The organism is Mycobacterium sp. JS623 (genome assembly GCF_000328565.1).
Lineage (GTDB): Bacteria > Actinomycetota > Actinomycetes > Mycobacteriales > Mycobacteriaceae > Mycobacterium.
In genome coordinates this window covers 1,080,109-1,192,191 of record NC_019966.1, presented here as the reverse complement: position 1 = coordinate 1,192,191, position 112,083 = coordinate 1,080,109, and the positions used below count along the sequence as shown (strand labels likewise).

At 65.6% G+C, this 112,083-nt stretch carries 113 protein-coding genes and 3 pseudogenes (2 of these 116 cut by a window edge); 40 read left to right on the top strand and 76 right to left on the bottom strand.

Annotated elements, in window-relative coordinates; all coding sequences use genetic code 11:
• Window positions 1-218, bottom strand: the start of a protein-coding gene (locus tag MYCSM_RS05675) for a bifunctional methylenetetrahydrofolate dehydrogenase/methenyltetrahydrofolate cyclohydrolase (protein ID WP_015305183.1). The gene continues 637 nt to the left of window position 1, outside the view; the window shows 218 of its 855 coding nt (coding positions 1-218); its start codon is at window positions 216-218; the stop codon falls past the left edge of the window.
• A gap of 27 nt (window positions 219-245) precedes the next feature.
• On the opposite strand from MYCSM_RS05675, the gene MYCSM_RS05670 reads away from it, so the two are divergent.
• Window positions 246-1,418 carry an NADH:flavin oxidoreductase gene (locus MYCSM_RS05670; protein WP_015305182.1) on the top strand — a complete coding sequence of 391 codons (1,173 nt, stop codon included), beginning with the start codon at window positions 246-248 and terminating at the stop codon, window positions 1,416-1,418.
• 102 nt (window positions 1,419-1,520) lie between these two features.
• On the opposite strand, the gene MYCSM_RS05665 is transcribed toward MYCSM_RS05670, so the two are convergent.
• Window positions 1,521-1,889, bottom strand: coding sequence for a hypothetical protein (locus MYCSM_RS05665; protein WP_157681280.1), 369 nt, complete (start codon window positions 1,887-1,889; stop codon window positions 1,521-1,523).
• A gap of 216 nt (window positions 1,890-2,105) precedes the next feature.
• Here MYCSM_RS05665 and MYCSM_RS05660 point away from each other — a divergent pair, with 216 nt between their 5' ends.
• The gene (locus tag MYCSM_RS05660; RefSeq protein WP_198345004.1) at window positions 2,106-4,727 is read left to right on the top strand and encodes an FHA domain-containing protein; all 2,622 of its coding nucleotides are present in this window, start codon (window positions 2,106-2,108) and stop codon (window positions 4,725-4,727) included.
• Window positions 4,728-4,730: 3 nt separating this feature from the next.
• Here the strand turns inward: MYCSM_RS05660 and MYCSM_RS05655 are convergent, their stop codons facing one another.
• The 4 genes and pseudogenes from MYCSM_RS05655 to MYCSM_RS05640 form a co-directional block, all read right to left on the bottom strand.
• Window positions 4,731-5,909: an acyl-CoA dehydrogenase family protein gene (locus MYCSM_RS05655; RefSeq protein ID WP_015305179.1), complete on the bottom strand. Its 1,179-nt coding sequence runs from the start codon at window positions 5,907-5,909 to the stop codon at window positions 4,731-4,733.
• Window positions 5,910-5,935: 26 nt separating this feature from the next.
• A complete protein-coding gene (locus MYCSM_RS05650; RefSeq protein WP_015305178.1) occupies window positions 5,936-6,850 on the bottom strand; it encodes a zinc-binding dehydrogenase in 915 nt (304 codons plus the stop codon).
• A gap of 35 nt (window positions 6,851-6,885) precedes the next feature.
• Window positions 6,886-8,160, bottom strand: a pseudogene (locus MYCSM_RS05645) (amidohydrolase family protein).
• A 69-nt stretch (window positions 8,161-8,229) separates the two neighbouring features.
• The gene (locus MYCSM_RS05640; RefSeq protein ID WP_015305177.1) at window positions 8,230-8,664 is read right to left on the bottom strand and encodes a nitroreductase family deazaflavin-dependent oxidoreductase; all 435 of its coding nucleotides are present in this window, start codon (window positions 8,662-8,664) and stop codon (window positions 8,230-8,232) included.
• Window positions 8,665-8,751: 87 nt separating this feature from the next.
• Here MYCSM_RS05640 and MYCSM_RS05635 point away from each other — a divergent pair, with 87 nt between their 5' ends.
• Window positions 8,752-9,330: a TetR/AcrR family transcriptional regulator gene (locus MYCSM_RS05635; RefSeq protein WP_015305176.1), complete on the top strand. Its 579-nt coding sequence runs from the start codon at window positions 8,752-8,754 to the stop codon at window positions 9,328-9,330.
• Window positions 9,331-9,396: 66 nt separating this feature from the next.
• Here MYCSM_RS05635 and MYCSM_RS37730 read toward each other — a convergent pair whose 3' ends face one another.
• The 7 genes from MYCSM_RS37730 to MYCSM_RS05605 all read right to left on the bottom strand — a co-directional run bounded on the left by MYCSM_RS37730 (window position 9,397) and on the right by MYCSM_RS05605 (window position 15,436).
• Window positions 9,397-9,570, bottom strand: coding sequence for a hypothetical protein (locus MYCSM_RS37730; protein ID WP_015305175.1), 174 nt, complete (start codon window positions 9,568-9,570; stop codon window positions 9,397-9,399).
• Window positions 9,571-9,776: 206 nt separating this feature from the next.
• Window positions 9,777-10,340: a pentapeptide repeat-containing protein gene (locus tag MYCSM_RS05630; RefSeq protein ID WP_015305174.1), complete on the bottom strand. Its 564-nt coding sequence runs from the start codon at window positions 10,338-10,340 to the stop codon at window positions 9,777-9,779.
• The gene (locus MYCSM_RS05625) at window positions 10,333-10,914 is read right to left on the bottom strand and encodes a GTP-binding protein (RefSeq protein WP_015305173.1); all 582 of its coding nucleotides are present in this window, start codon (window positions 10,912-10,914) and stop codon (window positions 10,333-10,335) included. Before MYCSM_RS05625 ends, MYCSM_RS05630 begins: the two co-directional genes overlap by 8 nt.
• Window positions 10,895-11,305: a DUF742 domain-containing protein gene (locus MYCSM_RS05620; RefSeq protein WP_015305172.1), complete on the bottom strand. Its 411-nt coding sequence runs from the start codon at window positions 11,303-11,305 to the stop codon at window positions 10,895-10,897. Before MYCSM_RS05620 ends, MYCSM_RS05625 begins: the two co-directional genes overlap by 20 nt.
• Before the next feature lie 7 nt (window positions 11,306-11,312).
• Window positions 11,313-11,729, bottom strand: coding sequence for a roadblock/LC7 domain-containing protein (locus tag MYCSM_RS05615; protein ID WP_015305171.1), 417 nt, complete (start codon window positions 11,727-11,729; stop codon window positions 11,313-11,315).
• Window positions 11,726-14,590, bottom strand: a complete 2,865-nt coding sequence (locus tag MYCSM_RS05610) for a sensor histidine kinase (RefSeq protein WP_015305170.1) — start codon at window positions 14,588-14,590, stop codon at window positions 11,726-11,728. The genes MYCSM_RS05615 and MYCSM_RS05610 overlap by 4 nt, the downstream gene beginning before the upstream one ends.
• A 240-nt stretch (window positions 14,591-14,830) precedes the next feature.
• Window positions 14,831-15,436: a class I SAM-dependent methyltransferase gene (locus tag MYCSM_RS05605; protein WP_015305169.1), complete on the bottom strand. Its 606-nt coding sequence runs from the start codon at window positions 15,434-15,436 to the stop codon at window positions 14,831-14,833.
• A 15-nt stretch (window positions 15,437-15,451) separates the two neighbouring features.
• Here MYCSM_RS05605 and MYCSM_RS05600 point away from each other — a divergent pair, with 15 nt between their 5' ends.
• Window positions 15,452-15,916 (top strand): tRNA (cytidine(34)-2'-O)-methyltransferase, encoded by a 465-nt coding sequence (locus MYCSM_RS05600; RefSeq protein ID WP_015305168.1) that lies wholly within the window; start codon window positions 15,452-15,454, stop codon window positions 15,914-15,916.
• 89 nt (window positions 15,917-16,005) lie between these two features.
• Here the strand turns inward: MYCSM_RS05600 and MYCSM_RS05595 are convergent, their stop codons facing one another.
• Together MYCSM_RS05595 and MYCSM_RS05590 are read right to left on the bottom strand one after the other, a co-directional pair.
• Entirely contained in the window at window positions 16,006-16,647 is a 642-nt protein-coding gene (locus MYCSM_RS05595) for a nitroreductase family protein (RefSeq protein ID WP_015305167.1), read from the bottom strand.
• Between the two features lie 86 nt (window positions 16,648-16,733).
• Entirely contained in the window at window positions 16,734-20,027 is a 3,294-nt protein-coding gene (locus tag MYCSM_RS05590; protein ID WP_015305166.1) for an error-prone DNA polymerase, read from the bottom strand.
• 136 nt (window positions 20,028-20,163) lie between these two features.
• Between MYCSM_RS05590 and MYCSM_RS05585 the strand changes: the two genes are divergently transcribed.
• The gene (locus MYCSM_RS05585; RefSeq protein ID WP_015305165.1) at window positions 20,164-20,865 is read left to right on the top strand and encodes a DUF899 domain-containing protein; all 702 of its coding nucleotides are present in this window, start codon (window positions 20,164-20,166) and stop codon (window positions 20,863-20,865) included.
• Window position 20,866: 1 nt separating this feature from the next.
• Here the strand turns inward: MYCSM_RS05585 and MYCSM_RS05580 are convergent, their stop codons facing one another.
• Complete coding sequence (locus MYCSM_RS05580) at window positions 20,867-21,754, bottom strand: universal stress protein (protein ID WP_015305164.1); 888 nt, start codon at window positions 21,752-21,754, stop codon at window positions 20,867-20,869.
• A gap of 57 nt (window positions 21,755-21,811) precedes the next feature.
• A complete protein-coding gene (locus tag MYCSM_RS05575; protein ID WP_015305163.1) occupies window positions 21,812-22,681 on the bottom strand; it encodes a MaoC/PaaZ C-terminal domain-containing protein in 870 nt (289 codons plus the stop codon).
• Window positions 22,682-22,760: 79 nt separating this feature from the next.
• On the opposite strand from MYCSM_RS05575, the gene MYCSM_RS05570 reads away from it, so the two are divergent.
• Window positions 22,761-24,776: an SDR family oxidoreductase gene (locus MYCSM_RS05570; RefSeq protein WP_085976556.1), complete on the top strand. Its 2,016-nt coding sequence runs from the start codon at window positions 22,761-22,763 to the stop codon at window positions 24,774-24,776.
• 82 nt (window positions 24,777-24,858) lie between these two features.
• Here the strand turns inward: MYCSM_RS05570 and MYCSM_RS05565 are convergent, their stop codons facing one another.
• Window positions 24,859-25,977: a type III polyketide synthase gene (locus MYCSM_RS05565; protein ID WP_015305161.1), complete on the bottom strand. Its 1,119-nt coding sequence runs from the start codon at window positions 25,975-25,977 to the stop codon at window positions 24,859-24,861.
• A 538-nt stretch (window positions 25,978-26,515) separates the two neighbouring features.
• Between MYCSM_RS05565 and MYCSM_RS05560 the strand changes: the two genes are divergently transcribed.
• Window positions 26,516-27,208 carry an ABC transporter ATP-binding protein gene (locus tag MYCSM_RS05560; protein ID WP_041311373.1) on the top strand — a complete coding sequence of 231 codons (693 nt, stop codon included), beginning with the start codon at window positions 26,516-26,518 and terminating at the stop codon, window positions 27,206-27,208.
• Window positions 27,205-29,688, top strand: coding sequence for an ABC transporter permease (locus MYCSM_RS05555; protein ID WP_015305159.1), 2,484 nt, complete (start codon window positions 27,205-27,207; stop codon window positions 29,686-29,688). Before MYCSM_RS05560 ends, MYCSM_RS05555 begins: the two co-directional genes overlap by 4 nt.
• Window positions 29,689-29,700: 12 nt before the next feature.
• On the opposite strand, the gene MYCSM_RS05550 is transcribed toward MYCSM_RS05555, so the two are convergent.
• Window positions 29,701-30,393 (bottom strand): sulfotransferase family protein, encoded by a 693-nt coding sequence (locus MYCSM_RS05550; RefSeq protein WP_015305158.1) that lies wholly within the window; start codon window positions 30,391-30,393, stop codon window positions 29,701-29,703.
• Between the two features lie 216 nt (window positions 30,394-30,609).
• On the opposite strand from MYCSM_RS05550, the gene MYCSM_RS05545 reads away from it, so the two are divergent.
• On the top strand, window positions 30,610-31,629 hold the full coding sequence (locus MYCSM_RS05545; RefSeq protein ID WP_041313294.1) for a nucleoside hydrolase: 1,020 nt from the start codon (window positions 30,610-30,612) through the stop codon (window positions 31,627-31,629).
• Window positions 31,630-31,709: 80 nt separating this feature from the next.
• On the opposite strand, the gene MYCSM_RS05540 is transcribed toward MYCSM_RS05545, so the two are convergent.
• From MYCSM_RS05540 to MYCSM_RS05525, 4 genes are read right to left on the bottom strand one after another with little or no spacing between them, the layout of a single operon-like run.
• Window positions 31,710-32,132, bottom strand: a complete 423-nt coding sequence (locus MYCSM_RS05540) for an organic hydroperoxide resistance protein (protein WP_015305156.1) — start codon at window positions 32,130-32,132, stop codon at window positions 31,710-31,712.
• Window positions 32,129-32,575, bottom strand: a complete 447-nt coding sequence (locus MYCSM_RS05535; RefSeq protein WP_015305155.1) for a MarR family winged helix-turn-helix transcriptional regulator — start codon at window positions 32,573-32,575, stop codon at window positions 32,129-32,131. Before MYCSM_RS05535 ends, MYCSM_RS05540 begins: the two co-directional genes overlap by 4 nt.
• 46 nt (window positions 32,576-32,621) lie before the next feature.
• Window positions 32,622-34,163, bottom strand: coding sequence for a DNA polymerase Y family protein (locus MYCSM_RS05530; RefSeq protein ID WP_015305154.1), 1,542 nt, complete (start codon window positions 34,161-34,163; stop codon window positions 32,622-32,624).
• Between the two features lie 42 nt (window positions 34,164-34,205).
• Window positions 34,206-34,892, bottom strand: coding sequence for a hypothetical protein (locus MYCSM_RS05525; protein ID WP_015305153.1), 687 nt, complete (start codon window positions 34,890-34,892; stop codon window positions 34,206-34,208).
• Between the two features lie 168 nt (window positions 34,893-35,060).
• On the opposite strand from MYCSM_RS05525, the gene MYCSM_RS05520 reads away from it, so the two are divergent.
• Genes MYCSM_RS05520 through MYCSM_RS05500 form a run of 5 tightly spaced genes read left to right on the top strand, consistent with a single transcriptional unit; the run spans window position 35,061 to window position 40,240 of the window.
• Window positions 35,061-36,038 (top strand): alpha/beta hydrolase, encoded by a 978-nt coding sequence (locus MYCSM_RS05520; RefSeq protein WP_015305151.1) that lies wholly within the window; start codon window positions 35,061-35,063, stop codon window positions 36,036-36,038.
• Between the two features lie 5 nt (window positions 36,039-36,043).
• Window positions 36,044-36,874, top strand: a complete 831-nt coding sequence (locus MYCSM_RS05515) for an SDR family NAD(P)-dependent oxidoreductase (RefSeq protein WP_015305150.1) — start codon at window positions 36,044-36,046, stop codon at window positions 36,872-36,874.
• Between the two features lie 9 nt (window positions 36,875-36,883).
• Window positions 36,884-37,801 (top strand): hypothetical protein, encoded by a 918-nt coding sequence (locus tag MYCSM_RS05510; RefSeq protein ID WP_015305149.1) that lies wholly within the window; start codon window positions 36,884-36,886, stop codon window positions 37,799-37,801.
• Entirely contained in the window at window positions 37,785-39,329 is a 1,545-nt protein-coding gene (locus MYCSM_RS05505; RefSeq protein WP_015305148.1) for a flavin-containing monooxygenase, read from the top strand. The genes MYCSM_RS05510 and MYCSM_RS05505 overlap by 17 nt, the downstream gene beginning before the upstream one ends.
• Complete coding sequence (locus MYCSM_RS05500) at window positions 39,326-40,240, top strand: MerR family transcriptional regulator (protein ID WP_015305147.1); 915 nt, start codon at window positions 39,326-39,328, stop codon at window positions 40,238-40,240. The genes MYCSM_RS05505 and MYCSM_RS05500 overlap by 4 nt, the downstream gene beginning before the upstream one ends.
• On the opposite strand, the gene MYCSM_RS05495 is transcribed toward MYCSM_RS05500, so the two are convergent.
• Window positions 40,207-41,352, bottom strand: coding sequence for an NmrA family NAD(P)-binding protein (locus MYCSM_RS05495; protein WP_015305146.1), 1,146 nt, complete (start codon window positions 41,350-41,352; stop codon window positions 40,207-40,209). The genes MYCSM_RS05500 and MYCSM_RS05495 overlap by 34 nt on opposite strands.
• A gap of 110 nt (window positions 41,353-41,462) precedes the next feature.
• Between MYCSM_RS05495 and MYCSM_RS05490 the strand changes: the two genes are divergently transcribed.
• Window positions 41,463-42,095, top strand: a complete 633-nt coding sequence (locus MYCSM_RS05490; RefSeq protein ID WP_015305145.1) for a TetR/AcrR family transcriptional regulator — start codon at window positions 41,463-41,465, stop codon at window positions 42,093-42,095.
• Window positions 42,096-42,109: 14 nt separating this feature from the next.
• Here the strand turns inward: MYCSM_RS05490 and guaA are convergent, their stop codons facing one another.
• The 5 genes from guaA to MYCSM_RS05465 all read right to left on the bottom strand — a co-directional run bounded on the left by guaA (window position 42,110) and on the right by MYCSM_RS05465 (window position 46,781).
• On the bottom strand, window positions 42,110-43,669 hold the full coding sequence (gene guaA / locus MYCSM_RS05485; protein WP_015305144.1) for a glutamine-hydrolyzing GMP synthase: 1,560 nt from the start codon (window positions 43,667-43,669) through the stop codon (window positions 42,110-42,112).
• A gap of 49 nt (window positions 43,670-43,718) precedes the next feature.
• A complete protein-coding gene (locus tag MYCSM_RS05480; RefSeq protein WP_015305143.1) occupies window positions 43,719-44,126 on the bottom strand; it encodes a DUF2752 domain-containing protein in 408 nt (135 codons plus the stop codon).
• 145 nt (window positions 44,127-44,271) lie between these two features.
• Window positions 44,272-44,850, bottom strand: coding sequence for a TetR/AcrR family transcriptional regulator (locus tag MYCSM_RS05475; RefSeq protein WP_015305142.1), 579 nt, complete (start codon window positions 44,848-44,850; stop codon window positions 44,272-44,274).
• Window positions 44,847-45,914, bottom strand: a complete 1,068-nt coding sequence (locus MYCSM_RS05470; protein WP_015305141.1) for an NAD(P)H-dependent amine dehydrogenase family protein — start codon at window positions 45,912-45,914, stop codon at window positions 44,847-44,849. The genes MYCSM_RS05475 and MYCSM_RS05470 overlap by 4 nt, the downstream gene beginning before the upstream one ends.
• A 9-nt stretch (window positions 45,915-45,923) precedes the next feature.
• Window positions 45,924-46,781 (bottom strand): SDR family NAD(P)-dependent oxidoreductase, encoded by an 858-nt coding sequence (locus MYCSM_RS05465; protein WP_198345003.1) that lies wholly within the window; start codon window positions 46,779-46,781, stop codon window positions 45,924-45,926.
• Between the two features lie 79 nt (window positions 46,782-46,860).
• Between MYCSM_RS05465 and MYCSM_RS05460 the strand changes: the two genes are divergently transcribed.
• Window positions 46,861-47,175 carry a carboxymuconolactone decarboxylase family protein gene (locus MYCSM_RS05460; RefSeq protein ID WP_015305139.1) on the top strand — a complete coding sequence of 105 codons (315 nt, stop codon included), beginning with the start codon at window positions 46,861-46,863 and terminating at the stop codon, window positions 47,173-47,175.
• Between the two features lie 34 nt (window positions 47,176-47,209).
• Window positions 47,210-47,863 carry a DedA family protein gene (locus tag MYCSM_RS05455; RefSeq protein ID WP_015305138.1) on the top strand — a complete coding sequence of 218 codons (654 nt, stop codon included), beginning with the start codon at window positions 47,210-47,212 and terminating at the stop codon, window positions 47,861-47,863.
• Here MYCSM_RS05455 and phoU read toward each other — a convergent pair.
• From phoU to guaB, 5 genes are all read right to left on the bottom strand, one after another.
• Window positions 47,860-48,519 (bottom strand): phosphate signaling complex protein PhoU, encoded by a 660-nt coding sequence (gene phoU / locus MYCSM_RS05450; RefSeq protein WP_015305137.1) that lies wholly within the window; start codon window positions 48,517-48,519, stop codon window positions 47,860-47,862. The genes MYCSM_RS05455 and phoU overlap by 4 nt on opposite strands.
• A 71-nt stretch (window positions 48,520-48,590) precedes the next feature.
• Window positions 48,591-49,007, bottom strand: coding sequence for a hypothetical protein (locus MYCSM_RS05445; RefSeq protein ID WP_041311366.1), 417 nt, complete (start codon window positions 49,005-49,007; stop codon window positions 48,591-48,593).
• A 111-nt stretch (window positions 49,008-49,118) separates the two neighbouring features.
• Window positions 49,119-50,852, bottom strand: coding sequence for a GMC family oxidoreductase (locus tag MYCSM_RS05440; protein ID WP_015305135.1), 1,734 nt, complete (start codon window positions 50,850-50,852; stop codon window positions 49,119-49,121).
• Between the two features lie 103 nt (window positions 50,853-50,955).
• Window positions 50,956-52,083: a GuaB3 family IMP dehydrogenase-related protein gene (locus MYCSM_RS05435; RefSeq protein ID WP_198345050.1), complete on the bottom strand. Its 1,128-nt coding sequence runs from the start codon at window positions 52,081-52,083 to the stop codon at window positions 50,956-50,958.
• A gap of 22 nt (window positions 52,084-52,105) precedes the next feature.
• On the bottom strand, window positions 52,106-53,647 hold the full coding sequence (gene guaB, locus MYCSM_RS05430) for an IMP dehydrogenase (RefSeq protein WP_015305133.1): 1,542 nt from the start codon (window positions 53,645-53,647) through the stop codon (window positions 52,106-52,108).
• Window positions 53,648-53,804: 157 nt separating this feature from the next.
• Here guaB and MYCSM_RS05425 point away from each other — a divergent pair, with 157 nt between their 5' ends.
• Window positions 53,805-54,209 carry a DUF5319 domain-containing protein gene (locus MYCSM_RS05425; protein WP_015305132.1) on the top strand — a complete coding sequence of 135 codons (405 nt, stop codon included), beginning with the start codon at window positions 53,805-53,807 and terminating at the stop codon, window positions 54,207-54,209.
• A 12-nt stretch (window positions 54,210-54,221) separates the two neighbouring features.
• Here MYCSM_RS05425 and MYCSM_RS05420 read toward each other — a convergent pair whose 3' ends face one another.
• The 3 genes from MYCSM_RS05420 to MYCSM_RS05410 form a co-directional block, all read right to left on the bottom strand.
• The gene (locus MYCSM_RS05420) at window positions 54,222-55,415 is read right to left on the bottom strand and encodes an anti-sigma-D factor RsdA (RefSeq protein ID WP_015305131.1); all 1,194 of its coding nucleotides are present in this window, start codon (window positions 55,413-55,415) and stop codon (window positions 54,222-54,224) included.
• Complete coding sequence (locus MYCSM_RS05415; protein ID WP_015305130.1) at window positions 55,408-55,986, bottom strand: sigma-70 family RNA polymerase sigma factor; 579 nt, start codon at window positions 55,984-55,986, stop codon at window positions 55,408-55,410. Before MYCSM_RS05415 ends, MYCSM_RS05420 begins: the two co-directional genes overlap by 8 nt.
• A gap of 91 nt (window positions 55,987-56,077) precedes the next feature.
• Window positions 56,078-56,863 (bottom strand): hypothetical protein, encoded by a 786-nt coding sequence (locus tag MYCSM_RS05410; protein WP_015305129.1) that lies wholly within the window; start codon window positions 56,861-56,863, stop codon window positions 56,078-56,080.
• Window positions 56,864-57,289: 426 nt separating this feature from the next.
• Between MYCSM_RS05410 and MYCSM_RS05405 the strand changes: the two genes are divergently transcribed.
• Window positions 57,290-57,580 (top strand): WhiB family transcriptional regulator, encoded by a 291-nt coding sequence (locus MYCSM_RS05405; RefSeq protein WP_015305128.1) that lies wholly within the window; start codon window positions 57,290-57,292, stop codon window positions 57,578-57,580.
• Window positions 57,581-57,599: 19 nt separating this feature from the next.
• On the opposite strand, the gene MYCSM_RS05400 is transcribed toward MYCSM_RS05405, so the two are convergent.
• Window positions 57,600-58,094 (bottom strand): hypothetical protein, encoded by a 495-nt coding sequence (locus MYCSM_RS05400; RefSeq protein ID WP_015305127.1) that lies wholly within the window; start codon window positions 58,092-58,094, stop codon window positions 57,600-57,602.
• Window positions 58,095-58,112: 18 nt separating this feature from the next.
• Between MYCSM_RS05400 and MYCSM_RS05395 the strand changes: the two genes are divergently transcribed.
• Window positions 58,113-58,568, top strand: a complete 456-nt coding sequence (locus MYCSM_RS05395) for an OsmC family protein (protein ID WP_015305126.1) — start codon at window positions 58,113-58,115, stop codon at window positions 58,566-58,568.
• Here the strand turns inward: MYCSM_RS05395 and MYCSM_RS05390 are convergent.
• The 16 genes from MYCSM_RS05390 to glmS form a co-directional block, all read right to left on the bottom strand.
• On the bottom strand, window positions 58,520-60,004 hold the full coding sequence (locus MYCSM_RS05390; RefSeq protein WP_015305125.1) for a threonine/serine ThrE exporter family protein: 1,485 nt from the start codon (window positions 60,002-60,004) through the stop codon (window positions 58,520-58,522). The genes MYCSM_RS05395 and MYCSM_RS05390 overlap by 49 nt on opposite strands.
• A gap of 132 nt (window positions 60,005-60,136) precedes the next feature.
• Window positions 60,137-61,639 carry an adenylate/guanylate cyclase domain-containing protein gene (locus MYCSM_RS05385; RefSeq protein ID WP_015305124.1) on the bottom strand — a complete coding sequence of 501 codons (1,503 nt, stop codon included), beginning with the start codon at window positions 61,637-61,639 and terminating at the stop codon, window positions 60,137-60,139.
• A gap of 55 nt (window positions 61,640-61,694) precedes the next feature.
• Entirely contained in the window at window positions 61,695-63,314 is a 1,620-nt protein-coding gene (groL, locus tag MYCSM_RS05380; protein WP_015305123.1) for a chaperonin GroEL, read from the bottom strand.
• Between the two features lie 78 nt (window positions 63,315-63,392).
• Window positions 63,393-63,695, bottom strand: a complete 303-nt coding sequence (gene groES / locus MYCSM_RS05375) for a co-chaperone GroES (protein ID WP_015305122.1) — start codon at window positions 63,693-63,695, stop codon at window positions 63,393-63,395.
• A 180-nt stretch (window positions 63,696-63,875) separates the two neighbouring features.
• On the bottom strand, window positions 63,876-64,343 hold the full coding sequence (locus MYCSM_RS05370) for a nuclear transport factor 2 family protein (RefSeq protein WP_015305121.1): 468 nt from the start codon (window positions 64,341-64,343) through the stop codon (window positions 63,876-63,878).
• Window positions 64,344-64,409: 66 nt separating this feature from the next.
• Window positions 64,410-65,435: a tRNA (adenosine(37)-N6)-threonylcarbamoyltransferase complex transferase subunit TsaD gene (tsaD, locus tag MYCSM_RS05365; RefSeq protein ID WP_015305120.1), complete on the bottom strand. Its 1,026-nt coding sequence runs from the start codon at window positions 65,433-65,435 to the stop codon at window positions 64,410-64,412.
• Complete coding sequence (gene rimI / locus MYCSM_RS05360) at window positions 65,432-65,911, bottom strand: ribosomal protein S18-alanine N-acetyltransferase (protein WP_015305119.1); 480 nt, start codon at window positions 65,909-65,911, stop codon at window positions 65,432-65,434. The genes tsaD and rimI overlap by 4 nt, the downstream gene beginning before the upstream one ends.
• Window positions 65,908-66,510: a tRNA (adenosine(37)-N6)-threonylcarbamoyltransferase complex dimerization subunit type 1 TsaB gene (gene tsaB / locus MYCSM_RS05355; RefSeq protein WP_015305118.1), complete on the bottom strand. Its 603-nt coding sequence runs from the start codon at window positions 66,508-66,510 to the stop codon at window positions 65,908-65,910. The genes rimI and tsaB overlap by 4 nt, the downstream gene beginning before the upstream one ends.
• On the bottom strand, window positions 66,495-66,992 hold the full coding sequence (gene tsaE, locus MYCSM_RS05350) for a tRNA (adenosine(37)-N6)-threonylcarbamoyltransferase complex ATPase subunit type 1 TsaE (protein ID WP_015305117.1): 498 nt from the start codon (window positions 66,990-66,992) through the stop codon (window positions 66,495-66,497). Before tsaE ends, tsaB begins: the two co-directional genes overlap by 16 nt.
• Window positions 66,985-68,088 (bottom strand): alpha/beta fold hydrolase, encoded by a 1,104-nt coding sequence (locus tag MYCSM_RS05345; protein ID WP_015305116.1) that lies wholly within the window; start codon window positions 68,086-68,088, stop codon window positions 66,985-66,987. The genes tsaE and MYCSM_RS05345 overlap by 8 nt, the downstream gene beginning before the upstream one ends.
• 14 nt (window positions 68,089-68,102) lie before the next feature.
• Window positions 68,103-69,269 (bottom strand): alanine racemase, encoded by a 1,167-nt coding sequence (gene alr, locus MYCSM_RS05340; RefSeq protein ID WP_041313277.1) that lies wholly within the window; start codon window positions 69,267-69,269, stop codon window positions 68,103-68,105.
• A 117-nt stretch (window positions 69,270-69,386) separates the two neighbouring features.
• On the bottom strand, window positions 69,387-70,769 hold the full coding sequence (locus MYCSM_RS05335; RefSeq protein ID WP_015305114.1) for a glutamate decarboxylase: 1,383 nt from the start codon (window positions 70,767-70,769) through the stop codon (window positions 69,387-69,389).
• Between the two features lie 19 nt (window positions 70,770-70,788).
• Complete coding sequence (locus tag MYCSM_RS05330; protein ID WP_015305113.1) at window positions 70,789-72,201, bottom strand: NAD(P)H-hydrate dehydratase; 1,413 nt, start codon at window positions 72,199-72,201, stop codon at window positions 70,789-70,791.
• A gap of 41 nt (window positions 72,202-72,242) precedes the next feature.
• Window positions 72,243-72,713, bottom strand: coding sequence for a CGNR zinc finger domain-containing protein (locus MYCSM_RS05325; protein WP_232425722.1), 471 nt, complete (start codon window positions 72,711-72,713; stop codon window positions 72,243-72,245).
• Between the two features lie 126 nt (window positions 72,714-72,839).
• On the bottom strand, window positions 72,840-73,205 hold the full coding sequence (locus MYCSM_RS05320; protein WP_015305111.1) for a DUF1622 domain-containing protein: 366 nt from the start codon (window positions 73,203-73,205) through the stop codon (window positions 72,840-72,842).
• An 89-nt stretch (window positions 73,206-73,294) separates the two neighbouring features.
• Window positions 73,295-75,160, bottom strand: a complete 1,866-nt coding sequence (gene glmS, locus MYCSM_RS05315; protein ID WP_015305110.1) for a glutamine--fructose-6-phosphate transaminase (isomerizing) — start codon at window positions 75,158-75,160, stop codon at window positions 73,295-73,297.
• A gap of 55 nt (window positions 75,161-75,215) precedes the next feature.
• Here glmS and MYCSM_RS05310 point away from each other — a divergent pair, with 55 nt between their 5' ends.
• Window positions 75,216-76,061, top strand: coding sequence for a dienelactone hydrolase family protein (locus tag MYCSM_RS05310; protein WP_041311362.1), 846 nt, complete (start codon window positions 75,216-75,218; stop codon window positions 76,059-76,061).
• A gap of 37 nt (window positions 76,062-76,098) precedes the next feature.
• Window positions 76,099-77,139: an LLM class F420-dependent oxidoreductase gene (locus tag MYCSM_RS05305; protein ID WP_015305108.1), complete on the top strand. Its 1,041-nt coding sequence runs from the start codon at window positions 76,099-76,101 to the stop codon at window positions 77,137-77,139.
• A 65-nt stretch (window positions 77,140-77,204) separates the two neighbouring features.
• On the opposite strand, the gene MYCSM_RS05300 is transcribed toward MYCSM_RS05305, so the two are convergent.
• From MYCSM_RS05300 to MYCSM_RS05290, 3 genes are all read right to left on the bottom strand, one after another.
• Entirely contained in the window at window positions 77,205-77,819 is a 615-nt protein-coding gene (locus MYCSM_RS05300) for a hypothetical protein (protein ID WP_157681279.1), read from the bottom strand.
• A 179-nt stretch (window positions 77,820-77,998) separates the two neighbouring features.
• Window positions 77,999-78,463 carry a hypothetical protein gene (locus tag MYCSM_RS05295; protein ID WP_015305106.1) on the bottom strand — a complete coding sequence of 155 codons (465 nt, stop codon included), beginning with the start codon at window positions 78,461-78,463 and terminating at the stop codon, window positions 77,999-78,001.
• A gap of 356 nt (window positions 78,464-78,819) precedes the next feature.
• Window positions 78,820-79,536 (bottom strand): SDR family oxidoreductase, encoded by a 717-nt coding sequence (locus MYCSM_RS05290; RefSeq protein ID WP_015305105.1) that lies wholly within the window; start codon window positions 79,534-79,536, stop codon window positions 78,820-78,822.
• Window positions 79,537-79,607: 71 nt separating this feature from the next.
• On the opposite strand from MYCSM_RS05290, the gene MYCSM_RS05285 reads away from it, so the two are divergent.
• A complete protein-coding gene (locus MYCSM_RS05285) occupies window positions 79,608-80,480 on the top strand; it encodes a LysR family transcriptional regulator (RefSeq protein WP_015305104.1) in 873 nt (290 codons plus the stop codon).
• 232 nt (window positions 80,481-80,712) lie between these two features.
• Here MYCSM_RS05285 and MYCSM_RS05280 read toward each other — a convergent pair whose 3' ends face one another.
• The 10 genes from MYCSM_RS05280 to MYCSM_RS05235 all read right to left on the bottom strand — a co-directional run bounded on the left by MYCSM_RS05280 (window position 80,713) and on the right by MYCSM_RS05235 (window position 90,261).
• Window positions 80,713-82,053 carry a hypothetical protein gene (locus tag MYCSM_RS05280; protein WP_015305103.1) on the bottom strand — a complete coding sequence of 447 codons (1,341 nt, stop codon included), beginning with the start codon at window positions 82,051-82,053 and terminating at the stop codon, window positions 80,713-80,715.
• Window positions 82,054-82,055: 2 nt separating this feature from the next.
• Window positions 82,056-82,361 (bottom strand): type VII secretion target, encoded by a 306-nt coding sequence (locus MYCSM_RS05275; protein WP_015305102.1) that lies wholly within the window; start codon window positions 82,359-82,361, stop codon window positions 82,056-82,058.
• 43 nt (window positions 82,362-82,404) lie between these two features.
• Window positions 82,405-83,742, bottom strand: coding sequence for a phosphoglucosamine mutase (glmM, locus tag MYCSM_RS05270; RefSeq protein ID WP_015305101.1), 1,338 nt, complete (start codon window positions 83,740-83,742; stop codon window positions 82,405-82,407).
• A gap of 119 nt (window positions 83,743-83,861) precedes the next feature.
• Entirely contained in the window at window positions 83,862-84,290 is a 429-nt protein-coding gene (locus MYCSM_RS05265; RefSeq protein ID WP_015305100.1) for a hypothetical protein, read from the bottom strand.
• 228 nt (window positions 84,291-84,518) lie between these two features.
• A complete protein-coding gene (gene rpsI, locus MYCSM_RS05260) occupies window positions 84,519-84,998 on the bottom strand; it encodes a 30S ribosomal protein S9 (protein ID WP_015305099.1) in 480 nt (159 codons plus the stop codon).
• Window positions 84,995-85,438: a 50S ribosomal protein L13 gene (gene rplM, locus MYCSM_RS05255; protein WP_015305098.1), complete on the bottom strand. Its 444-nt coding sequence runs from the start codon at window positions 85,436-85,438 to the stop codon at window positions 84,995-84,997. The genes rpsI and rplM overlap by 4 nt, the downstream gene beginning before the upstream one ends.
• Window positions 85,439-85,611: 173 nt before the next feature.
• Window positions 85,612-86,082 carry an allene oxide cyclase barrel-like domain-containing protein gene (locus MYCSM_RS05250; protein ID WP_198345001.1) on the bottom strand — a complete coding sequence of 157 codons (471 nt, stop codon included), beginning with the start codon at window positions 86,080-86,082 and terminating at the stop codon, window positions 85,612-85,614.
• A gap of 142 nt (window positions 86,083-86,224) precedes the next feature.
• A complete protein-coding gene (gene adhP, locus MYCSM_RS05245; RefSeq protein WP_015305096.1) occupies window positions 86,225-87,286 on the bottom strand; it encodes an alcohol dehydrogenase AdhP in 1,062 nt (353 codons plus the stop codon).
• An 85-nt stretch (window positions 87,287-87,371) separates the two neighbouring features.
• Window positions 87,372-88,895: an aldehyde dehydrogenase gene (gene adh, locus MYCSM_RS05240; protein WP_015305095.1), complete on the bottom strand. Its 1,524-nt coding sequence runs from the start codon at window positions 88,893-88,895 to the stop codon at window positions 87,372-87,374.
• A 100-nt stretch (window positions 88,896-88,995) separates the two neighbouring features.
• Window positions 88,996-90,261, bottom strand: a complete 1,266-nt coding sequence (locus MYCSM_RS05235; protein WP_015305094.1) for a helix-turn-helix domain-containing protein — start codon at window positions 90,259-90,261, stop codon at window positions 88,996-88,998.
• 265 nt (window positions 90,262-90,526) lie between these two features.
• Between MYCSM_RS05235 and MYCSM_RS35745 the strand changes: the two genes are divergently transcribed.
• The 5 genes and pseudogenes from MYCSM_RS35745 (at window position 90,527) to MYCSM_RS05215 (ending at window position 93,866) form a co-directional block, all read left to right on the top strand.
• Window positions 90,527-90,724: an excalibur calcium-binding domain-containing protein gene (locus MYCSM_RS35745; RefSeq protein WP_083906383.1), complete on the top strand. Its 198-nt coding sequence runs from the start codon at window positions 90,527-90,529 to the stop codon at window positions 90,722-90,724.
• 348 nt (window positions 90,725-91,072) lie between these two features.
• Window positions 91,073-91,744 (top strand): annotated as a pseudogene (locus tag MYCSM_RS05230) (EamA family transporter); the annotation flags it as partial.
• A gap of 15 nt (window positions 91,745-91,759) precedes the next feature.
• Window positions 91,760-92,428, top strand: coding sequence for a cutinase family protein (locus tag MYCSM_RS05225; protein ID WP_015305093.1), 669 nt, complete (start codon window positions 91,760-91,762; stop codon window positions 92,426-92,428).
• 117 nt (window positions 92,429-92,545) lie between these two features.
• Window positions 92,546-93,121, top strand: a complete 576-nt coding sequence (locus MYCSM_RS05220) for a cutinase family protein (protein ID WP_085976599.1) — start codon at window positions 92,546-92,548, stop codon at window positions 93,119-93,121.
• A 52-nt stretch (window positions 93,122-93,173) separates the two neighbouring features.
• Window positions 93,174-93,866: a cutinase family protein gene (locus tag MYCSM_RS05215; protein ID WP_015305091.1), complete on the top strand. Its 693-nt coding sequence runs from the start codon at window positions 93,174-93,176 to the stop codon at window positions 93,864-93,866.
• On the opposite strand, the gene truA is transcribed toward MYCSM_RS05215, so the two are convergent.
• The 8 genes from truA to infA all read right to left on the bottom strand — a co-directional run bounded on the left by truA (window position 93,863) and on the right by infA (window position 98,502).
• Entirely contained in the window at window positions 93,863-94,732 is an 870-nt protein-coding gene (gene truA, locus MYCSM_RS05210) for a tRNA pseudouridine(38-40) synthase TruA (protein WP_015305090.1), read from the bottom strand. The two genes, MYCSM_RS05215 and truA, sit on opposite strands and share 4 nt — an antisense overlap.
• A gap of 7 nt (window positions 94,733-94,739) precedes the next feature.
• On the bottom strand, window positions 94,740-95,321 hold the full coding sequence (rplQ, locus tag MYCSM_RS05205; RefSeq protein ID WP_015305089.1) for a 50S ribosomal protein L17: 582 nt from the start codon (window positions 95,319-95,321) through the stop codon (window positions 94,740-94,742).
• Between the two features lie 56 nt (window positions 95,322-95,377).
• The gene (locus MYCSM_RS05200) at window positions 95,378-96,430 is read right to left on the bottom strand and encodes a DNA-directed RNA polymerase subunit alpha (RefSeq protein ID WP_015305088.1); all 1,053 of its coding nucleotides are present in this window, start codon (window positions 96,428-96,430) and stop codon (window positions 95,378-95,380) included.
• A gap of 78 nt (window positions 96,431-96,508) precedes the next feature.
• Window positions 96,509-97,114 (bottom strand): 30S ribosomal protein S4, encoded by a 606-nt coding sequence (gene rpsD, locus MYCSM_RS05195; protein ID WP_015305087.1) that lies wholly within the window; start codon window positions 97,112-97,114, stop codon window positions 96,509-96,511.
• 14 nt (window positions 97,115-97,128) lie between these two features.
• Complete coding sequence (rpsK, locus tag MYCSM_RS05190; protein ID WP_015305086.1) at window positions 97,129-97,545, bottom strand: 30S ribosomal protein S11; 417 nt, start codon at window positions 97,543-97,545, stop codon at window positions 97,129-97,131.
• A gap of 4 nt (window positions 97,546-97,549) precedes the next feature.
• Window positions 97,550-97,924, bottom strand: a complete 375-nt coding sequence (gene rpsM / locus MYCSM_RS05185; protein WP_015305085.1) for a 30S ribosomal protein S13 — start codon at window positions 97,922-97,924, stop codon at window positions 97,550-97,552.
• Window positions 97,925-98,136: 212 nt separating this feature from the next.
• Entirely contained in the window at window positions 98,137-98,250 is a 114-nt protein-coding gene (gene rpmJ, locus MYCSM_RS35740) for a 50S ribosomal protein L36 (RefSeq protein WP_003879483.1), read from the bottom strand.
• A gap of 30 nt (window positions 98,251-98,280) precedes the next feature.
• A complete protein-coding gene (infA, locus tag MYCSM_RS05180; protein WP_003418601.1) occupies window positions 98,281-98,502 on the bottom strand; it encodes a translation initiation factor IF-1 in 222 nt (73 codons plus the stop codon).
• A gap of 259 nt (window positions 98,503-98,761) precedes the next feature.
• Here infA and MYCSM_RS05175 point away from each other — a divergent pair, with 259 nt between their 5' ends.
• From MYCSM_RS05175 to mmsB, 10 genes and pseudogenes are all read left to right on the top strand, one after another.
• Entirely contained in the window at window positions 98,762-100,462 is a 1,701-nt protein-coding gene (locus MYCSM_RS05175) for an FAD-dependent oxidoreductase (protein ID WP_015305084.1), read from the top strand.
• Between the two features lie 14 nt (window positions 100,463-100,476).
• Window positions 100,477-101,958, top strand: coding sequence for an ATP-binding protein (locus MYCSM_RS05170; RefSeq protein ID WP_015305083.1), 1,482 nt, complete (start codon window positions 100,477-100,479; stop codon window positions 101,956-101,958).
• Between the two features lie 29 nt (window positions 101,959-101,987).
• Window positions 101,988-102,827, top strand: a complete 840-nt coding sequence (locus tag MYCSM_RS05165) for an LLM class F420-dependent oxidoreductase (protein ID WP_015305082.1) — start codon at window positions 101,988-101,990, stop codon at window positions 102,825-102,827.
• Window positions 102,828-102,841: 14 nt separating this feature from the next.
• A complete protein-coding gene (locus MYCSM_RS05160; RefSeq protein ID WP_015305081.1) occupies window positions 102,842-103,693 on the top strand; it encodes an LLM class F420-dependent oxidoreductase in 852 nt (283 codons plus the stop codon).
• Window positions 103,694-103,726: 33 nt separating this feature from the next.
• A pseudogene (locus MYCSM_RS37725) lies at window positions 103,727-103,828 on the top strand (class I SAM-dependent methyltransferase); the annotation flags it as partial.
• Window positions 103,829-103,837: 9 nt separating this feature from the next.
• Window positions 103,838-104,824, top strand: coding sequence for a dTDP-glucose 4,6-dehydratase (gene rfbB, locus MYCSM_RS05155; RefSeq protein WP_015305080.1), 987 nt, complete (start codon window positions 103,838-103,840; stop codon window positions 104,822-104,824).
• On the top strand, window positions 104,821-105,453 hold the full coding sequence (rfbC, locus tag MYCSM_RS05150) for a dTDP-4-dehydrorhamnose 3,5-epimerase (RefSeq protein WP_015305079.1): 633 nt from the start codon (window positions 104,821-104,823) through the stop codon (window positions 105,451-105,453). The genes rfbB and rfbC overlap by 4 nt, the downstream gene beginning before the upstream one ends.
• A 95-nt stretch (window positions 105,454-105,548) precedes the next feature.
• On the top strand, window positions 105,549-107,066 hold the full coding sequence (locus MYCSM_RS05145) for a CoA-acylating methylmalonate-semialdehyde dehydrogenase (protein WP_015305078.1): 1,518 nt from the start codon (window positions 105,549-105,551) through the stop codon (window positions 107,064-107,066).
• A complete protein-coding gene (locus MYCSM_RS05140; protein ID WP_015305077.1) occupies window positions 107,066-108,244 on the top strand; it encodes an acyl-CoA dehydrogenase family protein in 1,179 nt (392 codons plus the stop codon). The genes MYCSM_RS05145 and MYCSM_RS05140 overlap by 1 nt, the downstream gene beginning before the upstream one ends.
• Before the next feature lie 8 nt (window positions 108,245-108,252).
• Entirely contained in the window at window positions 108,253-109,128 is an 876-nt protein-coding gene (gene mmsB / locus MYCSM_RS05135) for a 3-hydroxyisobutyrate dehydrogenase (protein ID WP_015305076.1), read from the top strand.
• Here the strand turns inward: mmsB and MYCSM_RS05130 are convergent.
• Window positions 109,125-110,582 carry an HNH endonuclease signature motif containing protein gene (locus tag MYCSM_RS05130; protein WP_015305075.1) on the bottom strand — a complete coding sequence of 486 codons (1,458 nt, stop codon included), beginning with the start codon at window positions 110,580-110,582 and terminating at the stop codon, window positions 109,125-109,127. The two genes, mmsB and MYCSM_RS05130, sit on opposite strands and share 4 nt — an antisense overlap.
• 156 nt (window positions 110,583-110,738) lie before the next feature.
• On the opposite strand from MYCSM_RS05130, the gene MYCSM_RS05125 reads away from it, so the two are divergent.
• Window positions 110,739-111,554 (top strand): LLM class F420-dependent oxidoreductase, encoded by an 816-nt coding sequence (locus MYCSM_RS05125; protein WP_015305074.1) that lies wholly within the window; start codon window positions 110,739-110,741, stop codon window positions 111,552-111,554.
• Between the two features lie 262 nt (window positions 111,555-111,816).
• Window positions 111,817-112,083, top strand: partial view of a hypothetical protein gene (locus tag MYCSM_RS35180; RefSeq protein WP_051073708.1) — the start only. Its footprint extends 585 nt past the window's final position; 267 of the gene's 852 nt are visible here — the first part of the coding sequence; it begins with the start codon at window positions 111,817-111,819; its stop codon lies off the right edge, out of view.

Here is a 112,083-nt window from a genome sequence, read left to right as displayed (position 1 = left end):
ATGTCGGCGGGCAGGTCGCGGCGAATCGAGTTGATTCCGACCTTGGCGCAGTCGGCGTGCTTGCCCCGCACATAGGCATGCGAGCCGGGGTCGTCGCCGACCAGCACCGTGCCAAGTCCTGGAGTCCGGCCGGCCGCGGTCAACGCCGCAACTCGCTCCTTGAGGTCGACGAAGATCTCGTCGCGCGTGGCCTTGCCGTCCAGTGTGATCGCACCCACGGATCACATTGTGGCAGGCTCCCCTGCATGGACACTCCCCGGAATGTGTTCACCCCGGCCAAGCTCGGCCCGGTGACGCTGCGCAACCGCATCATCAAGGCGGCGACGTTCGAGGCGCGCTCGCCCGGTGCGCTGGTAACCGAGGACCTGATCGAGTTCCACCGGTTGCCCGCCGCAGGCGGAGTCGGCATGACCACCGTCGCCTACTGCGCGGTCTCCCCTGGCGGGCGCGCCAGCGGCAACCAGATGTGGATGCGCCCGGAAGCGGTGCCGGGGTTACGGCGGCTGACCGACGCGATCCACGCCGAGGGCGCGGCGGTGAGCGCGCAGGTAGCCCATGCGGGGCCGGTGGCCAATGCCGCCGCCAACAACGCCCCCGCCCTCGCACCGGTCGGGTTCATGAATCCGACCACGAACGAGTTCACCAAAGAGGCGACCTGCGATGACATCAATGAGGTAGCCGCCCAACACTTCACCGCCGTACGGCTGGCGATCGAGGCCGGCTTCGATGCCGTCGAGATTCATTTGGGGCACAACTACTTGGCGAGCGCGTTCCTCTCGCCGCGGATCAACACACGCGACGACGAGTTCGGGGGGTCGCTGGAGAATCGGGCGAAGGTCGCACGGCAGCTGGTGAGAGCCGCGCGCCTCGCGGTGGACGAAGAGGGCGCGCAGATCGCGGTGACCGCCAAGCTGAACATCGCCGACGGCGTGCGCGGAGGTATCGACATCGAAGAGTCGCTGACAACTGCCAAATGGCTCGAGGAAGACGGCGGGCTGGACGCGATCGAACTGTCGGCCGGTAGCTCATTCGTCAACCCGATGTACACCTTCCGCGGCGACGCGCCGACCACACTGGAGCTCGGAGGAAAAAACTTCTACCGCGAATATCCCTACCGCGAGGCGTACCTGCTGGACGACGCCAGGCTGTTCCGCGCCGAACTGTCGATGCCGCTGATCCTGCTGGGCGGCATCACCAACCGGGAAACGATGGACCTGGCGATGGCGGAAGGGTTCCAGTTCGTCGCGATGGGTCGGGCGCTGCTGGCCGAGCCCGACCTGATCAACCGGATCGAGGCCGACGGCGACCGGCACACGGTGAAGTCGGTGTGCACGCACAACAACCAGTGCTTGCTCAGTATCTACAACCGGACCCACTGCGTGGTCACCGGCTCACCGGATCGCGTCGCAATCGGCTAGCCTCCGGCGGACGCCCGCGGTTCGACGAACGCGACCATCGGCTCTTTGTGGATCACCCATCCCCACCCCGCCAGGATCATCAGTTCCTTCGCCGAGAAGATGTTAGGTGAACTTGTCGTTGCGGGCCACGTACTTACCGCCCTCAATTCCAGCGCCGGGCCCCTGGACCGCGTAGTTGTCTTTCACCCGCATCCCGCGGTACTCGTAGTGGCCCCGGCCATCCACGCAGATGACGACCAGCGATTGTTCGGTGCGGCCGAGCGCTACGGCGGACCTCGGCGCGTCGCATCGGGCGGCCCTGTCGATGAATCCGCGATCATCGGTGCCAAAGGCGCCGGGCTCGGCGCCGGCCTTGGACAACAGATTCGCCAACAGCAGCGCCACAATGAGACCCGCGCACACTAAGAACACCGGGAGCATCGCTCGACCCAGTTTGCCGTGGCGCCCTACCGTGGCCTTTACAGACCGCATGCCTAACCAGAGCATGCTCGCGCTTACGAGAGCGCGCGACTCGCCGTGCCGTGGACCGAAATGTTAACGCCGCCTTCGCCCACATCATCACCGCGCGTGGGGACCGGATCGCGGCGCTGCAACAGATCACCGACACGGCCAGATGGAGCATCGGGCAGTCGTCCTGACGCGCCCCACAGACCAGCCCTCCATCCGGCCTCGGGACCGATAGAGTCGATGCCGATGAGCCGACCAAACGCACCCGCGCTGACCGTTCGGCACGAGGGATCAACGCGGACCTTTTCACCAGGCAATGACGTTGTGGTCGGCCGCGACCTGCGCGCCGACGTCCGCGTCGGGAACCCCTTGATCTCGCGCGCCCACTTGGTGTTGCGATTCGACCAAGGCCGCTGGGTCGCGATCGACAACGGCAGCCTCAACGGCCTCTATGTCAACGGGCACCGGGTGCCCACCGCAGACATTCGGGACGGGATGCAGGTCAACATCGGCAACCCCGACGGTCCGGGGCTGTCGTTCGAGGTCGGTCGCCATCAGGGATCGGCGGGCATGCCGCCGCAGACCACGTCGGTGGCGGTGCCGTCGCGGCCGGGCCCCGCCTACCCGATGCAGGGCCCGCCGACGTCGCGTCCGCAGACGCCTCCTCCGCAGCAGCCGGTGTACCCGCCCGGTCCGCAGCAGCGCTACCCGTCCGGTCCGCATTCCTATCCAAATGGACCTTCGTATCCGGCGAGCACACCGCAACCGGCCCGGCCGGTCGCCGTGTCGCAGCAGTCGATCTCGTCCCCCAGCCTGGAGTCGGTCACCCAGATGGGGCCGACGGCCGCGCCGCGCACCAGCGAGGGCAACCTCGCGACGAGCATGCTCAAGATCTTGCGGCCCGGAGGTGCGCCCAAGGCCCCACCGGGGTCGATCAAGATCGGGCGAGCCACTGACAACGACATCGTCATCCCCGACGTGCTGGCAGGCCGCCACCACGCGACGTTGGTGACCACTGGCAGCGGCACCGAGATCGTCGACAACCGCAGCATCAACGGCACTTTCGTCAACGGTGCGCGCGTCGAGTCGGCGATCCTGCACGACGGCGACACGGTCACGATCGGCAATGTCGACCTGGTGTTCCGCGGCGGCACCCTGGTTCGCCGCACCGAGACCGAGGCTGCGACGCGCACCGGCGGCCTCGAGGTGCACGGCGTCACGTGGACCATCGAGGGCAACAAGACGCTGCTCGATAACATCTCGATGTCGGCGCGGCCCGGCATGCTGACGGCCGTCATCGGGCCGTCGGGTGCCGGCAAGTCGACGTTCGCACGGTTGGTCGCCGGCTACACACACCCGACGACGGGCACGGTGTCGTTCGAAGGACACGATGTCCACGCCGAGTACGCTTCGCTGCGCTCGCGGATTGGGATGGTGCCGCAGGACGACGTGGTGCACGGCCAGCTGACCGTCCGGCAGGCGTTGATGTATGCGGCCGAACTGCGGTTGCCCCCGGATACCAACAAGGCCGACCGCGAACAGGTCGTCATGCAGGTCCTCGAGGAACTCGAGATGACCAAGCACCTCGATACCCGGGTGGACAAGCTTTCCGGCGGCCAGCGCAAGCGCGCCTCGGTGGCGCTAGAACTGCTGACCGGCCCCTCGCTGCTGATCCTCGACGAGCCCACCTCCGGCCTCGACCCCGCGCTGGACCGCCAGGTGATGACGATGCTGCGTCAGTTGGCCGACGCAGGACGCGTGGTGCTGGTGGTCACGCACTCGTTGACGTACCTCGACGTGTGCGATCAGGTGCTGCTGCTGGCCCCCGGCGGCAAGACGGCCTTCTACGGTCCGCCAGATCAGATCGGCCCGTCGATGGGCACCACGAACTGGGCCGACATCTTCAGCACTGTGGCCGGCGATCCGGATGCTGCAAACAAGCGATTCCTTGCGCAGCACGGCCCGCCGCCCCCGCAGCCGCCAGCGCAAAAGCCCGCGGACCTCGGCCAGCCGACGAAAACCAGTCTGCGACGGCAGTTTTCGACGATCGCGCGTCGCCAGATGCGGCTGATCGTCTCCGATCGCGGCTACTTCGTCTTCCTGGCGTTCCTGCCATTCATCATGGGTGTGCTGTCGTTGTCGGTGCCCGGCGACGTCGGGTTCGGCGTGCCTGTGCCCGCGATAAAAGGTGGCGAGGCGCCCAACGAGCCGGGGCAGATCCTGGTGCTGCTCAACGTCGGCGCGATCTTCATGGGCACGGCGTTGACGATTCGCGCGCTTATCGGTGAGCGGGCGATCTTCCTGCGCGAGCAAGCGGTCGGTCTGTCCACGTCGGCGTACATCTTGGCCAAGGTGTTCGTCTTCGCCGGGTTCGCGCTGTTGCAGTCGGCGATCGTCGTCGGCATCAACGTATGGGGCAAGAAGTGGGGCCCGGGCGCCGTGACCAGCGGTGCGGTGATACCCCCTCGAACCCTGGAGTTGTACGTCGATGTCGCGGCCTGCTGTGTGGCAGCGGCGATGACCGGTTTGGCGCTCTCGGCGCTGGCCAAGTCGAACGAGCAGATCATGCCGCTGCTGGTGATCGCGATCATGTCGCAGTTGGTGTTCCAGGGCGGCATGATCCCGGTGACCGGCCGCATCGGACTCGACCAGTTGTCGTGGGTGACGCCGGCCCGGTGGGGTTTCGCCAGCACCGCGTCGACGATCGATCTGCTCAGACTCGTGCCGGGTCCGCTGACTCCGCAGGATTCGCATTGGAAACACGAGGCCGGCACGTGGTGGTTCAACATGGCGATGCTCGGCGCGATCTGCGTTGGCTATATCAGCTTCGTGCGCTGGAAGATTCGCCTCAAAGGCGGCTAGTTTCTACAGGCCGGGCTGGTCGTCGATGATGCCGAGCCAGATCTGGGCGGCGTCGATGGCGACCTTCTCGCTGATGAACGCGTGCTGCGTGCCGGTGTAGAGATCACGAAAGGCTCGCTCGAGCCGACTGCCCTCGCGGATCGAACTGGTGCCCGCGACAAGATGCGCCCACTCTCCGCACGCCCTCGCCACATCGGTGGCGTAGACCGCGGCCACCCGCGTATCGGCGCGCAACGCCGGGGTGAGGTCGTCGCCTGCAGCGACAGCAGCCTCAGCGGTTGTGAATGCGTCGAGCACCAGCAGGCGGGCGGCTCGCCACGATGCGACGTGGTGCGCCAAGCCTTTCTGGAATGTCGGGCGGCTGGCCAGCGACGCCATGTCGCTCATCCGGAACTTCGTGGTCGCCAATTCCTCGACATCGTCGAGCATGCTCTTGGCCACCCCGAGCGCCCACGACGCATGCCCGGCGGCAACGACGGGCATCAGGCCCATGCGTGTCGCCGGCGATGTCCCCCGTTGCGGCTCACGGACCATCAACGGAAAGGTCCGGTACTGCGGCACGAATACATCCGCGGCGTGGTAGTCATAGGAGCCAGTTCCCTTGAGCCCCTGGACAAACCAGCCGTCGGTGAAGATGATGTCGGCGCGCGGCACGATCGCCACCTGCATATCGGGCACGCCTTCGCTGATCCAGCGCACCTCGCCGTCGTCCATCGGCATGAAGCCCGCCGCGATGTACTCCGAGTGCCCGGTTCCGGAGCCGAAGCTCCACGACCCGGTAAGCCGATAGCCGCCGTCGACGGCGTGGCCTTGCCCGTTCGGAAAGAACTGGCCGCCCATGGTGATTCGGTTGTCGTTGGCGGTGAATACCTCGGCGAAACCTTCATCGGGCAGATACACCCCGGCGGCGAACGACGATGGCAGGTTCGCGATGCCGCACCATCCGAATGAGCCGTCCTGCCAAGCCATTTCGATCCATGTCTCGATCATCTCGGCGAACGAGGGCTCTACGCCGCCCGCGGCGACGGGATTGAACGACGACATCAGGCCGCTCGCCCACATCTCGTCGACGATGGCGGGCGTCAGGGTGCGCAATCGCTCCGACTCGACGGCTTGCTCCCGCACCAGATCGCGCATGCCGCGGGCCCGCGCGACGACCTCGCTGTCCAGTGTCGACGTCATGGTCGATGACCGTAGCCTGTCGCGACTCAGGCCACGTCCAAAACCGCCTTGCCTGCGACCCGACGGTCCAGCAGTGCCTCGGCCGCTTCCGCCACGTCTTCCCATGACGTCCGCAAGCCGATCTGCGGGTCGATCTCGTCGGTGGCCAACAGCTCCACTAGGTAAGCGAGATCCGGGCCGAAAGGCGCGCGGACAGTGAACGGTTCCAATCGTTTATGCACGCCGAACTGCCGCTCGGCCTCGAAGTCGATGGTGGTGGGTTGGTTGGACGCCATCCCGATCGACTGCGCGGATCCGCCGTCGTCGACGAGACGGAATGCGTCGGCCAGCAGTTGTCCGCCGACGTTGTCGAGCACACCGAAGACGGGGTTGGTCACGTCGGCAAGGCCGACGACGACCTCGGCCGCGCCCAATTCCTGCAGGCCCGTCCCGCGGGCCTGCGAGCCGACCGTTGCGATCACGTGTGCGCCCGCACGTGCTGCGAGCTGCACCGCGAAGCGGCCGACCCCGCCCGATGCACCGGTGATCAGCACCCGACGACCGACCACTGGACCCAGCCTGCGCAGCGCCTGCAGCGCGGTCACGCCGGCTACCGGCAGTGCGGCCGCCGGCCCGAAGTCGACCGAATCAGGAAGCACCGCAAGGTTTTCCGTCGGCACCGCACGCCGTTGCGCCCAGCCACCCGCGCCGCTGAACCCGACGACCCGGGTGCCGGCGGGTGGCCCCGACCCGTCGGCGGCAGGCTGCACGACGACGCCCGCCGCGTCCCAGCCGGGAACCTCGCCGGGTTTGCGCATCCGATCGATGAAATGCACCTCGCCGAAGTTCAACGCCGTCGCGCGAACTTCGATCAGCGCCTCGGACTCGGCGGCTACAGGTTCGTCGACGTCCGCTAGCCGCAGGTTCGCGCGTGCTCGAGGGTCATAGATGACTGCTCGCATGCCACCGTCAACCGGATCAGACGATGCTTATTCCCTCAGCCGCGGGCTGGGGCAAGCCGCTTGAGGGCGAGCCCACCCTCGAACGGCCGGTAACCGAACGCGGCCGGAGCCACATAACCTGTGTCCCCCAACGGGGTGTGGACCTCGGCGACCGTCGGTCCAATCTGGGCCGCGATCGGCGCCAGCGCCTCCAAATCGAACCGGTATAGCCGCGCCGCATTGCCGCCCAGAATCTTGCGGCAGACGTCCTCGGGCCGGTGATGCAAAGCCCACCGGAGGGCGAGCTTGGAGTGGGGCGCAAAGCCTTCCTCGTGCGGATAGTCACTGCCCCACATGATGTGATCGGCGCCCATGTAGTCGATCATCGAATCCTCGAACGGCATGAGCTCAGCAGCCAGGTAGCAGTTGCGCTTCGCGTAGTCGCTCGGCGCCATGGTCAATTCGTCGATTGACGATCCGCCGAACATCCCGTAGGTGCGGTTGCCCGCTTCGGATTTCATGCTCGGCACCATCGCGTCCAGCATCATCATCTGGTGCTGTAGCCACATCGTGCCCTGCTCCGTCGGCACGAACCGCAGCATTGGATGGCGCTCGAAAACCCCGGCGAGGATCAGGTGGCTGACGGTTCGCTGAGCCCACATTGCCATCTCGGTGACCAACACGGCGTTGGAGGCCGGCTGATCCATCGGCATCGCCGGGCTCCCTGCTCAGGCATGCTGTACCACTGTCAGGTCGAGTTCGGTGCAGAGCGCCCAAATCGGTTCGTAGCGGGTATGGAACAGCGGGGCGACGGTCGGATCACCGGGCGAGACGGCAGGGATGAGCACGCCGCCGAAGCACTCGTGCTCAGCACCCCACCGGATCTCTTCGAGGGCCAAGTCGATGTCGTTGGGGAAAATCTGGATCAAACCGCGGCGGCGCGCAGGGGCCAATGAGCAGAAGTCGATCTGCCAGCGATTGTGCGCTTGCACTCCTGCCCAACGCTTTTCGAACTCTTCGCGGGTACTCGGCAGGCTGATGGTGATGTTGGGGGTAGTCGGGAAGAACGGGGGAATCGTGTTGGGAAGCAGTACCTCCGCGGCCACTGCGTCAGCGTCCATTTCCGACATGCGGAGTTCGTGGTCCCAGTTGCGCTGCGCCGTGGCGATGACCAGGTCGTCGAACGGACTCACATAGGTCTTCGCCCACGCGTCGAACTCGTCGTGCAGTCGGGTCGGCAAGTACGGCTTGTAGTCGTACAGATCGGCCCCTGCGTGGGTGTCCGTCGAGATGACGACGTATCGATCGATCGTTTCCCAGGTATCAGCCATGGGCCCATCCTCGCCCGACCCGGGCCGACGCAGGCGGGATTCGTTGCATTGATTCAGTCAGCGACGTCGTCAGGGTGAATCTTGTTGAGCGGCGCGCTGTCCCGACGTTGACGTCGGCAGCTCACTGATGATGTCGAGGCTGAGAAACTCCGGTGCCTTGATGACCCGCTTGAGCATGAACCGGATGAAAACCGGCATGTCGGACGCGTTCTCGTCGCGGTAAAGCCGCGGTGTGCCCAGTTGGTAGTGGCGCCGTCTGCTCTCCACTTCGCAACCGCCGGCCGCCATGACGTTGCGCACCCAGTCGGCGTTCGAGCCGTACGTCAGCGCGATCACGAATCCGCCCCGACGCCGAAAAGCCCACAACGGCGTGCGGAATGCACGACCGGACTTGCGTCCTCGGTGGATCACGACCGCCCATCCCGGCGCCCACGGAGCGATGAACTTGGTCAAGCGGTTCAGCCCCATCTTGTTGGCCTTGGCGAGCCATCGTGGTGCTGGCATCTCCCGAAACTCCTCACTTGTGGAATTAACGTCCCCACGCTAACCAGCCGTGAACAGAAAGTCAACGGCTGTAGAGTTTTCACCACCATGGCACGCATCGGACGCCCCCCTGGCAAAACCGACACCCGCACCGTGATCCTGGCCGTAGCCCGCCGCATGTTCGCCGAGACGGGATACGACAAAACCTCGGTGCGCGACGTCGCCGCTGCCGCCGGTGTAGACCCCGCGATGATCCGGCACTACTTCGGCAGCAAGACCGAACTGTTCCGCGCGACCATGGGCTGGCCGTTCGAGCCCGCCGACATCGCGGCCCGGATCACCGCCGGAGACCGCGGCGGGATTGGCGAGCGACTCACGCGTGTGTTCTTCGAGGCGTGGGAGCGACCGGATTCACGTGCACCACTGCTGGCGATTCTGCGAGGAGCCGCTACTCACGAGGAGTCGGCGAACCTGGTGCGCCAATTCATTCAGGGACAGGTGTACGCACACATCGCGGCCGCTCTTGGGTCAACGGATGCCGAGCTTCGGATCGACCTCGCGATGTCGCAACTGCTGGGCATCGCGTATCTGCGGCACATCCTGTGCGTGGAACCTGTCGCTTCGACACCGGTGAACGAACTGGTCGAGCGAATAGCGCCGATCGTCAGCCGCCACCTCACCCCATAACGGCATACACAAAGCGGCAGACCGCCCTGAGCGACGGTCTGCCTGTCTGTTTGGCCGTCACCCCGATCAGAACGGCACGTCCACGAACCCGTTCGTGGTGTTCACGTTGTCGTGGTTGTCGACTTGATAGTGAGGGGCGACGGGGTTGGTGACGATAACGGCCTGGGCCGGTGCCGCGAGGCCGAGCACTGCTGCGGTCAAACCAGTAGCGACCAGGGTGGCAAATCCGACTGTCTTCATTGCGATGCCTTCTTCCGTGTTCCGTTCGACCAATCTTCTAACTCCATTGGCCGGTCTAACCGGTTAAACACCGTGGTGAAGGCGTATAATTCCGCTGGCAGAAATTGACCGGCGGTTGGCAGTAATCACCTACGCCCAAACGCGCGAGACTGCGGGGAGATCGAGTTCTGCAACGCGACGACGATCTCCCCGCAGTTTCGGCGTGCCTAAGCGCCGTGGATGTCGAGACCGTGTGCGGCGGCGAAGGCCATCGCCTGCTCGATGTCGACCTTCGCGCCACGGAGCGCGGCAGCGGTCCAAAACGTCGGATCGACACGCGCGCCACGCAGATCGGCTTCTTCCAGCTTGGCGCTCTGCACACGGGCGCCGGACAGGTCGGCGCGTCGCAGCACAGCTTTGCGCAGGTCGGCTTCCACCAAACTGGCTTCCCGCAGCCGGCAATCGGACAGATCGACACTGCGAAGATCCGACGCGCCGAGAACGGTCAGCGTGAAGTCCACCTCGACGAATTTGATCGGCCGCATACGGCATTCGGTAAAGACCGAGCCCAGGAAACTGCAGTGTCGAAACACGCTGTGCAGCAAGGATGTTCGGCGGAACGTGCAATTGCGAAAAGCCGAGCCCTCGTGGTCGGATTCGGATAGGTCGGCACCGCTGAAGTCGCAGTTGGTGAACACCACGCGTTCGGTGCGCAGCCGGCTCAGGTCTTCGTCACGGAAGTCGCGGCTGTCGAACTCGCGCTCGGCCCAGACTGTGCCGTCGTCAACCACGAACTGGCGTCAGGCTGTTCAGCGCGTACTCAGTGATTGCGATCAACGCGGTTTTGGTCGAATGGCGGTCGCGCGCGTCGACGGTGATTATCGGAATGTCTTCACGCAGCGCCAGCGCCTTGCGCACCGCCTGCGCGGGATGCCTTGGCGCCCCATCGAATTCGTTGATCGCGATCAGGAACGGCAGCTTGCGCGCCTCGAAGAAGTCGACCGCGGCGAAGCTGTCCGCTAGCCGTCGCACGTCGACAAGGATGATGGCACCGATGGCGCCGCGAACCAGGTCGTCCCACATGAACCAGAACCGGCGCTGCCCCGGCGTGCCGAAGAGGTACAGCACCAAATCCTCGGCGAGCGTGATGCGGCCGAAGTCCATCGCCACGGTGGTGGTGTTCTTGGTCGGGGTCAGCTCGAGTCCGTCGACGCCCGCCGACGCGTTCGTCACCAACGCCTCGGTGCGCAGCGGCATGATTTCCGACACCGCACCCACAAACGTCGTCTTGCCGGCGCCGAAACCACCGGAGATGACGATCTTCGTCGAGGCGGTGTCCCGCCTGTCAGAGCGCTCGTAGGCCACGCAGCGTCCTTCCTATCAATTCACGTCGTTCGTCGATGGTGGTGGAGTCACCCAGCGTGGTGTGCACCCGTAGATAACCTTGCGTCACGAGGTCACCGATAAGCACGCGCGCCACGCCGAGAGGCAGCGACAAGACTGCGGCAATTTCGGCGACCGATGGGCTGTCGGCACACATTGCGAGGATCCGGCCGCGCACGTCGTTGCCCGGCCAGCGTGCCGCTTTCGGTGGCAAGAGGACAGTCTCGATCGGAGCCTCGAGCGGCAGATTGACCCGGGAATCGGTACGGCCGGCCGTCAGGGTGTACGGCCGAACCAGCTGCGGTTCGCCCGTATCGTCAGATTCCCAGAGCGATCCCCCGGTCGCTTCGTTCCTGCCCTCCCGATGGTCCATAGGCCACTCACGAGTGCTGCGGGGAGCGTCGTGCCGATTGGACCATGGCGCCGACTCGCTCCACCAAAATGGCCATCTCATAACCGATTTGGCCAATATCGCAGTTGCGGGTGGCCAAAGTCGCGAGGTTGGAGCCGTCGCCGACGCGCATCAACAGCAGATAGCCGTTCTCCATCTCGACGACCGACTGCAGCACATACCCGCCGTCGAACAACTGGGACGCGCCCGTCGACAGGCTCGCGAGGCCGGAGGCCACCGCGGCGAGTTGGTCGGCTCGTTCGGTCGGCATGTGCTCACTCGCCGCCATCAGCAGTCCGTCGGCCGACACCAACACGGCGTGCGAGACACCGGATACTTCGCGGGCGAACTTCGAGACCAGCCAGTCGAGCGAATCGCGCTGCGTCGAACGTGGCGGGTAGGTCATTCGTTATCGGTTCCTCTGGTCTCTTGGGCATGTGATCGGCCAGCCCGCACCCCACCGAAATGGTTGCTGATGCTTGCGCGGACGGCGTCTGGATCGCGGGGCGGAATCGGTCCGCCGCCGGTGCCGAACTCAGCCGCCGATGCTACCTCGTCGTCGCCGCGGTCGCTCCTGTGCGCACCACCGTTGGCGTGCCGCGTACCGTTCGACGGGCTTGCGGCTTCCACCGCGCCCGGCACCAGGCGCGCGCCAGGCTCGCGCACGGGCAGACCCTCCTCGGTGTGCTCGGCGACCGGGGCGTCGTCCGCCGCCGCGGCCACCGACCAGCCGTGATCCCAGACCGATTCCCAATTCAGGTCGTCGCTCTTGGCCAGGTCGGTGGGGTCGACGAGCCATTCGGACAACATCCTCTGATAGATGGCGTCATCGGCGCCTGCCGTCGCAGACGGTTCCTCCACCGGGTGTCGCGTTGGCTCGGGCTGCGGCTGCTCCGCAGCGGCGGGCGGCTGACTTTGCGCGGGAGGTTGCGGCTGCGACTCCTGTGCCTCCGGCGCGGTAGGCACGCCGTTGCTGGCGGCCTGCGCGCGCGACGCGAAGAACGCCGACGTGTCGACTGGAGCCCTGTCGACGTCGGGCTGCGGCGCCAAGCGCTGACCCCATGGCGGCACCTCATCCGTGTGCGCAGGCATCGAATCCTCGGGCCACAGCTCCTCGGCCGGCCACTCGTCGGCAGGCTCTTCCTCTGCGGGCTGCGTCAGCGAGGCGGGGATGTCGGAGATCCCGCTTGCGCCCGGATTGCGTTGCGGCAACAACGCGACGGGCACGTGGCCGTTGGTGTACTCGTGCCCGGGTTCTTCAACGAAGTCGTGATCCTCGTCGAGCGCCAGCGCGGTATGGATGCCGGCGTGCGCGTCGGCGGGGATCCCGTACTCGGGTTCGCCGAACTGATCAGGCGCAGCCCCGCCCACGACGAGCCGGTGACCCGGCACGAACACACCGGCAGTGGTGCCCGAATTCGGTTCGCCCGCAATGGTGCTGCGCAACCGGACCACCAGCCCGTGCTGCGAGGCGAGCCGCCCGACCACGAACAGGCCCATGTGCCGGGCGGTGTACGGGTTGACCTCGCCCCCGGACTGCAGTCGAGTGTTGGCCACCCGCAGATCGGATTCGGTCATGCCGATGCCGATGTCGCTGACCTCGATGACCAGCCCGCCATTGCCGGTGTGCACTGCCGACACCCGCACCTGGGAGATCGGCGGCGAGTAGCGCAACGCGTTGTCGAGAAGCTCGGCCAACAGGTGCACCAGATCGCCTGCGATGGCGCCGACGATCTCGCTATCGGGCACCGTCGCGGTGACCACCCGCGTGTAGTCCTCAACCTCGGAAGCGGCCGCGTTGATGATCGCCGACACCGGGACCGGCTCAACCTGTTCGCGGGGCACCTTGGCCCCTGCGAGCACCAGCAGGTTGGCTCCGTTGCGGCGCATCCGAGCGGCGAGGTGGTCCAGCCGGAACAGGCTCTCCAGCCGCTCGGGATCCTCTTCGTTGCGCTCGAGGCGGTCGATCAGCGAGAGCTGCTGGTCCACCAGCGACCGACTGCGGCGCGACAGCGTCTCGAACATGTCGCTCACTTGCAGCTGCAGCCGGGACTGTTCGCTGGCCAGCAGGACGGCCTGCTCGTGTAGCTCATCGACGGCGTGCGCGACCTGGCCGACCTCTTCGGAGGTGTACACCGGAATCGGCTGAACGTGGCCGGGCTCCGCACCGGCGCGGACCCGATCCAGTTCGCGGGCCAGGTCGTCGTGTGCGACCTTCAGCGCGCTGTCGCGAAGGCGACGCAGCGGACGCACCAGCGACCTCGCCACCAGGATGACGAGCAGCAGCGCCACCAGCATCGTGCAGACGACGATCGCGGTGTCGCGGATCGCGGCCGTGCGCTGCGCGGCAGCCTGGCTCTCCACCGCATCCGTCACCGCTTTCGAGGTGTCGGCGACCATCTTGTCCGCGATCTGTTTCGTCGCCTGGATCGAAGCGCTCAGGTCCGGATTGTTGACCAGCACGGCGGCCGGGTCGGACATGATCGCCATCCGCTTGACGAACTCTTGCTGCAGCTTCTGGGCTTCGGGCGAGCCGATGCCCAGCACCTGGCTCATGCCGAACAGCGTCGAGGGTTCGGTGCCCGCCACCGTGGTCATCGACATCCGCAGCTCGGGGTCGGCCAGCTCACCGCCGAGGTTCACCAGCAGCTGCTGAATCATCATCTGGCCCCGCGCGCCGACGGCCCGGCTCAGGCCCAGCGCCTGGGCGCGGATGCGCTCGTCATCCACGCGCACGGAGCCGTTGATGGCGTCCTCGGCGGTCAGCAGGATGGGCGTGTAGGCCTGTACGCGGTCGCGCAGCCCGACGCTGTTGGCCGTGACCTTGTCCATCAGCGCCTGACCGGCGCCGATCATGGTCGTCACACCCTTGTTGACGTCCGGTGCGACATCGGTTGCGGTCAACCGTCGCTGCAAATCCTGGCGGGCGCTGTCGAATTTGGTCAGCGCCGCCTGGGTGTCACCACCGGTCGAACTCGCCAGCATGGCGGCATCGAGCGCTCCCATGTAGCTCTGGATCGCGGGCACCATTTCCGCGCGATCGGCGGCGCGGCGCAAATCGGCGGCGTCCGTCGCACTCGAGTAGATGCGCAATCCACCGAACGTCCCGGCGAGAACCAACGGCACCAAAACGATCGCGAAGACTTTCCAGCGGACCGGCCAATTCGTGATCGACCATCGCGACGGTCGCTTGGCGGGCCGCTGCGGCTTTGGTTCGAAATCAACGACCGTGCCATCGGCCTTTTTCAGCTGCGAGAACGCGGTCATGGGCGGCCGCCGGTGCTATCGGTCGCCTGCCCGCAATTCAGTAATGGAGCGTCGTTCATATGACTTCCTGCTGATTTCGCCCACCGATGGGCGGCGTTGTACGCCTGGCAATTGGTCGAGTATGACAGCCATGTGCAGCCGATTCCACAATTCTTACTGAACAGACAGACTTGATAACCGCTCTGACGAGCTGTTTCGTATCGCCCGAGCAAATGATTGGGCAGTGAATCGAGGAATCTTTCAGGCGGGCCGAAGGACCGCGACAAGGAAGTCGGAGTCATCGGCGAACGGGCGCAGATCCCAGGTGGACAGCAGCAGATCGGGTTCGAATCCCGCCCTGTTCGCATCGTCGAGAAACTCGGCGAACTCATAATCGCGGCCGGCGCCAAAGCCGATCACCGCGCGACCTTCGGCCGCGAGATGGGTCCGTAGCCGGCGCAACACCTGAACCCTGGTGCTCGGGGCGAGGAACGCCATCACATTGCCGGCGGACACGATGACGTCGAACGGTTCGACGATGCCCCGCGCGGGCAAGTCGAGCTCAGCGAGGTCGCCGACAAGCCAGTGCGGGCCTGGGTAATCCTGTTCGGCTGCGTCGATCAGCGCCGGGTCGACGTCGACGCCGACCACGTGATGACCGACCTTGGCCAGCACCCCGCCCAGCCGGCCGGAGCCGCAGCCGGCGTCGAGGATGCGGGCGCCGCGGGGCGCCATGGCATCGACGAAACGAGCCTCGCCGGCGAGGTCCTCGCCAGCGCGCGCCATCGACCGGAAACGCTCGATATACCAGTGCGAATGTCCGGGATTGGCAGCAACCTTCTGCATCCAGATGCTCCGCTCGACCATGCAAGCATTATCGCCGTGTTCAATGTGTTGTTCTTCTCCCCGCGCATCGCGCCCAACACCGGCAACGCGATCCGGCTGGTCGCCGCGACGGGATGTGAACTGCATCTGGTCGAGCCGCTGGGATTTGACCTGTCCGAACCCAAGGTGCGCCGGGCCGGGCTCGACTATCACGACCTGGCGTCGGTGACCGTGCACCGCGATCTGGCGACGGCGTGGTCTGTTTTGGCGCCGACGCGGGTTTTTGCTTTTACCGCGCACGCCACTGCGTCCTACGCCGACGTCAGCTACCAGCCGGGCGATGTGTTGATGTTCGGCCCGGAACCGACCGGACTCGATGCGGCGACACTCGCTGACCCGCACATCACCGCGCAGGTGCGCATCCCGATGCTGACGGGCCGGCGGTCGCTGAACCTGTCGAACGCCGCGGCCGTCGCGGTCTACGAAGCATGGCGGCAGCACGGCTTCAGCGGCGCGGTTTAGTACCGCGAGCGTGCGTGTCAGTACGTCGACACGCCGCAATTTGCGTGCATTTCACGCACGCTCACCGCGGGCGAGACATATTTCCGCGACTACCAGGTGTCCCAGTGAGTGACCTCCTGCGCCGGCAACCGAGTAGCCCGCTTGAAGTCGGTGCCCTTTGTATAAGCGATTGGGAAGAGGCCGGCCTGGCTGTACTTGTCGAAGGGGATGCCGAGGAGTTCGGCGGCCTGCTTCTCGCCGTCACCGAGTAGATGCAGCGTCGTCCACGCCGATCCCAGACCGCGAGACCGCAGGGCCAGCATGAAGCTCCACACTGCGGGCAGCAGTGAACCCCAGAACGACGCGCTCATGCCCGCGGGCGCGCCGTCGGGACGGCCCTCCAAGCAGGGAATCAACATGACCGGCGCCTCGTGAAGGTGCTCGTTGAGGTACTTCGCCGAGTCGTACACCCGCGGGCGCTGTTCGTCACGTACGTCGCCGTACTCGGGCTTCGGCATGTCGAGATAGGGCGTCGCGTTCGTGCTGTAGATATCGGCAAGCGCCTTCTTCTTCTCCGCATCCTCGACGAACACCCACTGCCAGCCCTGCGAGTTCGAGCCCGTCGGCGCCTGCAGCGCCAAATCGAGACACTCCAGCAGCACCTCGCGCGGGACCGGCTTCTCGAAATCCAGCCGCTTGCGCACCGAGCGCGTGGTGGTCAGGACGTCATCGGCAGACAGGTTCAAGGTCATTTCGCGAGACTACATTCGCGGCTGAGCCTGCGGATTTTGCACTGAGGGTCGTGATCTCGCGAGGTTCAGAGCCGTGAGTGCAATCTTCAGCGGAAGTCGCGGCTCTTCGAGGCGACTTTCATGGACAGCTTGCCTATCCGATCGGCGACGACGGTGACCGCGCCGGTGGCGTTCTGCACCTGACCGCGAATCAGCAGGGCCGACGCCGTCTGCGCCAGCTTACGGTGTCGCGCCCAAACCCCTGGCGCGCAAAGCACATTGACCATCCCGGTCTCGTCCTCGAGGTTGATGAACGTGACGCCCTGCGCGGTCGCGGGTCGCTGCCGATGTGTCACCGCCCCCGCGACCAGTACGCGGGTGCCGTCCGGAATGGCCAGCAGCTGATCGGCGGGCACCACGCCAATGGCCTCGAGGTCTTCGCGTAGGAACTGCGTGGGATAGCTGTCCGGGGAGATGCCGGTGGCCCACACGTCAGCGGCGGCCAGCTCCAGCTCGGTCATGCCGGGCAGCGAGGGGATGTGTGACGACGACCCAACGCCGGGCAGCCGGTCCGGTCGCTGGGTGGCAGCCGCGCCGGCGGCCCACAACCCTTCGCGGCGGGTGATCCCGAAACAGCCAAGCGCCCCCGCGGTGGCCAGCGCCTCGGTCTGCGGCACACTCAGCTGGATACGCTGAGTCAGATCCAACAGAGAGCCGAAGGGCCCGTTGGCCTTTCGCTCCTCGACGATCTGCTCGGCCAACTCGTCGCCGATGTGACGGACGCTACCGAGACCGAGCCGCACCTCCATCCCGGCGTTCTCCAGCGTGGCGTACGAGAGGCTGGCGTTGACGTCGGGACCGTGCACCGTCACCCCGTGCCTGCGAGCATCGGCCACCAGCGACTGCGGCGAGTAGAAGCCCATCGGCTGCGCCCGCAACAGCGCCGCGCAGAAGGCCGCCGGGTGATGCAGCTTGAACCAGGACGAATAGAACACCAGCGACGCGAAGCTCAATGAATGACTTTCCGGGAAGCCGAAATTGGCGAAGGCTTCCAGTTTCTCGTAGATCCGGTCGGCCACCTCGCCGGTGATGCCGTGCTGCTCGCGCATGCCGTCGTAGAACCGGCCGCGCAGTCGCCGCATCCGCTCAGTGGAACGCTTGGATCCCATAGCCCGGCGCAACTGGTCGGCCTCGGCAGCGGAGAAGCCGGCGCAGTCGACCGCGAGCTGCATCAGTTGCTCTTGAAACAGCGGCACACCCAACGTCTTTCGCAGCGCCGACTCCATCGACGGATGGTCATAGGTGACGGGCTCGACGCCGTTGCGCCGCTTGATGTACGGGTGTACCGACCCGCCCTGGATCGGGCCAGGGCGGATCAACGCGACCTCCACCACCAGGTCGTAGAACACCCGCGGCTTCAGCCTCGGCAGCGTGGCCATCTGCGCGCGCGATTCCACCTGGAATACCCCGACGGAGTCGGCTTTCTGCAGCATCTCGTACACCGCGGGCTCGGAGAGGTCCAGTTTCGCGAGGTCGACATCGATGCCCTTGTGCTCGGCGACCAGGTCGATGCAGTAGTGCAACGCCGAGAGCATGCCAAGGCCAAGCATGTCGAACTTCACCAAACCGATTGCCGCACAGTCATCTTTGTCCCATTGCAGGACGCTGCGGTTCTCCATCCGCGCCCACTCCACCGGGCACACGTCGGCGATCGGCCGATCGCAGATCACCATGCCGCCGGAATGGATGCCCATGTGCCGGGGCAGATTCGAAATCTGCATCGCCAGATCGATCACGGCTTCCGGAATATCCTCGACGTGAGGCGCTTCAGCCAGGTTTCCCCACTGGCCGATCTGCTTGCTCCACGCGTCCTGCTGCCCCTGTGAGAACCCGAGCGCGCGCGCCATGTCGCGGACCGCGCTGCGGCCGCGGTAGGTGATGACGTTGGCGACCTGCGCCGCGTAGTCGCGGCCGTAGCGGTCGTAGACGTACTGAATTGCCTTCTCGCGCAAGTCGGATTCGATGTCGATGTCGATGTCTGGTGGGCCGTCGCGCGCCGGGGACAGGAACCGCTCGAACAGCAATTCGTTGGCGACCGGGTCGACGTTGGTGACGCCGAGCGCATAGCAGACCGCTGAGTTGGCCGCCGATCCGCGGCCCTGGGCCAGGATGCCGTTGTCGCGGCAGAACCGGGTGATGTCGTGCACCACCAGGAAGTAACCCGGAAAGGTGAGCTGCTCAATGATTTTCAGCTCGTGCTCGATCTGCGCGTAGGCGCGCGGCGCCCGCTCCGGTGGGCCGTATCGTCCGCGGGCGCCCTCCATGACCAGATGTCGCAACCAGCTGTCCTCGGTATGGCCGCGCGGAACGTCGAACGGTGGCAGCTGCGGGGCGATCAACGCCAGCCCGAATGCGCATTGCTCGCCGAGGTCGGCCGCAGCCGCCACCACTTCGGGACAGTGGGCGAACAGCCGCGCCATCTCCTCCCCCGACCGCAGATGCGAGCCGCCAAGCGGCGCAAGGTATCCGGCCGCCTCATCCATCGAATGGCGCGCCCGGATAGCACCCATTGCCATGGCGAGCCGACCCCGCGACGGCGCCGCGAAGTGGGCGGCGGTGGTGGCCACCATGCCGACACCGAATCGCGGCGCCAGGTCGGCCAGCGCCGCGTTGCGCTCGTCGTCGAGGGGGTGGCCATGATGGACGAGCTCGATGCTGACCCGGTCGGCGCCGAACCGGTCCACCAGATCGTCGAGCGCCCTACCCGCCGCCTCCGGACCGCCTTCGGAAAGAGCTTGGCGGACATGGCCTTTGCGACAACCGGTCAGGATGTGCCAGTGCCCGCCCGCCGCCTCGGTAAGCGCGTCGTAGTCATAGCGCAGCTTGCCCTTCTCACCGCCCGCCAGATGCGCGGTCGCCAGCTGTCGCGACAAGCGCCGATAGCCCTCCGGCCCGCGGGCGAGCACCAGCAGGTGCGGTCCTGGCGGGTCGGGATCCTCGGTGCGATCTCCACCGCCAAGTGATAGCTCGGCCCCGAACACCGTCTGCATCTGGAGTTCCTTGGCGGCCTCCGCGAACCGCACGACACCGTAGAGCCCGTCGTGGTCGGTCAGCGCGATGGCCCGCAGATCGAGGCGGACCGCCTCCTCGACGAGTTCCTCCGGAGTGCTGGCGCCGTCGAGGAAGCTGTACGCCGAATGCGCATGCAACTCGGCATACGGGACGGCCGAACCCGGCCGCTGCACATCCAGCGGTTCATAGCCCCCACGCTTACGTGACCATGCCGGGCTGTCGCCGCCGTCGCCCACTTGCTCGTCTATGGGCCACCCGGCGCGGCGCGGCTTGCCGTTGAGCACCCGCTCCAATTCGGTCCAGCTCGGCGGCCCGGTATGCCAGCCCATGCCGTCAGCATAATCGAACACACGTTCGACCGCGAGCGGCGATGAGGCACGACCGATCTCTTTTAGCCGCCGCGATGATTTTCGGGCCAGATTCCGGTCAACATTAGAGAACACTCCCGACGTCTCTGGAGGAATCGTGACTGAGAAGACGACCGCCTTACCCCCGGTGGTCGACCAAGACACCTGGCGCGCCGCGCTCGACGATCTACGCCGACGAGAAAAGGCCGCCACCCGCGAGCTGGATTCGATCGCCGCCCAGCGCCGTCGGCTACCGATGGTCGAGATGCCGGACTACACACTGATCGGCGCGAACGGACCAGTCCGGCTGGCCGACATCTTCGAGGGGCGCTCGCAGCTCATCGTCTACAACCACATGTGGGAGGACGGCGCCGAGTGGCAGTGCGGCGGGTGCACCGGCTTCACTTCGCAGTTCACCAGGCTCGAGTTCCTCGACAACTACGACGCACGCTTCGTCATCGTCACCAACGGGCCCATCGACGAAGCCCTCGCATACAAGGAACGCGTCGGCAACAAGATGGACTGGTACTCCTCGTCGGAGAGTTCGTTCGGCGCCGACGTCGATGCGCCGCGCGGGGGCGGATTCGCGGTCAATGTCTTTCTGCGCATTGCTGATTCGGCAGGCGACACGGTGTACCGCACCTGGCACACCAACGGCCGCGGCACCGAACAACTCAGCCACAGCTTCGCGCTGATCGACATCCTTCCGTGGGGCCGGCAAGAGGAATGGCAGGACTCCCCCGACGGTTGGCCGCAATCGCCGACCTACTCCAAGTGGTCGGACTCCCCCGACATCGCACGCGCCTACGGACCGAGCTGATTCACGGTAGATCCTGCACGCCGAGTTCGTCGCGAGGGACGACCATCATCGGAACATCAAGCACGCGAAGCATCTTGGCGGCCGTCGAGCCAAGGAACAGGCGTCGTGGTGCGCTGAGCCTGCTCGACCCGACCATGATGAGGTCGCCGTCCTGCCACTTCAGCTTGCGCACCGCCTCCTCGATGGTGTCCCCCTCCACGATGGTCGAGGCAACGGGAAACCCTTCCGGCAGTGAGCTTTTTGCCGTTTCCAAAACCTGCTGTGCGTGCGCCATCGCGCGCTCGCGGACCGCTTCCCGGTCACCGCGCAGCTGACCGAACACCGGGTCGAGCGCAACCAGCGAAACCAACCGCAGCGGCGTACCGGCAGCCTTGCTGAACCGAACCGCTTTCTCCAGCAACAGATCTGCGCCTTGACGCTGCCCGATCGCGCACGTCACCTCGCGGATCCGGTCGATCTTGGAATCCCGGGTGCCGCGCGGAGCGACGACAACCGGTACCGGCGCGGAGTGCAACAACTCGTTGACAACGGAGCCCAACGAGTAACTGCCCGCCAGTCCGCCGCCCGAGCCGCCGACCACGATGAGGTCGGCCTCGAGTCGCGCGGTTTCCCGAATCAACCCGTCGGCGAACGAGTCATCGAAGGTCACATGGCTGTGCGCGGTGAGGTCGTCGGGAACCGATGCCAGCGCCTCGGCCAACCATTTCTCGGCCTGCTCGGCCAGCTTCGCCTCATAGTCCCTTGCACCCGTGAGCGTCGGCAACGCTCGATCGGCAGGCAAGATGATGCACGCTTCGACCTCGGCATCGAGCGTCCGGGCCAGCCGCGCACCCAGTGCCATCGCGTCTGCCCCACCCGGCGTTGCCAGATAACCAACGACCAACTTCATGCCAGCCATCCTGTCAACTCCGGGCACCGGTTAGGGCACTTTGGCGATGAGCCGCAGTCAGTCGAGGTATTCGGCGGTGCCGTCCTCGAGCACCAGGCGGGCGTTGGACCCGTCGGGGTTGGCCGCCTCGGTACGGAACACCGCATGCCCCGGCTCGGTGCGCCAGATCGACGTGTTGAGCGTCTCACCGGGAAACACCGGCGAGGTGAAGCGAGCCCCGACCTGTCGGATTTTGGTAGCGTCACCGCCGCCGAGTTCACCGACCAGCGCGCGACCGGCGACCCCATATGTGCAGAGTCCGTGCAGGATTGGCTTCGGGAAGCCGGCAAGGTTCTGCGCGAACCAGGGGTCGCTGTGCAGCGGATTGCGGTCGCCGGACAACCGGTAGATCAGCGCCTGATCCTCACGCGTCGGAAGGGCGACGCGCGCGTCGGGCTCACGCTCGGGGATCTCCGGAGCGACGGGACGCTGCCCCGGTTGACCGCCGAAGCCGCCCTCGCCGCGGATCACGGCCGTGGTCAACGTCTCGGTGACCACCTCGGACGTGGCCGGATCGGTGCCCGTTGCCTTCAACATGACGATCGCGTTCTTGCCTTCGCCCTTGTCCTGGATGTCGGCCACTTCGGCGACGACGCTGAGCTTGCCCGCCGGTGGCAGCGGCTTGAACAACCGGATCTCCTGCGAACCGTGCAGCAACATCGCGAAGTTGAAGGAGCCGATCTTGGCTGCCGCGGCGAACGGCAGGCAGGCGATGACCGCGTAGGTGGGCAGCACTTGCTGCGGGATGTCGTGACTGTTCTCCGTGGTGAACGCTAGGTCATCGACTCCCGCGCCGACGCCGAGCGCGTAGAGCAGGGTGTCGCGGTCGGTCCATTCGAAGACGGTCGGGTCGGTCTTGGCGCCTATGGCGGTGGGGTCAATCGGCATAGTCGGACGATATCGGGTCGGCCGACGACCACGTCACACACTGTTGACCTTCGCCAGACGAGGGGCGAGCATGGCTCGCATGCGTTATGTCGTTACCGGCGGTACCGGGTTTATCGGCCGTCGAGTCGTATCCCAGATTTTGGCCCGCAGCCATGACGCCGAGGCGTGGGTGCTGGTTCGGCGCGAGTCGCTGGGCCGGTTCGAACGGCTCGCGGCGGAGTGGGGTCCGCGGCTGAAACCGCTGGTGGGAGATCTGACTGCTGCCGATCTGGGGCTCACCGACGAGGCCATTGCCGAGTTGGGCGCCGTCGATCACGTCGTGCACTGCGCGGCGATCTACGACATCACCGCCGACGACGCCAGCCAGCGGGCCGCCAATGTGGACGGCACCCGCGCGGTCATCGATCTGTGCCGGCGACTGGATGCGACGCTGCATCACGTGTCGTCGATCGCCGTGGCCGGCACCTACCGCGGTGAGTTCACCGAAGACGACTTCGACGTGGCGCAGGATCTGCCGACGCCGTATCACCAGACGAAGTTCGAGGCGGAGCTGTTGGTGCGCTCGACGCCGGATCTTCGCTACCGCGTGTACCGGCCCGCCGTCGTGGTGGGCGACTCGCGCACCGGCGAGATGGACAAGATCGACGGTCCGTACTACTTCTTCGGCCTGTTGGCGAAGCTCGCGGTGCTGCCGAAATTCACCCCGATGGTGTTGCCCGACACCGGCCGCACGAACATCGTGCCGGTCGACTACGTGGTGAACGCCTTGGTTGAGCTGATGCACGCCGACGACCGAGACGGGCAGACCTTCCACCTCACCGCCCCGAAAACCATTGGACTGCGGGGCATTTACCGCGGAGTCGCCGAAGCGGCGGGACTACCGCCACTGCGGGGGTCGCTGCCGGGCGCGACCGCGACGCCCTTTCTGCGCGTCAGCGGGCGCGCGAAGATCGTGCGCAACATGGCCGCCACGCAACTCGGCATCCCCAGTGAGATCCTCGATGTCGTCGACCTTGCGCCGACGTTCACGTCGACCAATACCGAAGAAGCGTTGCGCGGCACCGGGGTAACGGTGCCGGAGTTCGCATCGTATGCACCAAAGTTGTGGCAGTACTGGGCCGACCACCTCGACCCCGACCGCGCGCGTCGCGATGACCCGGCAGGGCCATTGGTCGGCAAGCACGTGATCATCACCGGCGCATCCAGTGGCATCGGCCGCGCCTCGGCGATCGCGGTCGCCGAACGCGGAGCGACGGTATTCGCGTTGGCGCGCAACGCCGAAGCGCTCGACGGGCTAATAGCCGAGATCCGGGCCGCAGGTGGGCAGGCCTATGCGTTCACGTGCGACGTCACGGATTCGACATCGGTCGAGCACACGGTGAAGGACATCCTCGGCCAGTTCGGCCACGTCGACTACCTGGTCAACAACGCGGGCAGGTCGATCCGCCGCTCGATCTCTGCGTCCACCGACCGGCTGCACGACTATGAACGCGTGATGGCGGTCAACTACTTCGGTGCGGTCAGGATGGTGCTGGCGCTGCTGCCGCATTGGCGCGAACGCCGGTTCGGGCATGTGGTCAACGTGTCCAGCGCGGGTGTGCAAGCCAGCAGTCCGAAGTACAGCGCGTACATCCCGAGCAAGGCTGCGTTGGACGCGTTCGCCGAAGTGGTCGGCACCGAAACGCTGTCCGACCACATCACTTTCACGAGCATTCACATGCCGTTGGTGAAGACGCCGATGATCGCGCCGTCCCGTCGACTCAACCCGATGCCTCCGATAACCGCTGAGCATGCGGCGGCCATGGTGGTGCGTGGCCTTGTCGAGAAACCAGCACGCATCGACACGCCGGTCGGAACGCTCGCCGACGTCGGGATGTACTTCACGCCGAAGCTGTCCCGCCGCGTGCTGCATCAGCTGTACCTCGGTTACCCCGATTCGCCTGCGGCCCGCGGGCAGAACACCGAACGGGTTCAACAGCGCACACCGCAACGGCCCAAGCGCCCGACACGCGGTGTCAAGCCGTTGCGCGCGCTGAGTCCCATCACCCGTCCGGTCAGGCGCGCCGTCCGACTAGTACCCGGCGTGCACTGGTAGGTGCTCGCCAGGGCATCCGAAAACCGACACCAGGACGTACCTGTCCCCGTCCATCGCGCTCGCAGAGGACCGAATCAGCGGTTCAGAACCTAAGCACCAAGCCTTCGATGGTGAGGCCAGGTCCGAATGTCAGCATGACCCCGTACTCTCCTCGGCGGGGCTTGTCGACTCGCAGAATGTCTTCCAGGACAAGCAAAACGGTGGCCGATGCGCAGTTGCCGGAGTTGGCGAGGACGTCCCAGCTTGCCCGGAGTTGTTCCGGCATCAATCCCAACTGCTTTCCGAGCATCCGCACAATTGCCGGGCCACCAGGATGAATCACCCAGTGACTGACGTCGCTCGTCGAGATCTTCAGCGGCTTCAGCAGCTTCTCCATAAAGCCACCGATGTTCTCCCGCAGCACCTTTGGCACCCCGGGGGCCAGCGTCATCCAGAACGAATCGTTTCCGATGTTCAGACTCATCATCGTGTGGGTGCCATACAACTGCTCGGTGTGCGTGTGCAGAAACTGAATTCCGACGCCGTCGGGCGCCGAACCGATCAGCATCGACACACTGGCATCGCCGAACAGTGCCTGTGCGATCAGCGCTACCGTCGGATCTTCTTGGGGCATCGGGCTAAAGCGCAGATGGGCTGAGCTCAGTTCGGTGTTGTTGCAGAGCACCACCTCGTCGGGTCGCACTGCCACGCTGTCCATCGCGACTTTGATGACGTTGGCTGCCGCGTAGCACCCCATATGGCCGATGAACGTGCGCCGCAGGTCCGTCCGCAGGCCGAGCTCTTTCGCAAGAAGGAGGTCGGGTCCGGGGTTGACGTAGCCGGTCGAGCACCCCATGACGAAGCTTCCGATCCGGCGCCTGTCGAAGTCCCCGAGTGCGCCGCCGATGGAACGGGAGGCCACCTCGATGACCGCCTCGGCGTGTGCGGCCATCCGATCACCGGTCTGCATGCGATAGACCTCCGGCAACCTGACGGGGTTCCACATCATGTACCGCTTCTTCACCCCCGTCGCGTCGACGATCTGCTTTCCGCGCCGAACGGGCGGAGACATGTGCCGGAAGAAGTACTCCCAGCTTTGCTCCTGGGTGAATGCGAACGGCGGATGCGCCGATGAGATGCCCAGCAGGGTTGCCCGCTGGCGCACCGAGCCAGCCGTCGTCCGCGCCGGTGCGGGCGCGTCGATGACGTCTGTCAGATACATCCTCTTCCCCCGTGGGGCTGGCTCTAGCTAACGGCGGCACCCATAACCAATTGCTCGGGTCGGTGACTCGAGTGAGTGCCGTCTGTCGGCGTCTCGGATACGTGAACCCTAACGATAGACGACTGGCTCGTCATTTCCAGCAAAAATTATCATCTCCGCTAATTTATATCCCAAGGGAAGGAATCGGACCCTCGGAGTGGCGCCGCGTGCACGGCAGACACCCAGTTCAAGACTGGTTCATCGAAGACCCGCTACCTCTTCGATGGTGCTGTTTACCTACTGTAATGCCCCACCGCGGACCAAAGCCGGTTACTGATCTCCCGATCCAGGGCGCGCATTGTTGCCGCCCGCGACCGACATCATCTCGAAGTGTCCGAGGCGGTCGGAATCGGGAGCAGCCCCTTGTCTGCAGCCAACTGAGCACAATCGTGTTGAACGCATGGTGCTGCGCGAAATTTGTCCTAGCCTTCAGCGATGACGGTGCTCCACCGGCAGGGCAGCGCCGGGGCGCATGATTGAGAGACGGGGCGATCGCCCGATGTTGAAGATGACGGACGTCACCAAGACGTACCGCGTCGGTGGTCAGACCGTGCGCGCGCTCGACGGCATCACCTTGACGTTGGCGGGTGGCGACTTTGTGGCCATCGTCGGTCCGTCAGGCTCGGGCAAGAGCACTCTGCTGCACCTACTGGGCGCGCTGGATAGGCCGGACTCGGGATCAATCCAGTTCCAGGGCAAGGAAATCGCAGCGCTAGACGACGAACGACAGTCCGAATTCCGAAGGCATAGCGTCGGATTCGTCTTCCAATTCTTCAACCTCCTGCCGACGATGACGGCATGGGAGAACGTGGCGGTGCCGAAGCTGCTCGACGGTTCACGGATGAAGAACGTCAAGGGGCGTGCGTTGGAACTGCTCGCTATGGTGGGCCTCGCCGATCGCGCTGAGCACCGACCATCGGAGTTGTCCGGCGGACAGATGCAGCGGGTCGCCGTCGCCAGGGCCCTGATGATGGACCCGCCGTTGATTCTCGCCGACGAACCAACGGGCAATCTCGACACGAAAACCGGCTCCGCGATTCTCGCGTTGCTCACCGACATCGCCCATCAGGATGGCCGTTCCGTTGTGATGGTCACGCACAATTTCGAGGCCTCATCGGCAACAGATCGGGTGATCACGTTGACCGATGGCAGCATCGGCTCGGATGTGACGGGTCCTGCGGAACCCCTATGATTGTGGACCGCATACGAGCGTTCAATCTGCGCGAATTGCGTGAGCATCCCGCCAGGACCGCGATGTCGCTTGCAGTGGTTGCCATCTCGGCGACGTTGATCGTTGCGGTCTTCGGCATCGCCGGGTCGATCACGGGATCCGCCGATCGTCTCGTCACCAGTATCGGGGGCAACGCGAGCCTGGAGGTTTCCGGCGTCACCGACACCGGCTTCCCCGAAACGATACGGGCTCAGGTAGCCGGGGTGCCCGGTGTGGACGCGGCGGTGCCAATGCTGCGGGCAGCTGTCGGAAGGCCGTCCGAGCGCGTGGTGCTGCTCGGAGTGGACGCCAGCATCACGACGATGTTGAGCGACCTGCAGCGCGCGGTAGGAGCCGAGATCATCCCATTGGTCGCGCAGCCCAACAGGGTCGCTGTCGGATCCGCAGGCGGTCACGCCGTGGGCGACACTATCCCTCTTGGCAACGGGGAAGTCATTGTCGCGGCGGTCATCACCGGCGCCGAGGCCGACCGCCTCAACGGAGGCAACTTCGTAGTCGGACCACTGCCATTGATACAGCGGCTTACAGGTCGCGTCGGCATGATCGATTCGGTGCTGGTCGTCACCGCACCTGGTGCGGACCTCGGCCGAGTCCGCGCCGGGGTCACAGCCGCCGTCGACGGACAAGCCGTCGTCGCCGAACCGTCCTTCCGGTCCGCGCAATCCGGTGGCGCCGTGGCGATCTTGCAAAGCCTGATGTTGTCGGCGGCGGCCGGGGCACTGGTGGTCGCCGCGTTCCTCATCTACAACGCGATGAGCATGGCGATCACGCAGCGGCGCCCGGCGATCTCGATGCTGCGCGCCATCGGAGCCAAGAAACAGCTGATCGTGCGTGATCTGTTGGTGGAGACGGGTTTACTGGGGCTGGTCGGCGGGATCCTGGGTTCGGCGTTGGGGGTTCTGATCGGCAGGAGAGCGATCGGCCGGCTTCCCGCAGCCCTGCTTCAGGGGTTCGAATCGCGAACCGAATACATCTTGCCGGGATACGCAATTCCCGTCGGCGTGGCGGCGTGCGTCGTCGTGAGCGTTGCGGCGGCGGCGGTGGCGGCCCGCCAGGTTTACAAGGTGGAGCCGGTTGAAGCCCTGGCACCCGTTGGCGCGTCCGCCGCCGACGCCGTCGCGCTTCCGGCGCGGGTGGTGGCGGGTGTCGCCGGTGTCGGTCTGATCGCAACAGCGGTCGCGGTCGCATCCCGCGATCTGGGGAAGATCTCGGTGGTGGCGATCGGGCTCATCGCATTCGGCCAGATCCTGGTGTGTTTCGCCTTCGCGGGCCCGATCGTTGCCGCCGCCGCGGCGTGCGCGAGAGCGCTCGGCGCGCCGGGCGCGCTGGCGGCGGCGACCATCGAACGTGCGCCGCGCCGGGTGTGGGCAACGTTGATGACGGTGATGATCGCCGTGTCGCTCACCGTTCAAAGCACCGGCTCCAACGCCAACGCGATCGATTCGACGAACGCGACCTTCTCCCCGCTCGGCGACGTCGGATTCTTCGTCAGCTCGGCCGGTCCCGGCGTTTTCCCGACAGCGCCCACCCTGCCGAAGGACACCGAAACCGCGGTCGCGTCGATCCCGGGCGTGGCCGGCGTCGTCCCAGGGCAGGCGGCATTCGCAACCGTGGCGGGCATGCGCGTGCTAATGCAGGGAATCTCGCAGGGATCCGTGGCCCCGCCGGCGCGCGCAATGAACGCGCAAGTGCGAGAACAGGTTCTGGCCGGTGACGGCGTTGTGGTCTCCCGCGACATCGCCCGCGCCCTTGGCATTGCGGCAGGTGACGAGTTGACCCTGTTCACTCCGACCGGCGAGCACCGCGTACGCGTCCTGCAGGTGGTGTCGTTCTTTTCGCTTCTTTCCGGTGTCGTCTCGATGAGCCTGACACAGCTGCGTCAATGGTTTGACCGGCCAGGGTCGACGACCCTTGCCGTGATTCTCGAGCCTGGCGCCGATAGAACCGAGGTCGAGGCGGCGATCCGCGCCAAACTACCCGCCGACGTATACGTGTACTCGGGCGAGGCGGCGGCGAACGCCGTCGGTGAATCGATGGCTCAGGGCACCGCACTCATCATCGTGATGGCGTGGATAGTGGTCTTCGTCGCGAGCGTCGCACTGCTCAACACCCTGATGTTGTCGGTACTGGAGCGACGGCGCGAGTTGGGAGTGATGCGTGCAATGGGCTCATCGCGGCGTTTCGCCTTGCGCACTGTACTCGCCGAGGCTGCGGGCCTCGGCGTAGTGGGAGCCGCGATCGGAGCGGTGTTCGGCACCGTGAACCAATACGTCAGTGCGTCGGCACTGACCAACGTGCTCAGCATCGACGTGGTATTCGTACCGATGCTTCAAACACTCGTATTTGCCTGCGCTGCATTCGCTTTGACGCTCCTTGGGTCTATCCCGCCAGCTGTTCGCGCGGCGCGGCTCAACATCGTCGACGCGTTGGTGGTCGACTAGCTCAGATTCGGCCTAGCGGCGCCGGGCGGCGATCTGCAGCGCCAAAACGAAGTAGTTGACGCGACCATGCCCGGACGGAAACGGCTTGCCCTCCGGCACCGGCACGCCGAGGAAGGCGCAGAGTGGTTGCCAACCGTCGCGTGCGTTGAAGACGAGCAGTCGCTCCGGCGGTACGTGATCCTTAACTGCCTCGATGTGGGCGTTGTAGACGCCGATGGCGTACTGCCGGTCCAGAAATCGGCCTTTGAAGGTGTTGTCCCAGAACGTCTCGTGGACGTTCACCAGTACCTTCTGCGTGTTGGGTAGAAAGACGCGCAGGAACTGGCGCACTGGCGGGAATGTGGTCAGCTTGCGCATCCGGTAGATCGTCGCCCGGACGCTGTCGTACCAGCCCTCCGCCTCGCGGACGGTCAGAAGCACCTTCGCGTCCGGAAACGCCGCCATTAACTCCTTGTAGTAGCTGCAGGCCGGCCAATCGATCGTTGCCCTGAAGCCGGCAAGCAGCTCTCGCCAGTCGACCGGTTCGCCGCGCGACGCGGCGGCCCAGCGTTCGGCGTGAACCGGATGCGCGAACGCCTCCGTCATGTGGTAGCAGGGGCCGAAGCCCAGCTCCTCCAGCGCCGCCTTTATCGAGAGGGTCCCCGTCCGGCCAAACCCGGCGCCGATTACTCTGAGACCCCCTTCGGTCGGCGCAGGTTCGACCAAATTGCATCCATCCTCAGCGTTGGGCGGAGTCGCTCGGCGATCGACCGGTCGTGTATGTCTGTCGGCATATTAATCGTGTACGCGTCAGTGGTCGACCAGCCCGGTCCACCATATTCAGTGCCTGTGATGAAGCCGGATGCGCCCCGACTGCGGTCTCGGCATTGGGCGGGTGTGCACTGGTAAGTGGCCCGCTCTATCGTTGGCGACGTGACTGCGCTGCCCGTCTTCGTCGACGTCGACACCGGCGTCGATGACGCGATGGCGCTGGTGTATCTGTTCGCCAGCGACGACGCTGAGGTCGTCGGCATCGCTTCGACTGCGGGAAACGTTCCGGTGCAACAGGTTTGCAAGAACAACCTGGCACTGCTTGATCTGTGTCAGATCGCCGGCGTACCGGTGTCGAAGGGATCCGAGCAGCCGATCAGCGCACCGCTGCGCACTGCTGAGGACACCCACGGCCCGGAGGGCATGGGCTACGCGAGGCTGCCTTCGACCGATCGGCAACTCACTGCGCACGATGCAGCGGAAGCGTGGGTACGGGCGGCGCGCGCCTACCCCGGCGAGTTGGTGGCCATCGCGACGGGCCCGCTGACCAACCTGGCGCTGGCTTTGCGCATCGAACCGGCGCTGCCCAAACTGTTGCGGCGGTTGGTGATCATGGGCGGCGCATTCGATTACCGCGGCAATACCACTCCGGTGGCCGAATGGAATATCAGCGTCGACCCGGAGGCCGCCGCGGAAGTGTTCGCGGTGTGGGGACTTCAGCTGCCCAACCACCTCCCGATCGTGCTGGGCCTGAACCTGACCGAGAACATCGCCATGACTCCGGCGCTGTTGTCCAGGTTGGCGACAACGGCAGAGTCGTCGTCGATTCCGATGAGCGTGCTCGATGATCGCGGCACCAGGTCGGTGGCGTCCAACCCACTGATCGCGGTGTTAGAGGACGCGATGCGGTTCTACTTCGAGTTCCACTTCGATCAGGGTGAGGGCTATCTGGCACACCTGCACGATCCGCTGGCTGCGGCGGTAGCCCTCGACCCGGATCTGGTGCAGTGTCGGGCAGCCGCCATCGATGTCGAATTGACGGGAACGCTGACCCGCGGCATGACGATCGCCGACTGGAGCGATCATTGGGGACGAGAACCCAACGCGCTCATCGGCATTGGTGTGGACCCGGCGGCATTCTTCGACCGGTTCATCGCTCGGGTCGGAGCCTTCGCACAACGACTGGGCTGAAACGCCCGACGCCGAAACTGCGGGGAGATCGCGGATTTCGTGGAAATCGTGATCTCCCCGCAGTTTCGAGGGCTCGGTCGTCAGTCGTCGGTGACGACCAGTTTGACGTCGATGTTGCCGCGGGTGGCGTTCGAATACGGGCACACCTGATGCGCCTTCTCGGTCAGCTGCTGCGCGGCATCGTGGTCAAGGTTGGGCAGGGTGACCTCGAGCTCGACTGCGAGACCGAAGCCGCCGGTGTCGAGCTGGCCGAGCGAAACCCGTGCCCCTACAGCCGAATCGGAGACATCGGCATTCTCCTGGCGGCCGACCAACCGCAGCGCGGAGTGGAAGCATGCGGCGTAACCGACGGCAAACAGCTGCTCGGGGTTGGTGCCGTTGCCGCTGCCGCCCATCTCCTTCGGAATGGCAAGGTCGAGATCGAGCTTGCCATCCGAGGTGCGGCCGTGGCCGTCGCGACCTTCGCCGGTGGCCAGCGCTTCGGCGGTGTAGAGGGTCTTCATGCGGATTCCTTTCGTAGTGATGCGTTGAGTGCATCGGCGAGGTGACGGACCGCATCGCGCAGATCCGCTGCTTCGTGTTCGGTCATTCCGGTCGAGCTGAACAGCTGCTCCGGGATGCACTGGGCCTTGCGCTCGAGGCGACGGCCGGCCGGGGTGAGCGTCACGTCGACGAGGCGCTCATCGTCCAGCGAGCGCTCGCGGCGGACAAACCCGTTGGCCTCCAACCGCTTCAGCAGTGGCGACAGCGTTCCCGAATCGAGCTGCAGCCGCTCACCGAGCCGTCCGACGGTGACGCGTTCCTCTTCCCACAGCACCAGCAGCACGAGATATTGCGGATACGTGAGATTCAGCTCGGTCAGGATCGGCCGGTACGCGGCCGTCATCGCCCGCGACGCCGAATACAGGGCGAAGCAGAGCTGGCGGTCAACGCTCATCGTGGCCATGCCAGAACTGTAGCTCACAATTCAATTGTGCACAACTAATTGTTGGCTATTCGTAGATCCCCTCGACGTACCACCGCCGCTGCCGATAGCACAGCAGCAGGGCTTGCGGCCGCTCGCCACCGTTGACCAGCACCTGCGCCCGTGCGGTCCGGCCGGCCTTGGCTTGCTCGGGATCCCACCATCGCTCGTCGACCGGCCATGGCCCCGCCCACCAGGACAGCTTGCTCTCCCTCCCGGGTGAGGCCAGCCGCGACGGATCGGCGGAGAACAACCCGCGACCGGTTACCCGCACCGGATTACCGTCGGCGTCGAGCAATTCGACCGGATCGTCGAGCAGCACCGTCGGCGACGGCTCCGGAAGCTGACCGGGCCACGGCTGGTCCGGGTTGGCCCGCGGCACCAGCTCATCGCCCAGCGGGGTGAACGTGATGCGTTCGGCGGGCCCCCGGCCGCCGCTGAGCACCGGCACCTGCACCGCCTCGGGCCCGAGCAGACCCTGCACCCGCACCAACGCACGACGGGCGCGCAGCCGATCCTCCTCACCAATGCCACCCCACAACGGCAGCTGCAACGCCCCGGCCGACACCACCTCCACCGGCCGTAGCCGGATCAGCGTCACCGGCGCGGTCGGCCGGTCGTTCGGATTGCGCTTGTTCAGCCAGCCGTCCAGCTGCCAGCGCACCCGGTCGGCGGTGGCGTCCTCGGTCAGCGGCTCGGCACACCGCCAAACACGTTCCAGCTCTTGACCATTGGCGGTGACGGCGTGGATTGCCAGCCGAGTGCATCCGACCCCGGTGGCCTCGAGGCTACGATGCAGCGTGCTTGCCAGTGACCGGCCTGCAAATGCGGCGGCATCGACACGGTCGATCGGCGGATCACAGTTCATCACCGCGTCGAGTTCTGCCGGTGGTTCCCGGCCCGACGGCCCGCGGGTGGGCTCGCCACGGGCGAACCGGTGCGCGGCAATGGCGTCAGCACCGAACCGGGACGCCACATCGCTGCGGGTTAGCGCGGCGAACTGACCGATATTGCGGATTCCCATGCGCCACAACAGGTCTGCCAGGTCCTCGCGGCCAGGCGCGGCCAGGCTCGGCTCGGTGGCCAGTTGCCGGATCGACAGCGCGGACAGAAACAGGGCGTCCTTGCCGGGCTCGATGATCCTGCCCGCCCTTGCGGCAAAGACGGCGGTGGCCAACTGGTCGGCGATGCCGACCTGACATTCGGCCCCGGCCGCGGCCACCGCGTCGACCAATAGCTCAGCGGCTGCCTCTTCCGATCCGAAGTAGCGGGCTGCACCGCGCACGGACAACACCAGCAGACCGGGCCGCAGCACCTCGGCCCGCGGCACCAGGTCGTCGACCGCAGCCGTCACTACTTCGAAATGGCGGGCATCGCGAGCGGGATCGGCCGTGACGACGTGCAGTTCCGGACACCGCGCTTGAGATTCCCTGCGGCGCAAGCCTCGTCGCACCCCGGCCGCACGCGCCGACGCCGAACACGCGATCACCCGGTTGGCCAGGGTGACCGCGACCGGCGCTGTGGGAGGAAGGTCGGCAGCAGCCAACGCGGCGACCGCCGGCCAGTCCATGCACCACACCGCCAGCACTCTTGAGGTAGATCCGGAGGACACTCATCCGCCTACTGCCCGAACGGTCCCCCCGAAGGATCGACCCCTTGCCCGCATGGCCAGCCGGACCTTGCCGATGCGGCCGATCCCCGGGCGACCGGGGCCGGTCACCTCGTAGCCGCAGACCCTGGCCTCCAGCCGGGTGGACGCTCCTTGCCAGTCACCACCGGTGACCAGGAGGGTGCACCCCTTCTGCCGCGCCCTGGCCACCACCGCCCGCGCACGGCCCGCAGGCACCGATCGGCCACCAAGGCCGAGCACAACCAAGTCCATGCCATCCATCAGCACGGCGGCCACCTCAACCGGATCGGCGCCGGGTTCGGGGATGACCGCGATCCTGCTCAGGTCCGCGCCCATTTCGACGGCCGCCAGTAGACCGACGTCGGGCTGGCCGACAATCGCGGCGTGTCCGCCCTCCGCCGTCACCGCCGCCACCATGCTCAGCGACAGGGATCGAGCACCCGACAGCACAGCCACCGTCCCGCGCGGCAACGGCGCCGGTAGCAGTTCTGCCAGGGATTCGGGCACTGGCAGCAAAGATTCTGAGGCCGGCAGCGGGTCGTTCGACGGCACCGGGCCCCGGCGTCCGTCGCCCACCTTCCCTGACACCGCCGCGATCTTGCGACGCAGGTGTTCTACCTGCTCAGCGCGGTCAATGCGGCGCTGCTCCAGGCTCATCGCCACTGTCACAGCAGCACCTCCTGCATCATCAGAATCACTCTATTTTCGAATGTATGTTCGATACCTCGAGTAAACACCCAACCCCCGACACCGTCAAGCGAGCAGAAGCCGGAATAACGATCCCATTGATCGATGGTGACATTGACAAATGTCATCATTCGGTGCTGTACTCCAGCCATGCTCAATGACGAGCGGGGATCGCTACGTTCCCGCGGCGCCGCCGCAGTCAGCATCCTGACCCTCCGGCAGATCGCCGCCGTGATTCCCTCCGAGCCGGCGTGGGGAGTCTGGCTGTCACGCCAGATCATCGCCCGCGTAATGGATACGTTCGGGCCGCCGCTTGCCGGCACCCACGTCACCCCTGTCGACACCAGGACGTCCGACGGCCGTCGCGTCGTCGGCGAATGGGTCTACGGCGACGGAGTGCCGCACGGTCATGCCGATGCCGCAATCTATTTCGTACACGGCAGCGGCTATGTCCTGTGCTCGCCGAGGACCCATCGCCGGCTGACCTCGTGGCTGTCCCGCCTGACCGGACTCCCGGTGTTCAGCATCGACTACCGCTTGGCCCCCAAGTACCGATTCCCCACTGCCGCAGACGATGTCCGATCCGGGTGGGACTGGCTCATCGGGGACTACGGGCTGGCACCCGAACGCACCATCGTCGCTGGCGACTCCGCAGGCGGGCATCTGTCCGTCGACCTGCTCCTGCAACCCGACGTCGCCCATCCGGCAGGCGCGGTATTGCTCTCCCCCGCGCTTGACCTGACGTTCACGCTGGCCCGCACCCGCGAGCGGCTGCGCAGCGATCCAGCCGTCCGTTCTCGCGACGCCATCCGTCTTGTCGAGTTGTATTGCGCGGGAATCGATTCCAGCCATCCGCGGCTGAAGCTCGACGTCGCGGCCGGGCGCACCCTGCCGCCCACGCTGATCCAGGCCGGCGGCGCCGAGATGCTGGCCGCTGACGCGATCACCCTTGCCGACCACATCCGTACCGCAGGCGGACGTGCTGAACTGCAGGTCTGGCCCGACCAGGTACACGTCTTCCAGGCGCTGCCGCGCCTCAGCCCCGAGGCCCGGCCCGCCATGCGCCACATCGCGGGATTCATCGCACATGCGCTGCGCGACACGCGAAACGACAGGGCTGCGGGGTGATCGGCATGGGACTGTTCGGATCGTCGAAGAAGCGCAGCTACGACGCCGCTGCCGTCATCACCGGAGCGGGCAGCGGCATCGGCGCCGCATTCGCGATGGAACTTGCGCACCGCGGCGGCAGGATCGTGTGCAGCGACATCGATGAAAAGGCCGCCCGCACAACGGCCGAAGCGATCATCGCCCACGGAGGAAAAGCGCTGGCCATCAACTGCGATGTCACCCGGATCGACGACATGCACAGACTGGCCAACGATGCGCACGACTGGTTCGGCGGGCCGCCGACGCTCGTCATCAACAACGCGGGCGTCGGCGCGGGCGGCACGACGATCGGTGAAACCAGCCTCGACGACTGGAACTGGGTACTGAGCATCAACCTGTGGGGCCCGATCAACGGCTGCCACGTATTCACACCGATCCTGCGGAAAGCGGGCTATGGCGGCATCATCAACGTGGCGTCCGCGGCGGCGTTCGGCGCCGCACCCGGTATGGCCGCCTACAACGTCAGCAAGGCCGGCGTGCTGTCATTGTCCGAGACGTTGGCCGCCGAACTGTCCGGCACGGGCGTGAACGTCACCGCCCTCTGCCCGACGTTCGTCAAGACGAACATCGTCGAATCCGGCCGCATCACAGCGCAATCCACCCAACTCGCCGACCGGCTGATGCGCTGGGTGGGCTTCTCTCCCGAGCGCGTCGCGAGGATGTGCCTGGACACCAATGACCGCGGCGGCCTGTACTGCATGCCACAACCCGATGCCCGGATCGGCTGGGGCATCAAGCGTTTCACCCCGACGGTGTACACCCGCGCCGCCGGCCTCGCCAACCGTGTCACGACGTAGGAGAACCCGATGATCGATATGGATGCCATGCTGGCGAAGATCAAGGACCGCCAGTGGGCGCTGGCCGACATCGACTGGGACGCACCGGGCGCCGAGATGATCACCGATGAGCAGCGCCCGCAGTTGAAGGCGTTCATGGCCGACCTGTGCTGGATCGAGAACATCGGCGCACGGGGCTTCGCAGCGCTGGCCAAGAAGGCGCCGACCCCTACCATTGCCGAGATCTACCGCTACTTCCACGCCGAGGAGCAAAGGCATGCCAACGCCGAGCTCGCCCTGATGAAGCGTTGGGGCATGCTCGCCGACGGCGAAGTGCCCGAGCCGAATGTCAACATCCGGCTGGCCATCGACTGGCTTGACCGCTGGGCGGATGACATGCCGCTGTCGCTGCTCGGCACGGTGATCCCGATGCTGGAGGTCGCCCTTGACGGCGCGCTGCTGAAGTTCCTGCTCGACGAGGTCAGCGACCCGGTGTGCCACCAGGTCTTCGAGAAGATCAACAACGACGAATCGCGGCACCTCGTCGTCGATTTCGAGGTACTCGACATGATCGGGCACGCCAAGATCCGACGAATGCTGATCGACTTCGTCGGCCACAACGCGACGCCCGGTCTCATCATCGGCGCGATCATGGGCGCGCCGCTGATCAACAGGATCCGCAACGAGATCACCGCCATGGGCATGGAACCCGAGCGGCTCTACAGAGCCGTCAAGCGGTTCAAGGAGCTCGGCGATCGCGGCCAATACACCAGCCGCGTACCGACATACCGGTTCCTGAGGCGCTACGCCGGCGTGGTCACCAACCCCCGCCACCCCTACCACCTGCTGGCCAATTCGATGGTCTGGATCTCCGACAGATACCCGCGGCCGCTGCTGCCGTCGGTCCCGAGCTGGGTCAAAGAGGTCACCCATGAGCCGGCGGCCTGAGATGCCAAATCATGTATACGACACGTTGATCGTCGGCGCCGGCTTCACCGGTGTCGGCGCTGCGATCAAGCTCACCGAGGCCGGTGTCGACGACATCGTCATCGTCGAGCGTGCCGACCGCGTCGGCGGAACGTGGCGCGACAACACCTATCCCGGTGCGGCCTGCGACATCCCATCACTGTTGTATTCGTTTTCGTTCGTGCACAACCCGTCCTGGTCGCGCGCGTACTCCCCCGCCGACGAGATCTGCAAACACATCGAGGACATGGTTTCCGATTTCGGCCTTGAACCCACGATCCAGTTCGGGATCGAGGTCAACGCGCTGGAGTTCGACGAGGCCGAAGGGGTATGGACAGTAAAGGCCAATCAGCGCAGGCCCTTTCGTGCCCGCACCGTCGTGGTGGCCTCGGGCCCGTTGCCCGACCACGACTGGCCCGCGATCCGCGGGCTCGACACCTACGAGGGCCACAAGATCCACAGTGCCCGTTGGGATCACGACTACGACTTCACCGGTAAGCGCGTCGCGGTCGTCGGTACCGGCGCGAGCGCGGTGCAGATCGTCCCTGAACTCGTCAAGGAGGCGGAGTTCGTCAAGGTCTTCCAGCGCACGCCAGGCTGGGTGCTGCCGCGGCTCGATATCGCAACGCCAGCCAAGGCCCAAGAGCTGTTCGCGAAAGTGCCTGCGGTACAAGAACTTGCCCGGCAGGCGCTGTTCTGGGGCCATGAGATCTCAGCAACCGCGTTGGTGTGGGACACCCCGCTGACGGGGCTGGTGGCCCGGCTGGGCAAGGCGCACCTGCGCCGCCAGGTCAAGGACCCGTGGCTGCGGCGCCAGCTCACACCCGACTTCACGCCGGGCTGCAAGCGGATGCTGATCTCCAGCGACTACTACCCTGCGCTGCAACGGGATAACTGCAAGCTCATCGACTGGCCGATCGCCACCATGAGCCCCGTCGGCATTCGGACCAGCGACGGCATCGAACATCACCTGGACTGCATCGTCTTCGCGACGGGCTACGACGTCCACCTGACCGGTCCGCCGTATCCCGTCACCGGAATAGGTGGCCGCTCACTGGGCCGGGAGTGGGCCAGCGGAGCTCAGGCGTACAAGGGCATCAACGCACACGGCTACCCGAACCTCTTCTTCATGACCGGGCCCAACTCCGGTCCGGGGCACAACTCGTTGCTGGTCTACGTCGAAGGCCAGCTCGACTACGCGGTGCGCGGCATCACCACGATTCTCGGCGAGAACCTGCGCTACCTCGACGTGCGGGCCGACGTGCAGCGGCGCTACAACGACCGTATCCAGAAGCGGTTGGCCAAGACCACGTGGATGTCGGGCTGCAGCAGCTGGTATCTGACTGCCGACGGATTCAACGCGGCCATGTATCCAGGCTTTGCGACGCAGTATCTTCGACAGATGCGGAACTTCCGGTTCACCGATTACGCCGCCGAGGCGCGGGACGCGCCGCGGACAACACGAGTCGAGCGCGATGCGCAGACCGTCGGTGCCCGCGTCCGAGCATGACCACCAGGCCTGACCCGCCGTCGCGCAAGCCGCGGCAGCAGGCCGGTGCGATCTCCACGGTCCTGAAGGGACTGCGCCGACGCGTCCAGCGCGGCTCGCGCGACGTCATTGAAAATGCGGTGGCGCAGTTGTTCGACGCCGCGGTGCACCCGCACGGGGTCGACGCGTCGGGCGAGTACCGCATCGACGACCTGGCTCGGCTGGCTGGCACGACGACGCGCAACATCCGGGTGTACCGCGACCGCGGGCTGCTGCACCCGCCGCTGCGCGTCGGCCGGCTGGCGTTGTTCAACGACACGCATCTGACCCGGCTGCGGCTGATCACGTCGCTGCTCGATCGCGGCTACAACATTGCCCACGTCAACGAGATGCTCAGCGCGTGGGAGCAGGGCAAGGATCTTGGCTCGGTGCTTGGGTTGGAGTCGGCAATCGCGGGCACGTGGGCCGCGGAGAAGCCGCAGACGATGCCGGTCGCCGATGCGCGGCGGCTGATCAGCGACGAGTCCGCATTTGACCGGCTGGTGGGCTCCGGGCTGATTCGCCTCGAGGACGACGACGCAATTGTACTGCGGCCCAAGCTGATCGAGGCGTTCAATGACATCCGCGAGTACGGGGTGTCCATCGACAAGCTGATCGATATCCACGAACAGGTGCTGCCGCTGGTCGACCAGATCAGCGCGATCCTGGTACAGGCAGGTGCCGAGCATGTGCAGGATCGGATCAAACCCGGCGTGGGACTACCCGACGACACCGAGGTCGCCGAGTTGATCACGATGCTGGTGCGGTTCCGGACGCAGGCGGTGGCGGCGGTCACCGCGACGCTGGCGTCGTCGATCGAGTCGACGATCGAGGAACTGGTCAGCCGCATCCTCGCCGACTACGTCGAAAAGACGCCCGACCTCGAGGCCTGACGCGAGATATCGGCCTCGATGTCGCCGAACCGATACTGCGTCGAGCCGGCTGAGGGCGTGTGCTCATCTCGCCACACGGCCGACTCGCCCGAATACCGGGGATGGGCAGGCTGAGGATGCTGCTGGCGCCGATCGAACTTGTCGAGGCGGTGCATCGGTACGAGCGAGGTCAGCATCAGCGACCCGATCTGACGCATGATGTGGCCTGCGGTCCGCCTGGTATCAGCGGCACTGACGTAGCGGCGTGCGATCGTCAGAAAGTCTTCGGGCTCCACGCCGGCGACATCGCGGACGTGAGTCGTCGGTCCGCCCACCTCCCATATCCCCAGTGCGTTCTCGGGCAGGTAGTGGCGCAGCCCGGACTGGAAGTACATGTCGGCTCCGAGCTGCTTGGCGCCGACGCGCACCGCTCGCATGAACATCCTCGGTGGGATGTCGATGTGACGGACGGGCCGGCCCAACGCGTCGCCGATCGCGTCGGCGATATCGCTACCGGACAACAGCTTTGGCCCTGTCGGGCGGTATGCCCGACCGTCATGTGGGTGCGGATCAAGCAGCGCACCCACCACCACACGGGCGATGTCTTCGTTGGACGGTGGCGCGTTGCGGCGCCCGCCCGTCGGGATGGGCAACACGCCCAATTGGGCGGCGAAGGGGAGGACTTGGAAACAGTTGTCGGCGAAGAAACCGGGATCGACCGCAATGTGCGCGGTGTCCGGAAGCAACTGAAACAGCTTGTCGGACAACCAGTGATGACGCGTCATCAGCGATGGATGCTCGGGACTGGCCAGCCACTGACCGAGTGCCACAACCGCCTCAACGCCGGCTCGGCGCGCTGCCACGGCGAACGTAACGGCGATGTCGAGTGCATGTGGGTGATACGGGAGGTTGAAGAACAGCCGGTCCACGCCTTCCAGTGCGGCCTGAACCTGTTGGACGTCAAACATATCCGCGACGACGGTGTTGGCTCCGAGGGAGCGTAAGTGGGCACTGCGGACATCTTCGCGACGCACCAAGGCTCTCGTCGCCACACCTCGTTCCAACAATTGTGCCGTTACAGCCCCTCCGATCTTGCCTGCCGCACCGGTGACAAGCACGCGTCCATTTGCCATCGAAGTCCCCTTCCAAAGTGAAGCGATCAATGTGACCACTGGTTACTTCCCCAGTATGCAAAGTCATGTGACCGCTGTCAACATTGGGTCGCGCGTGAGATCGTGATGGTATGAGTTCGGCGAGTGCCAACCCCGCGGGCAAGAAGGGCTACCACCACGGTGCGCTGCACTCGGCCCTGATCGAAGCGAGCATCGCGTTGGCGCGAGAGGGCGGACCCGATCGAGTGGTGCTGCGCGAAGCGGCCCGCCTGGCCGGGGTTTCACACTCGGCCGCCTACCGCCACTTCGCCGACCGCGACGCACTCCTGACGGAGGTGTCGCGCCATGCGCGGGCCGAGCTCGCAGACGAGATGCGCCGTCGCGTGAATCGCTCAACCGATCCCCGGAAGAGGATGCAGGCGGTCGGCGTCGCATACATCGAGTTCGCATTGCACCAGCCGGGACTGTTCCGCACGGCGTTCACATCGCATCCCGCCACAACTGACCATCGACCGGCAGCAGCGGATGCATCCGACGCTGCAGAGCCCTTCGAAGTCCTCGGCCAAGTACTGGACGAGGCTCAGGCCGCCGGCCTGCTGAGCCCGCAACGCAGGCCTGGAGCCGAGGTCGCGGTCTGGTCAGCGGTTCACGGTCTCGCCTGCCTGCTGCTCGATGGACCGCTGCCCACGACCGCGGCAGCCGTCAAGTTCGCGACGGGCCAAGTCTTCGATCTCATCGAGAACGGGCTGCTCAGCACCACGTAGCTCCGCGGAGCTGATTATTCCCATTCGATGGTGCCGGGCGGCTTGCTGGTGACGTCCAGCACGACCCGGTTCACCTCGGGAACTTCGTTGGTGATGCGGGTGGAGATGCGTTCGAGCACCTCGAAAGGCACCCGCGTCCAGTCGGCGGTCATCGCGTCTTCACTGGAAACCGGGCGCAGCACGATCGGGTGGCCGTAGGTGCGGCCGTCGCCCTGCACGCCGACAGAACGGATGTCGGCCAGCAGCACCACCGGGCACTGCCAGATCTGGTTGTCCAGGCCCGCCGCGGTCAACTCTTCGCGGGCAATCGCGTCGGCACGACGCAGCGTGTCCAGTCGGTCGGCAGTGACCTCGCCCACGATCCGAATGCCAAGACCGGGGCCCGGGAATGGTTGGCGCGCAACAATTTCCTCGGGCAGGCCCAGCTCGCGGCCCACCGCGCGCACCTCGTCCTTGAACAGCAACCGCAGCGGCTCGACGAGCTTGAACTTCAGATCGTCCGGCAGCCCGCCGACGTTATGGTGGCTCTTGATGTTGGCCGTGCCTGTGCCACCGCCGGATTCGACCACGTCCGGATACAGCGTGCCCTGCACCAGGAATTCGACGTCAGAACCGCTGTCCCCCACGATGTCTCGGACCGCGCCTTCGAAGGCACGGATGAACTGGCGGCCGATGATCTTGCGCTTGCCCTCAGGATTGGTTACCCCGGCCAGCGCTTCGAGGAACCGGTCGGCGACGTCCACAGTCACCAGGTTGGCCCCGGTCGCGGCGACGAAATCGCGCTGCACCTGCGCACGTTCGCCAGCGCGGAGCAGGCCGTGATCGACGAACACGCAGGTCAACCGGTCGCCGACGGCGCGCTGGACCAGCGCTGCTGCCACCGCGGAGTCCACGCCGCCCGACAGCCCGCAGATCGCCCTGCCGTTGCCGATCTGGTTGCGCACCTGCTCGACTAGCGAATCAGCGATGTTGGCGGGGGTCCAGGACGAATCGATACCCGCGAACTCGTGCAGAAATCGGCTCAGCACCTGCTGTCCATGCGGCGTGTGCATTACCTCGGGGTGGTACTGCACTCCTGCGAGCCGACGCTCGCGGTTCTCGAACGCCGCGACGGGGGCTCCGGAACTCGTGGCGACCACCTCGAAGCCATCGGGAGCGGCGGTGACTGCGTCACCGTGACTCATCCATACCGGCTGGGAAACCGGTAGATCCGAATGCAGCTGTCCCCCAGATACTTTCAGGTCGGTACGGCCGTACTCGCTGGTTCCGGTCTTCGCGACCGTCCCGCCAAGCGCCTGCGCCATTGCCTGAAACCCGTAGCAGATACCGAAGACCGGCACCCCAAGGTCGAACATCGCCGGATTCAGTTGCGGCGCGCCGTCTGCGTACACACTGGCCGGCCCACCCGAGAGCACGATGGCCTGGGGGTCCTTGTCCTTGATGTCTTCGACACTCGCGGTATGCGGGATGACCTCGGAATACACCCTGGCCTCTCTGACGCGGCGGGCGATGAGCTGCGCGTATTGCGCGCCGAAGTCGACCACCAAGACGGGCCGGGGGGATGCTGATTCCACGTGTTCAGTCTAGTTGGCGGGGCAAAACGTGTGCCGTGACGTCGACGCTTCAGACGAACAGAGCCGGGAACGGCCCAAAACCCAAGTTGCGCACCACAAACCACACCATGGTCAGCGCGAGGACCGGCGGCGCCGACCATCGCAGGTGTTGCCAGCTTCGCACGCGCCGGCCCACCAGCCTCGCGTAGGTCCAGGCCACGGAGGCCCACACCAGCAGTAACACCGCCGCCAGGCCCAGCGCGTTGTAGGGCATCGCTGAGGCGAAGTCGAAATGGAGCAGGGAGTAGATCATCCGCAGGCTGCCGCAGCCCGGGCAGTCGATGCCGAACAGCGCTTTTGTCGGGCACACCGGCAGGATCCCGCCGGGGATCGTCGGGTTCGCCGCCCAGATGACGGCGCACCCACCCGCCGCTGCGGCGGCGACCGCCAGCGGTGCGGCGAGCGGGTGGACGCGCATCACGAAACGGACATGTACCCGGCCATGCCGCCCGCGAGGGCGAGGACCGCGTAAATGATGGGGAAGACGACGCCCGCGCGTCGCGGGGTTTGCGAGCCTCGCTGGAAAGCAGCCCAATATAAAGCACGGGTTTGCTGCGCGCGGGCTAATCAACGCTGTCAACATAGCGGGTGATCATGTCCACCAGCGCCCGCCGCTCGCGGCGGGTGTCGACCGGCTCCGGCACCACCAGCGTCGCCACGACCAGCCCGCGCAGCGTGGCCCAGATCAGATTGCCGATCGCCGCCGCGTGCCGCGCGTGCAGCCCTTCGCCAATGTGCTTGCCCAACTGGGCCATGGTGGTGCCGAGCGTAGCGAGGTGGGCAGTGGCGCCGGTATCGCGCATGGCGCGGGTGGCGATCAGGATTTCAAGCGCTGCCATGGACGTCGGGCTGGAGAACGCGTCCCACGCCGCATTGACGATGAATTCCGTTCGGCCGCGGATATTTTCGGCGGCGGCCGGCAGTTCGCGCAGCGCATCGGTCAGCTCGATGAGGCCCTTGTCGACGACGGCCATCAGCAGTCCGTCGCGGTCTCCGAAGTGATACTGCACAACACCCCATGTCACGCCCGCACGTTCGGTGATGTGCTTGGCGCTGGCGGCGGCGAACCCCTCCTCGAGGATGCAGCGGACCGTCTCGTCGATCACCAGCGCGCGGGTGCGCTCGGCGCGCAGTTGCGTCACCACATCACGCCGCGGATGGGCGCGGCTGGCAGGTCGCGCGCGGCCAGCAGACCGCTGGGTGCGGTGCACACCGGTTCGATCATGTTGACCGCGCGGGCCGCGGTGGCGATTACACCGCCTTGGTTGTGGTCGACGCCGGCGAGTCCCACGTGCGCGTTGATCTCGACGCCGGGGTCGCCAGTGATCGTGACGCGGTGCACGCCCGAGCGGCCATCCGGCGGATACGGCCAGTCGGGTCCCGCGATGTCGGTGAGCCGGTTGACGTGTTCCATCGTGATGACAGGCTCACCGCCACGCAGGCCCTCGACCGCGAACCGGACCGCGGCCACTCCTCCTGCAGGGATAGTCATCATCGTGCACGCGAACGGTTCTGGGGTGACCCAGGTTTCGTGCCGCTCGCGGATGTCGTCGAGCTCGATGCCGAGACCGTCGGCGAGGCTTCGGACCTGTCCGCCCCATAGCGACGTCAGCACACCGGGCTGGAACATGATCGGCGTGTGGTCGGGTGTGGTGCCGAATCCCATACTGACGCCGGTGAATTCGGAGTCGTCGTAGGTGCCGTAGTCGAAGATCTTCTGGACGGTGATCGCGGTGGCGCGTGCCGCGAGGCTCAGCGCGGTGTACACCAGCGTGTCGCCGGAGAAGCCGGGATCAATGCCGTTGATATACAGCGAGGTGTCGCCGGCTTTGCATGCCCGTTGCAGCGGATCGCGCAGCCAGTCATCGGCGTGCTCGGGGGCTACCAGCCAGACCATTGAGGTACCAACGACATTCGTCCCTGCGGACAGGAACCGGGAGATCTCCTCGATGGCGTCGCGAGGCCGCATCTCGGCCTGCGACGTGTACACCACACAGTCGGCCTCGAGAGCGACGAGTGCGTCGATGTCGTCGGTGGCCACGACACCGCTGGGTCTCGTCAGCCCGCACAGCTCGGCAGCGTCGCGGCCGACCTTCCGCGCGCTGTTGGCGTGCACGCCGACCAATTCGAGATCGGGGCGTTCGATGATTGTGTGCAGCGCGTGGCGGCCCACGTTGCCGGTGGAGAATTGGATGACTCGTCGCACGCGGATCCCTTAAAGCAGGTCGGTGATGGTTTTGAGGCCGGCTTCGTAGAGCACGCCGGGCAGCATGCCGCCGTCGATCTCGATGGTCGTTCCGTTGATGAAATCGGCTGCGCCGCTGCACAAGAACACGCATGCACGGCCGACTTCGGCGGGCTCGCCTGCTCGCTTGAGCGGAATGTTTCGGAAATACTGAGCACCGTCGGGGTCGTCCTTGGGCAGGACGAAGCTGCGGAAGTTGTTGGTCATCGTCGGGCCGAGCGCCAGTGCATTGACGCGAACGCGGGGCCCCCACTCCTCGGCCAGCGAGCGGGTCATGTGGTTCAGGCCGGCCTTCGCGGCGCCGTAGGACACCAGTGTGGGTGAACCGGCGGGGTGGCCTGCGCCGCTGGAGATGTTGATGATCGAGCCGACGCCGTCCTGTTCGCGCATCTGCCGGCACACCCGAATGGCGAACCACAGCGGGCTGATCAGGTTCATCTGGATCGCGAATGAATGAAACAACACGGTGCGCTCGTAATCGTTGTCGCTGCGCGGCGCGCCCTGGATCTGCGAAACCAAGACGGGCACGTCCTCGACGTTCGGACACGGCACTGTACCGCCGGCGTTGTTGACGAGGATGTCGATGCGGCCGTAGGTCGCCGCGACCTCAGAGACAAACGCGTCGATGGCGTGGTAATCGCCTTGGTCACAAGTCATTTGGGCCGACCGCGGCGACCATTCGGGTTCGATGCCGGGCAGCTCGTCAAGTTTCGAGCGCGAGCAGCCGACGACAGTGGCACCGGCGCGCAGCAGTTCGTGCGCAATACCGACGCCGACTCCTCTGCTTGTGCCGGTGACGATCGCGATCTTGGTGTCCAGTGCACCCACGCGCAAAACCATAGAGCACTCAATGTTTTCTGGAAGCGGTTTCGTCAAGAGACGGCGTCGGCCCTGGTAGGGATGACTCATGACCAAATATCCGGAGTCCCCTCGCGAGGCCGCCCGCGCCTTCACACCCGAACTGACCGACCTGATCAACAATCCGATGTACTCGGATGTCTGGGCCGATGAGCGACTGAGCCCCCGCGATCGCAGCATCGCGACACTGGCCGCGCTGACAGTCCTCTACCGCCCAGAGGAGTTTCCCGCCCATCTGCGTCGCGCACGCGACAACGGCCTGACGAACGCCGAGATCTCAGCACTGATCACCCACTGCGCGTTCTACGGCGGGTTTCCCGCCGCGATCTCGGCCTCCTTGCTTGCCGCGGAGACTCTGCTCTAAGCACCCGAGAGCGCGATGAGGCATTGTTAGCGGCGTGAACGTGGACGCCATCCTGCAGACGATCCCGCCGTTAGCCATCTACCTCATCGTCGGGGCCGTCATCGGCATTGAAAGCCTGGGCATCCCGCTGCCCGGAGAAATCGTGCTCGTCAGCGCTGCCCTGCTGGCATCCCGCCACACCCTCGACATCAGCCCGGTGGCTGTCGGCGCATCCGCCACGATCGGCGCAATCATCGGCGACACCATCGGGTATTCGATCGGCCACCGATACGGCATGTCGCTGTTCGAACGGCTCGGCAACCGTTTCCCCAAACACTTCGGCACGGGCCACGTCGCGCTGGCCAAACAGCTGTTCCATCGGTGGGGGGTCTGGGCGGTGTTCTTCGGCCGCTTCATCGCGCTGTTGCGCATCCTGGCCGGCCCGCTCGCCGGGGCGTTGAAGATGCCCTACCCGCGCTTCTTGGCCGCCAACGCCAGCGGCGCCTTGTGCTGGGCGGGCGGTACCACCGCCGTTGTCTACTACCTGGGCCTAGCCGCGGAGAAATGGCTGTCGAGGTTTTCGTGGATCGCGCTTGTCGTCGCCGTCCTCATCGGTATCGGCTTGACGTTGTTGTTGCGCGAACGCACCGCCAAACTGATCGAGCGGCTCGAGGCGGAACACGACTGGGAAACGCTGCGTCGCCACTAGGCCATCTGCTTGTGGTCGGGCAACCCGCCCGTCGCCTCGAACACCACCCGCTTGCCGATCTCGACGGCATGGTCGGCGAAGCGTTCATAAAACCGGCCGAGCAGTGCGACGTCGACCGCAGAGCAGACTCCGTCCTGCCACTTGTGGTCGATCAACAGCGTGAACAAGTGCTGGTGCTCGGCATCGACAGCATCGTCCTCGGCGCGCAACCGGGCGGCCTTGTCGGGATCGCGGGAGATGAGCACTTCGCGCGCGGTGCGGGCCAAACTGATTGCCCTAGAACCCATTTCGGCGAAACTGGCTCGCACGTCGTCGGGCAGCGCGCACTCCGGATGCCGCAGCCGCGAGATCCTCGCAACGTGCACAGCCAACGCGCCCATCCGCTCGATGTCGGCGCCGATGTGAAGGGAGCCGACGATCATCCGCAGATCTCCTGCGACAGGCTGTTGCAGCGCAAGCAGTTTGATCGCGCTGGCCTCGACCTTCTTGCTCATTGCGGTGATGTGCTCGTGATCGGCGATAACTTGCTCGGCGACCGTCAAGTCCGCACCCAGCAGCGCTGCCGTCGCTCGTTCCATCGCGTCGGCGGCCAGCCGGCACATGTCGCCGACTTGCGCGGACAGCGCGGATAGCTCCTCGTGATACGTCGTCCGCATGCGTTGACCTCCGGCTTCAGGGTACTCGCGTAGCAGGTACCCACGGCCGAGCGGCGCAAACCCGCGGCGGATCAGTGACCTTGTTGCGACCCGAACTGATCCCGGCTGCGCTGCTGCCACGTCGGGGTCGCGGTCACGGTTTGCGTTTCGGTCGCCACCGAGGTCGCAACGGTGGTTTGCACTGTCGTCTGCACATCCGTCTCGGTGTTGGTCACCGTGTTGGGAACGACGGTGACCGTGTCGGTTTCGACGGGCGCTTGGGCCGCGCCGCCGCCGCTCGATCCACCGGACGAATCGTGCTTCTCATGGTGGCCGCCACCCGAGGCCGCGGCCGAAGTGGTCGTGGTTGTCGTCGTCGTGCTCGTCGTCGCGGTCGGCGCGGGCGTCCCGGTTGAACTGCACGCCACCGACAGCGCCCCGACCGCAACAGCGGTGACACCGACGGTCAGGGATGCCCGTTTGGAGATATGGGCAGTGATCAACGACAACGGACTCTCGCTTTCCTCGCAAAGTGACTACGTGACAGCGAGATACATACCTACCGGCCGCCGGGCACCGGGTAACAGGGCCGCCGATGGGTGTTTGCGTACAGCTTGCTGTTAGCCGGCCGAGCTGACCGGTTCGATCGGCAGCGGCCGCAGCGCCGCAGGTGCGTCGGCGGGCACGACCGGATGCTCCGGCGGAATCGGCGCAAGCCGCTTGTAGGCCTCACCCTGCGCCGGCCGTTGGTCCACCTGGCCCTTGTTCGGCCACAGCGACGCTGCCCGTTCGGCCTGCGCGGTGATCGAAAGCGACGGATTCACACCAAGATTCGCCGAAATCGAAGCACCATCGTGCACCGAGAGCGTCGGATAGCCGTACACCCGGTGATAGGGGTCGATCACGCCGTGCTCAGGCGTGTTGCCGATCGCCGCCCCACCGAGGAAGTGCGCGGTCAGCGGGATGTTGAACAGCTCGCCCCAGGTGCCACCGGCCACGCCGTCGATCTTCTTGGCGATCCGGCGCGTGACCTCGTTGCCCACCGGAATCCAGGTGGGGTTGGGTTCGCCGTGTCCCTGCTTGCTGGTCATCCGCCGGAATCCCAGCCTCGTGCGCTCGGTGAATGTCGTGATCGAGTTGTCCAGATGCTGCATCACCAACGCGATCATCGTGCGCTCGCTCCACCGGCGCGGATTGAGCAACCGGAGCATGCCCCGGGGATCCTCGCCGGCCTGCTGGATGAACTGCTTCCAGCGCGGAACGTCGGTGCCCTGCGGCCCGGCCCCGTCGGTCATCAGGGTCTGCAAGAGACCCATTGCGTTGGAGCCCTTGCCATATCGCACAGGCTCGACGTGAGTATCCGACGTCGGATGGATCGACGAGGTGATCGCAACGCCGTGCGTGAGATCTAGGTCGGGCGACACAGTGAAGCGGCCTGCGCCGACGATCGATTCCGAGTTGGTTCGGGTGAGCACACCGAGCTTGTCCGAGAGCCTGGGCAGCTTGCCCTTGTCGCGCATCTTGAACAACAGCTTCTGCGTGCCCCAAGTCCCCGCCGCGAGCACCACATGCGAGGCGGTGTACGTGCGCCGTTTGAACGGCAACAAGCCGGTCCTGGCGCTGCGGACCTTCCAGGACCCATCAGACTGCGGCTCGATAGCGGTCACGGTCGTCATCGGAATGACTTCTGCCCCAGCCCTTTCCGCAAGGCCGAGGTAGTTCTTGACCAGTGTGTTCTTGGCCCCGTAGCGGCACCCCGTCATGCAGGAGCCGCATTCGATGCAGCCGGTGCGCGCGGGGCCTGCACCACCGAAGTATGGATCGGGCACCGTCTTGCCCGGCGCCTTTTCGCCGTCGGGTCCGAAGAACACCCCGACCGGCGTCGGCACGAACGTGTCGCCGACACCCATTTCGTCGGCGACCTCTTTGACGATGCGATCGGCGTCGGTGAACGTCGGGTTCTTGACCACGCCGAGCATGCGCTTGGCTTGGTCGTAATGCGGCATCAGCTCGCTACGCCAGTCGGTGATGTCCTTCCACTGGGGGTCGGCGAAGAACGGTTCCGGCGGCACGTACAGGGTGTTGGCGTAGTTCAGAGAACCGCCGCCCACCCCGGCGCCTGCGAGGATCATGACGTTGCGCAGCAAGTGAATTCGTTGAATGCCATACATGCCGAGCTTCGGAGCCCATAGGAACTTGCGCAGGTTCCACGAGGTCTTCGCGAAGTCTTCGTCGTTGAACCGTCGGCCCGCCTCGAGCACCCCGACGCGATAGCCCTTCTCGGTGAGCCGTAGCGCGGTGACGCTTCCCCCGAACCCCGAACCAATGATCAGAACGTCATAGTCAGGTTTCATGCCGACCAGTATGGACTTAGCGCTCGCAAAGTTCTAGACAGGGGGGCCTAATTTGTAAAGCTGGATGTCGCTGGGCTGACCCTATGCGGAGCTGTGGCGAAAATCAGCTGCCGACGGTCAGGCCCACCTTCTGGAATTCCTTGAGGTCGCAATAACCGGCTTTCGCCATCGACCGGCGCAGCCCGCCGACCAGGTTCAGCGAGCCGAAAGGGTCGTCGGACGGACCGCTGAGCACCTGCTCCAGCGGCGGGCGCTCGCCGATCGCAACCTGCAGCAGTGCGCCGCGCGGCAGCGACGGGTGCGCCGCCGCGGCCGGCCAGAACCAACCATCGCCGAGCGCCTCGGCCGCCGTCGACAACGGCGTGCCGAGCACGACTGCGTCGGCCCCGCACGCGATGGCCTTGGCCAGATCGCCGGACGTATGGATGTCGCCGTCGGCCAACACGTGCACGTAGCGGCCGCCGGTCTCGTCGAGGTATTCGCGACGGGCGGCGGCCGCATCAGCGATCGCCGTCGCCATCGGCACGCTGATGCCGAGCACCTCATCAGAAGTCGTCACGCCCGACGTCGAGCCGTAGCCGACGATGACGCCTGCCGCGCCGGTGCGCATCAGGTGCAGCGCCGTGCGGTGGTCGAGAACGCCGCCCGCGACCACCGGCACGTCGAGCTCGGAGATAAAGGTCTTCAGGTTCAGCGGCTCACCGTCGGAAGCAACCCGTTCGGCCGAAATGATGGTGCCCTGAATGACCAACAGGTCGATGCCCGCAGCGACCAGCGACGGCGTCAGCGACTGCGCGTTCTGCGGGCTCACCCGTACCGCCGTGGTCACGCCCGCCTCACGGATACGCGCCACCGCAGCACCAAGCAGCTCGGGATCCAGTGGCGCCGAATGCAATTGCTGCAGCAGCCGAATGGCCGCCGACGGCTCCGGCTCCTTGTCGGCAGCCTCGAGGACCTGAGCGATCTTCTCCTCGACATCGGCGTGCCGACCGATCAGCCCCTCGCCGTTGAGCACGCCCAGCCCGCCGAGGCGGCCCAACTCGATCGCGAACTCCGGCGACACCAGCGCGTCGGTCGGATGCGCCACCACCGGGATCTCGAACCGGTAAGCATCCATCTGCCAGGCCGTCGAAACGTCTTGCGATGACCGCGTGCGCCGCGACGGCACGATGTTGATGTCGCCGAGTTCATAAGTGCGGCGGGCAGTTCTGCCCATGCCAATCTCAACCATGTCTCGCATGGCGTGACTCCCCCTAGCGGGTGTAGTAGTTCGGCGCCTCGACCGTCATCGCGATGTCGTGCGGATGGCTCTCTTTCAGGCCAGCCGCAGTGATCTGCACGAACTGCGCCTGCTGCAACTGCTCGATGGTCGCCGAACCGGTATACCCCATGGCCGCGCGCAGCCCGCCGGTGAGTTGGTGGATGACCGTCGACAGCGGCCCGCGGAACGGCACCCGCCCCTCGATGCCCTCGGGCACCAGTTTGTCCTCGGAGAGCGCATCGTCTTGGAAATAGCGGTCCTTCGAGTAGGACTTGGCGCCGCCACGGCCTTGCATGGCACCGAGTGAACCCATGCCGCGATAGCTCTTGAACTGCTTGCCGTTGACGAAGATCAGGTCACCCGGCGACTCGGCCGTCCCAGCCAGCAGCGAGCCCAGCATCGCGGTGGACGCGCCTGCGGCCAGCGCCTTGGCGATGTCACCGGAGTACTGCAGTCCGCCGTCGGCGATCACCGGCACACCCTTGGGCGCACACGCGGCGACGGCCTCCAGGATCGCGGTGATCTGGGGTGCGCCGACGCCGGCGACCACCCGCGTGGTGCAGATCGATCCGGGTCCGACGCCCACCTTTACCGCGTCGGCTCCCGCGTCCACCAGTGCAGCGGCCGCGGCCCGGGTAGCGACGTTGCCGCCGATCACTTCGACCCGATCGCCCAGCACGGTCTTGACCCGGTGCACCATCTCGAGCACCGTGCGGTTGTGCGCGTGCGCGGTGTCCACCACCACCACGTCGACACCCGCATCCGCCAGCGTCATCGCCCGCGTCCACGCATCGTCGCCGACGCCGACGGCCGCGCCGACCAGCAGCCTGCCGTCGCTGTCTTTGGTGGACAGCGGGAACTGCTCGGTCTTGACGAAGTCCTTGACGGTGATCAGCCCGGTCAGCTTGCCGTGTCCGTCGACGATGGGCAGCTTCTCAATCTTGTTGCGGCGCAACAGGCCTAGCGCGGCCTCGGCAGAAACGCCTTCCTGCGCGGTGATCAGTGGAGCCTTCGTCATCACCTCGGAGACGGGCTTGCTCATGTCGACTTCGAAGCGCATGTCACGGTTGGTGATGATTCCGACCAGCGCGCCGTCGGCATCGACCACAGGCAGCCCGGAGATCCGGAACCGCGCGCACATCGCATCGACCTCGGCCAGCGTGTTGTCCGGCGAGCACGTGACCGGGTCGGTGACCATGCCGGCTTCTGAGCGCTTGACGGTCTCGACCTGGCCGGCCTGCTCGGCGACGGGCAGGTTGCGGTGCAGCACACCCATGCCGCCCGCGCGGGCCATCGCAATCGCCATCCTGGACTCGGTCACGGTATCCATCGCCGAGCTGACCAACGGCACGCGCAGCCGGATCTTGCGGGTGAGCTGGCTGGAGGTGTCGGCTGTGGCGGGCACCACATCTGAGGCGGCGGGCAGCAGCAGAACGTCATCGAACGTGAGCCCGAGCATCGCGACCTTGGTCGGGTCATCGCCGCCGGTGGGCACCGGAACGGCGAGGGGAATGCTGCTTTCAGCAATCGACATGGGCGGGCCTTCCCGTGACAAGCACAGTCGTCGAGCTAGATACCCATCTTATCGGCAATGAAGTCGCTGCTTCGGCCCCACGCTGCCTTGCGGACGCGCAGCTTACGAGGTTGCCAACGGCTGGCGCGATGCCAGGGCTGCTGCGTAGTGTGGACTCGTGCGAGATCACCTGCCACCGGGTTTGCCGCCCGATCCATTCGCCGATGACCCGTGCGACCCCACGGCGGCGCTTGATGCACTCGAGCCTGGCCAACCGCTGGACCCGCAGGAGCGGACCGCGGTCGAGGCCGATCTCGCCGATCTGGCGGTATACGAAGCGCTGTTGGCGCACAAGGGAATTCGCGGCCTCGTGGTGTGCTGCGACGAATGCCAGCAGGACCATTACCACGACTGGGACATGCTGCGGGCCAACCTGCTGCAGCTGTTGGTCGACGGCACGGTGCGTCCGCACGAGCCGGCGTATGACCCCGAGCCCGATGCCTACGTGACCTGGGACTACTGCCGCGGCTATGCCGACGCGTCGCTCAACGAGGCCACGTCGGAAACCGACGGATATCGCTAAGGGCGCAACCCGCTATTCGCCGCCGCCGTGCTTCTTCGGCGGTGGCATCACCCATGTGGTCGTGGTGACCGGAATGGTCAGCGACGGCGGGGCTTCAATCACCGGGTTTTGAGTCGCCGGGTTTTGAGTCGCCGGGTTTTGCGTTGCCGGACTTTGCGTCGCCGGGCTTTCCGGCGCGCGCTGGCGCGGTGCCTCTGACGGAACCGTCGGCGGTGCGACAACTTGGGCGCCGCCACCGACCGGCGAGCCAGAATCCGCGGGCGGCGTGCCACCACCCGCAGGTGGCCCGGCGACGACAGCCGGCGTGGTGGTCGTCGTCGTGACCGCGTGAGTCGTCGTTGTCGTCGTCGAGGTGGTGGTTGGCGTCGGCGACGTGGTGGTCGTCGGCGTACCACTCGGCGGCGGCGGCTCAGGCGCAGGCGAACTCGATATCGACGGGCTCGTCGTGGTGGTCGACGACGTCGAGGACGTGGTCTCCGACGGCGAAGAAGTAGTGGTGGACGACGACGACGTCGCGCTGCCCGGTTCCGACGACGGGATGGTCGCCGTATTGGAGTCGGGCGCAACCACGACGGGCTCAGGCATCGGCGGCGGCGGAACGCCCGGCGGCAGGGTCGCGCTGGCGTCCTGTGCGTCGACCTTGACGGTCAGCTCTTGCCACTGCGAGACCAATTCCTGTTTCTGCTCAACGTCGTTGACGGTCGCCACAGTGGTGGTGACGGCCTGCAGCTTGTCCTGCGCGGCCTGCCACTGACCCTTGTCGATCAGCTGCTGGACCTCGGCCAGCTGCTGCGAGGCGAGCGTCACCTCATCGGTGCGTGTCTGCTCACCGAACAGTGCCGTGTGCAAGCCGTACAGCGCGTCACCAGGTCCGGAGCTCGCGATCACGGCGCCGAAACCGCCGATGCACAACACGGCCGCGGCGACCGAACCAACAATGGCCATCGAGAACCGGGTGCGTTTGCGGGCGTCGATCGCACGCGTCAGCGCCGTCGCGGCGTCGCGCGGCGTGACAGGCCGCATCAGGGGTGGGGTGCGAATCTCGTCGCGCCAGCCCGCGAGCAGCTGCGCGAGTTCCGCCTCGCTGGGGTCGGTCGAGTACACCGCCTGTTGGCCGGCCAGCGCGTCGAGGAACCGGTCGGTGCGGTTGATCTCGTTGAGCGACGGGTCGCCCCCGTTCGCGTTCCAGCGTCCGAAGTCAGGCACGGCCGTGCTCCGTCGCGTTGATTTCGGACTTCAGCTTGGCCAGCGCCCGGTGCTGAGCGACCCGGACCGCCCCTGGCGTCGAGCCGACGGCCTCTGCGGTCTCTTCGGCGCTCATGCCAACGACGACGCGCAGGATCAGGATCTCGCGCTGCTTATCCGGCAGCCCGGACAGCAGCTTGTTCATCCTGGCCGCCGATTCGGAGTCCAGCGCCATCTGCTCGGGGCCCGCTTCCAGGGAATATCGTTCCGGCACGACGTCCGTCGGGTCGGAACGATTCCTGGCGGCTGCGCGGTGCGCGTCAGCAACCTTGTGCGCGGCGATGCCATATACGAAGGCCAGGAACGGTCGTCCCTGATCCTTGTAGCGCGGCAGCGCCGTAATGGCGGCCAAGCACACCTCCTGTGCGACGTCATCTGCTGAAAGACCGCTTCGTTCCGTCGTCCCAACCCGGGCCCGGCAGTACCGAACCACGATCGGACGAATGATCTCCAGCACCTCCCGGAGCGCGTCCCTGTTGCCAGCCACCGCCTCAGCAACGACAGCATCGAGACGTTCTCCCGAAAATGTCATCGTGAGTGGTATCTCCAGCGTTACGTGAGGGACACGTCCCCGAAGTGCGGACGTCAGCTAAACAATAACGATCACCAAGGTGTGACCATTGTCAGCGCTCCGCCAGATCGCCACCTCGGCGACGCACCGTAGCTGCGCATTCGTTACGAATCCTCAGCATCTCTGGTGCCGTGTGACGGGCGCTGCCGATGTCGGCCAGCAAGCAGGCCAACGCCCAGCGCAACGGGATGATTCCCAGCCGTTCGGCCGCCTGCAGCGCCGTTTCGGCGACCTGACGGGACGCGTCGACTTCCCCGGCACTGCACAGCGCCGCGGCCCTGACGACCTCCGATTTCACCGCGTGCCGGACCGATCCCAGCGCCGCGGCCAGCTCGACGGCGCGATCGGAATGGCCGACGGCCGCCACCCCCTCGCCGCGGGCCATCGCCAGCTCCGCAGACACCCATGCCAGCCGCACGGGCACCCGCGATCCGCTCACCAACTCACCCGCGCGCTGCAACGCGGCTGCCGACGCCGCAAACCGGCCCACGCCGAGCGCGTCGGCAGCCAACCCGATGAAGGCGTCGGCGCCTGCCTCCGGGTCGGACCCGGCAAGTGCCAGCGCGCGGCCGTCCCATCCGCGGGCCCGCTCGTGCCACCCGAGCTGACGTAAGAACGACGCCCTCGTGCTCTGCGCCAGCGACACCAACGGACCGCGGCGCTGCGCGCGGCGCAGCTCATCCAGGTCCGCTATGGCGTTGCCGTAACGGCCCTGACCCCCAGCAGCCACAGCGCGCAACCACAGTTCGTGCGGAGTGGACGCGGGCGGCAGCGGCCAGAGATTCGGTGCGTCACCGAAGGCCGCGTTGCTCAGAGGGTCCGCCGGCATGATGCTCATCGAATCGCGACGCTATCAATACGTTGCGCGATACCCGGTACCGCCGGGAACGCATCGGACATATTGGGCAATCAACGTCGGTTAACAGTTCGTGGTGGCCATGTTAAATCGATGTCAACCACCGTCACCGACCGGCGAACAATGTTTGCGACGCGACGAGAAGCGAACAGCGAAAACACAAGTCGCGATTGCGCCGGGCTTGTTTCGTTACCACCGATGGCGTTGCCGACGCGTCGCAACGATGAACGTGACGTAAATTCTCGGCCTGCGGTTATGTGGTTGAGCACATGATCGGGCTATTGACGAAATTTCGTGGGCGCCCCTAGTTTGTGTGCACGAGTAGTCATTGGCGACTTGTGCTCGGATCGGTTCCACAACTCACGCGCCCATCTGTCACGAAAAGGGTGGGTAGAGAGGGGTTTTCCTATGCCACAGCCGCAACAGCTACCCGGACCAAACGCTGACATCTGGGATTGGCAGATGTCAGGCCTGTGCCGCGGTGTCGATTCGGCAATGTTCTTTCATCCCGACGGCGAACGCGGCCGCGCCCGCGCACAACGAGAGATGCGCGCCAAGGAGATGTGTCGTCAGTGCCCTGTCGTCGCACAGTGCCGCGCGCACGCGTTGGCCGTCGGCGAGCCCTACGGCATCTGGGGCGGGCTATCCGAGTCCGAGCGTGAACTCTTGCTGAAGCGAGGCATCCGCCGCGCTTCCTGAGCTTTCGCGAGAAGCGGCCTCACCCCGGCGATCCGGAGTGGGGCCGTTTCTCGCTTCCCACATCGGAGCACAGCGCGATGAAGTCGGATGCCAGCACCAGGTAAATGTGTCTCCTCTTGTCGCGATCGGATGACACGTAGATGCCATCGAAGAGGTCCGCGGTCTCACCGCAAAAGAACGTGAATGCGAAGCTGTGCATGATCTCGTGGCACAGCTTCTTCACAGAAAGCGTGCTTCGACGGCCGTTTTCGAAGTCGTAGGAATCTGCGACGTCAGCGGGATCGGGCGGCTTCCCTGTCAACTCGTATCGCCTGACCGGGATGTGACGCCGCCTCAGCTCTGCTGACACATCACGCGAATCGACCAGCTTTTGCATGGCGTAGGTACCGACGATGAAGTCCCGCTCGATCAGCACGCCGGTGCGGTCGGTCCACCGCGTCTGCTTCGTCTTTGCTTCCAATCGATCAGCGACCTTGACAAGCTCGTCTTTCCACTGGATGGCATCTTCGATCACCCAGTGACAATAGGTTGCATGACTACACAACAGGCTGACGCCGCGTCCGCCGAAGGCACGGTGATCGTGAACGAGACCGGCTCGGGGACTTTCACCCGACAAATCACAGCGGGGCGCCACGAACTCATCGCCGACGAGCCGGCACCGATCGGCGACGACGCCGGGCCCACACCCTACGATTTGCTACTCGGCGCGCTAGGGGCCTGTACTTCCATGACGGTACGAATGTATGCCAACCGAAAAGAATGGCCGCTAGAGCGGATTCGAGTCACGTTGCGGCACAATCGTATTCACGCCAAGGACTGTGCCGAATGCGAGACGACCAAAGGATTCATCGACCACATTGACATCGACATCGAGTTAGTGGGAGACCTCGACGACGCTCAACGGGACCGGTTACTGCAGATCGCCGAACGGTGTCCTGTTCATCTGGTGCTGACATCGGAGATCGACATCGCCACATCCTTGCGCTGACAACGACCGACAGTTCGACGTTTGCCGGGAACCGCGCGGGTAGCGCGGCGACGCCTGACCTTCCACGAACTCCATTCGCCAAGGGTGACGCCGGCCGCCAGGGCGGTACCGATCGCGAGTGCACCCAACACCGAACCGAAGCCGACGGCGTGCTGGTCGTTGAGGATCGCGTAGATACCGTGCAGCAGCGCAAGCCCCGGCAGTAGCGGCACGATGCCCGTTATCGAAACCACAAGCGGCGGAGCCAGATTGCGTCGTTCCATGAGCCGGCCGACCAAGCCGATCGGCACCGCTGCGACGAACGATGCCACCACGGACCCCAGCCCTGCGCCCTGTGCGAGAAGAAACGCGATGGTGCCCGCGGCGCCACCGAACGCGGCTGCCATCGCCGCGGACCGCTCGGCGTAGCAGGCCAATGCGAAGGCCGCCGCGCTCGCCGCACCGAATGCGACACGCGCAGGAAACTCAGCCAGGGCGGGCGGGGCATCCGCACTGATCGCGACGAATGGCGCGCCGAAGCGGCTGGCGAGGTGCAGTACGAATGCGACGCCGGCGATGGTCGCGGCGGTCAACATCACCAACTCGAAGAAGCGCGCCGCAGCGGTGACGGGGGCTCCGGTGATGACGTCGCCGACCGAACCCACCAACGAAAGACCGGCAAGGAGAACAACCAGGCCAGCCGCGATGGCCACGGTCGGTTCGAAGTGCAACCCCAGCTTGGGGCTGAGCGCGTAGAGCAGGATCGGCGGCGCGGTCGCAATCGCACCGCCAACCGCGTACTGGAAGAAGAACGGCAGTCCATGCCGGTTGAGCACCCTATTGACGCGGTCGATCGTCATGGCACTGAAAGCGCTCACTAGACATACCCACAGGCCCGCGCCCAGGGTGCCCGCAGTAGCGAACGCCAGCGCGCCCCAGGCAAGGGTGGCTATCCAGCGCTTGTATGGATGCGGCGCGGTGATGATGGCGTCAAGCTCTTTGCGGGCCTGCGACGGCTCGACCTCGCCTGCGCGGATCCGGCCGATCAAGCGGTCAACGGCCGCCAGCCGACTGAAGTCCATCGACCGGGCCTGCACGATGTGCAGTGTGCTGGCCGCCGGCGTGGTCGGTCCCCGGTATGCCGCGACGTGGATCGTCGTGTTGATGACATCGACCTCACACCGATCGATTCCGTACGCGGCGGCGATCGCCGCGACCTGGTCCATGGTGGCGGTGGCGGGCGTTCCGGACGCCATCAGAATGGCGCCGATGTTCCCCGCGAGATCGAGCACCTCTCCGACGCGCTCGTTGTAGGCATCGTCGCGGTCTCTGGGCTCCTCATCGGTAATCCGCGCCAGGCTGCCCGTCGGTGGGTCGGTTTCCCGGACGATTCGATTCAAGATCTCGCGTTGACGCGCCCCCCATGGCTGGCCCGCGCGTCCACGGGTCAACTGCACAGCTATTCCTCCAATAACATCGGTCGACTCGAAGCGCAACGCACAAGCCGGCGCAAGGGTTCCGCTGATTGCCTAAAGCCGCGGGTGTTTTCGCTCACACGCGTAAACGAGGTAGCGACTGCAGTAGCCGCTTCACCGCTGGGCGAGCCCAAAGACCTTCACCGCCGCTGACTTTCCCTTCAACGCGTGCGATCCCCGGTCGACGAGTTCGGATGGTCGAGAGGTCACAGCGTCAACGGTCTGCTGGGTCAGAAGGATCCCGTCACCGGTGGTCTTGGTGAGCTGCTCGACGCGCGCAGCGACATTGGTGGTGTCACCAATCAACGTGAATTCCAGATGACCTGCTCCGCCGATGGTGCCCGCAATCACCTCACCGGTATTGATTCCGATCCCAATCCGAAGCTCTCCCCCGAATCGGTCGGCGACAAGACGCTGAATCAGCACCGCGGCGCCGACCGCGGCGTCGGCATGGTTCGCGAGCTCGTTTGGTGCGCCGAAGACTGCGAGTGCACCGTCGCCAAGAAACTTGTTGACATGCCCGCCGGCATCGACGACCACGGGCACGACGATTTCGAACAACGCGTTCAGGCGCGCGACTGTGTCCTCGGCCGAATTCGCCTCCGCGAATGGCGTGAAGTCCCGAACGTCGACGAACATCACCGTTACCTCCCGGCGTTCTCCGGTGAAGACGTCATCACCCTGCTCGAGCAGTCGCGACGCCAAGGCTGGGTCGACATACATGCCGAACGCCGCCTGAAGTCGTTGTCGCTCAGCCAAACCCGCCTGCATTCGGTTGAACGATGCCGCCAGCGCGCCGAGGTCATCGTCCTGAACCACCGGCAGCCGTTGCCAATAGTCGCCCGCCGCGACACGTTCAGTTCCTTCAGCGAGATCGCGAATCGGTCGCAACGAGGGTGCGAACCCAACACCAACGGAGATCGGAACCGCAAAACCCAGCGCCACACATCCGATCAAGACAGCGAGTAGGGGATATTCGCTGACCTCATTGAACGTTGCGCCCAGCATCGCGGCGCCGATCGTGAAGCCAAACGCGACAGCGAGCATGGAAGTGCTCGACCACGTGGCGAATGTCGGGCGGGAGCGGGGCAGAGAGTCACCAATCCCGGTCTCACCAGCGATCGCGATCCTCGCCGGCCGCATCGCCGCCTCCACGATGCCATGCACACCGATCAATTGGGCGGCGGCTCCCCAACAGGCGCCCAGAATCCCGTACTGGACCAGGCGCCAGTCCGTCGCCCCCGCTATTGCACCAACGACGACAAACAGCAAGGCGAACCAGACAATGATGCTTACCAACCCTCGGACAACCACGGCCCGGGCGGCCACATACGTGGCATCCAGAGCGCGCGTCCGATCGATGTCTTGACCGGCAGCCCAACGCTCCACAGGACGTAGCGGTCCTCGGCCGGGAAGGAAATACACGTACATGAGCGGCACAATCGCGACCACGGTGACGGCGGCGGCCTCGGCATAGCGATCGGAGTTCTCGTAGGCGATGACGATCAACGACAACATCACGAATGACGGCAGCATCACGATGAACGCGACTGCACATAGTGCCCACGAGTACCTCGCTCCGTACCGATCCCACGCCCATTGCCAGATACGGTCCATGCCGAAAACGAAACACCCCCGGCTTGGTGAGCCGGGGGTGTTTCGTCTCAACTAATTAGTGCGCGTGGCCGTGGTGGCCGTGGCCGTGATCCTCTTCCTCGGCCGGCTTGTCGACGACCGCGGTCTCGGTGGTCAGCACCATTCGTGCGACCGATGCCGCGTTCAGCACCGCCGAGCGGGTGACCTTGACCGGGTCGACGATGCCGTCGGCCACCAGATCGCCGTACTCCAGCGTGGCGGCGTTGAAGCCCTGCCCCGCCGGCAGTTCGGAAACCTTGTTCACCACCACCGATCCATCGAGCCCAGCGTTGGCGGCGATCCAGTACAGCGGGGCCGACAGCGCCGCGTCGAACACGTCGACGCCGACCGCTTCGTCGCCGGTCACCGACTCACGCAGCGAGGCCAGCGTCTTGCGCGCCTGCACCAGCGCCGCCCCGCCGCCGGTGATGATGCCCTCTTCAACCGCGGCCTTGGCAGCCGCGACCGCATCTTCGACGGCTTCCTTGCGCTTCTTGAGATCGGTCTCGGTAGCCGCGCCGACCTTGATCACCGCGACGCCACCGGCCAGCTTGGCCAGCCGCTCTTCGAGCTTCTCGCGATCCCAGTCGGAGTCGGTGTTCTCGATCTCGCCCCGCAGCTGTGCGGCGCGGGCCTCGATGGCCTCCTTCGTGCCCCCACCGTCGACAATCGTGGTGCTGTCCTTGTCCACCACGATGCGGCGAGCCGAGCCGAGCACGTCAAGGCCGACCTCGCGCAGCAGCAACCCAACATCGGGGTTGACGACCTGACCGCCCGTCACGATCGCGAGGTCATCGAGGAACGCCTTGCGGCGATCACCGAAGAACGGCGCCTTGACCGCGACGGCCTTCAGCGTCTTGCGAATCGCGTTGACCACCAGCGTCGAAAGTGCTTCGCCCTCAACGTCTTCGGCGACGATCAGCAGCGGCTTGCTGCTCTCGGCGACCTTCTCCAGCAGCGGCAGCAGGTCCGGCAGCGAGCTGATCTTCTCGCGGTGCAGCAGCACCAGCGCGTCCTCGAGCACCGCTTCCTGGGCGTCGAAGTCCGTGATGAAGTACGCCGAGATGAAGCCCTTGTCGAAGCCGACGCCGTCGGTGATCTCCAGCTCGGTGTTCAGCGTCGACGACTCCTCGACGGACACGACACCGTCATGCCCAACCTTGGTCATCGCCTCGCCGACCAGCTCACCGATCTGCTCGTCGCGCGACGAAACCGTCGCGACCTGAGCAATAGCCTTCTTGTCCGACACCGGGGTGGCCGAGGCAAGCAACGCCTCTGACACCGCGTCGGCTGCCTTGCTGATGCCCGACCCCAGGGCGATCGGGTTGGCACCCGCGGCGACCTGCCGCAGACCTGCCTTGACGATCGCCTGTGCGAGCACAGTCGCGGTGGTGGTGCCGTCACCTGCGACGTCGTTGGTCTTGGTGGCTACCGACTTCACCAGTTGGGCACCGAGATTCTCGAACGGATCCTCGAGGTCGATCTCGCGGGCGACGGTGACGCCGTCGTTGGTCACCTGCGGGCCACCGAAAGCCTTGGCCAGCACGACGTGCCGACCGCGCGGGCCCAGCGTCACGCGGACCGCGTCGGCGAGCTTGTCTACGCCGGCTTCCATTGCGCGGCGCGCAGTTTCGTTGAACTCAATCTGCTTGCTCATAAGTATCTTTCGCTAATACGCATGCCGCCCCGGACATCGCCCGCGGTTACGGGGATCTCCGGGGCGGAATACGTGTGCTTACTTGTTGACGACTGCCAGCACGTCGCGGGCCGACAGGATCAGGTACTCCTCGCCGTTGTACTTGATCTCGGTGCCGCCGTACTTGCTGTAGATGACGACGTCGCCCTCGGACACGTCCAGCGGAATCCGCTTCTCGCCGTCCTCATCCCAGCGGCCGGGGCCGACTGCGACGACGGTGCCTTCTTGCGGCTTCTCCTTGGCGGTGTCGGGGATGACCAGACCGGACGCGGTCGTGGTCTCGGCCTCGTTGGCCTGTACGAGGATCTTGTCCTCGAGTGGCTTGATGTTCACGCTCGCCACGATGGAGCCCTCCAGTAGTTCGGGTTTAGATCCGGGGCCAATCCCCGAATCACTGCATTACAGGTGTTCGGCATGCGTCCGTGCCCTCGCGCCGTCGTCGCGGGTGCCGGAGCAGGGGTTGGCCGCGTGCCACCTAGCACTCTATACACGAGAGTGCTAGCACTCAAGGTCACCCCTGTACTAACGGTCGAAGTCGCGCGGGTCGAACATCAAGTGCGCCGAGATGTCGCCGATCATCTCGACGTCGACCTGGCGCTCGGTGAAGTACCAACCGTCATCGTCGCAGGTAAAGGTATCGAAATAGCGGCCGACGACGATCGGCTGCAGCGGGACCGTCTCGGTGTTCTGGACCACGCAGAAGGTCGAGCGAGATTTGGCTGTTCGCGCTCCGCTGATCTCGCTGCTGATCTCGACGATCGGATTGAGCACCAGGTGGCGGGTCCGTGGCGTGTTTCCATGCCCGGGATAGCGGCGAGTAGTCGCGCCGAACAGTTTGGCGATGGCCTCGGCGCTCGACGTCGACGGCGACCGCGTGCCGGCGAAGGTGGCACGCGCCAGCAGCCGGCCCACCCCGTCGAAGTCACCGGCGTCGATCAGCTCGGCATAGCGGTAGAGCAGCTCGGTGATGGCGAGCTTGTCCTCGATCACGTCTCGGCTCCTATTCGCTCCGGTCCTCGCTTCGCTGCGATCCTCACTCACACTCCCCTTCGGGGATCAAGCCACTTGTCCTTTCACGACGGGTAGCCCTGGATCACTGGCGGCATCCAGCGGCGACGGCGGTGCCCCCGCGGCGATCAGATGCGCGGCGAACGAGGCGATCATCGCGCCGTTGTCGGTGCACAGTCGCGGACGAGGGATCCGCAACGTCAGCCCGTTGGCATTGCACCGCTCCTCGGCGAGCTCGCGCAGCCGCGAGTTGGCTGCCACTCCCCCCGCGATCAACAGCGTCTTGACGTTGAGCTCTTTGGCGGCGCGGACGGCTTTGAGCGTCAGCACGTCGGCGACCGCCTCCTGGAAGCCGGCGGCCACATTCGCCTGCGGCGCATCGGGATGGCTCTCCACATACCGCGCGACCGCGGTCTTGAGCCCGGAGAAGCTGAACGCGTACGGATCGTCGCGCGGGCCGGTCATGCCTCGCGGGAAGACGATTGCGTCGCGGTCTCCTTGGCGCGCAAGGTCATCGAGCACCTTGCCGCCGGGATAGCCGAGCCCGAGCAGCCGCGCGACCTTGTCGTACGCCTCGCCTGCCGCGTCGTCGACGGTGCTGCCGAGCTCGACAATCGGTTCACCCAGCGACCGCACGTGCAGCAGGTTGGTGTGACCGCCCGACACCAGCAGCCCGACGCTCTCGGGCAGCGGGCCGTGGTCGTAGACGTCGGCGGCCAGGTGACCACCCAGATGGTTGACGGCATAGAACGGCACTTGCCACGCGGCCGAATACGCCTTGGCTGCAGCGACTCCCACCAACAGCGCACCCGCCAGCCCCGGGCCGATGGTTGCGGCGACGATATCCGGCTTGTCGATATCGGCGGTCTCCAGCGCGCGCCGCATCGTCGGACCAAGTGCCTCCAGGTGTGCCCGCGAGGCGATCTCGGGGACCACGCCGCCGAACCGCGCGTGTTCGTCGACGCTGGACGCCACCTCGTCGGCGAGCAGCGTCACGGCGCCGTCGTCGTCCAGCCGCGCGATGCCGACACCCGTTTCGTCACAGGAGCTTTCGATGGCCAGGATGGTCGTCATGGTGGATCTCGTCTCATAGTGTAGGCGTCGGCGCCACTGGCCCGGTAGTACCGACGGCGCAGGCCGACGTTGACGAAGCCCAGGCTCTCGTACAGGGCGATCGCAGCTTCGTTGTCGGTGCGCACCTCGAGGAAAACCGTTCCATCCGAGGCGTAGTCGAGCAGATCTTTCATCATCCGTCTGCCGATGCCCTGATTCTGATACTCCGGGTCCACCCCGATTGTGTGAATCTCATACTCGTACGGCTTCTTTCGGCCAAGGCGGGAGATCCCTGCGTAGCCGACAAGCTTGTCGGCCGCCGGCCGAGCCGGCGATTCCGCCTTGATGCGGGCCGCAACATAGCGGATGTGTTTGGCCTCCAGCTCCGCCAGAAAAGCCCGAGCGGGCCACGGATCGTCGCCGTCGAACAGTTGCTTTTCCAGCTCAGCGCATCGCGCGGCGTCGTCGGCGGTCAGCGGCGTGTACACGACCGTCATCGGGTCACCACCGATGGTTTGGCGTCGGGGCGACGCAGGTACAGCGGAACCAATGGCGCAGGCGCAGCCGTCCAGTCGGCGACCGCCCGCACGAGCCCCGCGACGCTGGGATACACCGGCGGAAGCGCAAGGGCCTCCTCCGCCCCTGGCACATCGGCCGGTGCGTTCACCGCAGGTCCGTCCACGCGGACACCGTCGCGGTAACGCGCCCAATAGACCTCGCGGCGACGGGCATCGGTCACTACTAGAACTTCGGACGCGGTGCCTGTGCTTTCGATGCCGATCGCGTCGAGGCTGCAGACTCCGTGCACAGGGATGCCGAGCGCGTGACCGTAGGCCGCGGCCGTGGCCATGCCGACCCGCAGCCCGGTGAAAGGTCCTGGCCCGCAACCGACGACGACGGCGTCGAGGTCGTTGACCGTCGCACCGGCATCGGCAAGTGCGCCGAGCACGTTCGGAGTGAGCTGCTCCGCGTGTGCGCGGGCGTCGACGGTGACCCGTTGCCCAAGCACCTCGACCCCATCAAGCGTCACGATGCCTGCGGTGACCGCGGGCGTCGCGGTGTCGATGGCCAGGATGAGGGTCAACGTCGGCTCCACTGCCAGATCGCGGTCCGCACTTCGGTCTCCGGCCCGCGTTCGAGCCGGATGTCGAGGTGGCTGTCAGAAAGTCGTTCGGCGAGGCCTTCGCCCCACTCCACGACGACGACGGCGTCATCGAGATCGGTGTCGAGGTCCAGCGAGTCGAGTTCGGCGAGCAGGTCGACCGACCCATGGTCGAGTAACCGGTACAAGTCGACGTGGATCATGGCCGGGGCGCCGACTCGGCGCGCGCGATGCACCCGGGCCAACACGAACGTCGGCGAGATCACCGGGCCTTCGACATCCATGGCCATAGCGATGCCCTTGGCCAGCACGGTCTTTCCCGCGCCCAGCGGACCGGACAGCACCACCACATCACCGGCGCGCAGTTGACCGCCCAGCTCCGCGCCCAACGCAGTGGTGTCCTCGGCTGTGGCGAGCTCAGCCGTGCCTGATGTCGCCGACCGAGCGGCGCCGGTGCCATGCCGACGCTCAGCCATGGTTGCGCACCCGTTCACGGACCCGGCGCGTGAGCTCGACGAGCTTGGATGGGGTGGCGCGTTCGACCAGTCGGACGAGAGCCTCGTCGATGACCTCAGGCGCCTCGAGCTGCACCAGATGCCCTGCACCGCCGACGATTATCAGCTCGGACTTCGGCAACGCCGCAGCCATGCTCTGCGAATGCTCCATCGGGGTGAGCAGGTCGCGGTCGCCGCAGGCGATCAGCGTGGGCACCTTCGCCAGTGTCGGCAGCGCCGCGAGCTCGTCATGCACCTCGAGTGCGTGCAGGAACTCCACCAGCGTGGCGATCGGTGTTTCGTGCATCATTCGCTCGGAGAAGGCGACGACGCTCGGGCTGATCTTTTCGTCGCCGTAGGACGCAGCCCGCAGGATCGGGGCGATCACTGACTTCGCTGCGCCCCGCGTGCGATGCACTGTCTTCGGGGCATAGCGCACGGCTAACCGCGCCGCCTCCAGCGCCGGGTTCTTCAGGATCTCGCCCAACGGCGACCGCGAAACACCTTCGGCGGCAGACGCGATGATCGCCGCGCCGACGACGCGAGTTGGGTAGCGGTGCGGAAATTGCCGCGCATGCGACAGGACTGTCATGCCGCCCATCGAGTGTCCGACCAACACCACCGGGCCGCGCGGCGCCATCACCGCGAGTACGGTTTCCAGATCTTGGCCCAGTTGCTCGACGGTGTACGACTCTGGTGCCGCCTCGCTGGACTGGCCGTGGCCGCGCTGATCGTAGAACACCATCCGGACCTGCGGCCCCCACTGCTCGACCAGCCGCGCACGCTGAAAGTAGAAGGCGCCCATCCGAAGACAGAAGCCATGTGCGAACACCACCGTCAGCCGGGCATCTTTCGGGCCGACCTCGCGCACCGCCAGGTCGACACCGTCGGGAGTGGTGACGACGAAGCTGCGGTCGGCGTCGAGCAGCTCGAAATCCTCGTGATCGTAGGGATCGTCGGTGCTGACCCGTCGTCGCAAAGACCTGGCCACCGACACGCCGGCGGCGGTGCCGACCGCCGTCAACCCGGCTGCCCCAGCCAGCCATGGCGCGTTGGACCTTCGGCCGCGCGGCCGCACAGTCTCGTTGTCACTCAACGACTTTGGCCCGTCGCTCCACGATACGTTCGGGTGATCCTGCCGCGGGGACTGGTGACGACCTCGTAGTTGATGGTGCCGAGGAGATCGGCCCAGTCTTGTGCCGTTGACTCGCCCTGTGTGCCAGGCCCGAACAAAATGGCATCATCGCCCTCGGTCACGTCGACCGCCCCGGGACCGAGGTCGACCACGAACTGGTCCATGCAGATACGGCCGACGCTGCGCCGGAGCCGCCCGTTGATCAACACGTCGATACGGCCGCTCAACGTCCGGAACACGCCGTCGGCATAGCCGATCGGAAGCAGCGCCAACGTGGTGTCACGCTCGGCGACCCAGATGTGGCCGTAGGACACCCCGTCGCCCGCCTCCACTGAACGGACCAGTGCAACAGGGCATTTCAGCGTCATCGCCGCCCGCAGCCCCATATCACCGAGCTCGGGTATGGGGGTCTGACCGTAAACGGCGATGCCCGGGCGGACCATGTCGAATGCCAAGTCGGGGCGGGTCATCGCGGCAGGCGAGTTGCACAGGTGCACGACTTCGTAGTGCACCCCCTGCTCGCGACCCTGCGCCGCCATATCGGTAAGGCGTTGCGCCTGAAGATCGTTGAATGGATTTTCCGGGTCGTCGCCGTGCGCCAGATGCGACATGATGCCGCGGACTCGGACCGCATCATCGGCCTGCGCGCGGCGCAGCACGGTCAGTACTTCCGGATACTCGGCGGCGCTCACGCCATTGCGGCTCAGTCCGGTGTCCACCTTGACCGTCACGGTCGCGGGGTGGCTGGTGCGCTCTACCGCGTCGAGGACCTCACGGAGCTGGCGCACCGACGACACACCCAGCTCGACGTCGGCCTGGAGTGCGGGGCCGAAGTCGGCGCCGGGGGCGTGTAGCCACGCGATCACGGGACTGCGGATGCCCTCGCGGCGCAGCGCCAGGGCCTCATCGATGGTCGCGACGCCGAGTTCGGCCGCGCCCGCGGCCAGCGCCGCTCGTCCGACTTGGACTGCGCCGTGTCCGTACCCGTCGGCCTTGACGACGGCCATCACCTGGGCCGATCCCGCGTGCTCCCGCAGCAACCGCACGTTGTGGGCGATCGCGTCGAGGTCCACCACGGCCTCAGCGGCGGCGGTCGGGGTCAGCGAGAGTTCGGTGGTTTGCATGACACCCCGATTGTCCCAGACGGGGCCGGCGGGCACCGGCGCGCCTTCGCCCCGCCGAGTGTGAATTCAGCGACGCGATGGGCCGGAATAGCAGGCTGGATTCACACTCGCCGCAGGTCAATGGGCGAAGGGCTGCACCTCGTCGAAATGGCCGCCGGGCTTGAGCTCGTCGAGGTGGCCCAACGCGGTGATGGTGTCGTCACGAAGCGCCCTGGCCAGGTCCATCGAGAACCCTTCCCGCACCACGACCCGCAGCACGGCGACATCGGTGGCGTTGTCCGGCATCGTGTACGCGGGCACCTGCCAGCCATAGGCGCGCAGCGCATGCGACACGTCGAATTCGGTATAGCCGGGGTTGCCTCTCAGCCGGAAGCTGATGACCGGGATGGCTGACCCGTCGGTGATGATCTCGAAGTGCTCGCTCTCTCGCAGCGCATCGCCGAGCCACCGGGCCGTCTGCGATAGACACTGCATCACCTGTGCATAGCCTGCGCGGCCGAGCCGTAGGAAGTTGTAGTACTGGCCGACCACTTGGTTGCCCGGTCGTGAGAAGTTCAGCGTGAACGTCGGCATATCGCCGCCGAGGTAGTTGACCCGGAAGACCAGGTCGTCAGGGAGATGCTCCTTGCTGCGCCACACCACGAAGCCGATGCCGGGGTAGGTCAGTCCGTACTTGTGCCCGCTGACATTGATCGACACGACGCGTGGCAACCGGAAGTCCCACTGAAGATCCGGGTGCAAGAACGGCACCACGAAGCCACCGCTGGCCGCGTCGACGTGCACGGGGATGTCGAGTCCGCCGCCCGCGGCCAGTTTGTCCAGCGCCGCGCAGATCTCGGCGATCGGCTCCAGTTCGCCGGTGAATGTGGTGCCGAGGATCGCAACCACGCCAATGGTGTCCTCGTCGATGTTGTCCATCACCTGCTCGGGCGTGATGATGTATCGCCCTTCCTCCATCGGCAGATAGCGCGGTTCGACGTCGAAATAGCGGCAGAACTTCTCCCACACCACCTGAACGTTGGACCCCATCACCAGATTCGGTGTGCGGCCCTTCCAGTCCTTGCCAACTTTCTCGCGCCAGCGCCACTTCAGCGCCAGCCCGGCCAGCATCACCGCTTCGCTGGATCCGATCGTCGACACCCCGGTGGCGCTCGATGGGTCGTCGTCGCGCAGGTCTTCGGCGTGGAACAGATCGGCCACCATGCAGACACAACGCTGCTCGATCGCTGCGGTGGCGGGGTATTCGTCCTTGTCGATCATGTTCTTGTCGAATGTCTCGGCCATCAGCGTCGCCGCCTGAGGGTCCATCCACGTTGTGACGAACGTCGCGAGGTTCAGCCGGCTGCTGCCGTCGAGCATCAGTTCGTCGTGGATGAAGCGGTACGCGGCATCGGGATCCATCGCCTCATCGGGCATCCGCAGCGACGGGACCGGGGCCATCGCCAGTCGCCCCGTGTAGGCGGGGGCGATCTGCGGGCCATGAGTGTGCTTGTGCGACACGGTAAGTCCTTTCTCGAGCCTATAGCGAAGCGATGGCGGCGCGGACGTGGGCAAGGATGCGCGAAGCCGACGTCGGCGCCGCATGCGGTCCGGGGTCGGCTGCCGACAAGTTGGCGGCGCGGGCATGCACGAACGCGGCAGCAGCGGCCGCCTCGCCGGCTTGCAGTCCGGCGGCCAGCAGGGCGCCGATGATGCCCGACAGCACGTCGCCCGAGCCCGCCGTGGCGGCCCATGATTGGCCGGCCGGATTGAGGTAGACCGATCCCCCGGGCTCGGCGACGATCGTGACGTTGCCCTTCAACAGCACGGTCGCACCGAGCCGGTCGGCCAACTTGCGGGTGGCTGCGACGCGATCGCTGCCGGGCGGAGCGCCGGCCAACCGCTCGAATTCGCCTGCGTGTGGCGTCAATACGGTTGAAGCTTTACGGCCCCCGATGAGATCGGGGTGTGCAGCGAGAATTGTCAGTCCGTCGGCGTCAACGATCACCGGCAGATCGGTGGCCAACGCGAAAGCCAGTGCAGCGGCGCCGGTTTCGTCGGTGCCGAGACCGGGACCGACCGCCCACGCCTGCACACGTCCCGATGCTTGGGGGCTTGGCGCGGCGATCACTTCCGGCCATTGTGAAAGAACCTGCGGACCCGCACTTCCCGCGTAGCGGACCATGCCGGAGGTCGCGGCAACGGCCGCTCCCGTGCACAGCACGGCTGCGCCGGGATAAGTCGCCGAGCCGGCCAGGATGCCGGTGACGCCCTGCGTGTACTTGTCATCTTTCGGGCCGGGCTTCGGCCAACGGGCAGCGACGTCTTCGGCGTCGAAACCCAGCATGTCGGTGGACGGTAAGTCGAGGCCGATGTCGACCAACTCGACGCGTCCGCAATCGCCAAGGGCGTGAACGGGTTTCAACCCGCCGAACGTCACAGTGAGGGTGGCGTGCACATGCGGACCGTCGGCCGCCCCGGTTTGCACATCGATGCCGCTTGGGATGTCGACCGCGACGACGGGGGCGGACACATTCGCGAAGACTTCCGCGGCGTTCGGCCGCAGCGGTCCGGAGCCGGAGATCCCGACGACGCCGTCGATCACCAGATCGGTTGTCGCGGGGACGCTTTCCACCACGATGCCGCCCGCTCTGGTGAAGGCCGCCAACGCCGCCCTGTGGGTGCGCTCCGGATTAAGCAGAACCGCTGCGGCGGCGACGCCCCGGCGGCGCAGGAACGTCGCCGCCCACAGCGCGTCGCCTCCGTTGTCACCGGAGCCGACGACGGCGCATACCCGGCGTCCGGCGATGCCGCCGGTCAGCAGAACCAGTTCACGGACGATCGCGGTGGCCAACCCGAACGCGGCCCGTCGCATGAGCCCGCCGTCGGGCAGCGACGCAAGAAGCGGCGCTTCGGCTTCGCGGATCTCATCGGCGGTGTAGTAGTGCCGCATTCCAGCCAGGATTCCATGCGCGCGACGGTCACAGCGAGGTTTCAGGCTCCGCTCTTCGTGCGGCTGTAGTGCCGGCGCGCCTTCATCCGGTTGCCGCAGCCACTCATCGAGCACCAGCGGGCGGTGCCGGCGCGCGAATGGTCGATGAGGAATTGCAGGCACTCTTTGTTGGCACAGGGGCGCAACCGGCCCGGCATATCCCGCTCCAACTCGCCCCACGTCAGCACTACGCGCGCTGGCCAATCGGCCTCAAGCGACCAGGCGACGCCGTCGGGCCCAATGTCAGGTAGCTGACGCGCATCGGTGAGGTAGCGACGCAGGACTGACGCGTCGACTTCCATCCGCACGACACGTTGCAGGTCATCACGCAGGTCCCGGACGTCAGTCCCCTTGGGCGCGCCGTGCGCGCGCAGCCAGCGCGCGTCCAGCTTGTCGACCATCTGCCCGTCGATCACCGGCGTGGTGTTGAGCAGGTCCAGCAGGACAACCTGCCAATCCACCGCCGAAGACATGCTAACCATCATAGAACTCTTGACAGGTTAGGTTCAAGGGCGTTGACCGCCGGATCTTCTACCGCGAGCAGGCTCATCCACAGCGCCCGCCGTGGTGTTGCTGCACGGCACGCCTGCCAGTTCGCATCAGTGGCCCTGTGTCTTGTCGACAGCAGCGGAGCGCTGTTGCCACGGCCACGCCCCCGTCACCTCCAGTTGGAGCGAAAAGCTGAGGAACGTTCGGATCAGCACGATGCCGCCGAGCACCGCCACGCTCTCGCCGCTCGGGGTGACCGCGACGGTGCGGATGATGTCTGCGGCGACCAGGAATTCGAGCCCGAGGAGGATCGCGCGGCCGAGGCGCCGCCGGAAGAATTCGTATGCGCTGCCGTCCTCCTGGCGAGCCCGGCCGATCGTCAGGAAGACGGCCAGGATCGCGCCGCCTGCGATGACGGCGACACCGATCGCGTCGATCGTCGTGCCGATTCCCTCGATGATCTCGACGAGAGACACGACGTCATGGTGTCACTGTCAGCGCGGCTACGGTGACGACACGCCGTCCCAGCAGGTCGATGCCCACTCTTGATGTCCGACGCTCGGCACTACTCGACGGTGACGGACTTCGCCAGATTACGGGGCTTGTCCACGTCGTAGCCACGGGCCTGCGCGACACCTGCGGCGAAGATCTGCAGCGGAATGGTCGACAGCAGCGGCTGGAAAAGCGTTGACACCGCGGGTATCTCGACCAGGTGATCGGCATGCGGCCGGACGGTGTCGTCGCCTTCCTCGGCGATGACGATAGTGACCGCGCCGCGGGCCTGGATCTCCCGGATATTGGACAGCAGCTTGGCGTGCAGCGTCGGGGAATTCTTGGGCGATGGCATCACGACGATCACTGGCAGGTCGTCTTCGATCAACGCGATCGGCCCGTGCTTGAGCTCACCGGCCGCGAACCCCTCGGCGTGCATGTACGCCAATTCCTTGAGCTTGAGGGCACCTTCGAGCGCGACGGGGTAGCCGACGTGGCGGCCGAGGAACAGCACCGTCTGCGATTGCGCGAACCGATGCGCCAGCGCAGCGACGGGTTCGGCGGTCTCGAGCACCCGCGCGACGAGATCGGGCATGGCCTCCAGATCGCGGTATTCGCGCTCTACCTCATCGGGATACTTGGTGCCGCGGGCCTGCGCAAGGGCAAGTCCGACAAGGTAATTCGCGGCGATCTGGGCGAGGAACGTCTTGGTAGACGCGACGCCGATCTCCGGCCCGGCTCGGGTGTAGAGCACCGCGTCGCACTCGCGCGGGATCTGGCTGCCGTTGGTGTTGCAGATGGCCAGCACCTTGGCCTTCTGCTCCTTGGCGTGGCGCACCGCCTCCAGCGTGTCTGCGGTCTCGCCGGACTGCGAGATGGCGACGACCAGGGTGTGACTGTCCAAAACCGGGTCGCGGTAACGGAATTCGCTGGCAAGCTCGACCTCGACCGGCAACCGCGTCCAGTGCTCGATCGCGTACTTGGCAAGCAGTCCGGAGTGATAGGCGGTGCCGCAGGCCACGACGAAGACCTTGTCGATTTCGCGCAGCTCCTGGTCGGACAGCCGTTGCTCGTCGAGCACGATGCGGCCGTCGGCGAAGTGGCCGAGCAGTGTGTCGGAAACCGCGGCGGGCTGCTCGGCGATCTCCTTGAGCATGAAGTACTCGTAGCCACCCTTTTCAGCGGCCGACATGTCCCAGTCGATATGAAACTCGCGGAAGTCGACGTTGGGATCGCCGTGGAAGTCGGTGATGCGGTAACCGTCGGCAGTGATCACCACCGCCTGGTCCTGACCGAGTTCGACTGCGTCGCGGGTGTGCTCGATGAACGCGGCGACGTCCGAACCGATGAACATCTCGCCGTCGCCGACACCGACCACCAGCGGGGTGGACCGGCGGGCGGCGACGATCATGCCCGGTTCGTCCGCGTTGGCGAAGACCAGTGTGAAGTGGCCCTCGAGTCGGCGCAGCACCGCGAGCACGGAAGCCGCGAAGTCGCCCACGGTGTCGCCGTCGTTGTACTGCCGGGAAACCAGGTGGACCGCGACCTCGGTATCGGTATCGCTCGCGAACTCGACGCCTGCGGCTTCCAGTTCGGCGCGCAACGGCGCGTAGTTCTCGATGATCCCGTTGTGGACGACCGCGATCTTGCCTGCGGCGTCGCGATGGGGGTGGGCATTGCGATCGGTGGGCCTGCCATGCGTGGCCCAGCGGGTGTGGCCGACGCCGGTACTGCCGACGAGGCTGACGTCGTCGGTCTCCGCGAGGGCGGCCTCCAGGTTGGCCAGCCTGCCCGCGCGCCGACGGACTGTCAGCCCGCCGCGGCCGTCGAGCAGGGCGACCCCGGACGAGTCGTAGCCCCGGTACTCCATGCGGCGCAGCGCATCGACGACGATGTCGCAGGCAGGCCGCTGCCCGACGTAGCCGACGATTCCACACATAGGCATCCAGGGTAGTGCAAGAGCTGCGCCACACCTGCTGCGCTACGGTTCGATGGTGGCCCGCACGAAGAAGCTCTTCACCGCTTTGACCCGACGCGGACCGCACCGCGTTCTACGTGGTGACCTGGCCTTTGCCGGTATGAGCGGCGTCGTCTATACCCCGGAGTCGGGGCTGAACCTGGCGGGTGTGGCATTCGGTCACGACTGGCTAGCGGCAACCGAGCGCTACGAGGGCACGCTGGAGCATCTGGCATCGTGGGGCATCGTGGCGGCTGCGCCCGATACCGAGACGAGCGTGGCGCCGTCGGTGCTCAATCTCGCGTTCGATCTGGGTACGGCCCTCGACATCGTCGCGGGCGTGCGGCTAGGTCCGGGAAAAATCAGCGTTCATCCGACGAAGCTGGGTGTGGTCGGGCACGGGTTCGGCGGATCGGCTGCGGTGTTCGCCGCGGCGGGAATGCCCGTCAAGCCAAAGGCCGTCGTCGCGATGTTTCCCACGGTGACCAAGCCACCCGCAGAGCAACCTGCGGCGTCACTGCCGGTGCCCGGCCTGGTGCTAACCGCGCCGGGCGACCCAATGACGTTGCGCTCCAACGCCGTTGAATTGGCCAGGGTCTGGAAGGGTGCGACGCTTCGTACGGTGGACAAGGCCGAGGCAGGCGGTCTGATCGAGGGCAGGCGGCTGGCGCGCGTCGTCGGGCTGCCCGGCGCCGACCGAAGCACGCAGAAGGTGGTGCGCGCACTGCTGACCGGCTATCTGCTGCACACCCTGACCGGTGACAAGGCGTATGCCGACTTCGCCGACCCCGAAATCGACCTGCCGAAGGCGTCCGCCGTTGATCCATTCGCTGACGATCCGGTGGACATGGAGAACAAGGTCATCGCGCTTCTGAAGCCCTGATGGTGGCCAACCAACCGGTTGGGGGTATAACTTCGTAATGCGTACAGGGATCTTTCTCAACTACGCCGGCGGCTTTTTAGAGGCGGTCGACGAGGTCGTCGAACTGGAGAAGGTCGGCGTCGACATTGCACTGGTCGCCGAGGCCTACTCGTACGACGCAATCAGCCAGTTGGGCTTCCTGGCGGCCAAGACGTCGCGGATCGAGTTGGGCACCGGCGTCGTCCCGATCTATATCCGCACCCCGTCGCTGCTGGCGATGACTGCGGCCGGGCTCGACTACGTGTCCAACGGCCGCTTCCGACTCGGCATCGGCACATCAGGGCCCCAGGTGATAGAGGGCTTCCATGGCGTGCCCTTCGATGCGCCGCTCGGCCGGACCCGCGAGGTGGTCGAGATCTGCCGTCAGGTGTGGCGTCGCGAACGCGTCTCCTACGACGGCAAGTACTACCAGGTTCCGCTGCCCGCAGACCAGGGCACCGGACTGGGTAAGCCGCTTCAGCTGATCAATCATCCTGTCCGCGAACGCATTCCGATTACGATCGCTGCGCTGGGACCGAAGAACGTTGAGCTCACCGCGGAGATCGCCGAGGGTTGGCAGCCGGTGTTCTTCTACCCGGAGAAGGCCGACGGTGTGTGGGGCGAGTCGCTGCGGGCGGGTTATGCGAAGCGCGATTCGACGTTGGGACCGCTCGACATCATGGTGAGTGCTCCGTTGGCGATCGGCGACGATGTCGACGATCGATTGGCTTGGGTGAAGCCACAATTAGCGCTCTACATCGGCGGCATGGGTGCACGCGGCAAGAACTTTTACCACAATCTGGCGACCCGCTATGGATTCGGCGACGTCGCCAACCACATCCAGGACCTCTACCTCGGCGGCAAGAAGGAAGAGGCTATCGCTGCGGTGCCCGACGAACTGGTGCGGCATGTGTCGCTTGTCGGCCCACGCAGCTACGTCAAGGAGCGGCTCGCCGCGTTCGCCGAGAGCGGTGCGACCACGCTTCTGCTGCAGCCACTTTCGGGTGACCGACGCGAATCCGTGCGCTTCGTCGAGGAATTGCAGGCGCTGCTGCGTTAGTACAGTGCCGCGACTCCGGTGTGCTCGAGGGTCATTTCGGTGGTCCTTTCATGTGAGAGCGACGGCTATGCGCCGATGCGGCCGATCGCCGTTCGTGCGAATTCCTTCAGCGAATCGCAACGCATGTAGTACTTTCCGACGGCTCGATAGAGCCGGTTGCCACTGAGGACGACGAGCAACGCGGTCGATGGCGGCGTCGTCCCCGGATTGAACAAGCACACGGCTTGGATGCCAAGCCCATCGACGGTCGTGGGGTTTTTCGCGGCAGCAGTCGCGAGCGCGAGCATCGACGGAGCATCGACCGGGAAGGCGCCAGGCAGCAGTAGCTCGGATTCGACGCCACGGTCCTGCGATCTCTCATAGGCGCAAGCCAATTCGACCGATTCGGCCGAGTCCAATATCGGCTCGGCGGTAGCCGGGCCACCGAGGATGCCTGAGGCTTCATCGGTCGTTACCCACGCACAGGGCTGAAATGCTGGCGGTGCCTGCCGGTCAACACTGACCACCTGGACCGTCACCACATCGTCGCGCTCGACGGGAGTGCCAGGCGGTGGTGACAGGGCGGTAATGCGGTATCCAACCGCATCGGCGGCACGGGTCGGATTGTTGATCGGATCGTGTCCGTCCGGCGCGACTGCGCGAACCTCGTCCCAACAGCTCAGTGCCCCTTGGACAGTCACGTCATCGAGGTTTGTCCCGACGACATCAGGCACGGGCCTTGGCCATTGTTGTGCAGCGCAAAGCTGCTCAACACTCGTTGGCGCCGGGTTAGCGGCGGCTACTGGGGCCGATGCTGTGGCTGCGACTATCCCCGCCGAAAGAGCTATGACAGTATAAGAGTTTCGCTTCACCGTTCGTCTCATCCCAGCTCGTAGGACTCCCGCGATACACGGAAGAAATGGCCCGTGATGCTGTCGGTGCAGGCCACGCCCGAAGGCTCGCTTGTGCAAGTTATCGTCCCAATCGAGCGTGTCTGTCCGTAGTCGAGTGTCTGCAACCCGCCGTATTGCGGGTCCTGCAGGAGGAAGATCTGACTCGGCCAGACGCCTACGCAGGGCGCCTTCCCTTGGGACAGCTTCAAGTCGGAGCCGGCGAACTCGCAGTCACTGCCCGATGTCGATGGCGCCACCCAGGCGTGATCTTTGGTCTTGCATGTGACAAAACCCGTACCGTCATCGGATTTGATCATCTCGCAGCCGATGTTCCCGGAGGGTGACTGAAAGTAGTCATACGTCTGGGCGTGCGCTGATGCTGCCGAGCCGAGGGCTGCCACGGCTGCAGCGGTCGCCGCAGCGATCAGCGCGAGCGTGTGACGCCTTGTCATGTCAGGTTCCTTCCAGGCGGATGTCTGTGGCTTGTCCGTACAGATGCTGCGCCTGTCGGCTTGGAGGATTCTTGGCCCACGTTGGAGGCCTCGCAGTCCCTGCGAAAGATGTACGCCGGTGGCGCAGTGATGGCTCGCGACGTCAGCGAGTCGGGCAATGAAACGTGCAATCGCGGCTCAGAAGTCGTGCGCCTAAACGAGAAGTGGCCAGCCGCTCGTTCAGCGTGCTCACAGGTTGTCTGCAAGGTTGCCATTCGCGCAGACGGTCGCGATTGAATGGGGAGGGTTCCCTATTTTTGGGGGCGCTCGCTCTCGCGGGGCCAGATTCCGCTGCTCAGAACGAGGCTCGGCGAGTCCTAAACCAACACCGTCCCGCCGTCGACGGTCAATACGGTGCCGGTGCCGAATGCCTGCTCCATGCAATAGATGTATGCCAACGCCGTGTCGGCCACCTCGCCGATCCGACCCAATGGAAGTTGTTGCGCGGCTTGGGTGTACATGTTTTGGCGGTCCGCTTCGCTCATCGCATCCCACAGCGGGGTACGCACGACACCAGGCGCCACGGCATTGACTCGAATCGGCGCCAACTCCACCGCGAGCGCCTTGGTCAGCGCGTTCATCGCGCCGCAGATGCTCACCGGTAGAGCACCGAAGCCCGGTTGTTCCGCAGCGGTGCCACTTGTCAGCGTGATCGACCCGTCCGCCGTGATGTGCGGCGCGAACGCCCGCACCGCGGTCAGCGCGCCGACGAACCGCGTCTGAAAGAAGCCGGTGATGACGTCGGGGGTGAGATCGGCCAGCGGCGCCAGTTGAAGAGACTCGCCCGCGGTGAACACGAGGTGTTCGATGGCACCGATGTCGGCGGCCAGGCGCTGCACTGCCGCTAGATCGGTGAGGTCGAGGGCGGCGCCGCGCGCATGCTCCGGCAGTTGGGCCAGTGCGTGGTCGACGCTGGACCGCCGGCGGGACACCACGATCGGAGTGGCTCCGCGATCAGCGGCGGCGGATGCGACGCCGAGGCCTATGCCGGAGGTGCCGCCGATAACGAGGACTCGTGCGTTTTTCAGGCTCATCTCTCCACTGTCGGGCCGGAATGTGCGCAGAGTCCAAGACCCTTTTCGTCGTCGAGCGATACCCTGTGGGTATGACCGCCCGCGACCTCGACATGCGCAAACTCCGCTACTTCGTGGCAGTCGCCGAAGAACTGAACTTTGGTCGCGCAGCAGAACGACTGCACATCGCGCAGCCCGTCCTGTCGCGCCAGATCCGGTCGTTCGAAAGCGAGATCGGCGCGCGGTTGTTCGTCCGCGACTCTCGTGGAACGGAATTGACCATTGCGGGCAAGCAGCTGCTCGACGATGCCCGGTTTCTGCTTTCTGAAGTAAAAGCGTTGCAGCAGCGCCTGTCTCGTGCTGCCGATCCGACGGTGACGGTAACCGTCGGCGTCATGCCCGGCCTTTTGGCGACGGCTGCCGCCGCGGCGTTCGAAGGCGGCGACCCCTCGCGGCGAGCCATAGTGGTGCAAGTCGGATGGACCGATCAGATCGATGTCGTGCATCGCGGCGAGGTCGACGTGGTCTACGCCCGCGAGCCGATTGATCACCACGGACTGGGCAGCGCACCACTGCTGGAGGAGCCGCGAGTCGTCGTATTGCCCGTCTCGGATCCACTCGCGAAGAAGCGGTCGGTCCGGCTTGATGATCTGGCATCCAAGCGACTGCTCCAGGACCCTGCCACGGTGCCGGAGTGGTACGCCATCGCAACCCCGGAGCATCGCCGCGCCGGCCAGATGGCGCACACCGTGGAGGAAAAGCTGGAACTCGTTGCGGCGCAGGCGGGTTTCGTGATCTTGCCTCGGTCGACGTCCGCGTTCTACCGCAGGCCGGATGTTCGCGTCCTGCCGATTCAGGACATCGGTCCCAGCCAGGTCACGCTGATCTGGGATGCGGCGATCGAGAACCCGGCCCGCGATGCATTCGTCAACGCGGCGCTGGCATGCCGGACGCAGACGATCTGACGCTTGGCTGCCGATCCTTCGCAGCGATTTCGGCGAGTAGGGCAACGACGACGCCGAACGCGAAGTACAGCGCAGGCAGCCATGGCCCCACCCCGAACAACGAGTCGGAGTCGTCGGCGTAGCGGAAAATGCCGCGCCGGGGAGGACGGCTTCGCGTGTGCGTAGCCCGCGCACGACCCGGACGATCCTTGGTTACCCGAGGTGCGGCCCCGTCAGACGGACGGCAACTCTGTCACTCGCCCACTTGTGGTAGTTCGTCGGCCGCGATTTCACACGGCGTTTCGGCAGCGACGGGTTCCGGCGCCGCGGGTTCTGCCGGCGGCGCAGGATCAGGCGACGGCTCCGGCACCGGAGTGGGCGCCGGCTCGACGGGTGGCGGCGGCTCAATCGGAGTGTCGGCCGGTTCGCAGGCAGGCTTTGGGACAGCCTCCTCACCCGGTTCCTCCTCGGCGGGCGAACCGTTTACATCCGCTGCAGGGTCAACGGACTCGTCATCTTCCGAGTCGTCGTTTTCCGGATCGTCGTCCAATCCGTCGTCGATCTTCGGATCGTCGATGCCGGGGGTATCCAATGTGTCGTCGGCCGACCCGAGCAGACTGCCGAATGCGTCGGCGAGCTGCTGCCCGAATCCTGATAAACCGCTGCCGATTTCCGGCATTCCACCGAGTGAGGGCATCGACGGCGGTGCTGCCATCGCGGGTGCGGTCGAGGCCGCGTCGACGGGCGGTGCAGGCGCTGGCGCGGGCATCGGCGGGGGCACCGCAGGCGCCGGCGCCGGCGGCGGGGCGCCCGATGCATTCCACAACGGCAACGCCCCAACCGGCGGCGCCACCACACTCGCCGCCGCCGGTACCGTGACGGCGTCCTCGTCACGCGGCGGCGGCGTCCACGACGGACCGAGATCACCGGGCACTTGGAATACCGCGTCCGCTTCGGCGGTCAGCTCAGCAGTCGCCGCGTCGTACAGATCCGTCACGGCAGCCATCGCCGAACGCATCGCGGTCAGCCACCCGTCGCGAATGTCGTTGTCGACGAATGGCTTAACCTCATGATCGATTCGTTCACTGGCTGCCGCACGATCGCCTGCACCCGTCGTCACCGTATGCGCGGCCGCCAACCAGTCCTTCGGCGCCCGGCCAGCGGCGGCGATCGCGGCGGACACCTTCCCATCGACGGTCTGCCACAAGTTATCCCGCAGCGCCGCCAACGCATCCGCCGATGTGCGCACCGCAGCCGCCGCAGCCGCAGATGCTTCACCATGTCGGCGCAGGAACGCCTGCGACGCGTCAGCACCGTCACCCTGCCAGGCCGCCGACAACGCGACAATGTCCTGGCGCGCCAGCGCATCTTCCGTCGCCGCCACCGCCGCCTCGAGCGCAGCACAGTCGGCGTCAAGCGCACGCAGATCGAGGCCGTCCTCGGTGCCGTACCAATCGCGTACCTGCGCGGCGTGCAGCGTCAGATCCGGATCCGCGTAGCCCAGCATGTGACAGGCCCACACATATGTCTGAACGTCATCGACCGACGGCTGCCCTTCCGCCAATCGTGCTGCAACATCATACTTTTCGGCCACCGTTACCCCACTCGCCGGGCAGCGCTGACATCGGCCTCGGTGTACCGATCGGCAGATGTACGCAACGCCGCGGCAATTTCGGCCGCGGCTATGGACCACTGCCAGAGTTGGTCCACGACGTGGTCGACGGCCGTGCGTAGTCCGTCACCACGTGCCACGTGCGCACGGCCCGCCGCGGCACCGTCGAACATCAACCCGGACAAATGCGTGCGCACCGCACCGTCGACGATGTCGGCGACCGTCTCGTATTGGCGCGCCACTGCGTGCAGCGCCGACACGTCGACACGGGCGACCTCAGCTTGTCCCATACACGCTAGGACGCCGGTGAAGCCCCGCCGGTTCCAACCAATTTCAGCGTTGGTCGCTCACCGACTCTGCGACCCGTACGGCCACCTGTCGCGCGGTGTCCTCGTCGGCCGCCTCGACCATCACGCGGACCACCTGTTCGGTTCCGGAGGGCCGCAACAGGATTCGACCGCTATCCCCGAGCTCCGCCTCGGCCTCGGCCACCGCCGAGCGCACCGACGGCGCATCCGCCACCGTAGCCTTGTCGGCGACCTGCACGTTGATCAAAACCTGCGGCAGGGTCTGCATCGGCTCGGCCAGCGCCGCCAACGACAAGCGCGTCTGCGCCATCCTCGACATCAGCCGCAATCCTGTGACGATGCCGTCTCCCGTCGTACCCAGGGCAGGCATCACGATGTGGCCTGATTGCTCACCGCCAAGCGAATATTCGCCTGCCCGAAGCTCTTCCAGCACGTAGCGGTCACCCACGCCGGTGGTGCGAACCTCGATGCCCGCGGCGCGCATGGCCAGGTGCAGCCCGAGGTTGCTCATCACGGTCGCCACCAAGGTGTTCGACGCCAGCTCGCCTGCGTCGCGCATCGCCAGCGCGAGGATCACCATGATCGCGTCGCCGTCGATCACCCGGCCCGCGGCATCGACCGCCAAGCACCGGTCCGCATCCCCGTCGTGCGCCAGTCCGAGGTCGGCACCGTGTGAGACCACCGCGGCCCGGAGCTGGTCCATGTGCGTGGACCCGCAGCCATCGTTGATGTTCAGCCCGTTGGGCTCGGCGTTGATCGCGATGACGTTCGCACCTGCCGCGCGGTATGCGCGAGGCGCAGCAGATGATGCCGCCCCGTGCGCGCAGTCCACCACCACAGTCAGACCGTCCAGCCGCGTGGTGACGGCCTTGCTCGCGTGGCGCAAGTAGCGGTCCAAAGCGTCCTCAGCGTCGACGACGCGCCCGATGCCAGCGCCAGTCGGCCGGCTGCCCGGACCCTGGTGGACGAGTTCTTCGATGCGGTCCTCGGCGGCGTCATCGAGCTTGTGTCCGCCGGGCCCGAAGATCTTGATGCCGTTGTCGGGCATCGGGTTGTGCGACGCCGAGATCATCACGCCGAAGTCGGCGTCGTAGGCGCTCGTCAGGTATGCCACGGCCGGTGTCGGCAGCACCCCGACGCGCAGCGCGTCGACGCCCTCACTGGTCACCCCGGCGATCACCGCCGCCTCGAGCATCTCGCTGCTGGCTCGCGGATCGCGGCCCACCACGGCGATGCGGCGGGCATGGCCCCCAACGCTGCCGAGGCGGCGCGCCGCCGCCGAGCCCAGTCCCAACGCCAGCTCGGCGGTCAGATCCTGATTGGCGACTCCGCGCACCCCGTCGGTGCCGAACAGTCGAGCCATGCCGACAAACTTCTCATAAATGACGGTCAAAGAGCCAACCGCCAGGCCAAAACGCGACGTAAAGACGACTCACCGCCCGGACCCAGTTGGGCGCGGGCGGTGAGGTCGCTTACCGAGGGCTACCGCGAGGTGGTAGTCGTCGTCGGCGCGCTGGTCGCGCTCGACGGCGTGGTGGTGGTGCGGTTCTGACCCGGGGCGTTCTCCGAATTACCAGGGCCGTTTTGGGCGAACGTAAAGGTCACGCCGCCGTCATTACCAGCACAGGTGCCGGGCACCGGCGTGCCGCTGACGTCGAGCGCCTGCAGCGCCTCCGCGGTGATCCCGGCGTTCGGGCACGCCGACGCGACGAGTGCTTCCGCGCTCGTCAGCGACACGTCCTGAAGCACGCCGACCTGCTGGCCGCCCGCTGTCACAGTGACGTTGACCTTGCCGTCGTTGACGACTGACTCGGCCGGCGGGGCTGCGTGCGCGAGGCCAAAGCCACCTGCGCCCAGCAGTGCTCCACCCACAACAGCGCCAATCGACGCACGCTTTGCAAAGTTCTGCATCAGTATTCTTTCCTTTCAGTCAGGAAGCGACGGCCCGATCCCCCAACGAGCTGGCTGAGTGACCCGTATCGGCGACAGATTCGGTCTGCCGAACGCCTGTGGCGCCCGCGCTTCCGACGTGTAGGGCTCCCCGATGACTCGGGATCTCAAACCGGATGTGACGGATTCCCAGGAACAAAGCAAAACGCCGGGCGTGCATATCGCACACCCGGCGTTCCGACAGATCGATCAGCGCTTGCTGTACTGAGGCGCCTTGCGGGCCTTCTTGAGCCCGTACTTCTTGCGCTCGATAGCCCGCGGGTCGCGGGTCAGGAAGCCGGCCTTCTTCAGTGCGGGCCGGTCCTCCGGCTGCACCAGAATCAGCGCCCGGGCGATGGCCAGGCGCAGCGCGCCGGCCTGACCGGACGGGCCGCCGCCATCGAGGTGGGCGTAGATGTCGAAGCTCTCCAGCCGGTCTACGGTCACCAGCGGAGCCTTGATCAGCTGCTGGTGCACCTTGTTCGGGAAGTAGGCCTCCAGGGTGCGACCGTCCAGGTGGAACTGGCCGGTGCCGGGCACCAGGCGCACCCGCACCACGGCCTCCTTGCGGCGGCCGACGGTCTGGATGGGACGGTCGATCACGACGGGCTCGCGTGGGGCCGCCTCGGTCTCGACCACGGCATCGGTGGTTTCAACGTTGTCGTCGGTCTGCTCAACGGTCTCGGTCACTGGGCCACCTGCTTGATCTCGTACGGAATCGGCTGCTGCGCCGTGTGCGGATGCTCCGGCCCGACGTAGACCTTCAACTTCTTCTGGATCTGACGGCCGAGCTTGGTATGCGGAATCATCCCGAGGATCGCCCTCTCGACGACCCGGTCGGCATGCTTCTGCATCTCGTCACCGAGCGCCCGCTTGCGCAGACCGCCGGGATAACCCGAGTGGCGGTAGGCGTACTTGTTCTGGAGCTTGTCGCCGCTGATGGCGACCTTGTCTGCGTTGATGACGATGACGAAGTCGCCACCGTCGACATTGGGCGTGAATGTCGGCTTGTGCTTGCCGCGCAGCAGAGTTGCAGCCGCGACGGCGAGCCGGCCGAGCACCACGTCGGTGGCGTCGATGACGTACCACGAACGCGTGGTGTCACCCGCCTTCGGCGTGTATGTAGGCACAGCGTCTACCTTCTCTTCTCGGGTTGGATCCCGGTCTGACCCGGGTGCCGGTCAGGCGTCGACGGCAGGGTGGTCCTCGGCGACCGACAGTGACCCGAGGCCCGTGCATACCGCACGCCAACGGTGCAGCTTACCTGCGGGCGTCCGCGCAGGTCAAAACGCGTACGCGGAGGCTATCCGCCGGCCAGGTTCAGGACGAAGTTCGCATCCGTCTGGTTCGGAACCTCCGGGGGCACCTGAACTGTCCCGGTGCCGTGTGCGTTCTGATAGATCCCGGTGCCGCCGATGACGTTGAGCGGAACGGTTTCGCCGCGGACCATCATCGCCGCCGTATCGCCCGCGCCCTGGATGACGATCCGGCCACCGGCGAGGTCGAACGTGGTGTTGCACGCCGTCTGGCCGGACGTGGCATTCCCTGTCAGCGTGGCGCATGTACCGCTTGCCGTGCCGAGGAAGGTGCCCCCCGGACGGTCGAAGACATCGCCGGCGAAGATGAATTGGTCACCAGGACCAGGTCCGTGAGCGCCCAGGTCTGCCTGGTACTGGAAAACGTCGTGCTCGAAAAGGACCAGCGTAGTGTCGGCCGATGCGGTGGGCGCGGTCAGGCAGAGTGTCGGCAGAGCGAGGATTGCCGCAGCTGTCAATATCGCATGTTTGTACATCCCAGAGCCCCCTATGTCGCCACGAATGGTTAGCTGAAACTAACCCGTCGTGGCGACGACTAGGCGGGTTTTAACCCGCGAAGCGGGGGCTCTGGTTGCGATGTCAACTAGGCCGCGCCGATGACTACCGGTAGTCGATGACGACACGCCCGTCGATTTGGCCGCGTTCCATTCGGCCGAACACCTCATTGATGTCGTCCAGGCGCGCGCTTTGCACCGTCGGATGGATCAGGCCACGGGCGTAGAAGTCCAGCGCCTCGGCCATGTCCTGGCGGGTGCCGACGATCGAACCGCGGATCGTCAGACCTTTGAGCACGATGTCGAAGATGGGCGCCGGAAAGTCGCCCGGCGGAAGGCCGTTGAACACGATCGTGCCGCCACGCCGCGCCAGCCCGATCGCCTCGCCGAACGCCTGTGGGTGCACCGCTGTGACGAGCACCCCGTGCACACCACCCGTGGCCTTCTGCACTTCGGCGACGACGTCGGAGGTGCGGGCGTTGACGACGACCTCCGCGCCAAGTCGGGTGGCCAAGGCAAGTTTGGAGTCATCAACATCGATCGCGACGACGCGCAGTCCCATCGCGCGGGCGTACTGCACCGCGACGTGGCCGAGTCCGCCGATGCCGGAGATGGCCACCCATTGTCCGGGCCGAGCGTCGGTCACCCTGAGGCCCTTGTAGACGGTGACGCCCGCGCACAGGATCGGGGCGACCTCGAGCGGGTCTGCGTTCTCGGGGATGCGTGCCGCGTAGGCGGTGTTCACCAACATGTAGCTGCCGAAACTGCCGTTGACGCTGTAGCCGCCGTTTTTCTGGCTCTCGCAGAGGGTTTCCCAGCCGGTGCGGCAGTACTCGCACGTGCCGCACGCCGACCACAGCCAGGCGTTGCCAACCTTGTCGCCGACCTCGAGGTCGTCGACGCCCTCGCCGACTGCCACGACGGTGCCGTAGCCCTCATGGCCGGGGATGAACGGCGGTCGCGGCTTGACGGGCCAATCTCCGTGCGCGGCATGGAGATCGGTGTGGCACACACCGGAGGTCTCGAGTTTGACCAATGCCTCGCCGTAGCCCGGCGTTGGCAGGTCGAGGTCTTCGACCTGTAGGGGTCCGCCGAATTCGGTGACGACGGCTGCGCGCATGCTCTCGGTGACGTCGGACGCTGTGTGAGCGCCAAGGGTTTGGGTCATTTCATCATTCCAATCGTGAAAGTGGTTTTGTTGAAGGGTCTTTGGTCCCGGCTCTCAGGTACTTGTTTCCTCGCGCAAGCGCTTGTCAGAAGAAGCCTTGGGCCTTGTTGCTGTAGGAGACGAGCAGGTTCTTGGTCTGCTGGTAGTGGTCGAGCATCATCTTGTGGGTCTCACGGCCGATGCCCGACTGCTTGTAGCCGCCGAACGCAGCGTGCGCGGGATATGCGTGGTAGCAGTTGGTCCACACCCGGCCGGCCTTGATGTCGCGGCCCGCTCGGTAGGCGACGTTGCCGTCGCGGCTCCACACCCCTGCACCAAGGCCGTAGAGCGTGTCATTGGCGATGTTGATCGCGTCGTCGTAGTCGGTGAACGACGTCACCGCCACCACCGGGCCGAAGATCTCCTCCTGGAAGATGCGCATATCGTTGGTTCCGGTGAAAACCGTTGGGGTGACGTAATATCCGCCGCCCAGATCGCCGCCGAGTTCGGCGCGGTGGCCGCCGGTGACGAGCTTTGCGCCGTCCCTCTTGCCGATGTCGATGTAGGACAGGATCTTTTCCATCTGGTCCTCCGATGCCTGCGCGCCGATCATCGTCTCGGTGTCCAGCGGGTCACCCTGCCGGACCGCCTTCGTGCGGATCGCGGCCAGTTCAAGGAACTCATCGAAGATGTCGGCCTGAATCAGGCTGCGGGACGGACATGTGCAGACCTCGCCCTGGTTGAGGGCGAACATGGTGAACCCTTCGAGCGCCTTGTCCTGGTAGTCGTCGTGCTGGGCCATAACGTCGTTGAAGAAGATGTTCGGGCTCTTGCCGCCCAGCTCCAGCGTGACGGGGATCAGGTTCTGCGATGCGTATTGCATGATCAGCCGACCGGTGGTGGTCTCACCGGTAAACGCGATCTTGGAGATCCGCTTCGACGACGCAAGCGGCTTGCCCGCCTCGAGGCCGAACCCGTTGACGATGTTCACCACGCCGGGCGGCAGCAGATCACCGATCAGTTCGAACAAGTACAGGATCGAGGCCGGCGTCTGCTCAGCTGGCTTGAGCACCACGGCATTTCCCGCCGCGATCGCCGGCGCCAGCTTCCAGGTGGCCATCAGGATAGGAAAGTTCCACGGGATGATCTGGCCGACGACGCCAAGGGGTTCGTGGAAGTGGTAGGCGACGGTTTCGTCGTCGATCTGCGACAGCGACCCCTCCTGCGCGCGGATGGCACCGGCGAAGTACCGGAAATGGTCGATGGCTAACGGGATATCGGCGTTCAGCGTCTCACGTACTGGCTTGCCGTTGTCCCATGACTCGGCGACGGCGATCGATTCGAGGTTCTCCTGGATGCGGTCGGCGATCTTGTTGAGGATCACCGCCCGTTCGGCTGCCGTCGTTTTGCCCCAGGCCGGCGCGGCGGCGTGGGCGGCATCGAGCGCCTTCTCGATGTCGGCCTCATCGGAGCGGGGGATCTCGCAGAACGGCAAACCGTTGACCGGGCTGGCGTTCTCGAAGTACCGGCCAGCGGTGGGCGCTACCCACTGCCCGCCGATGTAGTTCTCGTACCGGGACTTGAACGACATCACCGAGCGTTCGGTACCCGGTCGGGCGTACACGGTCATGGGCTTCTCCTAGCTTCGCGACGAATATGTGTCGGACGTCACTGAAGGTAGGTTTCGCACCGTTGCAGCACGGTTGCACGACGTTGCAACCGTCGGCCAGCTAGGCCAGGTCTAGATCCAGCCCGGCGAGGTGACCGCGCGCCTGCGCGCGCACGATCGAGCCTGGCGCCGAGTGGTTGTACAACACCCGCCAGCAATCGCGGTCGTCGCGCCCCTCAGGCAGATCGAGCCAACGACGAAGCAGCGCAAGGTTTCCCGACGCCAGGACGGCGCCGCGCACACTCGCGCTGAGCTCGGTACGAAGCCGCGCAATACCTGGCGATACCGACTGCGGTAGCAGTTCTCCGGTGTAATGCGTCAGTACGTGGTCGACGTCGCCGACGTGGAGTGCCTCGCGCACGTCGTCGTAGTCGCTGGTGATCGGCTTGAGCAACCGGTACGGCCGGGAGTCGATGTATCCAGCGCCGATCACGCGGCGCAGCCGCGACATCTCGGCTCGGATCGTCACCACGTCGAGGTCCTTGTCGTCGAGCAGCATCGCGAGGTGATCAGCGCTCAGGCCCTCGGGGTGGCGAGCGAGCAGGACCAGGATGTCGGCGTGCCGACCGGTCAGCGCGCTGGTGTCGAGTTCGGTGTGCCAGCGCGGGCGATCGGCGCCGAGCACGGTCAGGCGTGTGGTCGTCGGCTCGGCTTTGGGCTGGTTGAGCCGCAGCAGGGCGAGGTGGTTTTCGACCGCGACGGCGGTCGCGCGGACCAAGGCCAGGGTCTGCGCCGAGGCGACCTGGGTACCGCCGGTGAGGTCGATCGCGCCGATGAGCACGCCGGTAGCGGGGTCGTGCACCGGCACCGCGGTGCAGCTCCACTGCTGGACGACGCGTGAGAAGTGCTCGGTGCCGCGGATCTGAAGTTCGGCGTCGAGGGCGAGTGCGGTGCCCGGCGCGTTGGTGCCTGCGCCGCGCTCACTCCAGTCGGCGCCGGGCACGAAATTCATCCGCTCAGCCTTGCGGCAGGCTTTCAGGTCGCCCTCGACCCATAGCAATGTGCCGTCGGCCGCGGTCACGGCGACGACGACGCCGGCGTCGGTGGCGTCTTCGACAAGCAGGCGGCGGATGACGGGAAGAGCTGGTGCGAGCGGATGTGACGCGCGCATGCGTTCCAGTGCGATTTCAGCGGCAGGTCGTGCGCCGCCGAAGTCGGGATCGACCCCGGTGGCCAGACTGCGCCGCCAGCTCTCGGCGACCACACGACGCAACGGCGTGGAATCGAGATCGACCTGGCCAGAGACGAAGAGCTCATGGACAGCGCGCAGCGACGAGGACGACAGCCGGGCTGCTGCCCGGCCGCCCGAAGTCTTTGACAAACCCACCGGCAATCACGCTCCTCGCATGCGTGGCCGCCACCATAACCCAGTCTCGCCGGTCCGGGGCAGGGCCTAATGGCCTTTCCCGCGCCGTTTTCTGCATGAGGGCTGCTATTTCTGCGTCCGCACGACCTTAGGGCAGAATCCGGCGATAGCAAACATAGGGAAACACCTGATTCGTTGCGGAAAGAATCAACATAGCTTCGCCTGTGACGGACTCCCGAGTTGTTCTGGACCGTCCCCCACACTTCAATATCACAACGGAGTGAAGATGTTTCGTACTTTCGGTTCTGCCCTGTTCCTCGTCGCTGCGGCTGCAATCGGGTTAGCTCCAATTGCATCGGCATCAGGTCCATATAGCAACTGCAGCCAAGCCAAGGCAGACGGCGTCTGCAACATCACCCAGGATTCTCCCTGGTATTTGCCGAAGCTGGACCGCGATGGCGACGGGGTTGCCTGCGAGTGCTGAGTCCGCGCAGCGGAGGACGCTCGGCTCCTAGGCACGTCGGCCAAAGATGCGGTGGGCTTCGGCTCGAAGTCCCCATATTGGAAACCTCGGTGACCTCATCCCGCATGGTCCCCGGTTGGAAAAGATGGGCACCGACAATCACGGCGAGCCCGGCCGTTGCGCCAATTGCCCCTCTCAGCAGCCGATCGGGGTAATCGATAAACGATTCACCCATCTGATCCCCCTCGGACGCAGCACGCCCGCTGGCACAACGCTAATTCGTCGGGTACGAGCCGTCGTTGACCGCGGCTGTTTCGGCAGCGCCCTGTTGCATGTGCAAACGAAGACAGAACTGTGCGGTCCCGTTGGCTCGAGTACACCGCCCCGATCCTGGTGGTCGGTTGGGTCTGGGCCAGCACTCGTCGCAAGCCGAGCGGCTTGACATTGACCGGTGTCGCACTGGCAATCGCCGGAATCATGTTGGTACTCAATGTCTTTGCGGGCGCTCATATCAACCTTGTCGGTGTGAGCTGGGCGCTGGCCGCCGCCGTGTGCGCCGCTTGCTACTTCCTGATGTCCTCCTCGGTCGCAACCGACGGGGACGGCCTGGACCCGATCACGCTGGCGACCGCAGGGCTTGTTGTCGGCGCGGCGGCGGTCGCGGCGCTCGGTGCCACCGGGGTGATGCCGCTGACGTTCACCACCAACGAGGCCGTCGTCGCGGGGTGGACGACGTCGTGGCTGGTGCCCGTCATCGCCCTGGCGCTGATTCCGACCGCGATCGCCTACACCCTCGGCATCATGGGCATCGCTCGGTTGCAGCCGCGGTTCGCGTCACTCGTCGGCCTCTCCGAGGTGATGTTCGCCGTGCTGGCCGCCTGGGTTTTGCTGGGCGAGGCAGTGACGCTGACGCAGGCGATCGGCGGCGCCGTCGTCCTCGTCGGGCTGGCACTGGCTCGGCAGGGAGACCGGACCGAGAAGCTGGCCGAATTGACGCTGGCGGAAAGTCTGCCGTGTAACGAAACGGTTCGCCGCAGCTGATCTAGATATGTGAAGATGACCCGCGTGACTTTGCTCAAGATGTCAGGCCGGCTGGCCGCAATCACCGCGGCCGTGGTTTGCGCGGCCACTCCCCTCGCCGTCGCCCCGTCAGCGGCCGCGGATCCATGCCCCGACATCGAGGTCATCTTCGCCCGCGGCACCAACGACGCACCCGGCCTCGGAAACCCCGGCCAGGCATTCGCTGACACGCTGCGAGGGTTGGTGGGCGGTCGCACCCTCACCACCTACGCCGTCAACTACCCCGCGAGCTACGACTTCCTCGCCGCAGCAGACGGCGCCAATGACGCGGCCACCCGCATCGCGACCATGGCTGCCTCCTGCCCGTCGACGAAGCTGGTGCTCGGCGGATATTCGCAAGGCGCCGCGGTCGTCGACATGCTGGCCGGCATTCCGCCGCTTGGTAACAAGATCGGCGAGATCGGTTCGGCACCCCCACTTGCGAGCAACCTGGTCCAGAATGTCGCCGCCGTCGCGGTGTTCGGCAACCCTGCGACGAAGTTCAGCAATCCGATCACGAGCTCCGTGTTCGGAGGCCGGGCGATCGACTTGTGCAAGGACGGCGATCCGATCTGCTCGCGTGGCCGCAATCCGTTCGCTCACAGCGATTATGTGAGCGCAGGCCTGACAGATCAGGCCGCCAACTATGTCGCGCGCATAATTTAGCCTGCCTAGCCGCTAAAATTCGGTGTGCCTTCGAATCGAATTCGCCACTCGATCACCGCGTCGGCGGCTGCCGTTCTGAGTGCTTCCGCCGCCCTCATCGCACCAGCGGTGTCGCCAATGCCAATCGGCGTCGCATCGGCCGACGACTGTCCCGACATCGAGGTGGTCTTCGCCCGCGGCACCAATGACGCCCCAGGCCTTGGGAATGTCGGCGGCGCGTTCGTCGACTCCTTGCGCAGCAAGGTCGCCGGTAGGTCCGTCGGCGCATATGCGGTGAACTACCCCGCGAGTTTCGACTTCCTGGCCGCGGCCGACGGGGCCAATGACGCCAGCGGCCACATCCAGTTCATGGCAGACAACTGCCCCAACACCAGGCTGGTGCTGGGCGGTTACTCGCAGGGCGCCGCCGTGATCGACGTCATCAGCGCGGTGCCGATCCCCGTCATCGGCTTCAACAACCCGCTACCGCCCAACGTGCCCGACCATGTCGCGGCCATCGCGGTATTCGGCAATCCGTCCGCCAAACTTGGCCTGCCCCTCACGGTCAGCCCGGTGTGGGGTGGCAGGTCCATCGACTTGTGCAACGGCGGTGACCCGATCTGCCAGACCAACGGTGAGAGCTTGGCTTCCCACCGCTCCTATGTGGGCGGGCCGACCAGCCAGGCGGCCGGTTTCGCCGCGGGCCTGCTCTAGGGCTGCAACAAATTGACGGCTACGCTCACAGCATTCCGTTAGGATCGCCCAAGTGGGGATTGATCTTGACGCTCGGTGGACCCGTCGAATCGCATTCGTTGCCGCTGCAGTGGTTCTGGCCGCTGCCGGGCTGATCGCATCGACCGCAGTGCCGGTGCCGGGTGCCGTCCCGTCGGCGTCTGCCGCCTGCCCGGCGGTCGAGGTCGTCTTCGCCCGCGGCCGACTCGAGTCGCCGGGTGTCGGTGTCCTCGGAAACGCGTTCATCAGCGCGCTGCGTTCGAAGACGAACAAGAACATCGGCGTCTACGCGGTGCAGTATCCCGCCGACAATCAGATCGACGTCGGCGCCAACGACATGAGCGCACACATCCAGTCGATGATGAACAACTGCCCCGATACCCGCTTGGTGCTGGGCGGCTACTCGCTGGGCGCGGCCGTCACCGACGTCGTCCTTGCGTTGCCGTTCAACTTCTTCGGCTTCAAGAACCCGTTGCCGGACGGCGCGGATACCCACATCGCTGCGGTCGCGCTGTTCGGCAACGGATCCGCGTGGGTAGGGCCGATCACGAACTTCAACCCCCTCTACAGCGAGCGGACCATCGAGTTGTGCCACGGCGCCGACCCGATCTGCAACCCTGCCGACCCCGACACGTGGCAAGACAACTGGCCTGCCCACCTCGCCAGCGCCTACATCAGCGCCGGCATGGCGAATCAGGCCGCCGACTTCGTCGCTGGCCGGATCTAGTCGACCACCCGGAGTTCGCGCGTGACCTTCGTGCGCGCCTCGAGTTGGTCGTCGGGAGGGTAGTCGACGCCGACGAGGGTCAGGCCCTGCGGGGGCGCTCCGGCGAAATCGCTTGATCTCTGGGTCGACGTCAACAGCCCTGCGCACCAACCAGGTTCGCGTCGATGTTCGCCGACCGCCAGCAGGGCACCGACCAATGACCGCACCATCGACCAGCAGAACGCGTCTGCGCTGACGTATGCGGTGACGCGGTCGCCGTCGCGGGACCAGTCCAGCCGCTGCAGATCGCGAATCGTCGTGGCGCCCTCACGGTGACGGCAGAACGCGGCGAAGTTGTGCAGCCCCACCAGGTTTCGGGACGCGGCCGACATCGCGTCGACGTCGAGCGGCCTCGGCCATGCCGTCACGAAGCGCGCCTCCTGCGGCTCAACGCCGTACGGCGCGGTCGAGATCCGATAGACGTAATGGCGACGCAACGCCGAGAACCGAGCGTCGAAACCCGCTGCGGCACGGTCTATGTCGACGACACGTACATCTGCAGGCAAGAACCGCCCGAGCCGTCGCACGAGCGGCAAGAACTCACTGTCGCCCTCGCGGCTGGTGCGGGGGTAGCCATGCACTAACGCATCGGCGGGCACGTCAACGTGAGCGACCTGACCCGTCGCATGCACACCTGCGTCGGTGCGGCCAGCCGCGCGCAGGACCACCGGTACCCGGAACACCGTCGATAGCGCCTCGTCGAGAACACCGGCCACGGTCCGCTGGCCGGCCTGAACCGCCCATCCAGCGAATTCGGTTCCGTCGTAAGCGATATCGAGCCGAAGACGAACAAACCCGCCACCGGAATCGATGGCGGGTTCGTTCACAGCTTCACTACTTGGCGTCGTCGGCCTTGTCCTCGGCTTCAGCTTCGGCAACCTCTTCGGCCGCCTCGGCGGTCTGAGCGTCCTCGATGGCAGCGTCTTCCGCCTTGACCTCGTCAACGGTTTCCTCGGCGGGAGCATCGGCGACAACCTCGTCGGCCGCCACCGCCTTCGCAGGTGCTGCCTTCTTCGAGCCCGCTGCACGGCGGGCACGGTTGGCCTCCGAAGTCACCGTCTTCTCGCGCACCAACTCGATGACGGCCATCGGGGCGTTGTCGCCCTTGCGTGCCTCCACCTTGATGATGCGGGTGTAGCCGCCCTCGCGGTCGGCGTAGAACGGTGCGATCTCGGCGAACAGCGCGTGGACCACGTCCTTGTCGCGGATCTTCTTCATCACCTCGCGCCGATTGTGCAGCGCACCCTTCTTGGCGTGGGTGATGAGCTTCTCCGCATAGGGGCGCAACGCCCGAGCCTTGGGCTCGGTCGTCTTGATCCGGCCGTGCTCGAAGAGCGACGTGGCCAGGTTGGCCAACAGCGCCTTCTGGTGTGAGGACGACCCGCCGAGGCGAGGACCCTTGGTGGGCTTGGGCATTGCTACTCCTAATTGGGGCCGGTCCCCGTATCAGGTAGGACCGGGACGGGTTTTCTCTAGAGCTGTTCGGTTTCGGCGTAGTCCTGGTTGTCGTCCAGGTCGTAGCCGGCGTCGCTGTTCCAGGTGCCGGTGGCAACGTCGTAACCGGCGACCTCGGACGGATCAAACGTGGCCGGGCTGTCCTTGAGCGACAGACCCAACTGGTGCAGCTTGATCTTCACCTCATCGATGGACTTCTGGCCGAAGTTGCGGATGTCCAGCAGATCGGACTCCGTGCGGGCGACGAGCTCGCCCACCGTGTGCACACCCTCGCGCTTGAGGCAGTTGTAGGACCGCACCGTGAGGTCGAGGTCGTCGATCGGCAGCGCGAAGCTGGCGATGTGGTCGGCCTCGGCCGGCGACGGCCCGATCTCGATGCCCTCGGCCTCGACGTTGAGTTCGCGTGCCAGACCGAACAATTCGACCAGCGTCTTGCCCGCCGACGCGAGCGCGTCGCGAGCGGTGATCGAATTCTTGGTCTCGACGTCGAGAATCAGCTTGTCGAAGTCGGTACGCTGCTCGACACGGGTGGCCTCCACCTTGTAGGTGACCTTGAGCACCGGCGAGTAGATGGAATCGACTGGGATACGGCCGATTTCGGCGCCGGACGCCTTGTTCTGCACGGCAGGCACGTAGCCACGGCCGCGCTCGACGACGAGCTCGACCTCGAGTTTGCCCTTGTCGTTCAGCGTCGCTATGTGCATCTCCGGGTTGTGCACTGTCACACCGGCAGGCGGGACGATGTCCCCCGCGGTGACCTCACCCGGGCCCTGCTTGCGCAGGTACATGGTGACCGGCTCGTCCTCTTCGGACGACACGACCAGACCCTTGAGGTTCAGGATGATGTCGGTGACGTCTTCCTTCACACCTGGGACAGTGGTGAACTCGTGCAGCACACCGTCGATGCGGATGCTGGTGACCGCCGCGCCCGGGATGGACGACAGCAGCGTGCGCCGAAGCGAATTGCCAAGCGTGTAACCGAATCCGGGCTCCAGCGGCTCAATGACGAACTGGGACCGGTTCTCCGACTTGACTTCTTCGGACAGTGTGGGTCGCTGAGAAATCAGCATTTTTCTTCTTCTCCTCCTCGGCACCCGCTATTTGATGCCGTTGGGTTTCTCCCGCGACGGTTGCCGCGGCAGAAGTCGTTACTTCGAGTAGAACTCGACGATCAGCTGCTCGGTGAGCGGCACGTCGATCTGCGCGCGCTCGGGCAGCTGGTGCACCAGCACGCGCTGGCGCTCGCCAACAACCTGCAACCAACCCGGGATCGGACGGTCGCCAGCGGTCTCGCGCGCCACCTCGAAAGGCAGCGTGTTGAGCGACTTGTCCTTGATGTCGATGATGTCGTACTGCGACACCCGGTAGCTGGGGATGTTGACCTTCACGCCGTTGACGGTGAAGTGACCGTGGCTGACCAGCTGACGCGCCATCCGGCGGGTCCGGGCCAGGCCGGAACGGTAGATCACGTTGTCCAACCGGCTTTCAAGGATCTGCAGCAGTTCCTCACCCGTCTTGCCGGGACGGCGCACGGCCTCTTCGTAGTACTTGCGGAACTGCTTTTCCATCACGCCGTAGGTGAAGCGAGCCTTCTGCTTCTCCTGCAGCTGCTGACGGTATTCGCTTTCCTTGACCCGGGCGCGGCCATGCTGACCGGGCGGGTAGGGACGCTTCTCGAACGACTGATCGCCACCGACCAGGTCGACGCCGAGGCGACGCGACTTGCGGGTGGCAGGTCCGGTGTAACGAGCCATAAGTCTGTCTCCTTCTAGACCCGGCGCCGCTTGGGCGGACGGCAGCCGTTGTGCGGCTGCGGCGTGACGTCGGAAATGGCGCCGACCTCGAGGCCGGCGGCCTGCAGCGACCGGATGGCGGTCTCACGGCCCGAACCCGGGCCCTTCACGAACACGTCGACCTTCTTCACGCCGTGCTCCTGCGCCTTGCGGGCGGCGTTCTCGGCGGCCAGCTGCGCGGCGAACGGGGTCGACTTGCGCGAACCCTTGAAGCCGACGTGACCCGACGACGCCCAGGCGATGACGTTGCCCTGCGGGTCGGTGATCGAAACGATCGTGTTGTTGAACGTGCTCTTGATGTGCGCGGCGCCGTGCGGGACGTTCTTCTTTTCCCTGCGGCGGGTCTTCTGCCCCTTCTTAGGAGCAGCGGCACCCTTTTTTGCTGGTGGCATCTACTTACCTGGCCTTCTTCTTGCCGGCGATGGTGCGCTTCGGGCCCTTGCGGGTGCGCGCATTGGTCTTGGTCCGCTGGCCGCGCACCGGCAGGCCGCGGCGGTGCCGCAGGCCCTGGTAGCAGCCGATCTCGATCTTGCGGCGAATGTCGGCCTGGACCTCACGGCGCAGGTCGCCCTCGACCTTGAGGTTGCCTTCGATGTAGTCGCGCAGCTGGGTGACCTGATCGTCGGTCAGGTCCTTGGTGCGCAGGTTCCGGTCGATGCCGGTGGCTTCCAGGATCTCCTGGGAGCGGGTACGGCCGATGCCGTAGATGTAGGTCAGGGCGATCTCCATGCGCTTATCGCGCGGGAGATCGACGCCCACGAGGCGTGCCATCAGGCGGTGTTCCTTCTTCTATGCGGAGGTCTGGTCCCAGTCCGTTCCCTCATCTGATGGGGTCCGGCCTCCGTGCCGGACGTGGTGAGCGGCCAATCCGCTCAGTGGTACTGGGATTTCGTCATTAAGTTGTCGGTCGCGATCCGAGGAGGGCGGGTTGGGTCGAGCGGAAACGCGACTATCTGATCTTCGCGCCAGCGCTCATCGCCGACTCAGCCTTGTCTCTGCTTGTGGCGCGGATCTGAGCAGATCACCATGACCCGCCCATGCCGACGGATCACCCTGCACTTGTCGCAGATGGGCTTTACGCTCGGGTTCACCTTCACGGCTCGGTCGATCCTGTTCTCTGTGTCGTCTTACTTGTACCGATAAACGATGCGGCCCCGGGACAGGTCGTAGGGAGACAACTCCACCACGACGCGGTCCTCGGGCAGGATGCGGATGTAGTGCTGCCGCATCTTGCCGCTGATGTGGGCAAGCACCTTGTGTCCGTTCTCCAGCTCAATGCGGAACATCGCATTGGGCAGGGGCTCGACCACGCGGCCCTCGACCTCGATGGCACCGTCTTTCTTGGCCATTATCTTTCGGAGATCCTCCGTGTCCTGTAGATCGTTGGCGCCTTGCTGGCGCAGCTTTTCGACCGACTACAAAACGTGGACCTGTAGCCAGAAATTCCAGCAATTCCGATCGCAGAGAGCACGCAAGAGCCGGCGCGGAAGCCGCACCGTTGGTCCATACTACCTGCTCGGCGGCGTGCCCCAAAATCGCCGAAGTACCAGGTAATCGCATCCAAGGTGGCCCAATAACCGCTGGACGACGGGAGCATACTGATAACCGATGACTGCACCGGTCTCTGCTCCCCGAAAACCCGTAATACTGACTGTCGACGACGACCCCGCGGTGTCCCGCGCCGTCGCGCGCGACCTGCGGCGCCACTACGGCGACCGCTACCGCATCGTCCGGGCCGAGTCGGGCCCCGATGCCCTGGAAACCCTCAACGAACTCAAGTTGCGTGGTGACACCGTCGCCGTGTTCGTCGCCGACTACCGGATGCCGCAGATGAGCGGCATCGAGTTCCTCGAAGAGGCAATGGACATTTACCCCCTCGCGCGCCGGGTGCTGTTGACGGCGTATGCCGACACCCACGCCGCGATCGACGCGATCAACGTCGTCGACCTGGACCACTACCTGCTCAAGCCCTGGGACCCGCCCGAAGAGAAGTTGTACCCGGTGGTCGACGGGCTGCTCGAGGCGTGGCACGCCACCGGCGACCGCGCGATCCCGCACACCAAGGTGATCGGGCACCGCTGGAACGAACGGTCGTGGCAGGTGCGCCAGTTCCTGGCCCGCAACCAGCACTCGTTCCGTTCTTTCACGGCCGACGAGCCCAAGGGCAAGCAACTGCTGGACGCGGCGGGCCTGGACGGCTTCCAGCTGCCAGTCGTCATCACCGAACAGGGCGAGACGTTGGTCGAGCCGACCGATGAAGACCTGGCCGGCATGCTCGGGCTGTCCACCACCCCGTCGCTGGAGATGTACGAACTCGCGGTCATCGGTGGCGGACCGGCCGGCCTCGCTGCCGCGGTGTACGGCGCCTCGGAGGGCCTGAAGACCGTGCTGATCGAGGAGACCACGACGGGTGGACAGGCCGGTCGCAGCTCGAGGATCGAGAACTATCTCGGCTTCGAGATGGGCGTTTCTGGCGCCGAGCTGACCACGTCGGCACGCCGCCAGGCCGAGCGCTTCGGCGCGGAGGTCATCACCACCCGTAAGGCCGTCAAGCTGCACGCCGGTGACAGCGGCACGGCGCGCACGATCGAATTCGCCGACGGCAGCACCATCGCTGCGCAGGCGGTCATCCTCGCCACCGGCGTTTCCTACCGCCAGCTGCAGGGCGTCCCCGGGTGTTGGGACGACCCCGACGACGGCGCCTGCAACTACATCGGCCGCGGCGTGTACTACGGCGCATCGGTGTCGGACTCCACTGAATGCGCGGGCGAGGACGTGTACATCGTCGGCGGCGCGAACTCGGCAGGCCAGGCCGCGATGTTCATGTCGAAGACGGCGAAATCGGTGACCCTGCTTGTGCGAGGGCCGTCACTCGAGGCGTCGATGTCCTACTACTTGATCCAGCAGATCGAGAAGAACGACAACATCAACGTCCGGGTGTGTACCGAGGTCGTCGACACGCTCGGCGAGGACAACCACCTCACGGGGCTGGTGCTGCTCAACAAGCAGAGCGGTGAGAAGGAGACGGTGAACGCCGACCGGCTGTGCTGCTTCATCGGCGCCGAGCCGCGCACCGCTTGGCTTGATGTGGTGGCCAAGGACGACCACGGTTTCATCCTGTCCGGCCCCGATCTCAAGGACGTCGCCGGTTGGACGCTTGACCGTCCGCCGCACCATTTGGAAACAAGTGTGCCCGGTGTGTTTGTTGCAGGGGATGTGCGTGCCGAATCCGCGAAACGGGTGGCAGCAGCCGTCGGCGAAGGGTCGATGGCAGTGATGTTGGTCCACCGCTACCTGGCGGACGCGTAGGAAAGAGAACCGAAATGGGCGAGAAATGCCTGCCTACCGAGCTGCGGACGCTGTTCCTGTTCGAGGCTTTGACCGACGAACAGCTGCAGATGCTGTGCGACAACGGCCATATCCAGGCTTTTGAGCCGGGGCCCGTCGTCGTCGAAGGCGAGCCGGCCACCTGCTTTTACGTGCTGCTCGACGGCGAAGTGGTGATGTCCAAGCGGTCGGCCGGCATGGACATCGTGACGGGCCGAACGTCGCAGCGGGGCGTCTACTTCGGCGCGTGGTCGGCGTACGTTCCCGCCGAGGAGCACCTCTACGAGGCGTCGGTGCGAGTCACCCAGCCGTCTCGGCTGTTCGTGCTGGACGCCGAGGCGTTCGCCACGTTCATGAAGACGCAGTTCCCGATGGCGGTACATCTGCTCGAAGGGCACATGGTCGGCGGGTTGCGGCAGCGCCAGATCATCGGACAACGCGAGAAGCTGCTGGCGCTGGGCACCATCACGGCGGGGCTGACGCACCAGCTCAACAACCCGGCCGCGGCGATATCGCGGGACGTATCCAATCTTCGCGAGAACGTCGGCAAGATGCGCCACAAGCTGTCGATGCTCTCCAGCGGGAAGTTCACCCCGGAGGCATTGCGCGTTCTGGTGTCCATTCAGGACGAGGTGGCCGAACAGGTGGCCAAGTCCAAGTCGAATGACCTCAGCCCGCTTGAGACGTCGGACCGCGAAGATGAGATCGGCGACTGGCTCGAGGACCACGGCATCGCCAGCGGCTGGGACTACGCACCAACGTTCGTGGAAGCCGGTCTGGACATCGACTGGCTGGAACGCGTTGAAGCGTCGATCGACGACGTCGACTGTTCGGCCACGCTGCAGAGCGCGATCGGTTGGCTGAAGTACACGATCGACACCGAACTGTCGGTGAACCGGATCGCCGAAGCGAGCAAGCGCATTTCGGCGCTGCTGGCAGGCACCAAGCAGTACTCGCAAATGGACCGGGCGCCATACCAGTCCGCCGACGTGCACGAGCTGTTGTGGAGCACGGTGATGATGTTCGGCGAAAAGGTCGGCAAGGACGGCCCTGTCAAGATCGTCAAGGACATGGACAAGTCGCTGCCCCAATTGCTTTGCTACCCAGGCGATCTCAATCAAGTCTGGACCAACATCATCGACAACGCGATCCAGGCGATGGACGGCCACGGCACACTCACCTTGCGAACCAAGCGCGAAACCGACGACATGATTCGCGTCGAGATCTGCGACGACGGCCCCGGCATCCCGGATGAGATCATCGATCGGATTTTCACGCCGTTCTTCACCACCAAGCCGTTCGGCGAGGGCACCGGCCTCGGCCTCGATCTGGCGTGGCGGATCGTCGTCGAGAAGCATCACGGCAACCTGCGAGTGGAATCGCGGCCCGGCGAGACGAAGTTCATCGTGGTGTTGCCGCTGCAGGCGCCCGCCCCTGAGCTGCCGACGCCGACAGAGCTTCCGGCCGGACTGGAATAGGCGCGGCCCGGGTCGGGGTTGACCGAACCATGACTGACGATGCCAAACCCAACCTCGGCCGATTCGGATCCTTTGGTCGTGGAGTAACTCCTGACCAAGCCAAAGAGATAGAGGCGCTGGGCTATGGCGCCGTATGGGTCGGCGGTTCGCCGCCTGCCGAGCTGGAGTGGGTCGAACCCATCCTGGAGAAGACCACCACCCTGCAGGTCGCCACGGGCATCGTCAACATCTGGACCGCCGACGCCGGCCCCGTCGCCGAATCGTTCCACCGGATCGACAAGGCCTATCCCGGTCGCTTCTTGCTGGGCATCGGCGTCGGCCACCCGGAGGCGAATCAGGAATTCCGCAAGCCGGTCGATGCTTTGACGGAGTACCTCGACAAGCTCGACGAATACGGCGTGCCGAAGAACCGGCGGGTGGTCGCGGCACTGGGCCCCAAGGTTTTGAAGCTGTCGGCGGATCGCGCCGCAGGACCACATCCGTATCTGACGACGCCCGAGCACACCGCGCAAGCGCGCGAGCTGCTCGGCCCCGACGCGTTCATCGCCCCCGAGCACAAGGTGGTGCTGACCACCGATGCGGAAAAGGCGCGGGCTGTCGGTCGCAAAGCATTGGAGATTTACCTCAACCTGACGAATTACCTCAACAGCTGGAAACGTCTCGGGTTCAGTGATGAAGAGGTCGCAAAACCGGGTAGTGACCGTCTGGTGGACGCCGTCGTCGCCTACGGCACGGTCGACGCCATCGTGGCGCGACTGAAGGAGCACCTCGATGCGGGCGCCGATCACGTGCCGGTGCAGGTGCTGACGTCACCCGAGAAGTTGGTGCCCGCGCTTGCCGAACTCGCCGGGCCGCTCGGCCTGCAGTGAACGAAGGGACGAACATGAGTGAACTCAAGCCTGACCTTGGCCGCGTAGGGGTATGGACCTTTGGATCACCAGGGCCAGAGCAAGCAGCCGAAATCGAGAAGCTCGGATACGGCTCGTTGTGGGTCGGCGGATCGCCCGGGGCAGACCTGGAATTCGTCGAGCCGATCCTGGACGCGACAGACACGCTTCAAGTGGCGACGGGCATCGTCAACATCTGGACGGCGGACGCCAGCGAGGTCGCCGACTCGTATCACCGCATCGAGAAAGCATTCCCCGGCCGCTTCCTGCTCGGCGTCGGTGTCGGGCATCCGGAGCACACGCAGGAGTACCGCAAACCGTACGACGCGCTGGTCGAGTACCTCGATGTGCTTGACGCCAGGAAGGTGCCGACGAGCCGCCGCGTGGTGGCTGCGCTCGGCAAGAAGGTGCACGAGCTGGCCGCGAAGCGCAGTGCCGGCGCACACCCGTATCTGACGACGCCGGAGCACACCGCGCAGGCGCGCGAATGGATCGGCCCCACCGTGTATTTGGCGCCCGAGCACAAGGTGGTGCTGACGACTTCAGAAGACGCAGCCGACGAAGCCCGTGCGATCGGCCGCGAGACCGTCGACTTCTATCTGAATCTGAGCAATTACCTGAACAACTGGAAGCGGCTCGGTTTCACCGATGAGGACATCGCGAAGCCCGGCAGCGACAAGTTGATTGACGCAGTGGTTGCGCATGGCAGCGCCGATGACATCGCCAAGCGGCTCAACGAGCATTTGAATGCGGGTGCTGATTCGGTGTTGATTCAGGTGCTCGGCGGGCGGGACAAGCTATTGCCGACGCTGACCGAGCTTGCGGGACCGCTCGGGCTGAAGGGCTGAATGCCCGACCGTCCGCCGGCACACACCGACCGGCGTCGGAATGAGCTGCGGTCGCGACTGGCAGAACGGATCGGCCGCGGCGGCGTCGACGCGCAAAACGACGCGTTGGCCGTGGTGTGCACACCAACCCGCTAGGGTTTGGGCATGCGGTTGCTGGTCACCGGTGGCGCGGGTTTCATCGGCGCCAACTTCGTGCACAGTGCGGTCCCCGAGCATGAGGTGACGGTGCTCGACGCGCTGACCTATGCGGGCAGCCGCGAGTCGCTGGCCCCGGTTGAGCACGACATCCGGCTGGTGCAGGGCAACATCACCGACGCAGAGTTAGTGACCAAGCTGGTCGCCGAGGCCGACGCCGTCGTGCATTTCGCAGCGGAAACTCACGTCGACAACGCACTATTCGACCCCGAGCCATTCGTTCACACCAACGTCGTCGGCACCTTCACGGTGTTGGAGGCTGTGCGTCGCCACGGGGTTCGGCTGCATCACGTTTCGACCGACGAGGTGTACGGCGACCTCGAACTGGGCTCCGCGCAACGGTTCACCGAGTCGACGCCGTACAACCCGTCGAGCCCATACTCGTCGACCAAGGCGGGCGCCGACCTACTGGTGCGCGCGTGGGTCCGGTCCTACGGCGTGGCCGCGACAATCTCGAACTGCTCCAACAACTACGGCCCGTACCAACACGTGGAGAAGTTCATCCCCCGTCAGATCACCAACGTGCTTTCCGGGCGCCGGCCCAAGCTCTACGGCAACGGCTCGAACGTTCGCGACTGGATCCACGTCGAGGACCACAACAGCGCGGTGTGGAGCATCCTCAGCGAGGGTCAGATCGGCCGCACGTATCTCATTGGCGCAGAGGGGGAACGGGACAATCTATCGGTGATGCGCAGCATTCTGCAGCTGATGGGTCGCGATCCCGAGGACTTCGATCACGTCACCGACCGTGCCGGTCACGACCTGCGGTATGCGATCGATCCGTCGGTGTTGTACGACGAGCTGGGCTGGGGACCCAAGCACATTGACTTCGAAGACGGACTGCGCGACACCATCGAGTGGTATCGCGACAACGAATCCTGGTGGCGCCCATTGAAAGACGCGGTCGAGGCCGGCTACGAGGAGCGCGGCCAGTGACGGTCCGCGAACTGGCTATCCCCGGCGCATGGGAGATCACCCCAAAAATTCATACGGACTCGCGTGGCCTGTTCTTCGAATGGTTCATCGATTCGGCGTTCACCGAATTCGCCGGACACAAGCTCGATCTGCATCAGGCCAACTGCTCGGTGTCCTCTGCCGGTGTACTGCGTGGCGTGCACTTCGCGCAGCTGCCGCCGAGTCAGGCCAAGTACGTCACGTGTATGTATGGGTCGGTGTTCGACGTGGTCGTCGACATTCGGGTCGGCTCACCGACGTTCGGCAAATGGGATGCCGTGCTGCTGGACGCGCGCGACCGCCGCACCGTCTACATCTCCGAGGGGTTGGGCCACGCCTTCCTGGCGCTCGATGACGACTCGACGGTCATGTACTTGTGCTCGGCCGGCTATGCCCCGGGTCGTGAGCATACGATCAACGCGCTCGACCCGGCGCTGGATATCGCCTGGCCGTCGGTCAACGGCGAGCCGATCCTGTCCGACCGGGACCGCGAAGCCCCGACGCTCGCTCAGGTGCAAGCCTCGGGTCTGCTGCCGACCTGGGACGAGACGCTCGCCTTTGTCGCGAAACTGCGGACAGCTCACGATCCGGACCATATTCGCGATCTGTAAGCAGTCTCGCGGTGCCTTTTGGGACCCCTTGCGCCCGCTGCCCCGGCAATACTAGGATGTCCTAGTATTCAGCCATTCGGGCGAGGGACAGACTCATGACCACACAGATTTCGCATTTCATTGACGGCAAGCGCACCGCCGGACAGTCCATGCGCACCGCCGACGTGATGAATCCCAGCACCGGCGAGGTGCAGGCCAAGGTGCCGATGGCATCCCGGGCGGACGTCGACGCCGCTGTCGCAGGCGCTGCGGAGGCGCAGAAGGAGTGGGCGGCCTGGAACCCCCAGCGCCGGGCCCGCGTGATGATGAAGTTCATCGACCTGGTCAACCAGAACATCGAAGAGCTCGCCGAAACGCTGTCACTCGAACACGGCAAGACGGTCGCCGACTCCAAGGGCGACATCCAGCGCGGCATCGAGGTCATCGAGTTCGCGATCGGCATCCCGCACCTGAGCAAGGGTGAGTACACCGAGGGCGCAGGCCCCGGCATCGACGTGTATTCACTGCGTCAGCCGCTCGGCGTCGTCGCGGGCATCACGCCGTTCAACTTCCCGGCGATGATCCCGCTCTGGAAGGCCGGCCCCGCGCTCGCGTGCGGCAACGCGTTCATCCTCAAGCCCAGTGAGCGCGACCCGTCGGTGCCCGTCCGCCTCGCCGAACTGTTCCTCCAGGCCGGCCTCCCGCCCGGCGTCTTCCAGGTGGTGCACGGCGACAAGGAAGCCGTCGACGCCATCCTCGAGCACCCGGTCATCCAGGCCGTCGGCTTCGTCGGAAGCTCCGACATCGCGCAGTACATCTACTCCGGCGCCGCGGCACACGGCAAGCGTGCGCAGTGCTTCGGCGGCGCGAAGAACCACATGATCGTGATGCCCGACGCGGACATGGACAACGCGGTCGATGCGTTGATCGGCGCGGGCTACGGCAGCGCAGGCGAGCGCTGCATGGCCATCAGCGTGGCCGTGCCCGTCGGCGAGCAGACCGCAGAGCGGTTGCGCGCCAGGCTGATTGAGCGAGTCAACAACCTTCGGGTCGGCCACAGCCTCGACCCGAAGGCCGACTACGGCCCGCTGGTCACCGAGGCTGCACTGGCAAGGGTGAAGGACTACATCGGCCAGGGCGTGGCGGCCGGAGCCGAGGCAGTAGTCGACGGTCGCGAACGCACCAGCGACGACCTGCAATTCGGCGACGCCAACCTCGAGGGCGGCTACTTCATCGGCCCGACCCTGTTCGACCACGTCACGCCCGACATGTCGATCTACACCGACGAGATCTTCGGCCCGGTGCTCTGCATGGTGCGCGCCAAGGATTACGAGGAGGCACTGGCGCTGCCGTCCGAGCATGAGTACGGCAACGGCGTGGCGATCTTCACCCGTGACGGCGACACCGCACGCGACTTCGTGTCCCGGGTCCAGGTCGGCATGGTCGGCGTCAACGTGCCGATCCCGGTCCCGGTGGCCTACCACACCTTCGGCGGGTGGAAGCGGTCCGGCTTCGGCGACCTCAACCAACACGGCCCGTCATCGATCATGTTCTACACCAAGACCAAGACGGTGACGCAACGCTGGCCGGCGGTTAGCCACGGCGCCGAGTTCGTCATCCCGACCATGAAGTAATGGACTACTTCGGGCTGGACGACGACGAACGCGTGATCGCCGAGACGGCGGCCGCGTTCGCCGAAAAGCGCCTCGCGCCATACGCATTGGAGTGGGACGCCAAGCACCACTTCCCCACCGACGTATTGCGCGAGGCGGCCGAGCTCGGGATGGCGGCCATCTACTGCCGCGACGATGTCGGCGGCAGCGAGCTGCGTCGGCTCGACGCGGTGCGCATCTTCGAGGAGCTGGCCAAGGCCGACCCGACCATCGCGGCGTTCCTGTCGATACACAACATGTGCGCCTGGATGGTCGATACGTTCGGCACGGATGCGCAACGCAAGTCCTGGGTGCCGCGGATGGCGTCGATGGAGGCCATCGCGTCCTACTGCCTGACCGAGCCCGGCGCGGGCTCCGACGCAAGCGCGCTGCGCACCAAGGCGGTCCGCGAGGGCGGCGACTACGTGATCGACGGCGTCAAACAGTTCATCTCCGGCGCAGGCACCTCCGATGTCTATGTTGTGATGGCCCGCACCGGCTGGGACGAGACGAAGCGGGGCCCTCGTCAAATTTCGGCGTTCGTCGTCGAAAAGGACACGCCTGGGCTGAGTTTCGGCGCCGAGGAGCAGAAGATGGGCTGGAATGCGCAGCCCACCGCGCAAGTCATCTTCGAAGGTGTCCGCGTGCCCGCCGACGCGATGCTCGGTGGCGCCGACGGCGAAGGCACCGGGTTCGGCGTTGCGATGAACGGGCTGAACGGCGGCCGGATCAACATCGCCGCCTGCTCGCTGGGCGGGGCGCAGGCCGCCTTCGACAAGGCGTCGAGTTATCTCGCCGACCGCCAGGCGTTCGGCGGCTCGCTGCTCGACGAACCCACCGTGCGGTTCACGCTCGCTGACATGGCCACCGCGTTGCAGACATCGCGAACCTTGTTGTGGCGCGCGGCAACTGCGCTCGACAATAATCATCCCGACAAGGTCGAGCTGTGCGCGATGGCCAAGCGCTACGTCACCGACGCCTGCTACGACGTCGCCGATCAGGCGCTGCAATTGCACGGCGGCTACGGCTATCTGCGCGAGTACGGGTTGGAGAAGATCGTCCGCGACTTGCGGGTGCACCGAATCCTCGAGGGAACCAACGAAATCATGCGCGTGGTGATCGGTCGGGCCGCGGCCGCCCGCGCCCGCGCATCCGCATAGGAGAACAGATGACGACCATTGCGTTCTTGGGGTTGGGCCACATGGGCGGCCCGATGGCGGCCAACCTGCTCGCCGCCGGTCAGGCCGTGCGGGGGTTCGACCCGGTGCCCGCGGCGCAGGAGGTGGCCGCCAGCAAGGGTGCGCAGATCTTCGACAGCGTCGCCCAGGCAGTCCAAGAGGCGGACGTCGTCATCACCTCGCTTCCCAACGGCACCATCGTCAAGACGGTATACGCCGAGGCGGTGCCCGCCGCCCGAGAGGGCGCGCTGTTCATCGACACCTCCACGATCTCGGTCGACGACGCGCGTGAGATCCATGCGCAGGCGGCCGAGCGCGGCATCGCCCAACTCGACGCGCCGGTCTCAGGCGGTGTGAAGGGCGCGACCGCGGGGACGCTTGCGTTCATGGTCGGCGGTGAAGACGATGCCGTCGATCGTGCGCGGCCCGTGCTGGAGCCGTTGGCGGGCAAGATCATTCACTGCGGCGCTTCAGGTACCGGCCAGGCCGCCAAGCTGTGCAACAACATGGTGTTGGCTGTCCAGCAGATCGTTGCGGGCGAAGCGTTCGTGCTCGCCGAGAAGTTGGGGCTGTCCGCGCAGTCACTGTTCGACGTGATCACGGGTGCGACCGGCAATTGCTGGGCCATCCACACCAATTGCCCTGTGCCAGGCCCCGTTCCGACATCACCGGCCAACAATGATTTCAAGCCTGGCTTCGCGACCGCGTTGATGAACAAGGACATCGGCCTTGCCATGGACGCGGTCAACTCGACCGGCTCGTCGGCGCCGCTGGGCAGCCATGCCGCCGAGATCTACGCGAAGTTCGCCGCCGACCATGCCGACAAGGACTTCAGCGCAGTCATCGAGATGATCCGCAACGGCTAGAACGGTACGGGCGCTTCGTTGCGCGCGCGCTCGGCCTTGATCCGGGCGGCATATTCGGCAGCACGGGTACGCCGTCGCCTGGGCATCATCAGACCACGGTCGCCGGTATTCGGCACCACGATCGACGTGGGCGGAAGGTCCGCGGTCGTAATGTCCCATGTCTCGAAGAACAGCCGACTACCAGGTTTGGTGATGTATTTCCTGCCGCTGGGTGAGATCCAAATGACCGTGCCATCAGGCAACTGAATGTCGCGCCATCCGCCACACGTCTTCATCAGATGGTTAGTTCGACACAGACACTTGATGTTTGACGCGTGGGTCGGTCCGACCGGATAAGGGATGGTGTGGTCCAAGTCGCAACGATCAGCCGGAACGTCGCAGCCGGGCGCACGGCAGTACAGATCCCGCATCCGCACGAACTCAGCCAATTCTGCCGACGGTCGATAGTGCGGTTCCGGCTCATCGCTGGGCATGGTGATCGGACGGACCTTCGCACCGCCGCGAATCAACTCCGCGAGCAACGGTGTCGGCACGATGCCCTCTCCGACGATCAGCGCTGCGGGCGGCCTAACCGCGGCCCCCTCCGAAGTCTGCTCCCGCGCTGAGGCGTCGACCGAGGCAGTTGCGGCGTTGGCGGAGGAGGTTGCCGCGTCGACGGCGGATTGTTCCGCCAAAACGCGGATTACCACGTTGGAGGAACTCGGTGCATCGCCTGCTGGGCAATTCTTCGAACCGCACCGGCACGCCAGATGGAAATCGCCCGCGGCGATGGCGCCCACCGCATCTGAGCGGCGCTCGCCGATGGGGCGAGGATCGTTGTCGCAGACTCCCTGCACCATCTGTGCGACGCGACGCTTGAGCACCGCCGCGTCGGTGGCCAGCAGCCGACCCCACACCGAGGTGGTTTCGGCCGGATCATCGAGATCTCCGATCGAGAAGTCCCTTGTGCGCGTGGATGATTCAGAGCGGCGTACGGCGGCTGGGTCATATCTGAAGATCCACGCGTCGATCGCCTCATCGAGCCGGTGCTCCGAGAGCGGACCCCATTTGGTAGCTCCCTCGGCAAGGGCGGCGTCGATGAGAGCCAGCGCCTCGGCGTCTTCGACGAGTTGGGTGCGCCAGGTGATGGCCGAGACCACTCGCGAGCTGAGCGTGCCCTGCATATGTAGCGCAGCAACACGGGGAAGCCGGTCACGCAGTGCGACCGCGATCCGCATCTCCCTCGAGGCCCGTCGATGTCCGACCGTCATGGCGGCCGCTACCTCGGCGGCCGCCGAAGCCCAGCCGTCGAACGCCCAGTTCGCCCGCTCGTCGTCGTCAACGGCTCGGCGCCGGGCGAGCTCAGCGATGGCAGCCAGCCGGCGAGCCCCGGCAGCAGCTTCTGCTTGCGCGCCCTCCTCGATGGCGGCGACGACCGTCGCGTCATCCGCCGTCGAGAACTCCGAGTCGAACATGCTTGCGATTATGCCAATTTCGGTCAAAACGCGAGAAAGTTATCCACAGCCGAAGATTCATCCACAGATTCTGTCCCCCACCACATTTGGACTTGACAACGGGTCTGATGGTGGCAGTCCGGGAATAAATCGCGGTGAGCCTTGCTTGTCGCGGGGGTGACCTTTCCCGTACGCGTTGCCGTTCAGATTCAGCCCGCCGACACTCCTGACTACGCCACCTGGCGGCAGGCTGTCCTGCAAGCCGAGGAGATCGGGGTAGACGTCATCTTCGGCTATGACCACTTCCATGCGCCGTTCATCGAGTCGATCGCCGACGCGAAGCCGGTGCTGGCCGAGGTGCAGCCGGATGTGAACAACTTCGAAGGCTGGACCGCGCTAGCATCCTGGGGCGAGATCACCACACGCGCCGAACTCGGCCTGCTGGTAGCGGGGATCGGCTACCGCAACCCCGATCTGCTCGCGGACATGGTGCGCACCGTCGACCACATCAGCGGCGGCCGGGCCATCCTCGGCGTCGGCGCCGGTTGGTACGAGAAGGACTACACCACCTACGGTTTCGAATACGGAACGGTCAAATCGCGGGCGGACCTTTTCGATGAGGGGTTGCTGCGCATCGAGCGCCGGTTCGGTCTGTTGCAGCCGGCGCCACTGCGCAAGATTCCGATCCTGATCGGCGGGTCCGGTCCGAAGCGCACTTTGCCCGCTGTCGCACGCCATGCCGACATCTGGCACACCTTCCTGCCCATCGACTCCTACCGCGAGGCCAGTGCCCGCGTCGCCGAACTGGCAACCGGATTTGGGCGAGCCGACAGCGATATCGAGCGCTCGACGCTGTGGACCGATCCGAAGTCGGCGGACGCCTACCTGGCCGCTGGCGCCACGTTGTTCCATACCGAGGTCCGCGCGTCGGAGGGCAAGTACGACCTCAGCACGGTGGAGAAGCTGGTCGACTGGCGCGACACCCAGCGCTGATTAGCCCCTTCAGCGCCGTGATCGAAATGATCCGCGGAGGCTGGCCAGCGCGAGTTCTGAGCGACTTCATCGGCGAAACGCCCATCGGAATGACGCCGATCTTGTCGCAACAGTGATTTGCTAGATCCGGGTGTGTTCACGCCAGTGACGCAACTAGGAGGGCACCTCATTGACTCGCGCCGACCTGAAGAAGGGGGCTGCCGACCTCCCTTCGGTCGGACGGAGTTTCTTTGCCCGAGCATCAATCCTTCGCCTCACCGCGTTGTCCGCCGCGACGGTCGGCCTTCTGTCCTACTCGATCATCAACTGGTCGCATGACGCACATCCGCCGGCTCGAGTGCCGGTCGCCAGCCCCGCGCCGTCGGCAACGCCGAAACCCTCCCCGGCGGTTGCCGATCAGCCTTTCGACCTGCCGCTGCCCCGCGGCATGGACGCCCAGGGCTTCGTCGATCAGGAAGGCGCCAGATGCGTGGGGCCCCAACCGGCCGCTGCGATCGGACGCACCGCACGGTCACTTGTCGTGGTCTGC

Excerpts from the sequence above, each read along its gene's own strand:
- MYCSM_RS05670 (WP_015305182.1), top strand. The coding sequence starts at position 246 with ATGGACACTCCCCGGAATGTGTTCACCCCGGCCAAGCTCGGCCCGGTG.
- MYCSM_RS05665 (WP_157681280.1), bottom strand. The coding sequence starts at position 1,889 with ATGCGGTCTGTAAAGGCCACGGTAGGGCGCCACGGCAAACTGGGTCGA.
- MYCSM_RS05660 (WP_198345004.1), top strand. The coding sequence starts at position 2,106 with ATGCCGATGAGCCGACCAAACGCACCCGCGCTGACCGTTCGGCACGAG.
- MYCSM_RS05655 (WP_015305179.1), bottom strand. The coding sequence starts at position 5,909 with ATGACGTCGACACTGGACAGCGAGGTCGTCGCGCGGGCCCGCGGCATG.
- MYCSM_RS05650 (WP_015305178.1), bottom strand. The coding sequence starts at position 6,850 with ATGCGAGCAGTCATCTATGACCCTCGAGCACGCGCGAACCTGCGGCTA.
- MYCSM_RS05640 (WP_015305177.1), bottom strand. The coding sequence starts at position 8,664 with ATGCCAGCACCACGATGGCTCGCCAAGGCCAACAAGATGGGGCTGAAC.
- MYCSM_RS05635 (WP_015305176.1), top strand. The coding sequence starts at position 8,752 with ATGGCACGCATCGGACGCCCCCCTGGCAAAACCGACACCCGCACCGTG.
- MYCSM_RS37730 (WP_015305175.1), bottom strand. The coding sequence starts at position 9,570 with ATGAAGACAGTCGGATTTGCCACCCTGGTCGCTACTGGTTTGACCGCA.
- MYCSM_RS05620 (WP_015305172.1), bottom strand. The coding sequence starts at position 11,305 with ATGGACCATCGGGAGGGCAGGAACGAAGCGACCGGGGGATCGCTCTGG.
- MYCSM_RS05615 (WP_015305171.1), bottom strand. The coding sequence starts at position 11,729 with ATGACCTACCCGCCACGTTCGACGCAGCGCGATTCGCTCGACTGGCTG.
- MYCSM_RS05610 (WP_015305170.1), bottom strand. The coding sequence starts at position 14,590 with ATGACCGCGTTCTCGCAGCTGAAAAAGGCCGATGGCACGGTCGTTGAT.
- MYCSM_RS05605 (WP_015305169.1), bottom strand. The coding sequence starts at position 15,436 with ATGGTCGAGCGGAGCATCTGGATGCAGAAGGTTGCTGCCAATCCCGGA.
- MYCSM_RS05595 (WP_015305167.1), bottom strand. The coding sequence starts at position 16,647 with ATGACCTTGAACCTGTCTGCCGATGACGTCCTGACCACCACGCGCTCG.
- MYCSM_RS05590 (WP_015305166.1), bottom strand. The coding sequence starts at position 20,027 with ATGGGCTGGCATACCGGGCCGCCGAGCTGGACCGAATTGGAGCGGGTG.
- MYCSM_RS05580 (WP_015305164.1), bottom strand. The coding sequence starts at position 21,754 with ATGAAGTTGGTCGTTGGTTATCTGGCAACGCCGGGTGGGGCAGACGCG.
- MYCSM_RS05575 (WP_015305163.1), bottom strand. The coding sequence starts at position 22,681 with ATGCCGATTGACCCCACCGCCATAGGCGCCAAGACCGACCCGACCGTC.
- MYCSM_RS05570 (WP_085976556.1), top strand. The coding sequence starts at position 22,761 with ATGCGTTATGTCGTTACCGGCGGTACCGGGTTTATCGGCCGTCGAGTC.
- MYCSM_RS05565 (WP_015305161.1), bottom strand. The coding sequence starts at position 25,977 with ATGTATCTGACAGACGTCATCGACGCGCCCGCACCGGCGCGGACGACG.
- MYCSM_RS05560 (WP_041311373.1), top strand. The coding sequence starts at position 26,516 with ATGTTGAAGATGACGGACGTCACCAAGACGTACCGCGTCGGTGGTCAG.
- MYCSM_RS05555 (WP_015305159.1), top strand. The coding sequence starts at position 27,205 with ATGATTGTGGACCGCATACGAGCGTTCAATCTGCGCGAATTGCGTGAG.
- MYCSM_RS05540 (WP_015305156.1), bottom strand. The coding sequence starts at position 32,132 with ATGAAGACCCTCTACACCGCCGAAGCGCTGGCCACCGGCGAAGGTCGC.
- MYCSM_RS05535 (WP_015305155.1), bottom strand. The coding sequence starts at position 32,575 with ATGGCCACGATGAGCGTTGACCGCCAGCTCTGCTTCGCCCTGTATTCG.
- MYCSM_RS05530 (WP_015305154.1), bottom strand. The coding sequence starts at position 34,163 with ATGGACTGGCCGGCGGTCGCCGCGTTGGCTGCTGCCGACCTTCCTCCC.
- MYCSM_RS05520 (WP_015305151.1), top strand. The coding sequence starts at position 35,061 with ATGCTCAATGACGAGCGGGGATCGCTACGTTCCCGCGGCGCCGCCGCA.
- MYCSM_RS05515 (WP_015305150.1), top strand. The coding sequence starts at position 36,044 with ATGGGACTGTTCGGATCGTCGAAGAAGCGCAGCTACGACGCCGCTGCC.
- MYCSM_RS05510 (WP_015305149.1), top strand. The coding sequence starts at position 36,884 with ATGATCGATATGGATGCCATGCTGGCGAAGATCAAGGACCGCCAGTGG.
- MYCSM_RS05505 (WP_015305148.1), top strand. The coding sequence starts at position 37,785 with ATGAGCCGGCGGCCTGAGATGCCAAATCATGTATACGACACGTTGATC.
- MYCSM_RS05500 (WP_015305147.1), top strand. The coding sequence starts at position 39,326 with ATGACCACCAGGCCTGACCCGCCGTCGCGCAAGCCGCGGCAGCAGGCC.
- MYCSM_RS05495 (WP_015305146.1), bottom strand. The coding sequence starts at position 41,352 with ATGGCAAATGGACGCGTGCTTGTCACCGGTGCGGCAGGCAAGATCGGA.
- MYCSM_RS05490 (WP_015305145.1), top strand. The coding sequence starts at position 41,463 with ATGAGTTCGGCGAGTGCCAACCCCGCGGGCAAGAAGGGCTACCACCAC.
- MYCSM_RS05480 (WP_015305143.1), bottom strand. The coding sequence starts at position 44,126 with ATGCGCGTCCACCCGCTCGCCGCACCGCTGGCGGTCGCCGCCGCAGCG.
- MYCSM_RS05460 (WP_015305139.1), top strand. The coding sequence starts at position 46,861 with ATGACCAAATATCCGGAGTCCCCTCGCGAGGCCGCCCGCGCCTTCACA.
- phoU (WP_015305137.1), bottom strand. The coding sequence starts at position 48,519 with ATGCGGACGACGTATCACGAGGAGCTATCCGCGCTGTCCGCGCAAGTC.
- MYCSM_RS05440 (WP_015305135.1), bottom strand. The coding sequence starts at position 50,852 with ATGAAACCTGACTATGACGTTCTGATCATTGGTTCGGGGTTCGGGGGA.
- MYCSM_RS05435 (WP_198345050.1), bottom strand. The coding sequence starts at position 52,083 with ATGGTTGAGATTGGCATGGGCAGAACTGCCCGCCGCACTTATGAACTC.
- guaB (WP_015305133.1), bottom strand. The coding sequence starts at position 53,647 with ATGTCGATTGCTGAAAGCAGCATTCCCCTCGCCGTTCCGGTGCCCACC.
- MYCSM_RS05415 (WP_015305130.1), bottom strand. The coding sequence starts at position 55,986 with ATGACATTTTCGGGAGAACGTCTCGATGCTGTCGTTGCTGAGGCGGTG.
- MYCSM_RS05410 (WP_015305129.1), bottom strand. The coding sequence starts at position 56,863 with ATGAGCATCATGCCGGCGGACCCTCTGAGCAACGCGGCCTTCGGTGAC.
- MYCSM_RS05405 (WP_015305128.1), top strand. The coding sequence starts at position 57,290 with ATGCCACAGCCGCAACAGCTACCCGGACCAAACGCTGACATCTGGGAT.
- MYCSM_RS05395 (WP_015305126.1), top strand. The coding sequence starts at position 58,113 with ATGACTACACAACAGGCTGACGCCGCGTCCGCCGAAGGCACGGTGATC.
- MYCSM_RS05385 (WP_015305124.1), bottom strand. The coding sequence starts at position 61,639 with ATGGACCGTATCTGGCAATGGGCGTGGGATCGGTACGGAGCGAGGTAC.
- groL (WP_015305123.1), bottom strand. The coding sequence starts at position 63,314 with ATGAGCAAGCAGATTGAGTTCAACGAAACTGCGCGCCGCGCAATGGAA.
- tsaD (WP_015305120.1), bottom strand. The coding sequence starts at position 65,435 with ATGACGACCATCCTGGCCATCGAAAGCTCCTGTGACGAAACGGGTGTC.
- rimI (WP_015305119.1), bottom strand. The coding sequence starts at position 65,911 with ATGACGGTCGTGTACACGCCGCTGACCGCCGACGACGCCGCGCGATGC.
- tsaE (WP_015305117.1), bottom strand. The coding sequence starts at position 66,992 with ATGGCTGAGCGTCGGCATGGCACCGGCGCCGCTCGGTCGGCGACATCA.
- alr (WP_041313277.1), bottom strand. The coding sequence starts at position 69,269 with ATGCAAACCACCGAACTCTCGCTGACCCCGACCGCCGCCGCTGAGGCC.
- MYCSM_RS05330 (WP_015305113.1), bottom strand. The coding sequence starts at position 72,201 with ATGCGGCACTACTACACCGCCGATGAGATCCGCGAAGCCGAAGCGCCG.
- MYCSM_RS05325 (WP_232425722.1), bottom strand. The coding sequence starts at position 72,713 with ATGTCTTCGGCGGTGGATTGGCAGGTTGTCCTGCTGGACCTGCTCAAC.
- glmS (WP_015305110.1), bottom strand. The coding sequence starts at position 75,160 with ATGTGTGGAATCGTCGGCTACGTCGGGCAGCGGCCTGCCTGCGACATC.
- MYCSM_RS05305 (WP_015305108.1), top strand. The coding sequence starts at position 76,099 with ATGCGTACAGGGATCTTTCTCAACTACGCCGGCGGCTTTTTAGAGGCG.
- MYCSM_RS05295 (WP_015305106.1), bottom strand. The coding sequence starts at position 78,463 with ATGACAAGGCGTCACACGCTCGCGCTGATCGCTGCGGCGACCGCTGCA.
- MYCSM_RS05290 (WP_015305105.1), bottom strand. The coding sequence starts at position 79,536 with ATGAGCCTGAAAAACGCACGAGTCCTCGTTATCGGCGGCACCTCCGGC.
- MYCSM_RS05285 (WP_015305104.1), top strand. The coding sequence starts at position 79,608 with ATGACCGCCCGCGACCTCGACATGCGCAAACTCCGCTACTTCGTGGCA.
- MYCSM_RS05275 (WP_015305102.1), bottom strand. The coding sequence starts at position 82,361 with ATGGGACAAGCTGAGGTCGCCCGTGTCGACGTGTCGGCGCTGCACGCA.
- glmM (WP_015305101.1), bottom strand. The coding sequence starts at position 83,742 with ATGGCTCGACTGTTCGGCACCGACGGGGTGCGCGGAGTCGCCAATCAG.
- MYCSM_RS05265 (WP_015305100.1), bottom strand. The coding sequence starts at position 84,290 with ATGCAGAACTTTGCAAAGCGTGCGTCGATTGGCGCTGTTGTGGGTGGA.
- adhP (WP_015305096.1), bottom strand. The coding sequence starts at position 87,286 with ATGACCCAAACCCTTGGCGCTCACACAGCGTCCGACGTCACCGAGAGC.
- adh (WP_015305095.1), bottom strand. The coding sequence starts at position 88,895 with ATGACCGTGTACGCCCGACCGGGTACCGAACGCTCGGTGATGTCGTTC.
- MYCSM_RS35745 (WP_083906383.1), top strand. The coding sequence starts at position 90,527 with ATGTTTCGTACTTTCGGTTCTGCCCTGTTCCTCGTCGCTGCGGCTGCA.
- MYCSM_RS05225 (WP_015305093.1), top strand. The coding sequence starts at position 91,760 with ATGACCCGCGTGACTTTGCTCAAGATGTCAGGCCGGCTGGCCGCAATC.
- MYCSM_RS05220 (WP_085976599.1), top strand. The coding sequence starts at position 92,546 with ATGCCAATCGGCGTCGCATCGGCCGACGACTGTCCCGACATCGAGGTG.
- rplQ (WP_015305089.1), bottom strand. The coding sequence starts at position 95,321 with ATGCCCAAGCCCACCAAGGGTCCTCGCCTCGGCGGGTCGTCCTCACAC.
- MYCSM_RS05200 (WP_015305088.1), bottom strand. The coding sequence starts at position 96,430 with ATGCTGATTTCTCAGCGACCCACACTGTCCGAAGAAGTCAAGTCGGAG.
- rpsD (WP_015305087.1), bottom strand. The coding sequence starts at position 97,114 with ATGGCTCGTTACACCGGACCTGCCACCCGCAAGTCGCGTCGCCTCGGC.
- rpsK (WP_015305086.1), bottom strand. The coding sequence starts at position 97,545 with ATGCCACCAGCAAAAAAGGGTGCCGCTGCTCCTAAGAAGGGGCAGAAG.
- rpsM (WP_015305085.1), bottom strand. The coding sequence starts at position 97,924 with ATGGCACGCCTCGTGGGCGTCGATCTCCCGCGCGATAAGCGCATGGAG.
- infA (WP_003418601.1), bottom strand. The coding sequence starts at position 98,502 with ATGGCCAAGAAAGACGGTGCCATCGAGGTCGAGGGCCGCGTGGTCGAG.
- MYCSM_RS05175 (WP_015305084.1), top strand. The coding sequence starts at position 98,762 with ATGACTGCACCGGTCTCTGCTCCCCGAAAACCCGTAATACTGACTGTC.
- MYCSM_RS05170 (WP_015305083.1), top strand. The coding sequence starts at position 100,477 with ATGGGCGAGAAATGCCTGCCTACCGAGCTGCGGACGCTGTTCCTGTTC.
- MYCSM_RS05165 (WP_015305082.1), top strand. The coding sequence starts at position 101,988 with ATGACTGACGATGCCAAACCCAACCTCGGCCGATTCGGATCCTTTGGT.
- MYCSM_RS05160 (WP_015305081.1), top strand. The coding sequence starts at position 102,842 with ATGAGTGAACTCAAGCCTGACCTTGGCCGCGTAGGGGTATGGACCTTT.
- rfbB (WP_015305080.1), top strand. The coding sequence starts at position 103,838 with ATGCGGTTGCTGGTCACCGGTGGCGCGGGTTTCATCGGCGCCAACTTC.
- MYCSM_RS05145 (WP_015305078.1), top strand. The coding sequence starts at position 105,549 with ATGACCACACAGATTTCGCATTTCATTGACGGCAAGCGCACCGCCGGA.
- MYCSM_RS05140 (WP_015305077.1), top strand. The coding sequence starts at position 107,066 with ATGGACTACTTCGGGCTGGACGACGACGAACGCGTGATCGCCGAGACG.
- mmsB (WP_015305076.1), top strand. The coding sequence starts at position 108,253 with ATGACGACCATTGCGTTCTTGGGGTTGGGCCACATGGGCGGCCCGATG.
- MYCSM_RS05130 (WP_015305075.1), bottom strand. The coding sequence starts at position 110,582 with ATGTTCGACTCGGAGTTCTCGACGGCGGATGACGCGACGGTCGTCGCC.